Raw genomic sequence first — 108,718 nt, forward strand, 5'->3', positions numbered from 1 at the left:
TGTTGGCGTAACTGGAATAGCCGGTTTCGTATAGACAAAGCTGACAACCAATCCGGTATCTTTAGGAAAAGTTCCTGATGCTGCAGCACTATCAGCTGCCAGGCGCACATACCGGTAACCGTTAATCGTGATCGGACCGGTCGTATAAGCCGATCCACTCTGACCTGCCAACACTCTGTTAGGGGCTAATTCGTTACCATTTTCGTCAACATAACGAACCGTGACCGATCCTTGTGTGGCTGGCACTTGCTTGTAAACAAAGGTAACGATCACATTGCCGTTGATAAAGGTATTACCAGCCGGCGCACTGCCTTGGGCCACACGGGAAAAGGCATAGTCGCTAATCTCAATGGGCCGGGCTTCATATAAATCACCAACTTGACCCGTCAGCGTCTTATCAGGGGCAATGCGCTTGCCAGCCTCATCCACAAATCTTTCCGTCACGCTTCCTTGCGCTGCCGGTTTCTCTGTATAAACAAAAGTCACCGTCTGCGGATTAGCAGTAAAGCTGCCTTTTTCAGGCGCACTGTTTGCAGCCAGATGCGCATATTCATAATTTTTGACATTTGCTGGCACGGCAGTATACGAACCACCGACTGTCCCTGTCAGGGTTGTGGCAGGCGCGATTTCATTGCCATGTTCATCAACATACTTCACATTCACCGTTCTTTGAGTTACAGGAACTTTGGTATAAACCAAGGTAACTGTCAAAGTACCCTTGCTAAAGGTCCCGTTAATTGGCGCACTGCCATTAGCCAACTTTGCATATTGATAATTGGCAATCGTCGCTGGTTTAATTGTGTACGGTTTCCCAACTTCACCTTGAAGAACAGTGTCTTTAACAAGCGTGTTCCCAGCATCATCAACACACTTCACCACAACTTCATTGCTGCTCGTCGGCGAATCAGCGTTTATTGTTTGCTGATTATTTAAATTCAATTCTTGCCCAAGCGTTGCCGGTTGCACGGCCAATGTGGCTGTCCTAGTCGCCACCGAGCTCGCCTTAACGTGACTAGGTTGATGACCGATAGCCAACGCAAAGACACCAATTAAAGCTACCAGCCATAGCTTTCCTGATTTATATAACCTATAACGAGTCTTCTCTTCTCCAAATAAACGCAATGGTCTTGCCCCTCTTTCGTGATCCAGTCGAAAACTTTTCAACTGAAAACAACAAAAATAACTGCTCATACATTCACTTGTATTGTAGCATTAATTAGTTTTTAAAGAGTTATCAGCTACACCTTAGCATGCCAATAAAGCCGCTACGTCAGCGTTTCATAAACTTTATCAATAAAATATCGGAGTTCCAATTTTCTTTTTGAATCCACACTGATATGGTATTCAGCGTTTATTCATGCTTCTAGACGGTTGACACTGCTTTTTGATACCGTTGTTCTGATAATTAATTTGAATTTCGTTTTTTAAATTGGATCAATCACAGGCTTCTGATACCAACCCCGTAATTCTGTCTCAGAGAAGATTCGCACAAGTTTTGCGACAGTTGGGGTTGGAACAAGATGTTGATGGTTTGAAGCAGTTTCGTTCACAATTCACCAAACAGTTCAAAAGTACCCACAAAAAGCTCTATAAGCTTAGGGAAATTATCGTTTCGTGCATCATCATGGATACCGAAGATAGACACAGTTTGCTTTCGCCAGAGGACTCCAAATTCGTCAGTGACTATCTTTTTGAAAGAAACATCTGGTATACCCTTGAATATGTTTTATATAGCGATTGTGTGCCTTTCTTACAGCCAGCGGACTTTGAAAAACTATACAATAAGTTCTTAACGATTCACTTTTCATTTCGGCAACGCGGTGACTACATGGATTTGTTCTTTCAATCTTTCTACAATACCGCTGTTGCACTCTACTATCGCCAAGCATACTCGCCGGCAATTCAAACATTGGATAGGCTAAAAGAACAGCAGATTCCCGACAGTTTATTTTCGATTCGACTGCATTTGCGCTTGTTACGCCGCTTGTGCCAATACAAGCTCACCAACAGTACCGAAACGGCCGCTGAATTATCAGAGCTCGTAAAAGTAATTTTCAAAATCAGTCCCGCATTCGGGCGTCGCTGGAAAGCAGAATTTCAATTTCACGAACCTGTAAGTGACCATACTTAATCAATATAAGCCAACAAAAAAGGACAGTTCCGGTATTCCCGCGCTTTCTAGAGAAATACCGAAACTGCCCTTTTATTTTTTCTTAATCCAATTACCTTTCCTTGTCGCGAATAGCCTTTTGCTGATGAGCCGGCTTGGCAAAGATCATGCGCCCTGCCGCTGTTTGTAAAGCACTGGTGACAATTACTTCCAGCGGTTTGTTCATGTAGAATTTACCGTCTTCCACCACGACCATGGTGCCGTCGTCTAGATAGGCTACACCTTGCTGTCGTTCGGAGCCGGATTTAATCACGGTCACGGTCATGTTTTCGCCGGGGATGACGTCTGGTTTGAGTGCGTTTGCCAAGGCGTTGATGTTGAGCACCGGGACATTTTGAAATTGGGCGACTTTGTTGAGATTAAAGTCATTGGTCATGACAATCCCATCCAGTAGTTTTGCCAGTTTAAGCAGCTTGCTGTCGACTTCGGTCATATCGTCAAAATCGCCTTCGTACATCTCAATATGAATGTCCTTGTCTTTTTGCATGGCATTTAGAATGTCTAAGCCGCGGCGGCCGCGCATTCTTTTCATTGAGTCAGCCGAGTCCGAGATCAGTTGCAGTTCATGCAAGACAAAATTCGGCACTAACATGGTTCCTTCGATGAAGCCGGTTTTGGCAATGGCTTGAACCCGGCCATCGATAATCACACTGGTGTCTAGCAATTTGTATTTGCGAAAATGATCGCCAACTTTGCGCTCGAGCACCTGATCATTTTCCGTTTCCGTATTCCGCCGGTTGCGAAAGCTCAGAAGCCGACGCCATTCTTCGCTGCGTGTCGTACCCACCCGAAAACCCAAGTAACCGAATAATAGCATGATGATGAGTGGTAGGAAGATATTCAGCGGCGCGATGAAGCCATAAAACGGAATGGAAATAATGGCGGCCAGAATCAACCCGATAATCGTCGACAAACTGCCAAACAGCAGATAGCTTGGCGATTTGGTGTTTAACGTTTTTTCCAGTACCTTCAAGCGCTTAAGAATCCAGTTCACACTGAGACTCGCCAAGAGCAAGAAGATAATGGCACCGATTAAGCCGTCAATGAGCAAGTTATTTAAGAAGTGATTGGCACTCCAACCAATAAGATCCCAAAGTGACGGTAATGCGCCCATGCCGACGCCGATCCCAATGAGACCAAAGATCAAATAAATAATTCGTTTCTTCATGATATACCTCCTTTCTAAGTTTAATTAAAAACCTTATGCAGCGCTTCGGCAATGCTTGTGACGCCAATAACCTGAATATCTTTAGGCGCACGCCAGCCTTGCAGGTTATTGCGCGGCACAAAAATTCGTTTAAACCCTAACTTAGCCGCCTCTTTCACCCGGTCTTCAATGCGATTCACCCGCCGCACTTCACCGGTTAAGCCAATTTCACCGACAAAACAATCAGTCGGCGGGATTTCCTTGTCGCGGTATGACGAGGCAATTGCCACTGCCATTGCCAAGTCAATCGCCGGTTCATCCAGCTTGACGCCCCCTGTTGCTTTCAAGTAAGCGTCCTGATTTTGCAACATCAAATTGGCACGTTTTTCCAGCACGGCCATAATCAGGCTGACGCGGTTGTGATCCAAGCCGCTGCTCGTACGTTTGGCATTGCCATACATGGTCGGGCTGATAAGTGCCTGAATTTCAACCAGAATCGGGCGAGTGCCTTCCATCGAAACCACCACCGCCGATCCGGTTGCACCAGCCAGCCGTTCTTCCAGGAAGATTTCCGAGGGATTGGCGACTTCCTGTAAACCATTTTGATGCATTTCAAAAATTCCAATTTCGTTAGTAGAGCCGAACCGATTCTTGACCGACCTTAAGATGCGATAGGTATGATGCATATCGCCTTCAAAATAAAGCACGGTGTCCACCATATGCTCAAGAATCTTGGGCCCGGCAATAGCGCCTTCCTTCGTCACGTGACCAACGATAAAAATCGTCACACCTTTTGACTTGGCAATTCGCATCAATTCGGCGGTGACTTCCCGAATCTGAGCAACCGAGCCGACTGCCGAATTCATGTCCGGTACATTCATGGTTTGAACCGAGTCAATCACCACATAATCCGGTTGCATCTGGTCAATCACGTTTTCGATACTTGGCATGTCGGTTTCGGGATACAAATACATGCCGGAGTTGGCAACCCCTAGCCGCCCTGCCCGCATTTTAATCTGGCTGGCGCTTTCTTCACCTGAAACGTACAACACCGTACCACCTGTGCTAGCTAGCTGGCCAGACACCTGCAGCAGCAAGGTTGATTTGCCAATCCCGGGATCGCCGCCAATCAGAACCAACGAGCCCGGAACCACACCGCCACCAAGCACGCGATTCAACTCGGCCAAGCCTGTTTTAACCCGGGTTTCTTTGGTCACCGTGACCTCATCCATGCGTGTGGGCTTAACCTTGCTGCCGGTGCGCGTTTGCCGCGGCGCCGATTTAGTTGAACTGATAGTTTCTTCAACGAGCGTATTCCAGCCGCCGCAGTTTGGACAACGGCCTAAATAAGTCGCCGAAATATAACCGCAATTTTGACATACATATTGTGTTTTTGCTTTCGCCATATTATCCCTTCAATATCTGCTAGTGGTCGGTTGAGCCAAAACCGCTTTGTCGTTGCGCCAAGCCGCCTTGGTCACCGTCTGCCAATAGAAATGGCATAAAAATCCCCTGACCGATGCGATCACCTTTTTTGATCATCACATCCCGCGGGAAGAAATTCAGGAGCTGAATATAGATTTCGCCTTCATTTGCCGGATTGTTATAGTAGTCGGCATCAATAACCCCAATACCGTTGGGCAGCGTCAGGCCATGCTTAAGCGGACTGCTGGAACGATTGGCCAAAATCAACACTTCATTAGGCTGCATATAGGCTTTAATGCCAGTGGGAACCAAGTAAGGCTTTAAAATCTTCTTCGCCCGTTCAAAGTCCTTATTCGTCAACGGATGCTCATTTTTAATCAACCGAAAAAGCCGAATGAAGTCATAACGCCAAATACTCCGCAACAGAAAATCTTCGCGCGCATAAAAATCATACCCAGCCGCCTGCTTAGTCTGGCGGGTCGGCAAGGTTAAGTTGTCATCTTGATACTTTGAAACAATTTCAAATCCGCGGGTCTTCATGAAAATAGCCTCCAAAAAAAGTGTGAGCGTGAACCAGCCCGGTTAGAAACCGGAGTGTAAGTGGCCTTGGGCGTGATGGCCGGGTTTGGGCCATTGCGACCAAGGTCCTTACACGCAGGTTTCTGGGCTGGTGAACGCGTTATGGTGAGCGCGACCCGGCGCGCTTAGAAGTCGGAGTGTAAGTGGCCTTGGGCGTGATGGCCGCTCTTTGGCCATTGCGACCAAGGTCCTTACACGCAGGTTTCTGGGCTGGTGAACGCGTTATGGTGAGCGCGAGCCGGCGCGTTTAGAAGTCGGAGTGTAAGTGGCCACAGACGTGATGGCCGGGCTTTGGCCATTGCGGCTGTGGTCCTTACACGCAGACTTCTGCGCCGGTGAACGCGTTATGACAAGCGCAAACCAGCTTGTGCACCAGAAAGCACGCCAACATGTCCAAAGTATCATACCACGCGGAGACAATCGAAGGCCACGGTGTAAGGGCTTCCCTTCTTGTAATTATACCGTTTTCCTGATAAATTTGGCTTATAAAAGTCATTCATGAATTGGGTTAACGACGGATGGGTCATCAGACGAACTGTGCCAGTTACGCGCCTTGATTCTTAATAGGATGACCATCATTCAATTTGCCAAGGAGGCTGCTATGGAATTTCAACGTGAACCAGGACGAATTTTTAATACGGATTGGGACGGCCGACTGATGGCTGAAGTCACTTTCCAATCAATCGATGACGGCAAAGCGTGGGCAGTGGATCACACCTTTGTCGATGAAAGCCTTCGCGGTCAAGGCATTGCCGCTCAGCTCATTGAAGCCGTGGTCGCAGCAGCGCGCAAAGAAGGCAAAACCATCGAGCCGCTATGTTCCTATGCCGTGCATGCATTCCATAATCATCCGGAATATGCAGACGTTTTGCGACCAGTTAAAGATCAGTGAAAAAATCCTTCTCGAAGCTGCCGAACCTTGGCAGCTTTTTTGGTATGAGCGTGAGCCAGCCCGGTTAGAAGTCGGAGTGTAAGTGGCCTGAGGTGTGATGGTCGGGCTTCGACCATTGCGCCTCAGGTCCTTACACGCAGACTTCTGGGCTGGCGAGCGCGTTATGGTTTTATCGTCTCGGCTCCCCTTTTCAACAAAACACTAACTTTTACCCAAAAGCTTCTCAGTTTCATCTTTAAATCTAAATTAAATTGGGGTAAGGTTTCTTTAATGCAATTTAAAAAGGAGGATGTTATGTCAGAAATTACATTTGATCAAATTAAAGCCTTTCAAGATCAGCTTGATCAGCATCCGGCATCGGGTGCACTTGGCCGAGCTGTCCAAAATGTCGGGCCACAAGCCGCAAGCCGTGAAACCATGGACGGCGAAGATATGAAGCCGGTTTTTTCAATTGACCTAGACACCGGCAGCGTTGCCAACCAGAAAAAAAGCGGCCGGTGCTGGCTCTTTGCGACATTGAATACAGTCCGCCACGGGATTGCGGATGAATTTGGCATCAAGGATTTCGAATTCTCACAAAACTACAATGCCTTCTTTGATCGCTTGGAAAAAGCCAATTTATTTTATGAAAATATTCTGGCAACCGCGGACAAACCCCTGGATGACCGAGAAGTCGCCACTTACTTAAGCGGTCCAGATGAAGATGGTGGCCACTACGATCAATCGGCCGCCTTAATTGAAAAGTACGGTTTGGTGCCTAAGTCGGTCATGCCGGAAACTTATAACAGCGACAAAACCGCTGAACTCAACAGTGTGTTGAACGAGAAATTGCGTAAGGATGCTAAGGTGTTGCGGACCCTCAAGCAAGATAACGCCAGCGAAGAAGCCATCGCCAAGCAAAAGCGCGAATTTCTCAGTGTTGTTTATCGCATTTTGGCTTACACCTTTGGCAATCCGCCGACAACGTTTGATTTCGAGTACCGTGATGACAAGAAGCAATACCATCGCGATACCAACTTGACCCCGCAGTCATTCTTCAAAAAGTACGTCAAATGGCATTTTGACGATTACGTGGTGATTGCCGGTGATCCCGAACCAACCAAAAAGTATCAGCAATTGTATACCATCAATTCAGCCAACACAGTTGTTGAAGGCCATCCGCTGACAATTTTAAATCTCCCTCCGGAACGTTTGAAGCAGCTGGCATTAGCGCAACTGCAAGCAGGTGAAGCTGTCTGGTTTGGCAATGATGTACTAGCCGACATGGATCGCAAATCCGGCACGCTTAAAGGCGGATTGTTCAATTACAGTGATTTGTTTGGTGTCGATTTCCATGTGAACAAAACCGACCGTATCGTGACCACCGAAGCGGAAATGTCCCACGCCATGACCCTAACCGGCGCCGATGTCGTTGATGGCACGGTCACCAAATGGAAAGTCGAAAATTCATGGGGCAAGGAAAATGGCCATGATGGTTACTTTGTGGCCGATGCCAACTGGTTTGACCAGTACGTTTATGAAGTCGTGGTTCGCAAGGATCTTTTAACTGACGCGGAACAAGCGCTTCTTCAAACCGAGCCGATCAACTTGCCTGTATGGGATTTTCTAAATTAAGATTAACTGATATGCTAAACTAAGCGAGTCACAAAACGGTGCCGGCTTATGACGAAATCTTCGCCGCCTTTTCGAACGACCATGATTTTCATTACCAGCCGCATGGTGACTCAGCTTATGCACATAAAAAGGAGTGTTTATTTAATGTCTGCAGAAATTACTTCAGGCGATTTGGATCAGTTCAAACAGGATCTTCAAGCCACACCTGGCGCCAACGCCTTACAAAAAGCGGTCATGAACAATGGTATTAATGCAACTGCCGAGAATACCGATAGCAAAGTTGCCATGACACCAACGTTCTCAATTGAACTTGATACCGGTGCTGTGTCAAACCAAAAGCAAAGCGGTCGTTGCTGGATGTTCGCCGCCTTGAATACTATGCGTCATGGCATTCAGGCACAGTTTAAGATCAAGGATTTTGAACTGTCCCAAAACTACACCTTCTTCTGGGACAAGTTTGAAAAGTCCAACTATTTTTATGAAAATGTCTTAAAAACCGCCGATCAACCACTCGACAGCCGTAAAGTTGCCTTTCTTTTGGCTACCCCGCAACAAGATGGCGGCCAATGGGATATGCTGTCAGCCTTAATCGAAAAGTATGGCATCGTGCCAAAGTCAGTGATGCCTGAAACCTACAGTTCTAGCAAGAGTAACGAATTAAATGGTTTGCTCAACTTGAAACTGCGTAAAGATGCGGTCACCCTACGCAAGTTAGTTGCTGACAAAGCTAGTGATGCCGACATTGAAGCAGCCAAGCAAAAAATGCTGGCTGAAGACTATCGCATCTTGGCATACACGTTAGGCAACCCGCCAACCAAATTTGACTTTGAGTACCGCGATGATGATAAGAATTATCACATTGATCGCGAACTGACGCCGCAAACCTTCTTTAAGAAGTACGTTGGCTGGAATCTTGATGATTATCAAAGTATCATCAACGCCCCAACCGCTGACAAGCCGTACAAGCACCTTTACACCGTTGAAATGCTGGGCAATGTCGTAGGTGGTCGTGAAGTTCGCCACTTGAATCTTGACATTGATACCTTCAAAGACTTGGCAATCAAGCAACTCAAGGCCGGCGAATCAGTTTGGTTCGGTTCCGATGTTGGTCAAAGCTCCGATCGTCAACTTGGCATTTTGGACACCAACATTTACAAGAAAGATGACCTGTTCAACACCGACTTCACCATGACCAAAGCTGAACGCCTTGACTATGGCGAAAGCTTGATGACTCACGCAATGGTCTTGACCGGCGTTGACCTTGTAGACGGCAAGCCAACCAAGTGGAAGGTTGAAAACTCTTGGGGCGAAAAAGTCGGCGAAAAAGGTTACTTTGTCGCCAGCGATGCGTGGTTTGACCAATTCGTCTACCAAGTTGTTATTTCCAAGAAGTATCTCCCAGCTGAACTACAGGATGTCATCAAGAACGAATACGACAAGCCAACCGTTCTTGCACCTTGGGATCCAATGGGTGCTTTGGCATCAAGATAAGCTTGATCTGAAAACACTAGGATAACTGGAAAAGTCTCGTAATTTTGATCTAAAGTTACGAGGCTTTTTGTATACCGCCGTAAGCGATTCGAACCAATGCGGCTGACTGCGTGACTTAACGCTCATAACGCGTTTTCCAGCGCAGAAGTCTTTGAGTCTGATAAAATTGTGGTATTCTGGTTGCAACTGGATTAAATCAAATGAGGGGATCGGGCCATGGGGACACAATTAGCTTTTGATTGGCGCCAAATCATTCATTCACGCAAAAACATTGCCTTATTGGGGTTGTTCTTTGCGGCATTCATCATCGCATTCTTCGCATTAGTCTGGACGCACCGCCTTGATATTCAACAGACTTCCGAGGCCACTGCCAATGCCGCCGTGGCTAACTATGCGGAATATAACTTGGACACACTGAGCAAAACCCAAAAGCCGCTATTGGCGAATCTAGATGACCAAAATTCGGCGACTGGTGTTATCGACTTGGGCATCCAGCTTGATCAACCCGATACGACCCGTAACGGGCTGCTTAGTTTACGCACTGCTCAACTTGAAATGCGGCAACGGCATTATAAAGCGCTTAATACCATGCCGCTGCCGCCGCTGCACCAACTTAAAGGTGACGTTCTGGCGCTTACCACGTTAAAAAAGCAGCAAAAACCTGCCGTCACGACGGTTTCCACTAGCGCGGCGTATCTCGTCACCATCCTGCCTTATCTCAGCTGGTTAACCGGCGCGGCTGCCGTGCTGCTAGCCTGTGATAGCTGGGTTGAACGACGCCGCCACCAAACGCTGATTAGCGCGCGTCCTTTATCTGTCGGCGTTGCCGGCAGCAGTCGCTTGCTCACTTTAATTGGTTTTTACATATTGATCCTTGTTGCAGGTAGCATGGCTGCAATCGGCTTACCTGCGCTATTAAAAGGCTTGGGTGACTTCGACTACCCCATGGCCATCATGGGACAAACATTACTGCCATTGTGGGAATATTTACTTATTTTCGTGGGTCTGACATTACTGGCCGGCATTTGGATCATTAGCTTTAGTATGCTGATTAACACGTGGATAACCAATGCTTACCTCACGACCTTTATTGTGACCGCCACTGCTTTATTGCCGCTTATATTGCCGCAACTTTTCCGCTTTGTGTGGTTTCTGCCATTCTCCTATCTTGACGTTGCCGCAATGATGCGTGGAACATTGATTGATCGACTGAATCAGCCCTTAGCCAGTATTTGGATCGGTACAGGCGCTTTATTCATCTGGTCGGTGCTTAATCTGGGACTCTTTGGTTATCGGGTCAGAAAGGAGGCAGCATGATGCGATATTTTCGATTCCAACTCCATCAACTGCTTACCAATCGTAAAAACTTAGCTGTCATTGGCATCGCACTCGTTGCCTTGATTTGCCAGTTCGTCTTTTTCCCGCCAAATCAGGTGCCACCTGAACTTCCGACAAGTACGGTGTTGACGCGTGATCGCGATAAAAATGTGGCGTTTGTCAATGAGCCGCATGGACCGCATACCGCGATGTGGGTCCCTTCCACCCGTCAACTCGTCAAAATTGAAAATCGCATGTTAACGGCGCAAAAACAGCAGCATTCGCAGGCCTATGTGCAGGCAACTTTGGATTATCTGGCTTTTGTACGAAAAAATGCCGCCAATCCTGAGGCTCAAAGTAGCCCATTCCACTATCCGCTAACATATTATTTTGAAAATCGGCAATACCCTGATGCCGATGCTGCTTTTGCCAATATCACCCTGACGCGCGCGCTGATGACTTTAGCCGATCAGCGCGATCCCGACATGACTGCGGTTCATCAGCAAACTTTCTGGCAGACGCTTTTCCGTGGCGCGTTAGGCGGGTGGCTCACTGCGCTACTGCTGATCACGATCTTATTTGCTAATGATTTGCTGACGAGCGAACAACGCCATCGCAGCATCGTTCGGTCATCGCCTCTAAGTCCCTGGCATGCCATCAACACCAAAACCTTGACCGTGCTAACAGCCTTAGCCGGTGTACTTCTGCTATCAGCGCTTGTTGTTGCCGGCTTCGTCATCCCTACTCACGGAGTAGGATCGCTAACAACTGCGATCGCCTACTTTGCCAAAGATGGGATGACAGTTACCGTTGATCCGATCGCGCTCAGCATTGCTCTCCCCATCATCCTCGGCTTGACAATCCTATTGATGTGGCTCTTTATTCGGTTAAATCTACTGTGTCAGTTACTTTTTCACAACGAACTGGTTGGACTGGTACTCAGTGCACTCTTGCTATTCGGCGAGCCACTCTACTTCATGCATGGGTTGGCTTTTTCCGTCCCGCAAACCGCATACTACCTGCCCGGGTACATGAATCCGGCGGCGATTGTCAGCGGGTTGCAAAACTTTCGCTATGATACCAGCCGCATGAGTCCGCTCGCTGCTTTGATTGTGGTCGGCAGTGTGATTATCGTGCTTGAAGTGATCCTATTCATCATCACACATCGACGCCGGGCAGCAATCGTTAAATAAAGGAGGCCCCATGATGGAATTACAATTACAAAATCTCGTTTTGGGTTTCAAAAATAAACCCAATGTCATTCATGATATCAGCCTAACGATGACGAGCGGCTCAATTGTCGGCATTGTGGCGCCCAATGGTACTGGTAAAACAACCTTGCTGCGATTGATTCTTAATGATCTCAAACCACAATCCGGCAAAGTGGTATTAGATGGACAAACATACGGCAGCCAAAAGCATACCCTCGCCATGCATCGGCAAATGTGCCTTTTCCCGGTTCAAGATGATCTTTATCCTGACTTATCGGGCAAGGCGCACCTGGCATATTACGCCCGACTTTGGCATAACCAAACGAAAAGTGTTAAGCAAATTATCAGCGCACTCGACATGCAGGATTATGTCAATCAGCCGGTGCGAACTTATTCAATGGGCATGAAGCAGCGTCTTTGCTTTGGCATGGTGATGGCGGCCAACACCCCGATTATGCTATTAGATGAATTCATGAACGGTTTGGACACGATCAACGTTGCGCGCATGTCGCAGATTCTGCGCGGATTGCGGGCAGAAGGCAAATTGATTATTACAGTGTCGCATCTATTGAATAATCTGCAAGGATATGCTGATTTCATCTACTTCATGCGCGATGGCAAAATCATCAAAACGATTGATCAGCATGAACAACAACCTTTGTATATTCAAGTGGCAGCCGAAGAAGCCAACCGGTTACCGCGCATGCCTTGGCAGCACTATCCCAATGGCATGTTGGTATTGCCAATTAACAACCTCCCCGGCGAACATTTTAACCAGTTGCTGCTAGGACTGGCTGCGCATCACATTGCGTTTAAATTAGCACCACTGGATCTTGAAACTTACTTCAATGAATTTTATGATGCCGATTAATCACCAAGACCACTCAAAGTCGCTTGAACAGCGGCTTTTTATGCAAGTTTTTCTGGATGCAAGATATTGGGCAAAATAAATTAAGAGCCTTCCCTTACAATGACACTCGGTTCTGCTACAATGACGTTATTACTTTTCAGGAGGCACAAATATGGCGTCAGGCTTGACTGCTAATAAAAAACTGCGGCATAAGATTACCGCGGCGGCTTTACTCGTAACCCTTGGTGTTGTCTATGGCGATATCGGGACATCACCACTTTACGTTATGAAGTCAATTATCGCTGGAAATGGCGGGATGGGACATTTCGATACCAATTTTCTAGTCGGGTCGGTGTCGCTGATCTTCTGGACGTTGCTGATTATCACGACCCTCAAATATGTTCTCATTGCGTTGCGAGCCGATAACAACGGTGAAGGTGGAATCTTTGCACTTTACACCTTGGTTCGGCAGCGGGCGCGGTGGCTTGTACTGCCAGCGATGATTGGCGGTGCGGCGTTATTAGCTGACGGGATGTTGACGCCAGCCGTGACGGTCACAACCGCGATTGAAGGTTTAAAAGGGGTCCATATTAACGGCAACATTTTGATCGACAATCAACAACAGGTTATTTGGGTCACGATTTTGATCATTACCTTCCTGTTCTTCATCCAGCGTTTTGGGACCGACCTGATTGGCAAGGCGTTTGGGCCGATCATGTTTGTGTGGTTTACCTTCTTAGGCGTTGCCGGCTTTATTGCTTTATCAAAAGACTGGTCCATGTTGCGTGCTTTGAACCCTTACTATGCATTGCGTTTGCTGGTCAGTCCGGATAACAAAATGGGTCTGTTTATTCTAGGGAGTATTTTCCTGGCAACGACTGGGGCGGAAGCGTTGTATTCGGATATGGGCCATGTGGGACGTGGCAATATTTACGTCAGCTGGCCATACGTTAACCTATGCTTAGTGTTGAATTATTTTGGTCAGGCAGTCTGGCTTGATCGCCATGCTAATGTGAGTGCTTATAATCAGATTAGCGATTTCAACCCATTCTTCCAAATGTTACCGGAAAGCATTCGCCTAGGCGCAATTATTCTAGCAACATTGGCTGCGATTATTGCCTCGCAGGCGTTGATCTCTGGTTCTTACACGCTGGTTTCTGAAGCAATTAAACTGCGCTTTTTGCCGCGGCTGCACATTGTCTATCCGACACGGCTTAAAGGACAGCTCTACATCCCCATGGTGAACACGATTTTGTGGCTCGCCTGCTTGACTATTATTGCTTACTTCAAAACCAGTGCCGAAATGGAAGGTGCTTACGGTCTAGCCATTACCATCACGATGTTAATGACGACCTTGTTGCTTTATCAATATCTGCGCGCTCGCCACGCCCCAACCTTGATCGCCTTGGGTACCTTGATCTTCTTTAGCGCGATCGAAACCGTCTTCTTCATTTCCAGCGCCGTTAAGTTCCTCCATGGTGGCTATGTTACGGCTATGATCGCGTTCGTCATTCTGGCTATTATGTATGTTTGGCAATATGGCGGCCGGATTCGCGATGATAACACCTACCGCGCTGAAATGGCCTCACTGTTTGCGTATAAAAAGCAGCTATCCGAACTTCGCAGTGATCCGGAATATCCAACCTACACCACCAACTTGGTTTATATGACGCAGATTGCCGATGATCACTACATTAAAAAAGAAATCCTGTACTCCATCTTGGATAAACGACCAAAGCGCGCCCGTGTCTACTGGTTTGTCACCGTTAACGTCACGGATGAGCCATACACGGCGCAATATACAACTGATACGTATGGCACTGATTATATGGTCAACGTCCAGCTGTATCTGGGCTTTCGGATGGAGCAGCAGGTCAATGTTTTCCTCCGCCAGATTGTGAATGACATGATGCGCGAAGGTGAATTGCCAACGCAACCGCAAAAATACACCACCATTCCGGATCGACAGGTTGGGGATTGGACGTTTGTCTTGCTGCATGAAGAATTGTCACCGCAAACTCAGATCAAAGGTTTTCAGAAGACGATTATCCAGGCGCGGCTATGGCTTCAGCGCGTGACAGTTACACCTGCTCAATGGTTCGGTTTGGAATATGCTGACACCTTGGACGAAACTGTCCCGCTTGTACTTGGTAAGATTCCGATCACCAAGTTAACCCGCCTAAGCCGATCGCAAGTCGACGCGCAAGCTGAGGATGAAGACGACTAGCTATTTTAGTCAGATCACAACACATTCGCTAGCTTAAGCGATGGCGCACACATCATGCGCTCCCCGGTGCCGGCTCACGCTTACAGAAAAAAGTGTCCCAAAAGTCATGACTACTGACTTTTGAGGACACTTTTTAAATACAAATTATAGTGGCAAATACAAAGTCATACCGCTTCAGTGCTCAAACCAGCCTGTCTGTCTACAATCTACGCGCCGGCTTTAACTTTTTTCATGGCGCGCAAAGCTGCTTGGGCCGCTGCGAGTCGGGCAACTGGCACTCGATAAGGTGAGCAGGAGACGTAGCTGACGCCGATTTGATCAAAGAACGCCACTGAATCCGGATCGCCGCCAACTTCGCCACAGACTCCGATCGGCAGTTGCGGCTTTGTTTGACGACCGTTTGTAATTGCCATGGCCATCAACGCGCCAACGCCTTCCGTATCAACCGTTTGGAAAGGATCATCCGGAAGAATTTTCTGCTCCAGATATGCGGGTAAGAAGGATCCCACATCGTCACGCGAATAGCCAAAAGTTAACTGGGTGAGATCGTTCGTCCCAAAACTGAAAAAGTCGGCGGTGTGAGCAATTTTGTCCGCGGTGACGCAAGCGCGCGGGGTTTCGATCATAGTACCAACTTCATAGCTCACCTGCATCCCTTTTGCGGCGGCCAGCTGTTCAATTTGCCGAACAACCAATTGCCGCACCCAACGCAACTCGGTTTCCGAATTGGTCAAAGGAATCATGATGTGCGGTGTTACCTGCATACCTTCATCGGCTAACCGGAAAACCGCATGCATCAGCGCCCGCACTTGCATGGCGTAAATATCCGGATAGGTCACGGCTAGGCGATCCCCGCGATGGCCTAGCATCGGATTGACTTCTTTCAACGCTGCCATCCGTTCGCGTAACTGATTTTGCTCCAACCCCAGCTCATGCGCGACTTGCCCGATTTCACGCTGGTCATGCGGCAAAAATTCATGCAGCGGTGGATCAAGCAGACGAATCGTGACGGTTTTACCAGCTGCCAAGCGATATAGCTCGTAAAAGTCCTGTTCCTGCATTTTCTCTAGTGCGGCCAAGGGTACCTTGCGTCCGGCTGCATCTTTTGCGAGAATCAACCGCCGCATTTGTAACAATCGTTCTGGTTGGAAAAACATGTGCTCGGTGCGCGTTAGGCCGATGCCATCAGCGCCAAAAGCCAAGGCCTGCTGCAAATCCTTAGGTGTATCAGCATTCGTAAACACGCCCATGCGGCTGGCTTCTTTTGCCCATGCTAACAGTGTCGCCAGACTATCCTTGACCAAGGCGGCAGTGGTCGGGATTTGGCCGCGATACAAATTACCGGTTGTCCCATCAACGGATACCCAATCGCCTTCATGCAGCACCGTATCGCCAACAGTCGCGGCTTTGGCATGCTCATCAACGGTTAAGGCATGCATCCCCACGACACCGGTTGCCCCCATGCCGCGCGCGACCACAGCTGCATGTGACGTCATCCCGCCGCGTGCGGTCACAATGGCCTGACTAACAATCATCCCTTCTATGTCTTCCGGTGAAGTATCCTGGCGCATCAAAATCACTTGATGGCCCGCTTCATGAGCTGCTTTGGCTTCTGCTGCCGTAAAATAAACCTCCCCAGTTGCCGCCCCTGGTGATGCCGGTAAACCGGTTGCCAAAATCGTATGTGCCTGTAACGCTTCAGGATCAAACTCCGGATGCAACATGTCACTCAATGATTGCGGTTCAATACGCAACAACGCGGTCTGGCGATCAATCAAGCCTTCGTTAACCAAATCTATCGCAATTTTAACAGCGGCCGCCGGTGTCCGTTTACCATTACGCGCTTGTAGGAGATAAAGTTGGCCATGTTCAATTGTGAATTCAAGATCCTGCATGTCGCGATAATGCTGCTCCAACGTGGTCGCGATCGCTGCCAGCTGATTATAAACTTCAGGCATTTGATCGTGTAAAACCGCGACTGGCTGAGGCGTCCGCACTCCTGACACCACATCTTCACCTTGGGCATTCAAAAGATATTCACCAAACAGCGCGCGTTCCCCAGTCGCCGGATCACGGGTGAAGGCCACGCCGGTTCCGGAATCAGCGCCAGCATTACCAAAAACCATCGTCTGAACGTTCACCGCGGTTCCCAAGTCTTCGGGAATGCGATTTTCGCGCCGATAAACCACAGCACGGCGATTATTCCATGATTCAAATACCGCTGTCACTGCCGCCAGCATTTGCGCTTTGGGCGATTGTGGAAATGACTTGCCTGCCTCAATATAAAGCTGCTTAAATGCCAGAATGATTTGCTGCAGGTCAGCGGTTGTCAACGCCAAATCAGAGTCATACCCTTTTTGGCGTTTCACGGTGGTTAAAATGTCATCGAATCCTTTTTCCGATAAGCCGTAAACCACATTACCAAACATCGCCAGTAAGCGGCGATAACTGTCATACGCAAACCGAGGATCGGCAGTTTCCCGGGCGAGTGCCTGAACGGTTTGATCATTTAAGCCGATGTTCAAAATGGTGTCCATCATGCCTGGCATTGAAATCGGTGCACCGGAACGAACCGACACCAGTAATGGCGCAACCGGATCATCGAATCGTTTCCCGGTCGCTTTTTCTAACGCCTGTATGTGTTGATCCAGCTCGGTTAACAACGCTTCTGAAAGCCCGTGATGCTGTTGATAATCGTGGCACGCAGCTGTTGTGAGCGTAAAACCCGGAGGCACCGGCAGGCCAAGATTGGTCATTTCGGCCAAATTGGCACCTTTGCCACCTAATAATGCCCGCATCTCCATATTACCTTCCGCAAACGCATAGATTTGTTTCATGATAAAGCCTTCCCTTCACTAAATATGACGTTATATATATTCGCTATATAATGTATTATTTAGCAGGCAAAAATGCAAGCGTTTACACTTAGAAATTGGTCTAATTCGGAAAAAGTTTAATTTCATAACGCCATCTAATACGCAAAAATCTGTTTGCAAGCGCGGCGATGCGCGGTTAATATAACATCCCATTTCACAACAAGAAACTTGCCTATAAGGAATGTAAAAAGTGTCCTATTTCTCGCCAAAATCGAGAAATAGGACACCTTTAATTTGAAGCTGCAAATGAAAGCCCAACCTCATGCTGCAAGTGTTTCAATTAAATATTTAAAGATCCGGTTTTTGGTGATCTTGCCAATCACATGAGTGTCCCCATGTTTTTGGATCACAGGAAGTGAATCGACATTGTGTTTCAACAACAACTTGCTGGCCGCCATAATGGTTGTATCCGCCGTCACTGTCACAACATTGGGCATCCGCGTCATGACAATACTGGCCGGTAAAGTGGTGTCACGATCCGTAAAGCTGGCACGCAATAAGTCCTTTCGCGAGATGAGGCCGACCAAGGCGCCATCATCATCTAACACGTATAAGGAGCCGACATCCGCCAAGAACAGCTTGGTTACCGCTTCTTCCATCGAGGTTGTCAGCTTAATTTCAGTCGGCGGCAATAATATTTTGGCAATCGGGGTATTAAACAGCGCATCGTTGTCTGCTGATAAAACACTCGCTCCTTGGTAGGCGTATCCCACTTTTGGCCGGGCATCTAAAATTCCAACCGTTGTCAGCAAGCGTAAGTCTGCGCGAATCGTGGCCAAACTAATCTTTAATTGTGTCGCCAGCATTTCCCCAGTCATCGGACTTTTTGCTTTTAGTAACTGAACAATTTTTTGTTGACGTTTAGTAAGTTGCGTAAGCGCTCCTCCTCATGATTGCTAATCAACAGTATAACATTTTCAGGGAAATATGACGTGATATTTAATCGTTAATCACAACTTAATCCCAAATCTTGGTAAAATAAATCCGGCATGTAGCTAAACTACTTTGCCGGAAAGTTTTCACAGTGTTTGTTTATTGAGAATGGTTAAATGCTGATCAAGCGTGTAGACGATTGGTTGGGCATTGCCAATTTCAACTTTGTTAATACCAGCATCGCTAATAGCTTCCATGTACTTGACTAACGCCCGTAATGTTGAGCCATGCGCCACGATAAGCTGATTCTTGCCGGCCATCAACCGCGGCGCCAATTCAGCGCTCCAATACGGCAACAGGCGCTCACTCGCATCGGCAAGACTTTCACCGCGCGGAATAATCGTCGCCGGGTACGCGTGATAGCGCCGTGAACGACTGGGATGGGCCAACAACGGCGGATGCGCATAAAAGCTTCGCCGCCAGCTGGCAACTTGATCCGGGCCAAAAAGTTTCCGGGTCAGATCTTTGTTAATTCCGCGTAAGGCGCCATAATGCCGTTCGTTCAGACGCCAACTTTTAGTGATCGGCAGGTAATTCTGGCCGATTGCGTCCTGAACGATGTAGGCAGTCATAATGGCCCGCGATAACACGCTGGTATGCACATGCTCAAATAAGATCCCGGTCGCCGCAATCTTTTTGCCGGCAGCTGCTGCTTGAGCTTTCCCTTGCGCCGTTAATCCGACATCGGACCAGCCAGTATAAGTATTTTGTTGATTAGCAATGCTTTCGCCATGCCTTAAAAGGACTAATTTGACCACATCACGGCCTCCTTAACCCAACTAGTATAACAATCTCAACGGGTTTAGGGTAGTCTGCTCGGCAGGTCTTTTTTGCCGCCAAGGCGTGAAAATGATAGGCTACTATTATTGAACTAAGCAAGGCGCACTGCCTTAGCTTATAGAAAGAAGGATGCTCATGGCCAAGTCGCATCAATCTGTCACCATGGTCGAGCTTTTCTATGATTTGATTTTTGCCTATGCCGTTGGGCGAATGGCGCAGAGTCTGGCAGTGCCGGTGCATGGGATGATCGCGCCACAAGTGCTGGTTGAATTTCTATTGATGCTGCTGGTTTTCTGGACCATCTGGACTTTTCAGACAGTCTTAATCGATCGTTTTTCACATCATGAAGTGACCCACAACCTGTTTACGTTGTTCAACATGTTTTGGGTGATTGTCTTAAGCACCGCGATTAACCCTGATTTTGCTAAAACCAAGTGGCCATTTCAATTAAGCGCTGCGATTCTCTTCTTGAGTCTTGCGAGCCAATACGGTCTGCTTTGGCGGCGAAAACACTCGCAACTCGCCAAAACATTTGGCATCACACTGGCAGCTTGCAGTTTTGTGATTTTAATTTCGCTATTTATAAAACCATACACCCTTTCATTTGCGGTCTTCTTTGGCGGTGTGCTAGCCGCTGGGTTGATGCCATTGCTTTTGCGGCACGTACTCAAAACCACGCCAGCCGACTTAGGCAATCTCAGCACCCGTTATTCTCTGTTGGTTTTACTGATATTTGGCGAATCGATCATTGGTGTGGCAGAAACCATTTATGCCGGTCTATCTTTGCAAGCAGGTCTTTTCTTCTTGGTAGTCATCTTATTGTTTATTGCCTACCAACTTGTTTATGACAACGGCCTTGATCGCCGGCAAAAAACCGCGGGCTTGGCTGTTATCTATTTACAACTTCCATTACTGGCGGCCATTCTCAGTCTCAGTACGTTCATTCACTCGTGGCTGGCCGGGCTGCTTGATCCTCAATGGTTTGCGCTTGCCATCACGGTGACATTGGCAGTTTATTATTTTAGCCTAATCGGATATCTTAGCGCCTATCCTGTCAAGCACATTGACATCGGCTTCAAACGCTGGTTTTACCTTGGTTTTTCCGTGTTGATTTTTGGTATTTTTAGCTTCATGACAACCATTATGCCATTACCCTTCATGTTCGGACTCACCGCTTATCTATTAGCCAATACGCTTTATCTTTGGCAATTTATTCTCCATCCCAATGACGCGATGTATAATAAACTTGGTTAAATGAAAGGGGAGCTCCACATGACAACTTATGATGTCACATTCAACACTGTCGATGGCAAGTCACTCATCAAGCGCAACGTCCAAAGCGATCACGAAAATGCTCGGGTTTGGGAGGACGCGGTTGAACGTTTTGATGCCGACCACCTTTACATCAAAATGAATGACAAAACAATGGTCAGCCTTTTACGGCGTGCCGTTGTTCGCATTGATATGACCGAACTGCCAAGCGATGTTGAAAAACGGGCAAATCGCCGCGATGAGTTCCGCAATGCCATGTACACGCTGAGCCAGATTGGCCTGTAGCAATCCTGTTACGGGTATCAAAATGGATCAGCACATTTAGTCCATCAGCCTCTAACCCACGTCATCAAAATCCTATCGATTCATACATATCGTAGTTTCTTGATGCCGATCCGGTCATGCTGATGTACAGAATCTATGTATCAAAAAAGAATCCCTTCAGCCTTAAAAACTGATAGGGATTCTTTTTTCGGTCGAATCATGTGTCTGTACAACAAACACCAAGTTTAATTCATCAATGCTTCAAATTAGTCAGCGTAGTTAAAATGGGTTAACGGTGCATGCTTAACATCTTCAATCGTCTTAGTGCCGGCCAGCTGCATGATAATTTCCAACTCGTGATCAATCTGTTCGAACACGCTTTGAACACCTTGTGCACCACCTAAAGCCAAGCCATAGATAACCGGGCGGCCAAACGCAACCAAATCTGCACCGGACGCCAAAGCTTTGAAGACATGACTGCCACGACGAATGCCGGAGTCAAAGATGATCGGAACCTGCTTGTTAACGGCCTTAGCAATGGCAGGCAAAACATCAAATGATGCTGGGCCACCGTTTAACTGACGGCCACCATGGTTAGAAACATAGATTGCCGCAGCACCGGCGCCAATTGCCCGCAATGCATCTTCAGGAGACTGAATACCTTTAACAATAACCGGCAAGTCGGTATATTCAGCAATCCGGCGAACGTCATCTTCATTAATCTTTTGAGCAGCAGAAGCATAAATTTCGCCGATGCCTTTACCCTTGCCATCGCCTTCAGAATACTTTTCCAGGTTCGGCATTGGAATCGGGAATTGGAAGTTGTTGATAATATCTTCTTCTCGATAACCATCAACAGTGGCATCAACGGTCAGAATAATCCCCTTGACGCCAGCCTTTTTAGCTTCGTCAAGCAAGCTCTTATTGAAGTCCCAATCCTTGCTCATGTACAGCTGGAACAATTGCGGTGCTCCGTTGCCGGCCGCAGCAGTATCCGCGATTGAGGTTGAGCTATACGTGCTCTGCGCCATCAAACCACCGACTGCTGCCAAGCCGCGAGCGGTATCCTTTTCACCTTGGCTGTGAGCCAATCCCTGAGCCGCAGTTTGCGCCATCATAACCGGCGTCTTCAGATCAATGCCCAAAAAGTTGGTCGACAAGTCTGGAGAATCAATGTTCGACAACGCCTTGGGAACAATCTGTGCGTGGTTAAACGCCTTGGTATTCTCGGCAAGCGTCCATTCATCTTCGGATCCGCCAACGATATAACCAAATCCACCTGTTGGAATAATCTTCTTGGATTCACCTTCTAATGACGGCAAGTTCAAAATATCCAATTTCTTCTCTGCATCGCTTTGTTCGTAACCATTAACAACTGTCATGTGTCAAAAGCCTCCTGAATTGCTTACTTATTAGAACACTTATAAGTGTAGCACTTATAAATAGTAAGTAAAGGCATTTTGCTAATTTTTTGTAAGCAAAAAGGAGAACCTGCAAAACGAGGCCCTCCTTTGTTAGCCAAACACCGAATCAACATTGGCGGTTTAGCGTTCTTTCTTCTCCTTGGACTTGTCAACCACGTCATTGAACTTCTCCGCGATTTTGTCCTTGGCATCACTGAGCTTTTCTTTAGCATTGCCGACCATCTGTTCAGCCTTGCCTTTTGCTTCGGTCGATTCATCGCCGGTGAGTTTGCCTGCGCCTTCTTTTACCTTGCCACTGACCTTATCCTTAGTTGCATCAAAATCTGCCATACGATCATGCCTCCTTATTTTTGCTTAACTTAAGGATACCAAGTTGACGGTTTGCCCTGCTATTTTAATGCTCATAAAAATATAAATCATTTTGTTTTGGCGTGCTCAGTCACTTAATAAAGTCGAATAAAAAAACCAGACCTTGATGTCAAAAACAAAGTCCCTCCGACATCCGTGCCTGATTTTATAAAAAGCCTAACGAAGTAATACTACAATCTGAGTAACATCCTTTATCCGTTGGCGAAAGTTAAATTTGCTGAAAACTGATCCTTATATTTAGGATCTCAACAGATCAGTGTCCTAAAGTAACCTAAGAAATTGTCACTTAGAATCCTTTGAAGCTTTGTCGGTCGAAGATGTAACCCCTAGTTTGGCGAAAAGCATCACAACCAACAAAATAGAAAACACTTTGACAAATACCTTAAGCGCGAAAAGGTCAAGGCCAAAGCAGTACAGAATGACCCTGTTTAAAATGTCGCCAAGGCCAAGGCCGCCGAGGAAAACACAGATACTGCCCCAAAAAGGAACTTCGTCAAGCCATGTTCGTATCGTTTTTAAGATGTTCCTAGCGTCCCCCGTTCCATCCCTTTTTAAAACCTTTAAAGATCTGATCGGTATGTGCCCACGCATCCGCCAATAGGAAAGTAGCCAAAGCACCGCCGTAAGCTGCTAAAGGGACGATTCCTCCCGAAACTGACGAAAGATCTCGCTCCGACAGTGGCAAACCAGGGTTAATTTCTTTTAATGTCTTCATACTATCTCCCCCTATCCTTTGATGGCTCTAGCTACCCCTACCGAACCACAAAATGGAAACGGAAGGAGCCAACCGGTCTTAACCTGACAGTTAGCGGCAGCGCCAACAGCATAACCAAATTTTTCCCAGATTAAGTCGTTAGACCCGGCAGCAATCTTGCTTAAATCCAAATCATTTAATTCTTTATAAGCCTTTGTTAAGTTGTTCATGTTTTTCCTCCATTCTTTCTGCTTACACTATTAACATCGTTGTCATCCTCAATGTTCAACTTAGCTGGATGCACAATCGGTAGTTGGTATCTGCGCATTGAGCTGTGAATCGGTAATTAGTGTGTTATATCTGAATTCAGCTCACTTGAATGAACTGTATTCCCACCCGTAACTAGTTTGAGCTTTCATACAGTGATCTTCTTTGGCGCCGTATCTTTTAAAACCACTGCCTAAACATCCTCCTTTCGTTCTTTAAGAGTGATCATCTCTCACTACCAATATAAAACATTAAAGTATGCCTGTGGGAAAGTACTTATTAACGTCGTATTTTCCCCGAAAATCGTCACGTGGAATTCAAATTTAACGTTTATCGCAAATTTTGCTACGTTTATTTTTCATTTTCAAATTTGCCATTGAGCTGTGTTAGACAATTAGGACGAATTCTGTGTTGCTATTAGCTAAAAGCCGCTCATAGTCCTTAACATTGACGATTATTTCCTTCTATCGCTCAACCCCCCATAACGATAGACCATCGCCAAGAAATACCGAAAGCAGATTCATTTTATGACTGAGCATTAAATTTTGAACCAGCTGTTGTCAATGTGGTTTACCCACGATTGCCAACTGACGCCATTTTTTTCTGGTCAATGATCAATCAAACGTGCTGACCAATATGATCACTGTCACGGTTAACTAAAAGTAGCATGAGGACTAGTGATTCCAAAAGTTTTTCATCTCTTATGTATCAAAACAAAAAGACCCTCCAACTAACGGAGAGTCTTGTAAAAACGCCTTTAGTGCCGTGCACCGGGACGTTTTTCCTCAGGCGCTGGCGGAATAACCGCTTTGCCGCCTTTTTTAATATGCTTGTAGTTCACAACTGTCTTATTCTTCATATCTTCAACCATTGACGCATCTTCGGGTGAAAAACTGTCAATCGTCAACATGGCTGCATTGGCATAAAGCTTTTCGACCGTGCCTTTGAAGCTCAATGGCACATCTTTGGTCTTTCGTACCGAGACCTTATCGCCTACAACGATTTCTTGTGACACACAAAAACCTCCTTCAACGCATCTTCCGCCACATTTCCGTCACCATCGTAACACGAGCCGTCATCATCGGAAAATGAAGGCGCGTTATGACAATTATTGAAACGGAATCGTGACGCACTGCATTTCGACTGGGATAGACGCACTATCTTTGCGCTGTTGCCAACGCCATTTTCATCAATAGTTAAGAGCTTACTTGGCGACCTGGACTTTAACCTTAATCGGTGCATTCAGGTCAACCGAATCACTGTAATGTTGCAACAAATACCGCTGCATCGCATCACGCGCTTCTTTCTTGGTCATCTGGTGACAGACCCGCGAAGAATCGTGCCGGTGTCCCCACTTATCCGTATATTGACCAACGACTTCATAATCACGAAGATGTGCTGCAAATAACATGATTCCTCTTAACCACCTTTACTAATTGTACCATGACTTGGCACTTGTTTTTGTATCACAAGAAGCATTTATACACCCTTATCGGTCCCGTTTCAACCACATGAGCAAAAAAAGGCTTTCAGAGCTTCCCAGATCCCGGCATATCAACGCTAAAGCTTTCTCACCGTTTCAACACCTATCATTGATATGTTAGCCAACATCCCTTTGCATTGGCTGATCAAAGTCAGACTAAAGCCGGTCACGGTTACTCTGCTTCATCCGCTTAAACGCAATCACCGTCCGGCCCACCAAGTCCTGAACATTAAACTTATCTCGGGGGTCATAATCCAAAATCGTCACCAAAGCTGAATTCTCGTAACATTTCTCGATCCGGCCAATAAAATCATATTCCATATTGCCATTAGCCTGGCACAAAACAGTCATTCCTGATTTTGCATGTTTCATAACCAAAACCTCCTTGTATAGTGAGCGTGAGCAGGGCCGCTTAGAAACCGGAGTGTAAGTGGCCTCAGGCGTGATGGCCCGGGTTTGGCCATTGCGACTGAGGTCCTTACACGCAGGTTTCTGGCCCTGCGAATGCGTTATGGAGCGCGAGCCGGCGCGGTTAGAAGTCGGAGTGTACGTGGCCTTAAGCGTAATGGCCCGAGTTTGACCATTGCACCAAGGTCCTTACACACAGGTTTCTCGCCCTGTGAACGCGTCACGGAAAGCGCAACCCAGCACAACCAATATTCCACCTGCTCCTGCTGGGTTGATATTAGATTATCAAGGTGAATATTTTATCGTCAACATAAACGATCAATTATACAAATTTCCTAATATTTTGTTCATAATGCCCACTCCTGCAAGCTCGTTCGTTCCCTGTCTCCAGACTAAAAATTGCGCCAACCCAAACGCCATTTATACTTTCTATGATTTTAAGAATTCCTAGTCATTAATATTTCTATTGACATCATTCTAAGAAAGACTAACGCTTAAGAAGCATTTAAGTCTCAAGGCAAGGTGATGATCAAATGAACCGACACGTTTTCGCAGCAACCTTTTCTTCGCTGCGTTCAAAGAACTTTCGCCGATTTTGGACGGGCCAATGTATTTCCGTTATGGGAACCTGGATTCAGCGAACAACGCAAACTTGGCTTGTCTATCAAATGACAAAATCCGCTTTTCTAGTTGGTTTGCTAGCGGCGGCACAGTTTGTTCCGATCATGGCGCTGACTTTGGTCGCCGGAACATTGATTGATCGCTACCCCAAGCGACAAATTCTTTTGTTTACCCAATTCGGCTTTTTACTGTTGGGTGCTACGATGACGTTGATTACCTATTTGAAGATCGTCCAGTATTGGCAGATTCTCGCGATTGCCTTGGGCTATGGCATCCTTCAGAGTTTCGATACGCCAACGCGGCAATCATATGTTATTGAACTTGTAGGCAAAAAAGATTTAATTAATGGCATTTCGCTAAACTCATCCATTTTCAATTTGGCTAAAATTGCCGGTCCGTCACTGGCAGGTATCTTAATGGTGACGCTGGGCGTGGCACCGTGTTTTCTGATTGATACGCTTAGTTATGTGGCGATTATTGCCGGTTTGTTAATGATTCACCAAGATCATCCTATTGCCAGTCATCGTTCACGCCACATCTTATTAGATATCCGGGAAGGCTTAAGTTATATCTTGCATCATGCAGACGTGAAACTCAGTGCTGAATTGATGCTGGTCATCTGTACATTAAACTTCAACAATAACGTCATCATCCCGATCTATGCCGAGGAGGTTTTGCACCGCGGCGCTCAAGGTTATGCTAGCCTTTTGTCTGCTACTGGTGTCGGTTCACTGGTAGCAGCTTTTCTCATGAGTTATCTTGCCAGCTTCGGCCTGCGCCGGGATCTTTATTTGGCCGTAGCAGTCGGCACGGCCTTGATTCAGTCGTCCATGCTGTTCATTCATGTCTACTGGCTTGCCATGCTGCTCATGGTTCTCATCGGCTTTTGTAACATGGTTTTCCTGAACCAGTCCAACGCCTCGTTTCAATTTGGCATTCCCAATCAACTGCGCGGGCGGATTATGAGTGTTTACGTTTTGCTCAATCAAGGATCAACCCCGATTGGTAGTCTATACGCCGGCAGTGTCATGGATGCTGCTGGCGGTTTATGGGGATTTCCTGCATGTGGCGTGTTAGCCCTCATGTTAACGATGGTCATCTTCGGTTTTCACCAGTCTACGATAAAAAAGTGGGTATCCCGGTAACACCAAAAAACGCAGGTAAGCACGTTGAAAAGACCTTGTGCTTGCCTGCGTTTTCGCTTAATTGTTGAACTAACCTTCGCGTACCTGTCCGTTACCCAGCACCTGATACTTAATCGTCGTCAACGCCGCTAACCCCATCGGTCCGCGTGCGTGTAATTTTTGCGTACTAATACCGATCTCTGCGCCGAAACCGAACTCGAAGCCGTCTGTAAACCGAGTTGAGGCATTCACATAGACAACAGCCGCATCTACCTGTTGGAGGAATTGCTGACTATTTTGGTAGTTATCCGTAATGATGGCCTCGCTGTGCTTCGTGTTGTGTGCGTTGATATGCGCAATCGCTTCTTCCTCGGAATCCACCACCTTGACCGCCATAATTAAGTCATTGTATTCGGTATCCCAGTCTTCTTCCGTGGCGACCTGCATGTTCGGCACAATCGCCCGCGCCCGTTCATCACCGCGCAATTCGACACCATGCGCTTGCAGTGCCGCAGCAATTAAAGGCAGTTGCGCGTTTGCAACATCAGCGTGGATTAAAAGTTTCTCGGCCGCATTGCAAACAGACGGCCGCTGAACTTTGGCGTTGACAACAATGTCGATTGCCATCTGGGCTTGCGCATACGCATCAACATAAATGTGACAATTGCCCGCCCCGGTTTCAATGACCGGTACGGTAGCCTGTTCAACGACTGCTTTAATTAACCCCCGGCCACCACGCGGAATCAGTACATCAATATAGCCATTCAGGTGCATCATCTGATTCGCGACTTCTCGCTTCGGGTCCGTGATTAATTGAATCGCGTCTTTTGGCAATCCTTGTGCGGTCAATGCAGCCTGTAAAACAGTCGCCAAGGCCAAATTGCTGTGCAGCGCCTCTTTACCGCCACGGAGAATGACCGCATTGCCACTTTTAAAAGTTAACGCAGCAGCATCAACGGTTACATTTGGCCGGGCCTCATAAATCATCCCCACCACCCCTAAAGGCACCCGTTTTTGCGCAATATTCAGTCCTGCATGATTCACCCAGGCCTTATCCGTCTGGGCGGTTGGATCGGGTAAGGCGGCAACTTGGCGAACCCCTGCTGCCATGTCAACAATTCGCTCGGCGGTCAGCACCAGTCGATCCGTGAACTTAGCCGGCAAGCTTGCTGCCGCTTTTAGATCTTCATGATTAGCTGCCAAAATTGTTTCCGTATGCGTTTCAAGCGCCGTAGCCATGGCCAACAACCCGGCATTTTTTTGTGCGGTTGTCAACTGGCTCAAAACAGTCGCCGCGGCCTTTGCTGCTCGGCCCATTTGTTCCAGATCGATCGTGGTGACATCCATTTTTAATCGTCCTCCTTGTACCCTGACAGGCGCAACCGTTCATTTATTAAAGACTGTTCGTTCAGCAACCTCTTTAAACATCAGTTAGTCGCATGAATTTCAGATGGCACAGGCTCAAGTTCTGCCCCGAACCATGTCCCCACTGACTCGCCTGCAACGACTCGCAAAATAATGCGTGGGTCACGACCACTCGTTAAAACCATGTGCTTCCCTGCTCGCATCATCACTTGTGCCGCCTTAAGCTTCGTCACCATTCCCCCGGTTCCAAACCGGGTTGAACTGCCTCCTGCACCAGCCAAAACTTTAGCAGACACATGGGTAATCGCCGGGATCAAGGCGGCGTTTGCATGGCGATTAGGGTCACGATCGTAAAGCCCGTCAATATCGGAAAGCACCACCAGTAAGTCTGCTCCGATTTGCTTCGCGACCAAGGCGGAAAGTTGGTCATTGTCGCCAAAGGTCGTGCGATGATCCAGTTCATCAACCGCAACGCTGTCATTTTCATTAATGATTGGCATCACCTGCCGCTTCAGCAAAGCATCGATGGTATCCAAAACATGCTGCCGAGTTTGCGGATAATCAAAAACGTCATGTGTTAACAACAACTGACCAATTTTAGCGCCATAATCGCTAAACCTTTGCGTATACAACGTCATTAACTCTGATTGGCCAATCGCCGCCAACGCCTGCTGCTGAGCAATTTCGGCAGGCCGCACCGTCACACCAAGTTTGGCCATCCCCACCCCAATCGCACCAGACGTGACTAAAACCAGCTCATAGCCTTGATTCGTCAAAGCCGCCAACGTATACGCCAGCCGATCTATGGTCTGCAAATTAACCTTGCCATTTTGATGAATCAAACTACTCGTCCCTATTTTGACAACTAACCGTTTACAATGCAGCATCCGTTTCACCATCGCTACCTCCACTTACCGCCGATTACCAGAATATTAAAAAAGCACCGCCTTGATCGAGACACCCGTTAAGGCGGTACCATTCTCGTTCAAAGCCGTGCTTTGCGCTTTTTTACTATTTAATTTCGTCAATCTTCAGTTCAAGCTTGGATTCGCGAGCCATTCAGAACTTTCAGCAAACGTCCTGATCTCTGTGAGCCGCTACTATGACTTGATGAAGTGATTGTATGCGGGGTGTCGGGAAAAGTCAAGCGGGTTATTCGGTTCTGATAACATCTATACAGGGTGTATTTTTAAACAAGTCTGCCCATTCATCAGATGTTGGCAATGCGCGGAGAACAATGGCATCATCAACAACTTTTACAAAGAGCTCTCTCGTTTCCTCAAGGTTAAGTTGTCTACGCATTTTAATTGGTATGACAAGCCGATGTTTAATTACTGACTCTTAACTTTAAGCAGCGTGCTTATGTTTACGCTTTGCTTTGCGTGTGACGAACAACCATTCTCCGAGGAAGGAGCCACAGACACCGCCAACGTAAATCCACCACTTAAAAGGAATGTTCGATAACTTGGCAAGGATAAATCCCACACTCATTGCTCCTGCAAGAGCGGTTGCGAAGTTACGGTGTTGTTTCATGTCGCTTCAACTTCTTTCAATATTTAGTCTTTGTTGAACCCATAATTTGAATAGATGTCATTAGTCTTTCTACTGGTTAACCAAATAGCTTTCCAAAGAAGCTACAATGATGCCTATTCCAAGCTGCCTACGCGGTGCTTACCTTGCCACGTGACCACCAACAACAGTTCTTGAACAATTATCGTTGCACGTTTTATAGCAGCCGGTATATCATCATCGCGTCCCCAGACTTCAAGACTGCATCAATTGTTAGCCTAAAAAAGATACGCTTCTCGAATACGGCTTTGCTCCGCGTTTATCAATTGTTTTATAAAACGCTATCTAAGCCTTTGTTGATGCAGATTATACATGAATCGCATTTTGTGTCAAAAAGCATGCACGGAATTTTTGCCAAATACAGATTACATAACGTTTGACATATAACAAAAATAAGAACCTGGACTCATTCATCAAAACAAACAGTGAGAAAAATAGAACGCCCGTAAGGAATCAGAACGTTTTTTCAATTTCTGATATATTTAGCAATCTAAAATGCGTTGAGCTGCTTTCCCTCGTATATTCCGCTCAACAAATACCTTATTGCCGCTCCACCGCCACCCGTAAGGCATAGATTCGCGGCAAAGTTCTGTTTTTACCCACAGGTTGACCGTTAACAGTAACGTGTCCCTGATTGACATGAACTTTAACCGGCAGCGGCAATTTGACTGCGTATCGTTCTGGCAGACGCAGCCGTTCACTGTAAAAATGCCCATTTGTCAGCTTTCCCGTCACGCCAACAACACCCAGATGATCGGCTTGAGCAAGGTAAACGCCCTTAGTTGTCAATGGATTATTAATAAGCCGCCACTGACCATTTTTTAGCCGATATTGTTTCCGTCCCCGAATGTCAAAACGGTAAAAAGCAAAAGCGCCGCCAGTAAGTGGGCGTTGGCTGCCATCCGGAAAGACGGCCATTTGTTGAAATAATGCAATGGTCTTTTGTGCCGCGTGTGTTTGCATTGTTTGCCGAGCTGAAAGCGACATCGTTTTTGGCTTAACCTGACCTCTTGGCAGTCCCACTACTGCTGTCATCGCAAGACTCGCAATCAGAATCTTCATAATCAGTTGTTTTACCCGCATCCCCATGCCTCCAAATATTACTTTTTAAATATCGTCACAATAAGTTTATCATTTCAACTAAGATGACTGCTAACAATACACATGTTATTAAAATGGAAACAATAAGTTGTTTGCAAGCTCTGCCAACCTGATACATACCCCCTGCTCGAAACACAAAAAAGCCCGCCGTCCACAGACCTATCCCTGCACAACGGCGAACTTTCTTACTTTCTAACATTCTCTTTCCAGATTACGCCCGCGGTCGGCGAAGATAGCGCCGAGCCAGATAGAAACTCAGCAATGCCAATCCCAGCACTCCGACGACAACCGCGATACTTAACCACAAGCGCCAGCGATCAGCAGACTCGGCGGCGTGCTCAAGTGATTCGGTATAAGGTACCCGTTTGCCGGTCACTAACAGGCGGTGGGAGTTGATCATATACGGGGTACAGGTCATTAATGTGGCCAAATCGCGTCCCGGTTCAATGCGCAAGCTCTGGGTTTCATCCGGCCGCACGGTTTTGATCCGAAAGACCTGATACGCCATCTTTTTGCCGTTGACTTGGAGAAAGAACTTCTGCCCTCGTTTCAACTTGCTCAGATCGGTGAAAAAGCGTTTGGTGGGCAAGCCGCCGTGTGCCGAAACAACTGTATGCGTGTTCTTGCCTCCCCGCGGATAGCTAGTACCTGGTAACACCACTGCCCCTTGATCTAACAGCGTGTTGTTGGTGGTGTCAAAAAGGGGCAGATCAACCGCTAATTTCGGGATAACCACTCGCCCGATCAGATGCCGTTTCACATAGGCTTGGTTAAATTTCTGCCTACTTTGAAACGGATCCTGTCCCGGACGCAAACCAGTCTGGGCAAGTGCACGGTTCTCCGCTGCCCGTTGCTCATCTTGGGCGGCGGCATTTTGCTTGGCTTCTTGCTGTGCTGCTGCTCGGCGACTGGTTAGTAGCAATTCATTAATAGCCGTTGCCGCGAACGGATAGCAGAAACACGCGGCTCCCGCAGTAAAAAGTAAGATGACGAACCAGCGTAACAGCCGACTTGTCCCCGACGCTTTTTTTGTCATAGGCCATTAGACTTTCTTGCTGGTCTTTTTCTTCATTAGGTGACCGCCACCCATTAAGATGGCCCCGATCATCAGGAAGGCGAAGAGTCCGATTCCGCCTGTCATCGGCAATAATTGATTCACCGGCGTGTTGGCGATGCGAATCGTTTTCGTACCCCAAGTACCGGCAATGACTTCAAAATCTGTTGTCGGATCAAGGATTTCATAGCCTTCTGGTGCCGCGGTTTCAACCAAGGTATATCGCCCTGGCAACAGCCCTTGAATGGTTAAGTTGGCTGTCTCGGCTCCACTGGTTTTGAGTCTCGTTGCCGCGTCTTGATTCGTTGTCCAGGTAATCTTGGTCGGTTGGTAGGTTCCGGCCATACCGTTAACGCCTTCAAGAACTGCATATTCGCGCACATTGCCGTTCATTCGCTGTAAGATGAAAGTCGCGTTGGCCAAACTTTTGGAAGATCCGGCTTCGTGTTTGAAGAACCGAATCCCGCCAGTCTGGATTTCCGGACCATTGACGGTAATCTTGCTGTCAGGATCAAAGCTCACTTCAGCCGTGTTACCGACTTTTTGGTCTGGGATCATTTTCTCATTGACGATTCCGGTGTAGGCAACGGTCACGCGTTTGCCGGCATATTGGGTCAACAGGTTTCGTACCGCATCGGGATCGGTCCCGCCTAGAAAGTCCAGTTCAAACCCGAATGGATAGTTGTGTGTTTGTTGCCAAGCTGCGTCATTAGAACTCATGAAGGCCATTTTTCCGGTTAATGCCTTTAAAATGTCCTGACCGTCAACCGTGATTGCCGTCAATGCCTTAAAAGTAAGGCCTTCCTTGGTCATATAATCCAGCACTTTAAATTGGTTGTACTTAAAAGTGTCTTGACTGTGATCAGCCAGCGCGCCAATATCATGCGGAATCTGGAACTGAACCTGATACGTGAGCACATCGCCAACCGCGACATCATGGAGATCTTTTGTTGCCACCGCTTGTTCATTGATTTCCGTCAGATTTTTGGTAACAAGACTGTCTTTAGGATAAAGATGAATGTTGGTCAGATCCGATCCATCGTCTTGCCGCACTGGCAGACTCACGATCATATCTGCTGCTTTTTGATACGGTTGCGGGGTCACGGCTTCGTGAAATGCGTACACGCTATGCCGGCCATTGGTTTTGGCGGCTAATCCTTTGAATGCCGCCAAGCCGTCTGCATCAGTCGTGACAGTTGCTGCATTAGGATCCTGGAGATTCACATACTGACCCAGGTTTTGCGATATCATGCTCGCAGCGGTTGTCTTATCATGATTTTCCAGTAATTGGTAAAAGGCGTCCGTCACGTTGAAAATTTTAAATTGAGCGCCTTGCACCGGTTTACGCCCGGTCAGTCCAAGGTCGTGGCCGGTATTTTGAATCTGTTCGTCACTGGTTTGTTCGATTTTGTGCAGCGTGAAATCCACAGTCGTTGTCGCGGCATGTACGGGTTTGCCCGCACTAAGCAGTGGTAGAAGGAAGCTCATGAGCATCAGCGCTGCCAAGAGACTGTGCCCGATCTTTTTAAACGTTACTTGCATGCGTGGTGCCTCGCTTTCTTATTTTTAATGAAGAAGTAAGTGGCCAGTAGTAGTAACAGACTCCCTAAAAGGACAAAGCGTAAATTGCGCCAATCGGACATGGCCGGCAAATAACCGGATTGACGCTTAGGTGTACGCGTTCCGGTGCCGTTCGTATCCTGCCCGTGATTGCCAAGCTGGGTCGTTGATGGCCCCGCGGTTTGATCACCGGTTGTCGACGCCTGCTTATCGGCATAGTTATAAACTCGCGGGTAGCCGCTACTGATCATTTCCGGTGTCACCACCCCGCCAAAGTTTTCCTGCATCGGCTGGCCGTCAATTAACACAAAGCGCCGGTTGCCATCTTCGTCTTCCCAAGAATCAGGAATCTCGATTTTGATCGCGCGGCTTTTAGCATCCACTTCATAGCCGGGAACGCCTTGCAATTCTTCAAAGAAATATTCTCCGGCGGGCAAAAAGCGTTCACCTGTATTAACTAGCCCATCTTGATCGGAAACAAATTTGTTCACGCGGTCATCATGCAACGGATCAGTAGTGCTCACCCATTTGTTGCGCAAGTCGGTTACTGGCGACATATCGAGATAAAGCTTCTTACCATTCTCAATTCGGTAAATAGCAAAGATCGCACCGGCTAACCGTTTACTCGTACCATCAGGGTGCACGCCGAACTTGAAGAAATACGGATCGCGGACATAACCGACATTTTTCGGATACAGATGGATGGTCTGTAACGGGTTGCCACTGATAGGATCCGTGACTGGAAAAACAACTAACATCGGCGAACTTTTGCGCTCTAAGTCCACATTGAGTTCGGTTGAAGGATCCGGTGCCACCTCGATCATCAGATAAGCTTTAGTCGGTGCCTGTTGATCGACAGAAACGGTTATTCGGCTGATCCCATCTTCACCGAGTGTTGGATCGTTTTTTGTATTCATCAGCCCGATACCTTTGTTCCCTTGACCGGCTAATTTCAGGTTGGCCCGCGCAAATTTCAGTGCTTGCTTACGCGTCATATTCTGATAACGATCAACTAAAGCCCGAATTGCTTCAGGCGTCATATTCGGTTTCAATAAGGAGCTGGCATCATAGACCTCAAAGTTAGCACCATTCAGCCCGCTGGTTTTGCTTAATAATTTGTAGCCATCTTTATCCGGGTTATTCGGGTCAATCCGATGACCGTCATTTTCATACCAAACGTCTTCCGGTTGGCGAATATCCCGATAAATTCGCTTATGGATCACAATCTCGGCAGTTTGATCAGCCGCGTGAACCCAATGTGGTGTGTTGCCAAGCACGATACCAATCAATAGAAGCAACGGGACAAGCCACCAATAAAATCGTCGCATCTTAACGGGCCTCCTTTCGCTTCAGATACAGGTAAAGCAGCCAGCCGCCGCCACACGCACTGATTGCGACCATGAGAAACAGCAAGATACCGCTACCACCAGTTTTCGGTAGGAGTGTTTCCAACGAATGGTTCGTCAGTGTGAAGCGAATCCGATTCAACTTATCCTCTGCATCAGGGATAAATTCAAACCCATACTCATCACTGCTTAAATCGCTGCCACTATACGCAAGATCTACCATTGTGCCATGCGCGTTAATCTTGAAGGTAAACGATCCGTTCAGCCGATCAAATCCGGCAGGCGCTTTGGTTTCCGTTAAGCGATAAGTTCCCGGGGTCAACTGATGTGTGAATCGCAACTGGCCATTTTCATCAGTCGTTCCTTGAGCAACAGGGGTGGTTTGATCGCCACGGTATAAGGCAAAACTTGCATTGGCGAGTTTGTTTTTACCTTTTTCAATTTTGATCAACTCAAGTTCGGTGGGTTTCAGTTGGTTGATCACCGTGGTGTCTGGCCAAATCTCGCCGTTGCGGCCGACTGTCACAGTACCGTCAGCTGCCACTTTTAAATCAAATTCAGCCTGCAACTCGTGACCGGCAGCGGCAATTTCGCTTACCTGATAGTCGCCGGGTTTTAGCGTTCCAAATGAGACTTTACCCTGCGAATCGGCAGTTGCTGTTTGCAGTTGAGTGTCTCCTTGCTTCAAGACAAACCGACTACCCGGCAGCACTGCGCCATACTGGTTTTTCTTGGTAAATTCAGCTGGAAATCTGCCTGCCGGATCAAGATGAACCTGCACTGCGTTGGTTTCCTTACTGTAACGTTCCTCAGTGTCGAAAAATTTAACGGTCGCTTTATTGACCAGCGTAAGTCGTTTTGTCAGGGTGTCCGGATCCTTTGTTGGCCGCACCTTCAATCGAAGTGAGAAAAAGCCGCTATGAAAATGAATTTTCTGCACATCTTCACGTCCGATTGTCAGCGTGATTCGCTGCCGATCGCCTTCTTGCGTCACGACAAAATCCGACACGTCCTCAGTCAGCGTCATTTTCCGATCTTGGCCAACCGCATCCGGATCAGTTGCATTAAAGAGCTGGAACGCTTTTTGATAAGTCGGGGGACTGTTGTTATTGTCCGGAATCAACTCGACATGCTCCGGTAGCAGGTCCGTCACAACAATTTTGGTCGGCTTCACCACGTAATCGCCCATACTGTATACTTCCTGGTTGATGTAGTAGTAAAATGGCTCGCCGTTGTAATGCTGATTGACCACCTGATCGTCTAAATCATTTGCGGTCCAGATGGTGCCGGTTTTATCTTCCTCGGCTCCGCCACCGGCTTCGGCATTTGCGCTCACGCTTTTGTTGTTGGTGACATTTGGGTCAATCAACTCGATTTGTCCACTCCCATTGGCAACCCAAGTACCGCCGCCGTTGGAATAAGTGCCGCGTCTAAAGGTATGACTGGTACCGTTTAAAGTAAACGCAACGGCACCACGCCCAAATGTTGGCGCACCTAGTCGATCTTCCCATTCCGTCATATTCTCGTGATCAATTGGATCGACCCAGTTTCCCCAGGTCTGTGAGGTGTACCCACGTTGTTCCTTCCCGCGAGCGCCCAGTTTTTCGGTTTCGAATGTCGCTTTATCTGAGGTAATCCAGGTTCCTTCCTCAAATTGCCAATCCGTGATAAACCGATCGTCATAAGTGGGCGTCATCCCCGCCTGCTCCGTCCAGACAAACTCACCGGGATTCAACGAAGTAAACGTCAGGGTCGAATTTTGATTGGCTTCACTTTGCGGAATAAAGTTCAATCGCTGTCTCGTTGCCTTGTCATAAAAAATCACGCGCCAGTCATAGTACAAAACATTGGCAAATGACATCCCGGAAAAGAAGTTGTTGGAAAAATCAATGCCGACATCCTGAGGGGTAGTGCCCCATTCGACTGGACGGACGCGAATACCTGTTAGTTCAACATAAGCACCAATCTCAAAACGGTTTCCATCAAGATCACTTGCTGAGCCAACATGATCAATATCCACTTTGATCTTGGCATCTAGCAGGTTAGAAGGACCACTGGGATTTTGAACCGCATCTTTAAAAATAATGGCGGTGGCATCAGAACGCGACACATAATCTGATGAAACGCCATTCTCCATCGCCCAACGTGATCCGTATTTTGAACGGGTACTACTATTTGGTTTGCGATAAATTTGCGCCTCTTCATCCGAAAGTGCGGCGCCATCAGCTTTAGTTGCGTGAATTTTAATCGTCCCAAGTGCAGACGGCGGTAAAATCAGACTGTGCGCATCTTTGCTGAGTGCAGCCGGTTCCTGCACATCATCGTTAGCCAGGCGCGCAGGCAGCTGCAAGTCAACATCAAGCGCTAATACCTGAGCAGCGTCATTAAATCCATCCAGACTGAGTTTCACACTAGCTGCTTGCTGCTTTGTATCAGGCAGCTTTTTGGTTAAAAGGTATTCACCTTTTTCTGCCGTTTTCTCTGCAAGCCGGCGCGTTATTTCACCGTTAGTATGTGCAGGCTGGGACGTGAATCCTTGGGCATTAGCGAACTTGACGACTTGCTGCCCCGTTTGATCCTGTGGCTTGGCTAAAATCAACTTAACCTGAATTTCAGACCGCTGAATGTCAACGTTGTAAGTTAACGTATGACCATCGCCGTGCCAAGACTTCCCTGCTTCTAGCTTGATGTGCTGCCGAGCTTTTGAAGTAGTTTGCTTGGCGGCCGCGCTGGTTGATGGCGCACTAGCCGCTGCTTCCAGATCAAACTCAGCAGCTTCGGATGCGGCAGGACGAGTGCTCGGCTGCACTGACGCATCCCGGACATCGTGCTTTGGATTAGTCTGAGCGCTTTTGGCTACCGGGACCGCGGCACTGCCAATTTGCGTGACCAGCATCAGCAGTAACATCAGCATATGAATCCATTTCCTAGGCAATCGGGTGCCTCCTTTCATGTTACATTTTTCACTTGTTGCTGAATTAAGCGTAACAAGATGAACTGCGTAAACGGAACTATAATAATTGTTATTTTATAAATAAAGTTTTCTTCGGTATATTACTTCTTAAATTATAATTAGCAGCGAATATATGAATGATCATTCCAGTATTTATAAGTTTTAGGATTTGGCGCACAAAAAATCCCGACCTGACTAAGCTGGAAACGCTCAGACGGATCGGGAACAACCTACGTTATTAAATTATATTTTGCTACTAAGCGCGGACAATTTTACCCACGGCAATTGGCAGTGTGACGTGTGCATCATAGTTCATGACGGTTCCTTTAACCGTATCTGGAAGTTCCAAACTGTCCGGAACACCATGAATGTAAACAACCCGTTTATCTAATTGCAAATCTTCACTACCAAATGCTGCCTTGAACGCCTTCTGCAGCTCTTTTAAATCCACGAGCTTGTCATAAGCATAGTGCCCGTCAGCATCGGCTACTGGATAGCTGTCATTGGGTACGTGCATTTTAGCAGGCTCGGCATCAAACGGGACCATCGTTGTACCGGAAACCGGTTCCGTTTCAGGTAAATCAACAAAGCCGTCACCATTAGCATCTTGGGCCGCGGTGGCTATCTCAGCTGGCTTGCCATCCGGAAAACCATGGAAGTGTTCCCAATGCTGGACGTTTGCAGGTGTATCAAACATCTCAATATGAATACGCAACTGCGCCCCGTCAACAGTGAACTCGGCAGTACCATGGGCCTTAGTACCGATCTTCTCTGCATTCAATGGCACAATTTCTGCTGTATACTTTTCAGCCATGTCAACCACTCCTGTTTTAAGATTTGAACCACCTTTAGAATAACGTAAAGTCTTTAATTGCTCAATTAGTTTAATAATTATTTTTATAGCCTTTTCTACGTTCTCCTAGCGATGGCGTCAACGGTTTCATTCAGTATTTAAGCAGTTACATATCTCTCCGAAGCGACTTTATTCTCTTCCTAAATCATGCGCTTGAAGTAGTCGCTGCCGTAACGCCGGATCTGCAGCATATAAATACAAGCCATACTTAGCCCGTTTCAGCAAAATATTAATAGCATTCATGACAATCGCAATTTTAGCGGCTTGCGTATCCGCTAAATCAGGGCGTTTTTTGAATGCTTCTTTGTCCTGATATTGACTCAGGTTGACCGTCAGACGATCCTTCTCTGCATCGTAGCCAAGACTCGGCCCTAAAATAACTCCGGCATAGTTCAAATCGAACCCTTGAATCGTGTAAATCGAGCCAACTTCATGTAAGGTTTCCGGTCGTTGTGCCCATGGCCGATCGGTAAAATTAATTTTATCCCACGGCAACCGCAATGAACCAGCCGTGACATACCAGGTCTTCTTATCCAGAACCGTAAACGGATAATCAGCTGTTGCAATCAATCGTGACAGGCCAACTTCCGCATCGCGTTGCTGGATTAGGCGATACATCGGCTGACCATCGGCAAAAACCCGAAAATCAAACTTCTTCGGATGTGGCAGCGGGGTGATACGCCCGCGAACAAACTGATCAATCCAATTATTGACCGCAGCATCCCCCACCCGCATTTGTTCAGTCAGTTGAAAATGCGCCACTGGATAGCCGCTGGTGGTTCGCTTCAGCAAAGGCGGCGTCCAAAAGCTTTTAAGTTTAACTAGTTGATGAAAATCAAACACCAGCACAACCAATCGCGCCAATTGTAAAATGTCAGTCAATTGATTAGTATCCCGAAAATTGTTATACGGGTCTGGCGCTGTCAGCAACAAATGTCCTTCGTCAATAAAAACAACATCGGCGCGCTTGCCGGCTTTTCGATAGGCATTAATAAAGGGTGTCGGCTTCATAAAGTCCTTTTTGCGAAAATAGGACTTGGCTTCGGCTATTTCTTTGTAAATCTTCAACATTTCATTATGGTTCACGAGCAGTTTATTATCAGTGCCTGCCAGCGGTCCGACTTCTGCACGCGCGGCTTGTTGCAGTTGCGCAAAGGCCGCGTCCAACACCACGCTTTTCCCGGAACCGGCATCACCTGAAACGATGAGCAAATGCGTTTTGTCGGCTTGATAATTAGCCATGATAAAATTATGAATTTTTTGCTTCAATGCTGCTTGTGCGGTGGTCAATGTCGCGTCTTGCGGCAAAATGAATGTTGACTGAGCTAGATCTGGCATGTCGACACCTCCGTCATCAATATAGCATGATCAAAGCTAGTGACCATACGCAGCTTAGTTAGTTAACTATAACAACTTTAAAAATAACCTTAAAAAAACTAAAGTCAATGCAAATTACATACGTTATTCACGTAAACCGGTTACACTTAGGATAGTGACTAAAAATGTTATTCAAGAACTAGGAGTATCGTCATGCCTTCAATTGCTGATTACCCGCAACGCCTCAATTTAGCGCCTTTTCAACAGACACGATTAACTGAGTTGGATGCCGGTCTTTTTGCACAGCTTGGTTATTTGAATTTTAACTACCTCATCGGCCAACCTTACGCGCGTTTTGCTGATCTGAATGATAGCAGGCGTCTGAATAAGGCCACTTTAACGACTTGGGCAATTCCGACGCATCAAGCAATGTTACAAGCGATGCGGCAAAGTGCACGGTTTGCGCGGGTGACTTGGACCAATTGGCTTGAGACCTGCAGTCACCGTAATGAAGAAGACTTTGGTGCCATCACCTTCACCTTGGCACCACATGTTTACTGCGTGAGTTTTCGCGGGACCACCAACAAGTTAGTCGGCTGGAAGGAAGATCTTAACATGAGCTTCATGCCCACTATCCCTGCCCAGCGCCGTGCTCTGAGCTACTTGACCCGGCAAATTAGCCGCCATCTCGGTACCTATTATTTGACGGGACATTCTAAAGGCGGCAGTCTCGCCATTTACGCTTTTGACAACTTGCCGCAACCGCTTGCTGATCAAGTCGCGCATGTGTACAGCTTCGATGGGCCAAGTGGCGTCCCACTCGATCCCAACCACCGTGATCGCGTCACCAAGCTCGTTCCGCAAAGTTCACTCATTGGGGTCAGTCTCGATCCGGCAACTAACTTTGAAGTGGTTAAAAGTCACGTCAAACTTTTCGGCCAGCATGACGTCCTCACCTGGAATATCGCTGACCATACTTTCGCCCGGCTGCCAACGACCACTTGGATATCGCGCTATTTTCAGAAAACTTTTGCGCTATGGTTGGCGGGTTTGGACACCAAAGCGACCGCCATCACCGTTGACGCCTTATACACCATGCTTCGAAGCGGCAACGCCATCACCTTAGACGATTTAGCCAAAACCAAAAACCACTGGCGCCACTATCTACATGCCTTTCATGAATTAGACAAGCATCATCGCCAGCAGCTAGGCAAATCGTTCCGCTGTTTGCTCGGCGCAATGGCAGGATCGTTGGTAAAAACGCATTAAAATTTCCATGTCAACTTGGGCCTGTTAGCAATAAACTTCAAAATGTCTCTTTTAACTCGAAGCGAGAACGGCAAAAACCTGCCGAACTCACTTCGAGTTTTTTGCACTACTGTGACAAAAAGTTCAAACTAACCTACATGCCGTCAGTTCGCGGCCCACAAAAAGACAAACTAGCATCCGCCCAGAACCCCGTCATATCTACAACTCTACGAATCTTAGAGTCTCCCTAAGCAAAAAATCCTTGTACCTTTTTAGATCTGCTTTAACAATGAGAACAGGTGGTGAAGAGAAAATGCAATTTAGTGACAAACTGAAACAGGCTCGCCAGCAACATCATTTAACCCAGATGCAGGTTGGTACGCAATTACATGTTTCAGCCAAAACCATTTCCAGCTGGGAGAATGGGCGTAGTTTTCCTGATATTAGCACCTTGGTTAGTATCAGTGATTTATATCAAATTCCGTTGGATCAATTACTTAGGGAGGATCAAGATATCGTGCAACATTATGAGACCATCAGCAAACAAGCTCAGCGTTACCAAAAGTATTTCCAAATTACATACTTTTTGAATATCTTACTGATTTTGGCCATCTGGGCAGTACAGATCACTTCGAGCAATTCTAAACATATACTCGCGTGGCTATTTTTGGCACTACTGGTTAATTTAGTGGTAATGGCCACCCACTATCCTGATTACCATACTTGGATCAACGGTACCGCACACCGGCTGCTGTTGATCCTGTTAGCGGTTGGATTAAGCGCGGTTTTACTCGTCTTGAGTTTCAATGGCGCAGCGTCACTAAACGACGCCAAAACAGCCTCTGACCAAACTGCTTATTTAATCGGCTTTTATACAGGGCTGCTCACAAAACCGCTAATTGAGGCGTCAAGCATTATCTTTTCCATCTTTGGTTTTGCCGAACTAAAAGAACAGCCGTAAGCTCTTTTTTCTCATCTTCCCGCTAAGTCAGCCATTTGCGCTGGCTTTTTTAAAATCTGATAACTTGCTTTACAAGGTACAGGCTGCTGGGTATACTATGCTTAACAAGGTATCAAAAGGAGGCCAGTGCATGCAACCTTCATCCCAAATGCTCAAGGGCATCCTCGAAGGCGCCATTTTACGGATCATTCAGCAAGGTGACATTTACGGCTACGGCTTGCATGAAAAGTTGGGCACATTGGGCTTTGGCAATATCCCGGAAGGCACCATCTACCCGTTATTGCTTAAACTACAAAAAAACAAGCTCATCGTTGGCGTTCGCCGTCCTACCGGCAATGGTCCCGATCGCAAATATTATCACCTCACTGATGCCGGTCAAGACGCCTTGGCTGACTTTCAGCAACAGTGGCAACAACTTGCCCAAGCAATGGCACAGCTTAACCAAGGAGGCACCGAATCATGAAAAAACTAAATCGGCTGCGAACGGCAAACGATCAGCTGCTGAAAAATATTCACGGCACTGATTACACCTACACGGAAACGGTTATCCAATATTTACGCGGTGCTTTGTTCAAGGATCCATACGCCATTGAACACGCCATTAGTGACTTACTTGCAACCCTAATCGATGCACAACAGGCCGGCAATCGCGTTGCCAGCTTCTTCAGTGACGATCCCCAAACAGCAGCGGATAACATCTTAGCCGAGTTGCCACGCGTCTCTTGGTGGTACTTGTTTGATCAATACTGGCCGATCCTCATGTTCCTTTTTTCCTCCAGTATTTTTACGATGTTAGTCAGTCAAGACAACCAGTTATCTTTAAGTAATACCATTGCGCCGCTTACTGTTGTCTTCGCCTTTTTAGGGTTGCCATTTGCACGCGGCGTCTCATTTAATAAGCTCTCGGCCAAAACAATCTTTGGTCTGCTGCTGGTTGTCACCCTTCTTGTTATCGTCCCTTTAATACTGGGTTACTTAACCGTCAGCCATTCTGAATTTGCCTTTTCGCATACGACCCTTACCATCATTTGCGGCAGTTGTGCCGTGCTCAACTTGGCGGTGGCTTTGGGTTTTCGGCAAATCGCTAAACTATTCTTAGGCTGGTCAACGATTTGGCTACTGGCACTTGCCGGACTACTTTTGCCAATTTCAGCATTCACGGTCGGCATTGCCATCGCCGGCGTTGTCCTCACAGCACTCTTATTGTTCTATCATCCCGAACCCCGCTCCGGATTAATCGCCTAAGGCCGCGATTGATCACAAATCATACACAGGAGAAGCATTCGCCATGAAAAAGTTAATGAAACTGCGCGCCGCTAATGATCAACTGCTTAAGCAAATCCACGGTCTCGATCATAACTACACGGAAACGGTTGTTCAATATTTACGCGGTGCTTTGTCCAAAGACCCTTACGCAGTTGAACATGCCATCAGCGATCTGCTGACAACGCTCATTGATGCCTACCAAGCTGGTCATCGCGTTTCTAGTTTCTTCAGCGACGATCCCCAAACTGCTGCAGATAACATTTTAAAAGAACTACCACGCGCTTCGATAAGTTATCATTTCGCCATTTTCTGGCCGTTGATCATGTTCCTGTTGATTGAAAGTATTTTTCTCATGTTTATCAGCCAAGATCGTCAGCTTACGGCCGGCAACATTGCGTTAGCCGGCGCGAATGTCTTTATTATGATTCCTATTTCTTACGGGCGTGGCATCTTCTTTAACAAGATAACACGCAAAACCGTTTTAACTTGGGTCGCAGCCTTGTTCGTCATCTTCTTTGCGCCTGCGCTAATCGATTATTTTTCACACGGTCTGCTAGACTTGGCTATCTCTCGTCCATCACTTCTGGGATTCAGCCTCGTCTTAGGTGCCTTCAATCTAGGGATGGCGCTGTGGTTTCGGTATGCTGCCCTTGTGTATCTAGCATGGACCGGCATCTGGCTGATAGCCGCACTCGGACTTTCCCTCCCCGTCTCTCAGATAACGGTCATCCTTGGCATCATCGGATTCGTGGGTGCCGTTGCATCGTCGGTTTTTCGTTTCGAGCCACCTGAAGTATGACGCCAAAGATGACGCTGCTGTGTTGCTTTATTTAAACAGCTGACCAAAGAATGTTGCTTCCCCAAAATAACGATCGCCGGTTGCCCCAATCGTTGTAAACAATTGGCTTAACGCGGCAGGTGACTGTAAGTGATTGAGTAACACATACCGGGAAATGGTCCGTCTGAGTTTGAGGGCCACCATTTGATAAGGCGTATCACGGTTTAAGTCTTTGGCCGCCTCTAAAAGCTGTTGCCGAATTTCTGGATGCTCCGCCATTTCCGGATCGTTATAAGCGACATCACTCGCCTGAAATAATTGTTGCGTTTTCTTACTCATCTCTTCACCTCGTCCATCTTGCTACTAGCTGGTATATACTCAACTCAGTCATTATTATCAACGTAGAAAGTAACTAACACGAGTCGTTCGAACACTGACACGCTTTTTGTGCTGTGCTAGACTATTCATGCAGTATACCGATCTTGTGCTCACCCTAATATCCATGAACCGGGAGCCAAAGATCAATTTTCCGTTTGCAGCTTATCATGTCACTTATGAAAGGATCTTTCAATTGAAATATCGTTTATTAGGCAAAACCGGCTACAAAGTCAGTGAAGTTTCGCTTGGCACCTGGCAACTAGGCGGCAAGTGGGGTGCGCCATTCGATGCAAAAGTCGCCCGCGAAACTTTGGACGAAGCTTACGATCGTGGCGTTAACTTCTTTGATACCGCTGATGGCTATCAAGGCGGTGAAAGCGAAAAGATGGTAGGGGCATTCGTTAAAGAACATCCCGAAGTGCATTTCACCACTAAGATTGGCCGTAAAGAAGAACCGCTGACCGCCGAGCATTTTGATCCGGATCATATTCGCCGCTATGTTGACAAATCGCGCCAAAACATGGGCTTAGACAGTCTCGATGTTGTCTTGTTGCACTGCCCGCCCATGCAAGTCTATTATCAGCCTGAAACTTTCTTTACACTGGATGCCTTGCAAAAAGCCGGTAAGATTCGACATTATGGCGTCAGCATCGAACGGGCCGAAGAAGGCATTAAAGCGCTCGACTATGACACTGCGGTTGTTGAAGTCATCTTCAATATGTTCCGCCTGCGCCCGGCCGACACCTTCTTCCCGCTGGCTAAACAACACAATGTCGGCATTCTCGCGCGGGTACCCTTGGCAAGCGGCCTCCTGACCGGAAAGTTCGATGAAAAGACCCAATTTGCCCCCACAGATCAGCGCGCCAACAACCGCCATGGTGAGCACTTCAGCAAAGGCGAAACTTTCTCCGGCGTTGACTATTTAACCGGCGTCAAAGCAGCCCGCGAACTAAAGGAGCGGTTAGGATCTGACAATCTGGCCGCAACGGCACTGCGGTTTATTCTAATGTACGATGCTGTTTCAGCGGTCATTCCCGGCGCCAGCAACCCGACCCAGATCGAACGTAACACCGACGCAGCCGAAATGCCTGCCTTAACCCCTGACCAGATGGCAGTCGTTAAAGATGTTTACGAGCGCATGATCAAGAATCCGGTTGGTTACGAGTGGTAGTCAACTAATGATCGGTGAGCGGTTGTCAAATGAACCTCCTCACCGATTTATCTAAGTGTAAGCTGACTGTACAAGCCATCTGAGTGTGATGACGATCACGCTTGCCAAGTTGGTTTGATGCTTGCGCTAACTCGTTGCTGCCGGCAGCTTTCTTCTGCAACAGCGCTGTTGTGCTACATAACAACTTAACGAGTTCACCGAAAAGCACCCACACTTCCAATTGACGATTCAAGTCATAACCATCACAAAACCCCACTCCGATTTGAAGTGGGGTTATTTGTGTTGCTAAAAAGTTATACTGATCAATCGCTTTGCCGCCAGCGAGAATCCATAATCAAGCGAGCGGTAAACAAGCCCAACGGTAAAAACATAATGATAAGTGCGGCACGCGTCATCCATTCGGCACCGACGCCAATATTATTCAATCCAATATTGTAAACTGCCCGATAGATATACAAGCCAGGTACCATGATGACGATTGATGGCACTGTTAGCGAAATCCGCGGATAGCCATCAACGCGATTAATCGCCGATGCAATCAGCCCAGCCACCAGTGCGCCGATAAATGCCGCCGCAGCAGGGGGAATCGTGTTGAGATCCACCAACTCAAGCCGTAACGTATTCGCCACTGCTCCAATCAACCCGGCCTGAATTGCCATTCGGCGGGGACTGTTAAACATCACCGAGAATCCGAAGACCCCACAAAAGCTGGCAATGAGGCGATAAACCAAAAGAAGGACCGGACTCAAGCCTAAGTCGACAAAGTTTTCCGGGCGTAAATGGACAACCATCGCGACCAGCCAACCAACCAGCGAAGCCACAATGGTAATCATCAACGCATACAGTAGTCGTTCCATTCCCGAGCGCATATCCTGCTTCGAAATATCCAGCATACTGGTGATAAACGGGAAGCCCGGAATCACAAACAACATGGCGCCGATATACCCCGCTTCATGCCGCGCTGCAATTCCCAGTCCCATTTCCAGTCCGCGAAAAGCGATAAAATAAACCAAACAGGCAACCGCCACACTGACACCGATACAAGCCAGCAACGTCCAGTTACGTCGAATCATGATTTCACGCAGCCAATTACCGATCCCTGCACCAACAAAACAACAGATCATTTCGATAGGACCGCCGCCTAACAAAAAGACGAAAGCGCAACACGCCAAAGCAGCTGCTAATCCGGCGCGCAACGGATCGTAATTGCCAGACATTTTTTGAATTTGATCAAGTCGATGGTGAATATCCCGAACGGTTTGAGTCGCATACTCTTTGTCAAAATGACGCACAAAACGTTCCAACGCATCCAACTTGTCAGTATTCACACCACTTTTTGGCAGTGAAAGCACCTCAGAATAGGCATGGTTATTGCTAAAGCAGGTATACGATAAGGAAATTAGGCCAATATCTGCTGAGCACGACATCCGCAATGCTCGAGCAACCGTGTTCATCGCCTCACGCACGCGCCATGCCCCGGTGCCACACGCCAGCAACATGATCCCGACTCGGCCGACGAGTGACGCGCGCTCTTCAAGGGTGGCATGATCCGCTTGCCGCTCTTCGCTGACAATCACGTCATACCACGGAATTTGCATATGATGTTTTTCTGAAAGCGGTTGGTCTCCCCGATCCGCTTGGTTATCTTTTGCCTTCATAACTCGTGCTAATCCTTCTTATAGGGATTGTCTTTTTCAAAAAAATTGAAAATAAACATTCACTATTCTAGCACAATTCATAACAGGGTGTATTTTTGACTTTTTGAAACTAACGGATTTGACCGCGTTATTCATGACAAGCACGCACAAACTAGCAATCATTTCTCGGTCTCAACTTATTGCATATGATGTTGGAATCGCTGCGCCAGAAAATGCCGGATTCGCAAAAAGCGACGAGGATCTTCCTTCTTCTGTCCATTGGCAATCCGTCGTAGTTCGTCAATTGCATCGCGTCCTTCTTGACTCAACCGTACACTTTCAGTCGTGAGTATAAAATCAATTCTTAGTATCATCCGAAAAACATGCCGTCGTAATTCATAGCCATGGAAACCATCGCGGATAATCTCTTCCTTGGTTCTTTCCACAACTTCTTCAATATTCGTTTGGCGGATGAGCTGCGGTTGTTCATGTAATTCATGCAACAGGCAGTCGATATAGCCTTTTGTTTCTAATTCTTCCTCGTAATCCATACGCCGATCACCGCCTTTCATTTGATTAACTTGATCCGTATCGTTTTTTATGGTCATTTTCTTAAAGAATGGGCATCGCATTTTCGCTACTAAACGGCAAAAGTGGTAAATACCGATTTATCGATGGTTAAACATCTTATCTGCAAAGTAATCCCAATAAGTCTTTGTGCCAGTGATAACAGATGCTTGGCCGGCTAATCCATAATAAAGCGACTGCCGCTGTGATTTAGATAATTTCACCCGCGCCTTGACCGTAAAGAAGTTACCAACTTTCGGATCGCGTGTCGGGGCAACGTCAATCGCATAAACCCGGCCATCTAATATGGTAGGGGTCGGCACATTCTCAGCAATTCGCAGGCGCACTTTCTGCCCACGCTTGATGCTCATGATCTCTGTCGGCAAAACGCCTAATTTTATGTCAGCGGCCGTTTGTTCCGTTAAATCCGGCAGAATTCGTGCCAACACGCTTCCTGAAGGGACATATTGATTCCCCGCTAAAGCAGTTTCTAAATGCAAAACCCCACTGGCACTTGCTTTGACATGATAGTTTTGAGTTTCATCATTCAGGGTGGCTAACTTAGCCTCGTCTGCTTGGATCTGCTGCTGAACCTTCGTCTGTTCCGCAACGGCTGTTTGCTGCAACCGACTTTGTAATGCGGTTAGATTAGCCTGAGTCTCTCCCGCTTTTTGAGCCGATACATCTGCTTGTTTTTGGCCAGCCCGCTGCTGCTCTAAAGACGTCAAATTGGTTTGTTCCTCATCCAACTGTGTCTGTAACTGAGCGAGGTACTGGCGTTTAAGGTTCGCCTGTGCCTCCGCGTCGGTATTTTTTATCTCACTTTCATATTGTTGATAAAAATAGTGATAGGCGTGGCGACTGGGCAAGGGTTTGTTCGCCTGAATCGCCGCTTTTGCCCCGGAGATAGCGGCCATTTTCGCTTGGCTCGTTTGGATACTGGCGCTTAGTAACCGATCAATCTCTTTGTTTTTTTCACTAGCGACGGTTTGGGTTGCCTGCTCAGCCTCTGCTGTCAGAGTCAGCACTCGGCGTTGGCTCAGATAATCTTGCACCTGTTGTTGATAGCCGAATCGGTCTGCCTTTGAAAAAAGATCTTTGTTTTCGGTAACACTTTGTTTCAAAACATCCAATTGCTGCTGTTGCTCTTTTAGCGTTGCCAGTTGCTGCTTGAGTAATTTAATTTGTGTTGGATTGGCGACATCGTGGTAAACAAGTAAGGTCTCGCCTTTCTTCACGCGCTTGCCTTCTTTCATGCGGTTCGAGACGATCCGATTGGCGGCCGTCGCCTGAACTGTCACGGCTGCCTTTACCGGTTCAATTTCGGCAGCTGTCAGCACAGTTACCTCGCGCCGAGCAAAGATCAGAAACAATAGCAAGCCTAAGAAAAGAATCGTACTAGGCATAATAATCATTGTTGAAAAATTGCGAAAGCGGTGCTGGTAATATTCGGTCGTTGCAAGTTTTTTGGGATCCATCATCTAAAGCTCACCTCACTCATGAACCAGGCGCGCGTAATAACCGTCTTGGGCTAACAACGTTGCATGGTCACCTTGTTCCACAATTTTGCCATGATCCATCACCACAATTTGTTCGGTTTTAGCCGCAATAGTTAAGCGATGGGCAACAAAAATAATGGTCCGATCCGTCATTGCCAGCAAGCGATCGACAATTTTTCGCTCTGTAATGGTATCCAGACTGCTAGTCGATTCGTCAAAAATCAGTACTTTTGCCGGCGATAACAAGGCCCGTGCAATCGCCAGCCGCTGCTTCTGACCGCCTGATAAAATGCTGCCGCTTTCTGACAATTTGGTCTGCCACTGCTGCGGTAAGTTTGCGATGTCTGCGGCAATTTCCGCAGCCAAACACGCCTGCGTCAAGTCTTGTTCCGAAACATCCGAACGGCTACCTAACGTCAAATTCTCCAACACCGTGCCCGAAAAAATAAATGGATCCTGAGGTACATATTCAATATATTGCCGTAATGTTGTGAGATTAATGTCTTTGACCGGAATGCCATTAAACGTGATGGTTCCCTTATCGGTATCAACTGGGTAAAAGCCAACTAATAATTTTGCTAATGTCGACTTACCAGAACCACTCATGCCAACAATGGTATATTTAGCATTTTCCGGCACTTCAAGGTTGATGTTTTTCAACACATCTTGGCCAAAACCATATTTAAACGAAACATCCCGAACACGTAACGGACCTTCGATTAAATGCCGCTCCGTCAAGTGCCGCGGTTCTTTGAATTCCGATTCAACCAGATAAACCTCATTCAAACGATTGTTAGCAACCCGCGCCATTTGTAACTTTGGCTGTAGGTTGATGATGCTTTCAAGCGGATTCGTAAAGTATGACAGCAGCGCATTAAAGGTCAGCATCTGCCCCAAACTCATTCGATTGGCAATCACCAAACTTGCCCCAATCCACAACACCACAACGTTCAACGCCAGCTTCAACAGGCCTTTAATCGCTTGCTGTAACTGATCTGCCTTGGTGTAACTAAACGACCTCTTCAAATAGGTTAGAAATTCCCGATCAACCCGTTCATAGCTAACTCGTTCGCCGGTCAAGGACTTGATGGTTTCAATGCCATTCAAATCTTCAATAATCGATGAACTCAAGATTGCATTACTTTCCATCGTCTCTTGATTCAACCGATCAAACGGCCGCTGAAATGCAAAAACAATCACCAAGTAACACGGCACGGCAATCAATGACACTAAAAACAAAGTCCCATTTTGGATCCCTAGAACAATGCCTAATATTAGGACAATCCAGACATCCAAAAACAACGTCATAATCGTATTCGCCAGCGCATCAATAATTTTATTGGCATCCGCAAACCGCGACACAATCTCTCCGGTCCGCCGAGTTGAAAAAAACGACATCGGCAATTCATATAAATGGCGCACATACCCTAAAATGACATCAATCGCAAGCCGCTGCCCCAACACCGCCATCAAAAAATTCTGGCCATAAGTCAACACAGCTTGCAGCAAGTAAGCCACCAAAAGGCCACTAGCAATCATCCCCATCGTCGTCCGCATGGCATTCGGTATATACGTATCAATAATAGACTGCAAAAAATACGACCCAACGATACTAATGACCGTAATCAATACCGCGGCCAGAATAATGTTCGCGATAATACCTTTTTGCTTAGCCAGCATGGGTACAAACGCAAACAAACTGCCTTTGTCCTCCTTACGCGGCTGATACTGCGGCGCCGGTGCAATAAAGATGGCCACACCCGACCATTCTTTTTCAAACACCTCTCGCGAAAGCCAGGTCATGCGCACTGACGGGTCAGGATCGCCAATCAGAATACTCGTGCGCGTTGCTTTAAAAACAACATAGTAATGAAGCAATTCACCGCGCTTCAGCACATGGGCAATAAACGGATAAGGCACATCCTCAAGATCAAACAACTGCATATTCGCCTGCACCGGTTTCGTCTCAAACGCTAGTGCTTCAGCGGCCCGAACAATTCCCAAAGCCGTCGTGCCATCCTGATTTGTCTTCGCTAACTCGCGCAAGTGGGCTAACGAATAGTCCGACCCATTGTATTTAAGCAGCATGTTTAACGCAGCCACACCACAGTCACGCTCGTCAACTTGTGCGGTGTAGAAGCGTTTGTAGTAGGTGATCTGGCCTAGTTTGGGGGTGTGTTTAAACATGTAATTATCTCCACTTTAAAAATTGAATTGCCAATTGACATCAGCCTCTCCAGAACAAAAAATAAGTAAAAGCACTATATTGACTAGGTAAATTGTGCTATCATGCATTTTATCGAGGGCCATAGCAGTTATATTAATATAAAAATTATAAATATATGCAAATTTAATAATTTTTATATTGTGTAGCTCGCAATACGAGATTATTTGTAACCTCTTTTACGAGTGCTCTTCTCCCACACGTAAGAAAACTAGCCAAAGATACTCGTTAGCCAGTTCTTAAACTTGTTAAACGTAAAACCTTCATCTCGGAGCATTCCGCCAACAAAACTTGAAAGTTCAAGATCTGTCATCATTGGCATTTCCTCATCTTTAAATTTTTTCATTACCTTTTTCTCCCTTCGTTTTGTCTTTCGTTCAAAGTGATCGTACCAGATCTTTAAAAATTTTGGTTAGGCAAAAAATAAACGTAGCTTTTTCGCCATTTAACGCAGATTTTCGAGCACCTTGGCAATTTTTAGGAAGTTAACCGCCTACAAACAGAAAGGTAAAGATTATAGCATGATTATTTCTACAGACTTGTATTACTTCTTGTTTCACTTACCGATCTTTTTGATTGATCTTACTTTCCTTTCGTATATTTACTTTAACGACTTCAAACTCAGGCATATTTTCTTATGGTCACTCGCCGCAGGAACGCTCTCCACATTTCTTTCATCAGTTGGTGAAATAACATTTGGTATTTTATATGCAACAAATATTTCAAAAAAATATCAGCGTTTTGATATCTTCTGGGTTTTCTTATTTCTAGAACTTAACTTAATTGTTATTAACCTTCAATTACTAGTCACTAAAATCGTATTTCTGTTTCTATCTGTCCAATCATCCACTATCTCAAATAGCATCAAGCTGATCATTGATGTCATATTTGCAGTTGTCATGTCTCAGGTGTTAATGAAAAAGAAGCTATTCATTAATTCTATCCGTGAACAAATCCAAAAAAAAATAGCTATTTGGAGACCGGCAGTTATTTATTTAATAGTGACCTGCGTTTCGCTTTACTGTTTAGAGTTTGCTTTTTCATTTCTTGAAATCACCAATATCCTAACACTTCTTATTTTGTTAACCTTAATTCTTTTTATGGTTATCAACGTATTCTCGTTATTCTTCATCGTAAAATCATATCAGTATTCTTTGGAGTTGTTAGTTATCAAGCACGCGGAAGCTTCAAAACGCGCGTACTATTCAGCCCTTGAGCAGCAACGTATCAATACCAGTAGGATTCTTCATGATTACAAAAACTTACTTGCAACGTTACAGCTTAGCTTGCAGAAATCATCACCACACCACTCATCAGACGTTCGAACGATTGTCACTCAAGCACAGGATGCACTTCAAAAAGCTGAGATAGGCAAAGATGCCTTAGCTTTGATCGAAAGTGATCCGCTCAGGAGTTTGCTGTATCTCAAATGGTCCGAATCTGCAAACCGTGGCATAACAATGTACATGCATACCAAAGATACAGTCCGATCCCTGGAAAGTGATGTCGGATTTGCAATTATCAGAATCTTGGGCATTTTAATTGATAATGCTATTGACGAAACTGCCACACTTAAACTTAAGTCTTTCAGAGTTCTCTTATTACCCGCCCGCGATCACTTAGAAATTGTTGTTGCAAACCCGATTCCTGACGGCTTTGATTTAACTCGACTTAACCAAAAAGGATTTACAACAAAGGGCTCAGGCCACGGGCAAGGCATGTCCATTATCAATGACCTAATCCAACAAAATCCCAATATCAGCATGCGTAAAGCAATTATCAACAATGATCAATTAAAGATCACTCTATTTATAGGAGGAAAAGCCCATGCCTAAAAACAAAACAATCCTAAACATTTACATTCTCGAAGACAACCCTGACTATCTAACCTTTATCCAAGAAACTGTGCAGCAGTACCTTCTGATTGAAGAACTACCCGCCAAGATCCGGCTGGCAACAACGTCAGCAACTGAACTGCTTGCAGCTGTCGATTGGTCAGCCATCAATGATAGTATCTTCCTCCTTGATATCGAGCTGGGAGATTCAGCGACAAGCGGCGTAGATGTAGCCACAGCCATTCGGAGAAAGTCATATTATGTCGATATCCTCTTCATCACCAGCCATGTAGATGAAGCTTTAAGGATTTTAGAGCACAAAATCGCACCGTTGGACATGATCAACAAGAACTCACCTTCGAAGACAGAAAAGAAAATTCGAAATAACATTCTTTATGCAATAAAACGTTTAAAGGCGCGTCAGGTCGCATCTCCCAGATTGTTTAACTACAGCATCAACTCCAGCATTTTTTCACTTGAAATGGATGAGGTCATCTATATTCAAACTGCTCCCGGCGTCTCAGGAACACTGGAGCTTCATGCAGAAAATGAAATCACAACCTTTCCCGGCAACCTTAAGGAACTAGCGACCAAATATACCAACTTATGTCGATGCCATAAGAGTATCCTGATTAATCCCGCACATGTTTTGCGTCTGGACATCACAAACCGATTCGTTTATATGGACAATCAAGATAAACTTGAGGTCAGTATTCGGAGAATGGGCGAGTTGCGCCAGGCTCTTACAGCAAGCTCTGAAGCACCTACAAGTAGTGACTGAAAATGCCATTGTTTTTCCCGTGTGCAAAGTTGGCTAATCCAGCCTCTAGTTTTAGATTAAGTGACAACTTTTAACTTTGCCAAGGCAGCCATCTAATACTGTTATTAGCACTTAGCACTATAAGTATCGCCACTTTCGGCCATCAAAATGTTAGTCAAGTGCCAAGTACTCTGGTGTGTACTATCCTGAAACCAAGAAACCTCTGAAACTAATGTGGTGAGCTCACTTACCACACTGGTTTCAGAGGTTTAATTCTTGGCAATAGGGTACCTTTCCGAACATTCCGGAAAAATTGATCAACAACATTAATACAATCCTTAGTCCCTGACAAGCATGACTTCATTGATTGACTACATCATTTTCACCTCAACCAAACAGGACTCGTCTTTCGATGACACTTGAGCTATTTAAAGAGTTACACTATAGCATCAATAAACGTTGATTTTCACCAATAAACGTTGATTTTTAAATTGCATTGACGTTTTTTGCCAAAATAGCGACGTTAAAAAATAATTGAACTAAAATTCTTTCCGCTAAGCTATAGTAGAGCCAAGCGGTGATCACCTACAAAATAATAGGAGGTGCTAAGTTAAAGTCTGCAGCAGATCATCTTCGAAGTTCGGATCATCTAATAGAAAAGCTTCGTTATCTGCCGTAATAACTCAGGGGCTTTTAAGAAGGCACATGTTAATAAATTATCTTTTAAGCTTCAAATGAGTGGAGATTCAGAAAAAACATCAAAGGCAGCGATATTGGCGATCTTATCGGATGTGTTCTTGGAACAGCCGATTCTGCTGGACTTGGTTTCCTAGGCAGAGTTCGAGCCGGTACAGTTACGGTTATTGGAACTGTATCCGGTGGCGCACTTGGAGACTGGTCTGGTGGAGACGCTGGAGCCGCTAGCTTTTGCAAGGGAGTGTGATTCATCTGCCTCTTTCTCTAGCTTTTCTCTTATGGTTAGCAATGATAAATGTCTTTACCACACGTAATGTTTGGCTCTGGATCGTCAACCTAATAGGTTTGCTAGGATTATGCTTTCTGGCAACTAGGCTGTATAAGAAGAACAGTTGAGAAAGACATTTTTCAGACGACACTAACATTATTTAAGAGTTAGGGTCTAAAGAGTGAAGGTTGAACATCCGTAGAAGCCCCGAGAATCGGGGCTTTTTTGGGATCAAGGAAGACTCGTGAGTCCACGTTTTATGTAACCTGAGCTTCTAACAGCGCCTGCAAACACCAAGATCCCCCCTCTATGCTTGTCCTATCAACTATAGCGGGGGGATCTTTATATCTCAAACCAGCCATGTACTCCCCGTTCAGATTGTTATCAGCAAAGTTGCCAAAAAGATAAGCCATGTTGCGTAATAAAGATTCACAGTGCTACTCCTTCATCAGCTCTACTTCAACCAACGTGCTATCGACTGACCCGTTTCCAGCGTCATAAATCCCCTTTAAAATTCCCGGTGAAAAGTACCAAAACGCCATTATTAAAACCCCAATGGCGACAAGCAACGACACTTTCTGTTGGAATGATAATCTTGCAAATTGATCGATTACGCTCACCTCGTTTACAAACAGACTTATTTTTACTTCTTTCAGCAATCCATTAGTAACCTGTTCTTTATGTTCTCCCACCTTCTAAGAAAAAGGCAATATACTAATGGCCAACTGCATCAATTGGGAACATTTCTCCCAAAAAGATGTTCGCGCATGAAGCCGATGTCTTAAGAGGTCTATCATCTGCCAGCTGATCGCAGTTACAAATACGAATGTGAAGAAAAATGCCAGAATCAAAAGCATAGAATATAACACAACTGTCATAAGCAAAGCTCCTTGAGTTTTCTTTTAAACTTACATTGAAGCGGCAAATTAGCGAGCACAGGTTCGGAGATACCATACGTTCTGCTAAGGTCGGTCATACAAGCAAGAAATCACAAAAATGACACCATTTTAGCTATTTAATGCTATTTCCGAAAGGCCTTTTGCTGTCAGGAAGAAGAAACAATCGTTGGTTTTGAAAGCTCATCTTATTAGCATCTGTTCTGCCGTACTCACGCGCAAGATCTCCTGATTTGTATTTTTGTTTCAATACAAATCAGGAGACTTTTGCGTTTTTGGCTAATAGAACATAAGGTAACAAGATTCTGACACTAAAAGCAGTTTCCAAATATCAGTAGAGTCACCTAAAATTTCATTTACCGTCATGAACAGCCGATATTGCATTATTCTGGCCTGGCAGATAGCTGTGTCACAATAGTTACTGTCTCCTTGAGCTGACAGGCTTCCTACTGACAATGACGCTGCCACCTTACCAATACTTCGAAATCAAACAAGGAAAATTTGTTATTTAGAGCGTTTATGGTCTTTAACCTTTGAAGATGCGACACTTATTTTGGAGAAAAGAATCAAAACAATGAAGATTGAAAGCATCTCAATGAACGCCCGGACGATGAAAAAATCAAAACCCAAGCAATCGACAATCAGCTTGTTTAAGCTATCACTGAGCGAGAACCCGCCGAAAAAGATACAAACGATAATCCAGAAAGAAGCTTCATTAAGCCATGTGTGCATAGTTTTAAGAATCGTCATCGTACCTCCGCTTTGCTCATCACTAAATCATTTATCGACCGATCAGTTTTGGCTCTGTCTTTTTAAGTTAGACCGTTATATTCGAAACTAGTTTGCCTAAGTCGCCGTTATAAATTGGACAACCTTTTAGGCATCATCCATTGACAACAAGCCCATACCAACCAGCATCGCAATCGGAGTTTGATCTGCACCAAATGAATCAGTGAACCTAACCATAATCAAGCGCGCTCACCGTTTTAGTAGTGGCTTCTAGTACCCATATCTGATATTCGCCAGCGAAGAAAGCTGCTCGAATTTATCAGATTGTTGCTCGGTTAACAAAATATTGTTTTGCAACAGGGCATTAGAGATTTCTAGATTCATGCGGCTTAAAATAAATGGAACAGCTGCTTGCTTGTGAATTAAGGCCTCTCTATTGTTCCTTAGCACTGTCCGTAAGCGATCACTATGGGAAGAACTGTCATCTAAGTCGCGAAGCAATTCATCGATAAGCTGTATCGCTTGTTCAGCCCGTGCATTCCCACCAGAAAACCATTTCAATTTCTTCATCTTTCACTCCAAAAAAGTTGCGCTAGTGCACCTTCACTTGTAACACGTTTGGCGCCGTGCATTGCCAGATCTGCCGTAGCAATGACGGTAAGAACATACTCGCCTACAGATAAAGGCTTGTTCTGGGCAGAGATACTTTTACAACGGCGACAACGCTAAAAATCAACGCACCGTTATTACGATCGTTCCCATCCTTGCTTGACCCCAGCTACCAGCTCATCAGCATGGTTCCACGCATCTGTTGCCAGGAATCCAAGAATAGCAGCGACAGGGATTGCGAGCGGTCCGATACCGCCGGAAATCTTACTCAATTCAGCTTCATTCAACTTAGTCATTAAAATTACCTCCTTGTATTTGTAAGAAACTACTCGCCAGTTGATCCAAAAGTCTTTGTTATGGATATTGTGGCGAAAAAATGCTCATCTACCGCACAACTTTTTGCAAATACAACCATGGCGTCATCAGCGGCATGCCTGGATTAAAGCCGCTTGACCTTTACCATCGAAATTCGACTAATGGGTTTGTATGGCAGCATTACAGCGTACGGCTTAGGCATTGAAATGAGCACTCAAAGTTTAAGCGTAGGTAATAAACCAGATAGCATTCAAAATATAAGCACGTTTAAAGGCTATCTGATGCTCACTGTCGAGATATTTATCATCCCAAACGCGATAGTGACCATCTTTTTTACAGCACGTATATACCAAAACACCTAATAGATATACCAAGATAAACGTAGCTAACATTAAAAGATTTATCTTATTCATACGTTCGCCCGTTCGAGTGCCTATTCATCCCGGATACTAATTGCCGTTAAGTTTGTCAACAATCTCTTTGGCAGGCCCAATGGCTGGTGCAAACATGGCGCCTTCAGCCCAAGCACGCGCGGTTGAACCAATGGCCTTCCCGATAAAGGTCCACAGATTACCATTATCGCCACCAGAAATGCTTGCTAAGTCAGCTGTGTTTAAAGTTTTTAAATGATCCATGTTCTTCCTCCTTTTTTCTTTATGAGCCTGTCAATGTATTAATCAGCCTAAGTTATTGCTTAAGTCGCCACCTTAATTGGATGAACAATCGGCAGTTTATACTTAAATGCCGATTCGTAAGCTGGCGGATGGCGTTCGTTTGGTGAATCCACACTGCAATTAAATAAAGGAACATTCCCGCCGGTCGTCAATTCAAGCATTTTTCCCGAGATTTCCTTCAAAGCTAGTCCTGTTCGCATGGTCATCCCATTTTCCTCCTTTCCCTTTGTTAGAAGGACTTCCCTTCTTCCCCATCAATATAAAGTAGACAGCCAAGTTTGTGGGAATAGATTTTTTAACGTCGCTTTTTGCAAGAAAACCGTCGTAAAAAACCGAATTTTGACGTTTATTGTTGAAAAGCCGACGATTATTTGGATATTACCGTTTTCTCTTCAAAACTCAAGCAACTGCAACTGTATTTACTTTTACCCATGTCTTTTTCGCCACTGTGAGCATCCAGTCTTAAGCCAACTTAGAAAGGCGATCAGGCTCGCGGCCAGCATGTGCATCCATTCGCCGGGGAAGTGATGACAAACTGCACACATATAACCGACAGTAAATGTTAATAAGCAGCGCCAAAATCTTTTTTGATTCACGCTTTCTTCTGCTTTTCCTCCCGCTCACTCAACAGCATTAATAACGTCATCAAAATCAGCATTGGCGTCACAAAACTGCCATGATTGGTCCATCCAATTGCCGATGTGACCGTATAAATGGCGAAAATAATGGTAGCGATTATCAACCCATAATCGACTAGTTTAGTCAGTCGCGTAGGCATCGTTTTTCTCCTTAAACTCGTTCTATCATAATTGATACAGACAGCCGCGCTACGAATGCGATAACCGTGCCAGAAACTCTTCATTGTTTTGGCCACGGCGAAAAAGTCGCAGTGCAATCGCTAGGTAAATCCCGGCAATAAGGAATGCGTGAACAATCGTCATCGTCATAGCGTTGGGATCACTAGGCGCTTCTTTCGGATACGGTCCACTAACCAAAGTGATAACAAAATCAATCAAAAAATGGATCAATATTGGCATAAGCAACGATCCATAGCGAATATAAAGTGCTGCAAAAATAGCCCCCATGCCAAATGCCTGGATCACTTGGGCAATTGTTATCACAAGCCCTTGAGCAGGCAAATTACTCAGGTGAGCCAATGAAAAAACAAGACTGCTTAACCCTATGCAAAATAAGAGTTGGTATTTGGCATGGCGATGATGGGCAACATAAAACGCCCGAATCAAACCGCCAAGCATGACGCCACGAAACAAATACTCTTCTGGAACAGCGGCAATGGTACCAATCACAGCTGCTTGCAAGACGTCAATCGGTGTTCGACTTGTAACCGTGAACCAACCGATAAGCATCAAGATCAGTCCCCAGATGACAACCGGCTTCAATCGTGGCCGCCTAAGTGTCACTTTCAAGACGATAGCTTGTTTCAGCAGCAGCCAGTTAAGTGCGATCATCACCAGTAAAATGATGGCTTTAAATAAGATATTCCCAGCCCAGAAGTCCAATTTAAGCATGTAAACTGCTGGAATTAAAAGCAGCTCGCTGATTAGCACAACCAAAAGCAAGATATATAAAACGCAAAATCCTGGCGACAACAGCAAATGACGTTTTCTTTCCATTTATCCACCTTCACTCGCATGTTTCAATGCAACGCAGCTTCGATATCGCTATCCACAATATACCGAGGCTGCGCATGTTACGGATCATTAACTTTTAAACGTCGGGTTTTCGCCGATAATCGTTGTATTTTGAAACTTGACAACGCGTTAATCGTCCCCATTTCCGAAAAGGTTTGCCAATGGAAGCGCACTTGCTGACTATTTACTGACTGCCCCACAGTTGCACGATCCTGAAAATGCCGTAAGCAAAATCGCCTCATCCAATACCAACGCGCCAACGTTAGTCTTGAATGAGGCGATGAAAAGTTAGAGTTCGATATTTACGCTTCTGCGGCTTCAGCCAAATCAGCAATGCTCGTCTGCTTTAGCACTTGCACCATAGCATCTTCGGCTTGGTTTAAAACATTGGTGCTTGCCGCTAACCAGCTCGTGACGCGCTCGCCGTTGACAAACGCAGCTGGATCGATTTCCTGATGAAGCTTAAATAACGGTGCCGTCCCTTCAATAGCCGTTAAGATTTCGTAAACTGTAATCGTTTGCGGCGTTTTGGCTAATCGCAAACCGCCATTGAGACCGGTTTTCGACGTTAAAATACCACTTTTTTTAAGTGTAGACGAATTTTTTTTAATGCTAGGAACCGGAATGTTTAGCATTTCGGAAATCTTTTGAATTGATAAATAGTCTTCGTGTTGTGCTTGGGACTTTGCGTTGACGTAGGCCGTGATTTCAAGTGCTTGCGAGAATGCGACAGAAAAAGCCATCGAATATACCTCCTATTAGACGATTGTGTATATTCTATTATACCAATGATACCGTTACTTGGCGGCTTTTTCTGCCGGAATAATGAACGTGACGACAAGTATCAAGCCAACAATGGTCATGCCGACGCCAATCAACATTGCCTGTCCGAATACATCCGCAATCTTAGTTAAGCTGCTAGTTGAAGCCGCAAAGATTGCCAGTCCTAAAGCGCCGCCAAATTGTCGGGCGGTGTTGTAGACGCCTGATGCAGCTCCCGAAATTTCCGGCCGAATTCTAGCCAAACCTGAAGTAGCGAGTGTGGCAAATGCCAGCGCGAATCCTACCGCAAATCCGAGTGTCCCAAGTAACAAAAACCAGTAATTGGCAAACCGTGATGCCACTGCCAGTTCAGCCAATGAAAGTAGCACCGTGACAAATCCGAAGATCATGACCCTTGAATTACGCCACCGATCAACGAAGGTCCGGGCCTTGACTGCCACAATGAAGAGTAAGATGGCCATTGGCACCATGCCTAATGCAGTCATAAATGGCGTTAATCCTAAGACGCCTTGCATAAACTGAGGTGTGTAGAACCAAAAGCCGATTGCAGCGGCACTAAACAACAAAGAACTGACATAAGAAGCCATCCGTTCCCTATCCGTAAAGATTTCCAGTGGCATTGTCGGGTGAGCAACGCGACCTTGACTAGCAATGAACGCAATCCAAAGAACTGCTGAAATCAGTAATGTGGGGATTGGCCACGGACTGCCATCCAACCCATATGAGATTGAAGTCATCGCTAATACTGACAAGATCGTACCAATCCAGTCAATCTTTCCGGTTTGGCGTTTTGCACTAGGTAAATATCTAGCCGCAATACCAACCATGATTAATGCGATCGGACCATTCATGTAGAAACCGACCCGCCATGACGCAAACGTTGCAAAGAAGCCGCCAATGACTAAACCAACCGCTGCACCGGCTCCAATGACGGAAGCATAGTAGCCGATTGCCCGCTGTCGTGCTTTTCCTTGAAAGGTGTCTGTTAACAAAGCCAAACAGTTCGGTGCAAGAATGGCCGCGCCCACGCCTTGAACAGCGCGAAAGCTAATCATGACAAGCGCATTGGTAGCTGCCCCGACTGCCAGACTGCCAACTCCGAAAATAGCTAAACTCGCAATGAACAATGGTTTGCGTCCGTAAATATCGCCTAATTTACCGCCTACTAGCATCAGCCCAGCATAAGTTAGCGCATAGGCCACCTGCACCCAAGACAACGCGCCAGCATTCAAATGCAATTGTGCCGCCATTTTAACGGTACCCGTGTAAACAATCGATGTGTCAAGCACACCTAGAAAAGCCCCAATCAGTGCCAGACCTAAAATAATGACTTGAGTCGCTGACATGCGCTGCGATTGGGTGATTGCCGCATCTGTTTCCTCAATGACGGTGTCGTCAGCCAGGCCATCATTGATTAATTCCTTGTCTTCTTCTTTGCTCATATGAGATGCCCCTTTCTATGGTTCACTTAGTATATTCCGTTTATACTAATATGGCAAATCTTTTTTGAGCAAAAAAAACCACGTGTTCCTTAATTCTGTGGAAACACGCGGCTACAAGCGAATTCTTTTCGGGCCGGTTACTGGAATCAGACCATGGCTTGGGCAACAACTGTCTAAATAATAAAGTGCGGCCCGCCTACCTGACTCAACTCGCCATGAATGTCATTTTCCATAAAATCTTTTACCGCCTGCCACCACTGATTGGCCTCCGCTGAAAGTTTCATTCCTTGCAAGCCGATTAATCGCGTAAACCGTGCGTATAGTCGCGACAAGGCGTAATCTGCGGCTCGATTCTTGAGCACATTAGGCCGCTTTAAAATAGCTAAGGCCTCATCCACAACTTCCTGTGCTTCTGTCTCCATCAGACCACCACTAGCCGCTTTTTTCAGACTCAGGTTTAACCCAGTCAAAATAAACAGAATCTGATTTCGTTGCACCATATTCATGAGCGATCCTCCATGTCTGGTCGATAAGTATTTGCGTTGAGATAGCGTTTTCTTGAATTGCTAACTGCAATATACCAAATCTATCAAGCTTCAGGGCAAACTTTCGATAAACGTAGCCTTTTCGCCGATTAACGTTATTGGGGACATAAATCGCCCGGTCCAAAGCGCATAGAAAAAGCCGTGGTGCATTAACCACGACTAATCGGAAGCGCGTATTTCAGCATAGTCGTAAAAAGGCTGAAATGACACAGTTCATCAGCATCGAACAAGCTCATATTCCATCCGGCTACTTAATGTCCGCCACCCCAGACAATTGGAAAAGCGACTAGCCCAGCAGCCAGCGCCTGATCGCGATAACGCTTGGCATTGACCTGATCTGCCGGCACATCCGCCTTGATCGCATTGAAAATGGCGATCATCTCGGCTGGAATCGCGTGATGAATGAGATAATACTTGGAAATATCATGCGATAGCTGGGTCACGACTGCGACATAGGCTGTTTTGTCCTCTGCATCTTCCAGTTGTTTCGCGTTGGATTCGATTATTTGCTTTAATTTGGCATCAGCTTTCACGGCCGGACTACTATATGCTTTACTCAACATTTCGAATAACGCTTGTTTCTTGTCTGACATGACATTTGCCTCCTAAAACGATAGACCCTGCTACCATTGTACAGTTGCATCAAGGAATTTTTCCAGAGTATGCACCTGGACGAGCCAAAAATCAAGCGCCATCTACTGCAACCTGATTAAAGCCGTAACGAAAAAGAGGCACCTACATGAAAAGTGCCTCTTTTGTCTTGACCATTACGGCAAATCGTTGCCAGCCGCGAAGTAAATGTCATACCATTCCTGCCGCGTCAAGGTAATATCGGCACCTTCTGCACTTTCTTTGATGTGTTCAGGATTCATTGAACCGAGAATAACCTGAACGCCCACCGGATGCCGCAGTAACCACGCAACAGCGATCGCATTTTTATTCGTGTGATAATGATCGGCGACTTTTTGCAGCTCGTCATTTAATGCTTTGAACTTGGGACTGTCAATGAAGGTACCTTCAAACATCCCGTACTGGAACGGCGACCATGCCTGCAAGGTCATATGTTTGCGTTGCAGATATGGCAGCAAGCTCCCATCATGATCAACAGACCGGTCATCGGCCATGTTGGTATGCATGCCCGCATCAACCATGCCAGTGTGGGCCACTGAGAACTGAACTTGATCAATCAAAAGTTGTTGATGCAGATTCTCCTGCAACAGCGCAATTTGTTCGGGATTGAAGTTAGAAACCCCAAAATGCCGCACCTTACCGCTTTGCTGCAATTCATCAAACGCAGCCGCCACATCATCAACTTCCATCAATGGATCCGGACGATGCAGTAAAACCGAATCCAGATAGTCGATTTGCAAGCGCTGCAGAATGTTATCAACCGCTGACAACAGGTGTTCTTTGGAAAAGTCATAGCGTTTGCCGAAAACCAAGCTGCCGTGTGAACGTTTTGGATCTACCACAATCCCGATTTTAGACTGAATATACAACTGATCGCGGTTAACTTTAGCTTGTTTCAAAGCTTCGCCAAAAACCTCTTCCGACTTGCCTTGACCATAAATGTCCGCCGAATCGATGAAATTAATTCCATCGTCATAAGCGCTATCCAAAACCGAAGCCGCTTTTTCCGGAGACAAAACATTCATCCGCATAATTCCCAGTGCAACACTGGAAGCTTTCCAATTAGAACCACCTAATTGCACTTGTTTCATGACAGCAAAACTCCTTTCTTAGTAAGCGTGAGCCAGCGCGCTTAGGGGCCGGAGTGTAAGCGGACTTGGGCGTGATGGCCGGGCTTTGGCCATTGCGACCAAGGTCCTTACACGCAGGCCCCTGCGCTGGCGAACGAGTTATAGCGTGAGCGCGAGCCGGCGCGCTTAGGGGCTGGAGTGTAAGTGGCCTTGGGCGTGATGGCCGGCTTTTTGGCCATTGCGACCAAGGTCCTTACACGCAAGCCCCTGCGCCGGGGAGCGCGTTATGGTGAGCGTGCGCCGGCCACAACCCCCAGCGCCACCGTCCGCCCACAATCCAATGACACCTCAATTCTATCCCCTAAAGTCCACTTAAGGTCAAGCTAATATGAGAATTTCAATAAAACGACTTGTCAGCATCTTTTTGGCGCGTTAATTTAAAGGTGATAACACTTATTTTTAATTAGCAGAAACTATCAGGAGGGTTCAAAATGACTGTTAAAGATAAAGTCGTCGTGATTACCGGCGCGTCAAGCGGTATTGGCGCTGCAACCACGCAGGTATTGGCACAAGCCGGTGCAAAGTTAGTGATTGGCGCGCGGCGTGAGGATCGCCTTGCCAAGTTGGCGGAACCTTTTGGAAACGATCAGATTCGTTACCAAGCAACCGACGTCACGAATCAAGACCAAGTCAAATCCCTAGTCGACTTAGCCATTAAGACATTTGGACACGTTGACGTTTTGTTCAATAATGCCGGTCTTATGCCGCTTTCAGAAATGGCTGAGTTGAAAGTTAATGAATGGGAACGGATGGTTGATGTCAATATCAAGGGCGTCCTTTATGGCATCGCCGCTGTTTTACCGCATATGATCGAACAGCACAGTGGCCAAATCATTACGACTGATTCTGTGGCCGGTCATATCGTGCATCCCGGAACTGCTGTTTATTCCGGCACTAAGTGGGCAATTCAGGCAATTATGGACGGTTTGCGTCAGGAACAGGCCGCCAACCACATTAAAACAACCATGATTTCCCCGGGCGCTGTGAATACTGAGTTGTTCAGTACCATCAGTGATCCGAAGCGCCGCGCAGCAGTAGAAGCCGATGAGAAAAATAACGGACTCACCGCTACCGATGTCGCCAACGCGGTTTTGTACGCCATTGATCAACCAGACAATGTAGCGGTTAACGAAGTGCTGTTGCGTCCGGTCACTCAGCAGCGTTAAACGCGTTGAATCTTTTCAAAGGAGTTTATATGTCTGATTATACTTTTCTAAAACCTTTTACATTCAAAAATCAGCCCATCACCCTGAAGAACCGCATTGTCATTCCGCCGATGACGACTCGGCTTTCTTTTGAAGATGGTACGGTCACGCAAGACGAAATTGAATATTATCAAAAGCGCGCTGGAGGCGTTGGCCTTTTCATTACCGGAACCGCCAATGTTAATCCGCTTGGGAAGGGGTTTGAAGGCGAGTTAAGTGTGGCCGATGATCGGTTCATTCCCGGCCTAAGTCGTCTGGCAACTGCGATGAAAACAGGCGGCTCTAAAGCGGTTTTGCAGATTTTTAGTGCTGGTCGTATGAGCAATAGCAAGATTTTGCGCGGGCAGCAACCCGTCAGTGCCAGTGCGGTTGCCGCGCCTCGTTCTGGTTATGAAACGCCGCGAGCCCTCACAACTGAAGAAATTGAAGCGACCATCCACGATTTCGGTCAGGCGGTGCGTCGGGCAATCGAAGCCGGTTTTGACGGCGTGGAATTGCACGGCGCTAACACCTACCTGATTCAGCAATTCTACTCCCCGCATTCTAACCGGCGAACCGACGAATGGGGCGGCACGCGAGAAAAACGGATGCGTTTCCCCTTAGCCGTGGTGCATGAAGCGGAAAAAGTCATTGCCGAAACTGCCGACCGTCCCTTCCTGTTGGGCTACCGCATTTCACCGGAAGAGTTAGAGCAGCCCGGGATCACTTTAGACGACACATTAGCGCTCATTGATGCTTTAAAAGCCACCAAAATCGACTACCTGCACGTCTCCCAGTCTGACGTATGGCGGACATCGTTGCGTGATCCGGATAATCCTGCCATCATCAATGACGTTATTCGCGATCATGTCGCCGGCGCCTTTCCGATCATTGTGGTTGGCGGTATCAAGACCCCTGAAGAAGCCGAAAAAGCCGCGGCAGCATTTGATCTGGTTGCTATCGGCCATGAAATGATTCGCGAGCCACATTGGGTGCAAAAAATACTTGCCCACGACGAAAAGGCGATCCGCTATCAGATCGCCCCTGAAGACCTTGACGAGTTGGGAATTGCGCCAACTTTCCTCGATTTTATCGAAAGTATTTCCGGCGGTGCTAAAGGCGTTCCGTTAACTACCGCAACCAATGACGAACATTAAACCCTTAAGTTATTGGCCACCGTTTTAAAATTTAAGTTCTTCATGTGAGTCGAGCCGTAACAGCTCGGCTTTTTTGTGATTGTAATCTTCCTGCGTGATGGCTCCGGTATCTAACAGATCTTTGTATGCCTTTAGCCTGGCAATAGTCGCCTGCTCCGCTGCTTGGGCTTGGGTCGTTTTGGCTGCCTGGGCTGCAATGGCTTGTTGGCGCCGATAGTAGTACAAATAAGCCGCACCGCCAAGGACAAGGACTGCGACAAAGATATACCAATATTGTACCAACATGGCAATGATAAAGATGATGATCAAAAACCCGAAGAATCCCATTTTTTGATTTTTCATGTTGCTCGCTCCAATCGTGACTTTCGCTATTGATCAGTGGTGTCTGGCTTTAAATTCCAGTCATTTTAGCCGGGTCAACCCAAGCATCAAACTCCGCCTCAGTCACGTAACCGGTTTGAATTGCCGCATCCTTGAGATCCGTTCCCGTGCGTTCAGCTAGCTGAGCGATGGCCGCACTTTTTTCATAGCCGATATGCGGCGTAAGGGCAGTCACCGTCATTAAGGAATGCGCAACGAGTGCCTGCATGCGCGGGGCATTGACGGTCAAATCTGCTACAAGTTTTTGCGTGAAGCTGGTGATCGTCTGTGTCAGTAACGTCGTCGATTCAAGAAACGTACTGATGATCACTGGTTTATAGACATTCAGCTCAAAGTTACCTTGGGAGGCGGCAACCGTGATCGTGGTATCATTACCCATCACTCGCACCGCAGCCATGGTAAGTGCCTCTGCTTGCGTTGGGTTCACCTTCCCAGGCATGATCGAGCTTCCCGGTTCATTGGCTGGAATCCGCAATTCACCGTAACCTGCTCGTGGACCACTTGCCAGAAACCGAATATCATTGGCAATTTTCAACAGATCGGCGGCTAATGTCTTAATACCCCCGTGAACATTGCTGATTTCAGAATGGGCTGCCAATGCCGCAAATTTATTTGTTTGGGCGGTCAGTGGCAAGTGATAGACATCACTCAAACGCCCGGCCACAATCCGCCCAAAGTTTGGCGCTGCGTTTAATCCGGTACCAACCGCCGTACCGCCAATGGCCAAACGAAAAAGTGCCGGTTTCAACTGTTCAATCGCCGTTCGATCGTGCGCTAACATCGCAATCCAACCGCTGACTTCCTGGCCAAAAGTTAACGGTGTGGCATCCTGCAAATGTGTCCGCCCAATTTTAACGGTATGGTCATATTGCTTGGCTTTCGTTTGGAATGCCGCGATCAAGCCATCAACAGCAGCCATCAAGTGATTGACAGCAATCGCAGCCGTAATGTTCATCGCCGTCGGAAACGTATCGTTTGAACTTTGACTATGGTTAACATCGTCATTAGGTAAAATGGGTAAGTCAGGATTGAGCTTGGCTGCCTGATGACTGACAACCTCATTCACATTCATGTTTGTTTGGGTGCCGGATCCTGTTTGGTAAACATGCAGCGGAAAATCAGCTTGTAATTTTTCATCAGGCAAAGCCAATAACGTGTCTACAGCCTGCGTGATCAGTTGGCCTTTGGGAGCAGGCAAAACGTCAGCTGCCACATTCGCCCGCGCTGCCGCTTTTTTGATTTGCAGCAGCGCTTTGATGAGCGGCAACGGCATAAGCGGTCCGGCTTGAAAATTATGACGGCTGCGTTCAGTCTGCGGTCCCCATAAAGCCGTTTCCGGAATTTCAACCGGTCCCAAAGTGTCTGATTCAATCCGTGTATTCGTCGTCATCGCTACCTCCATCTTAATCACATGTGCTGCGATTGCTTGTTAATGATAGTCCTATTTTACACGATCACACTGCCAAGCAACCCAAAAGCATAAAAAAACAGCCTTAGCACCTAATGATCGCTAAGGCCGATACCCCAACACCACACCTTGTCGATGCAGTCTTGAGATCAAAGTTCAGTGAAGCACTGCCGCAACCAGCCGTGCCGCGTCTTTTTGAAATTGAAGCGATGAAGATGATAAAGCCGCTAAATATTGGTGAATCGGATCGGCTTGCGGGGTGGGTAGGCCAGCGTGCAGCCAACCGCTAATCAATGCCGGATCAATTGACCAAGCCTGAACGTTAACCAGTCGCTGACGGGTGTCTGGTACCGTTGTTTTCATCCTTGCTTCGGCTTCAGTCAACCGGTGATAAGTTGCTGGCGAAACAGCATACATCAAGGGTTGTTCACTACCAAAAGTATCAGTTTGCAGCATAACTGCCCCTTCCGTATTCAATGGGAAATTTTTACGAGCAAGACTGCTGCGCTTTAATAGCTCGCTAAAGGATTTAACATCGTAGGTTCGACTCACTTGAACCGGCGAGGCCATCATCCCGTTGAATTGTTTAAAAATCTGCCATGGCGTCTGCGTTAATTGATAGGACTTATCCCCTGGTTGCGCACAATCCAAGGCGCCGTTCAGTTCAAGCTCCCGCCGTGCTTTTTTCAATTTACCCCGATGCTCTACCCCTGCAATTTGTCCATAGCGCTCAAAAAATGGTCGACCACCACGGAATATTTTCCGCTTCTTGGTGTTACTCTCAGAATCCAGCCGATCCGCATACATGAGTCCGATCAGTAAATCAGTCGCATGCTGCGATAATCCGGTCGCTGTTTCAGTTGGTACAGCTTGAGTCATAACCTCACTTAAATGTGCCATCTCATCCCCACTTTCATCGCTGATGACCGTCACGCGTTTGCTGGAGCAGAAGTCTGCGTGTAAGGACCTTAAGCGCAATGGCCAAAGCCCAGCCATCACGCTTAAGGCCGCTTATGTTCTGGCTTATGCCCATAACGCACTCCCCGGCGCAGAAGTCTGCGTGTAAGGACCTTAAGCGCAATGGCCAAGTGCGGGCCATCACGCTTAAGGCCACTTATGTTCTGGCTTATGCCCATAACGCGCTCCCCGGCGCAGGGATCTGCGTGTAAGGACCTCAGGCGCAATGGCCAAAGACCGGCCATTGCGCCTGAGGCCACTTACACTCCGATCCCTAACCGCGCCGGCTCGCGCTTACAAAAAAGTCGCCTTGATCATGTTGAGCTGATCAAAGCGGCTTTTTTAACATATACAACAATGGCCAACAATTATCTTACTTGTTTTGGTGTACCTTAGATTGCTCATTTTCCAATCCAAGAATTGCGAATAACCACGGATCGTAGCCTTCTGACTCCTCGATCCCATCGCAACTCATCACCAAAGACGCGACAAGACTATTGTACGTCATCATTTGCTTTCGCCTCTTCTTCATCGGCTACAGCTTCAAGATGAGCTTCATAACGCTTATTACCTTTATACAGATCCCAAATTGTCCATGCCAAGAGGGCCAAAACAGCTGCAATCAGAACGTAAGCGATCATATTAGCAATGTTGGTTTGTGCGGCCGTTGGATTATCACCGAAGAATCCGGCGATTGAATCTGGCAGACCTTTCAGGTTCAGATAAGTTAAACCGATAACGGAAACCCAACCGAGCACTTTAACCCAGCCAGTGTTCTTGAACCGATCGCCCATTTCAACCTTACTATTCGTAAACATTAGCAGCGGTAACATTGAGAATGGCAACGCGAAGGCCAAGAAGACCTGTGAGTTGTTCATTAATGTATTGAGCGCCTCATGTTGCTGAATCGGCGTTTCCCGAGCAGTCAACATAACGCAGACGATAACCGGGATAACGGAGATAACACGAGTAACCAAGCGCCGAGCCCACAGTGGCATCTTCATATGAATGAAGCCTTCCATGATAACCTGCCCTGTTAACGTACCGGTAATGGTTGAGTTTTGACCTGATGCCAACAACGCAACCGCAAACAGGATAGATAAAATACCGGACTTGGCAACCGCAATCAAAACACCGTTACTCAGTGTGGAAGAATCAGACAATGCCTGGAACAAACCGAAGAAGGAAGGATCTTTAACAGCACCGCTCTTGAAGACCGCAACCCCCATAACAAGCAGCAAGCAGTTAACAACAAAGGCAAAAGTCAACTGAATGTTGGAGTCCCATGCTGAAAACTTAACGGCTTGAGCAACATCTTCCGGATCTTTATGATCAATTTTACGAGTTTGAGAAATCGCACTATGCAGATACAGGTTATGTGGCATAACCGTCGCCCCGATGATTCCCAAAGCCCCTTGAATTGGACTCATACCGTTGACTGACGGTGAACTTGCAAATGTTTCGCCAGTTGGAATGAAGCCTTTAAGCAAAGCCCCCATATTAGGATCCGACAAAGCAACTTGATAAACGAAGACCAGTAAAATGACAAGAATAAGAGCAACAACAATAGCTTCGATTTTTCGGAACCCAATCTTGGTCAACAACAGTAATACCAGAACATCGAGGACCGTGACCAGTACCGCAATAACAAGTGGAATATGGAACAGAAGATAAAGCGCAATAGCGGCACCGATAACTTCGGCAATATCAGTCGCCATAATCGCTAACTCAGTCAAAATCCACAAGACAATCCCAAGCTTCTTCGACGTTCTTGCACGAATCGCTTGGGCAAGATCCATTTGACTCACAATGCCAAGTTTAGCTGCCATGTACTGCAACAGCATCGCAATCAAACTTGACATTAGAATAACGGAAATCAGTAAGTACTGGAAGTTTTGACCACCGGTGATGGACGTGGACCAATTCCCTGGATCCATGTAACCAACGGCAACCAATGCTCCTGGTCCGGAATAAGCAAATAGCGTTCGCCAAAAGCCTTTCCCGTGTGGCACCTCAACTGTACCGTTAATTTCTTCCAATGACGGCCCGTTCGCGTATTGAATGAGCTTCATGGAATGTTTCTTCTTGTGATCATCACTCACAATATGTCTCCCCTTTCATCTTGAAAAAAGTTAAGTCCCTGGGGAACAAGGTCTTTTAGGTCTCCCTAACTTAATCCTTTCTTAGGATATGCCTTGAAGCTGATATCGTCAACTATTTTATGAAAATTAATTGTATTTTCAGTGACTAATTTGTAAAGTGTCCATTGTTTCAAAATGCCTAAGCAGTGCCCGATTCACGGCAATAGCTAATCACGCTTACAGCCGATTGCTTTCAGAAAACCGTTTCAAAGCATTAGGTCATCATAATCCCGATATAAAAGATAAACGCTTTTTTAGCTCGCATTAAATTGAAATCGCAAATTGATTGCAACCGGTTTAGGCATACCATATGATAAAGGTAGTACCAAAAAATTTATATCACGAAATGAGGAATCACTTATGGAAGAAGTTCCCGACTCGCAACCGCCAGCAACAGCGCACAGTATCAAGGATCTGCAGCAAATGTTGCAGGTCCCGTCCCTTGACCACGGTCTCTCTAAAACAGAGGCCGCTAAACGCTTAGAAGCCAATGGCCCGAATGCCATCGAATCGCATCCAACGCCAAAGTGGCTGATCTTTCTGCGGCAGTTCAACAATTTAATCATTTATATCCTGATCATTGCCGCAATCCTAACCACTGTCATTGGCGATGTCACTGATACCTCGGTTATTGTTTTGGTGATTATCGTCAATGCGATTATTGGATACTATCAGGAAAGTAATGCCAGCGATTCACTTGAAAAAATCAAAAAAATGCTGGCCCCTGAAGCAACTGTTTATCGTGACGGCGAACGTCTTGATATTCCCAGTGCCGATTTGGTTGTCGGCGATGTTGTTTTTCTGGAGGCCGGCGATAATGTTCCCGCCGATTTACGCCTCGTTGATATTGACAACTTAACGATTCAAGAAGCTGTCCTGACCAGGGAAGCAAATTCGGTCATCAAAACGACTGATATCCTGCCAGCAGACACACCACTTGCCGATCAAAGCAATATGGCGTTTGCCTCGACAGCGGTTGCAGGCGGTAGTGGTATTGGCATCGTGGTTGCAACGGGCCACGATACTGAGTTCGGTAAGATTTCCCAGGCGGTTTCGGACGTACGTAAAGGCCGCTCGCCGATGATGCGCGAAATTGACGGTATCGGTAAAGGAATTTCGTACGCCATTATCGCAGCAGCGGTCTTACTATTTATCTTCGGCCTGATCATCGGTAAATACAGTCTGCCTGTCTTAGCCCTTGCCATCGTCACCATGGTCGTTGGTTCAATGCCAGAAGGTCTGCCCGCCACCACATCCGTTATCCTGGCAATGGGTGTTTCCAATATGGCAAAAAAGCAACACGTCATTGTCAAAACCTTGCCTGCTGCGGAAACTTTAGGCTCAGTCGATGTTATCTGTACCGACAAAACCGGTACGCTAACCAAAAACGAGATGACCATTACCACCGTCATCACGCCACAGGCCACTTATCAGGTAAGCGGCTCAGGCTACACCCCTAAAGGGCAGTTCACCATTGCCAAAAAAGCTATCGAGCCAGCAAACCATCCGGATTTAACTGCATTGCTAACCGCTGGATTTGAAGCCAATGACACTGAATTGCACCAAGAAGACGGCCGCTATGTCATCAACGGTGAACCTACTGATGGTGCTTTCCTCACTGCCTACTACAAAGCCTTCAAGGAAGAACCCGCTAACACCGAACGTGACTTGATGCCGTTTGATTCCAACAATCGTTACATGGCCAAATTAGCAAAATGCGCGGATGGCCACACCCGTCTGTTTGTAAAAGGTTCTCCGGATAAGTTGTTACCGCTTGTTGCGGCGGCTCATCCCGACTTTGATCAATCCCACTATTTAAAGTTAACCAGCCAATTCAGTACGGAAGGGCAACGCGTTATTGCCGTTGCTCAGAAAATCGTTCCAGATGATACTAGCGAAATCACGCCAGCATTATTGAAGCAAGGACTCGATTTTCTAGGACTGACCGCGATTATTGATCCGCCACGCGAGTCAGTGATTTCGGCGATCAAGCAAATGCGGCGCGCCGGTGTCAAAGTCAAAATGATCACCGGCGATCACCCCGAGACCGCGCTAGCCATCGCCAAAAAACTAGGCATGGCCGATTCGCCTACAGCCGTCACCGGCACGCAACTAGCAGCACTGCCGGAAGAAAAGCAACGCCAGATGATCCTCAATGCCGATGTCTTTGCCCGGACCACGCCAAAGGACAAACTCACGATTGTCTCTGTCTTACAGGATGCCGGAAACGTCACCGCCATGGTCGGCGATGGGGTCAATGACGCGCCTGCACTTAAAAAATCTGACGTCGGGGTTGCCATGGGTCAATCCGGGACCGATGTTGCCAAAGATGCGGCCGACATGGTGCTCACCGATGACCGCTTTGCCCGCATGGAAACCGCCATCGCTCAAGGACGCCGCATTTACCAAAACATCAAGAAAAGCATTTTGTTCCTATTACCGACCTCTTTTGCCGAAGGACTGGTGATCGTTTTCACCATTCTGACTCAACAAGCGATGCCATTACGTGCCAGTCAGCTGTTGTGGATTAACATGGTCAGTGCCATCACCATTCAATTTGCCTTCATCTTCGAACCTGCCGAAGCTGGCACGATGGAGCGGCCACCACGTAAGAAAAATGCGTCAATGATGCACAAACATGATGTCTTTCAAATTGCTTATGTGGCCATGATGATCGCCGGTATCGGGTTGTGGGCGTTCGACTGGTTGACAGCCAACCACTTAACCGACCGCGTCACCGCAAGCACCATGATGGTGAACATGATTGTCTTAGGAAAAATCTTCTATCTCTTTAACATCCGCACAAACACACTGGCTCTTTCAAAAAATCTCTTTAGCAATCCCATGGCGTTTGCGATTATCGGCATCATGTTAGGATTGCAATGCTTCCTGACTTATGTTCCTTTTATGCAGGAAATCTTCCAAACTGCTTCGATGTCGTGGCGTGAATGGGGCATTGCTGTTCTAGCCGGTTCTGTGATTTTGATCGTGACTGAAATCGACAAAATCATCCGCCTGCGCTGGCAACGGCTTCACGGCCACGATGCGTTTCAATCCACCACAAAAATCAGTAAATAATGTTTGGACAGCCTAAACTTTTTCTTTTCTTTTGGCATTAACAATGGTAAGACTATAAGTAAGGTTTCCCTAACAAACCTTATGCGTATACAAAAAGTCCGATAAACTGGTTCATCATCCACCAGTTTATCGGGCTTTTTGGGCTTTCGAAGGCGATCTCTGAATTAATGTTCCGTGATGCTGTGCCGATTCTTTCGCCTTAAAATATTTCAGGCAATCCTAAAATTTCTCTTTTAAATAAGCCGACAACTGGTATACTGGAAGTGAAAAGAAGAGGAGCTGATCGTTTTGAAATTGTATCAAGGTCTCACACAAGTCCAAATTAATGAAGAATTTGCCGGCGAAGCAAATGGCTATAAGATTACCACCACCCTTGAGAAACCGCTGAACTACGAGCCGGCAATCTTGTATCAGTACTTGGATGCCGTCTTAAAACCGGGCAGTCGTCATGACCAAAATAATTTGCGTTATGTCACCGACCCCGGATTCATCGGTGAAAATTACGATTATCAAAGTGTTCCTTTCACCTCACATATGACTGATTTCGATGAGAAAATGGCTTTTGCACGCAAACTGGTTGCCGACCTCAACCGTCATTTGTCAGTCAATGTCAAACCGGCTGATTCCGAAATTGAACTGATTTTCGTTGACTGAGCAACCGCGTTACCTCCTTTCCTAGTCGCGATGCTGCTCCTCTCCCGATCAGTTGCGGCTAAGTCATCCAGTCAAGCAGCTTAGTTGCAGCAAAACGCCGCCTATCCGAAGAAAAGATAGGCGGCGTTTTGGTGTCGCTGGAATTACTAAAACCCCTGCCGTTACACTGTTGACACTATTTATTTTTGGGTAATGATGAATAATCTGATCAAACGGTGGCCTTCAATGCTTTTCTGGTCTTCTATGAGAATCACTTGCAAAATACATAAAAAGCGAGCCATTGTTGTGACGTTTTCACCCAATGACCCGTTCTTTTAATGCTTTTGTTCAACCGCTTTTGGCAATGTCAAGGCCAGCAATAGCCCAACTAAGCCCACGCCGGCAAAGACAGCAAAGGTAACTGCAAAGCCGCCAGCGTGGCTATTTAACGTCACCTGCATGTTGTCCAACAATACTGTCGCAAACATCACGCCGGCTGAGCCAAATAACTGTCGGGCCGTTGTGGTAACCGCGGTTCCATCGGCCACCAGTTCATTTGGCAAGGCATTCGCGCCAGCCGTCACAGAAGGCATCATCACAAAGGCATTCCCTGCTTCTGTTGCCATCGCTAACACAATCGCACCTAGCAACGGCAGATGACGAGCAAAAATCGCCAGTAAACCAAAACCGCCTGTAATCAGAACCATCCCGATCATCGCGACCAGCCGCGGACCAAAGCGATCAAGCAAGCGTCCACTAACCGGATTAAGTAAACTCAGTAAGACGGCTGCTGGCACAAGTGACAGGCCGGAAACTAACGGCGAAAGACCTAGCAGGGTTTGAAAATACAACGGCATCAGAATCGTCGTAACAATCAAACCGATGTAAGAAATGCCGGTTAAGAAGACCGCTTTGGTGAACATACCGGTTGCAAAAACCCGCATTTGCAGCATCGGTGGTTGGCGATTCAATTGCCGAATCACGAAGATACCGCCTGCCAAAACCCCAACGATCAACAAACTAATCACCCCGACGCGCAGGCCTTGTTTTGACCACGCACTTAAAGCATATAGCAAGATCGGAAAGCTCGCCGACAAGATAAACGAAACCCAGTCTAACCGGGTCTGTTCCAGCGGCATCACCGAGGTAATCGTGACAGTCGAAACTGCCAGTACAAGCACTGAAACAATTAGGAAGAATAGGAATAACGCTTGCCATGGAAACCACGTCAACAAGACCCCTGAAATAATCGGGCCCACCGCCAGCGCCGATCCCATTACCAAGCCGGCTGTTCCCATCACTTTACCGCGTTCACTGTGCGGCGTAATCGTCAGCAGCACTGTCTGGAAACTAGGGAAAATAATCCCGACGGCAACCGCCTCAAGTAACCGACCAATCATCAAAACCGCAAAGCTTGGCGCCCAGATACATAAAGCCGTCCCAACTGCAAAAATCAGCTCAATTGCCTGAAAAAGCCGCTGAAACGGGACATTATGCAACAGCCACGGACTCACCGGAATCATCAGCGTCATGACCAGCATAAATCCCGTCGTCAGCCACGCGACCGTATCCGCGCCCAAACCAAATGCCTTCATAAAAGCCGGATAGGCCGTACTCAAAGAAGATTGCGAAATTGACATCGAAAACGTTCCTGTCAGCAAAGTTGCGACAAAAGCGCCGCGATGTTTAATCGTTGTACCATTCATAACATCATCGATTTCTATTTGATTTTTGGTGCCTCACATTTTCATACCCATTTTTTCATACGACTGCATACCGCCCATCCATAATTCAGATGGTTTGACCCCACGTTCCTTCGCTAAGGCTGTCATCAGTGTATCCATGTCCATTAGTTTGTATTCCTGTTTCGGCTTCGTCGGATCAAACGTTTCGATTTGCGCCATCATGCCACCATCTTCATGTTCAATAATGTGACAGTGATACATGTAAACTCCCGGTAAATCAAAGCGCACTAACAGCCGAACTGTTTCACCTGGATTAACGCCAACTGTATCTTTAAATCCATGCTCATTTGGATAAGGCGCATGCCCGTTACGGGACAAAATCAAAAATTGCGTGCCGTGCACATGAAACGGATGAACCATCCCGGGCGCAGCATTACTGTTGGTAACATCCCAATACTGAGCTTTGCCAATCGGTTGAGTCGCATCAATTCGCTGCATGGCAAACTTTTTACCGTCAATCGCGACACTTTCATCCATTCCTTGCATCACCACATGGCGAACTGGCAACGCAGGATCAACTGCAGGTGCCTTCACCGTAAAGAGCTTGTCCGGCAATTGCGTGTGATCCGGCTTGAAAGCATGAATCCGAAACTTCAGCAAAGGCACATTATCGGTGTAAAGCGTGACCACATCGCCTTCATGACACTGACCAAAATCGACAATGACTTCTGCCCGTTCAGCACACGTCAGCATCAAATGCGTCAAGGCCACCGGTTCCGGCAACAACGAACCATCACCGCCGATTTGGGTAAACGGCAAATCATCGGAAAAATGCAGCCGCCACTCCCTGCGATTAGCGCCATCTAAAAACCGTAACCGAACTTTCTGGGTAGTCACATCGAAATAAGGATTAATGGTGCCATTAATCATCGCGGTCGGACCAGCAACACCATCCGGATCATAATCAGTCCGATAATTCCACTGATTCTGCTCATGGAACCGGCGATCCTGCAAAATCACCGGAATGTCGTCAACCCCGTAATTGTGTGGTAATGGCAAGCTTTCTTCATGCTGATCCTTAACAATGACCATTGCTGCCAAACCGTGCCAGACCTGCTCGGCAGTTGAAGGACACGGGTGGGCATGCAGCCACAATGTTGCCGCCGGTTGATCCAAGGTGAAATCAATTTGCTTACTTTCGCCCGGATAAACCGGCGCATGGCACCCACCATCCACATAAGGGCCACTTACATTAGCACCATGCCAGTGGAAAGTTGTCAGTTCAGGCAAGGTGTTTTTCAGTGTCACATGAACATGCTGGCCGCGGCGATAGACAATCGTTTGCCCAAGCAAGCTAGCATTATAACCCCATGTTTTTGTCTTTGCACCGGGAAGCAACTGTGTCTCCCCCGCTTGTGCCGTGACGGTGTAATACACATCGGTTGCCGTTTCTTTATCAGGTTTTAGCAACGGCGGCACATTTAAGGGTTTGGCTGGCGCATCGCTTACTTCAAGTGGCACATAACCGCCATCATGCAAGTCAAACGCCGGCTCATCAAAGAAATAGTCGGTATAGGTTTTCATCATCGTTCCCCCCTCGCTTCAAATTCTAGCACTTTTTAGGGTTGCCATAAACGTAATTTGGAATTAATCTAAAGTAGGTGCTTCGTAAAAAGAAGGGAGGAAGATGAAAATGATGTCAAAATCCATGGGCTGGTTGATGTTGGCACTTAATGTTGTGTTGCTGGTATTAATTGCCACCATGCATAACATGGCTGCCATGTGGCTGATGGGCATTATCATGTCACTTGATGCAATCTCGGGATTGGTAAATGCGTATCAAGCCGACCATGAAACGCATCACCATGCCACGCAGCATTGATCTTTAAGCAGACTTGATGCTGATTGTCCGTCTACCTCACCTTTCTTTTATGTTGACATTAACATATGTTTGGAATACCATATGTTAGCAAATAAACAAAGAGTGAGGCAGCAAGATGAAACCATTTGTCATCGCCAAAAACGCTGATATGACAACCGCCATTCGAGTTGAATATTTTTCTACTGGCTGGATGGCGTTTGAATTTTTGATCGGCTTCTGGTCAGGATTTCAAGCAGGGTCGATTCTGTTAATTGCGTTTGGGCTGGATAGTTTTCTGGAAATTATTTCCGGTGCCACTTTAATCTGGCGGCTGAAAACAGAAAGTAACGGTGCAAGTGCTTCGGCAGTCGCCCGTGCAGAACAACGCTCAAGTCTTGTGGTCGGCTGCGTGCTGTTACTGCTGAGCTTATACGTCATCGGGGTTTCAGGTTTCAATCTTGTGACGCACGCAGCCGCTGAAAGTAGTATGAGCGGTATCGGTATTGCCATCGCGTCTATTATTGTGATGCCATTTTTGACACTTAGAAAACGGCATCTTGGTCACAAGCTTAATTCTCCAGCACTTATCGAAGACGGCATGTGCAATATCACCTGTGCCTACATGGCGGCTACTGTTTTGATCGGTAGCTTGTTAACTTGGCTATTTAATTGGTGGTGGGCCGATTCGGTTGCAGCGTTGATTTTAGTTTATTTTGTTGCCAGTGAAGGCTGGAAAGCACTGCAAACCGGCTTGAGCCACAGCGAAAACGAAGAATAAATCTTTCCGGAAAAATGACCTTAGAGCAAAGCGCCTTGAATGAAAAGACGTCTTGCTTTAAGGTCATTTGTATCACTTTGATTATTATTCGTTCATCAATGGAAAAGAGGAAACCGTTAATGACTGCTACGACGCTAAGGTTGGTTGAATCGGCCAAGCTTGCCGAAGCTGAGCGTATTTTCAAACTGCTCAGTAATCCGACCCGATTGCAGATGCTGAAATTACTCGAACAACAAGTGCTCAACGTCAGCAAGCTTAGTGAATTATTAGGCGTTGAGCAATCCGTTGTCTCCCACCAGTTAGCGCTCTTACGCAAGCACCAACTCGTTAGTGCAAAACGTGTCGGCAAAGCTAATTATTATCAACTCGACGACCCCCACATTATTGCGGTCATTGATGCCATGCTCGCCCACGCAGATCATGTCGCCCGAGGTAAGCAACACGGTCAATGACTCATTTTCGAGAAAAAAACAAGGTATATTCCTTTACACTTCAATGTGTATAAGGATATACCTTGTTTCTTTTCATACTGATCCTTAAAACTAGCCTGCCAATCCATCGTGAATCTTATCAAGGTTCCACTTCATCATCGTATAATACGTATCGCCTTGAGTCCCCTTAGCTGCCAGCGAGTCCGTGAAAATCTTCGAGTAAATCGACAACCCGGTCTCTTTGGCCACTTTATTCATGGACTTCGGTGAGACCGAGGTTTCCACGAATAGATGTTTCACTTCGGATGCACGAATCTTAGCTAAAACCGTCTGCATCTGTTCTGGTGTTCCTTGAGATTCAGTGTTGATTTCCCAAATGTATGCCGGGGTCACATGATAAGCCTTGGAAAAGTACTTAAAGGCCCCTTCTGACGTCACTAACACGCGTTGCTTTTCCGGAATATCGAGGAAGCGTGACTGCGCGGTTTCATGCAGTTTTTGCAACTTGGCAACGTATCGATCGCTATTCTTCTGATAATAAGCAGCGTTTTTGGCATCTTTTTGTTTGAGCACCTTGGTAATCGTCTTAACATACTGGATGCCATTAGCTAAGTCCAGCCAAGCGTGCGGATCCTGTTCTTTGGTGTTGGTCGTCAAGTGTTGCGCGGTCACACCTTTACTTGCGGCAAAAACATCCTTATCAAATTCCTTGTGCGACGTCTTAACCAACTTCTTAAACCAGCCATTACCACCGGTTTCAAGGTTCAAACCATTATGAAACACAACATCGGCTTCACTGGTTGCCGCCACATCGGTTGGGCGCGGTTCATACTCATGCGGATCCGTGCCGCGTTTAACAATACTGTACAGCTTGATCCGCTCGCCGCCGACATTTTGAACCATATCCTCCAAAATCGAATTGGTTGTGACCACCCGCAACGTTTGATTCGTGCTTGCTGAATCTTTTTGAGCCGTACTCCGACTGTTAATGAACCAAAAGACACCACCGACCATCACAATTAAAGCACCTACAGTAATTAAAATCTTCTTCATCGAATAACTTCCTCCGCGGTTTGAGTCGTCGCGGCTGTTTTGGTCCGCTGACGCTTACTGAAACTAAAGAATGCCTGTTTTGGTGAAAAGACGAACGAGATGGCGAACAATACCGCCGCTACGAGCACAATTGCCGGACCGGATGCCCAGTTAAAGGTGAAGCTGAAATACAACCCGGTGATAGACGAAATGACCCCGACGCTTGCTGCCATCACGAGCATGGTTTCAAGCCGATCCGTCCATAAGAAAGCAGTGGCAGCAGGCGTGATCAGCATAGCAACGACCAAAATGATCCCCACCGTCTGCAAGGCCGAAACAGTTACCAAGGTTAAAACCAGCATCAACGCGTAATGAATCGCAGTGGTATTCAACCCATAAGTTTTAGCAAAGGTATTATCAAACGATGTGATCAACAATTCCTTATAGAACAACACCACGAACAAGATGACAATCCCTAACACAACCGCGGTGGTCATAATATCACTATCGCTGACCGCCAAAATATTACCAAACAGAATATGATGCAAGTTCGTAGCGCTTTCTGCCATCGAAATCAAAATGAATCCGAGCGCATAAAACGCACTGAACACCACGCCGATTGAGGTATCGGTTTTGATCTTACTATTTGCCGCAACAAAACCGATCAACAGCGCCGCGATAATGCCAAACACCGAAGCCCCAATCATGACGTTGACACCCAGCATATAAGCAACGGCAACGCCCGGAAGCACCGCATGGGAAATTGCATCCCCCATCAACGACATGCCGCGCAAAATAATGAAGCTACCAATCAAACCGGACATGATCCCTACCATGATGGCAGTAATTAACGCACTTTGGAGGAAATCATATTTTCCTAACGCGGTGAAAAATTCAGCTAATGAACTCATACGCTCGCCCCTTCCTTGGTTGCAAACAGCACGTTGGAAAGATCGGCCGAAAATGCCCGTTCGATATTTTGAGCCGTATACACTTCTTCGACCGGTCCTTCAGCAATAATGCCGTGGTTCATCACCACAAGTTCATCAAAATAATTTGAAACTTTATTTAAATCGTGATGAACGACAATCAGTGTTTTTCCGGCATCGCGCCACTGATTCAAAATGGCCATGATTTCCTGCTCGCTCTTCATGTCAATACCGACAAATGGCTCGTCCAGGATCATGATGTCAGCCTGCTGCACAATGGCACGCGCCACAAACACGCGCTGTAGCTGGCCGCCTGATAGCTGACTGATCTGGCGTTTGGTGAAATCCTCCAACCCGACTTGTTCCAGCGCTTCAAGTGCCGCCTGACGCTCTTTTTTACCGGGGCTCTTCAACAACCCCAGACGTCCATAGGTGCCAGTCAGCACAAGATCTAACACGTTAATTGGAAAAGTCAGATCCAAATCCTTGCGCTGCTCGACATAAGCAATCGCCTGTTGCACTTCCTTGAGGGTGCGGCCGGAAAAGTCGACCTTCCCTGATTGAACCTTGATCAAACCTAGAATAGCTTTGATCAAGGTCGATTTACCTGCTCCGTTAGGCCCAATGATTCCGGTGATCTTACCTGCGTTAAAATGAACGGCAACATCAGCAAACACCGGTGTGTCAGCGTAGGCAACGGTCAGGTTCTTGACTGTTAACATAAGAACCTCCAATTTTAGGGTGACCTAATTCGCTTTCACCCTAAGCTTACAGAAAAGAAGGAAGACTGGCAAGTGTTTTTTAAGGCATACTTAAAATTTTTATACGCGGTACATCTTGGCCACCAACGCTTTATCGTGTCCGTCTCAAGTCATACTTATAAACCCCGATAAATCAAAAAATGTAATCGCATGCAGTTATTGGAACTTATTTGAGACTATAAAAAGACCTATGAGTAATTTCATTAATTACTCATAGGCCTTTGTTTATCTTCCCGTTATTTAAGTCACAAATCAGTCGCAACTTTTTAAAAGGCCGGTTGTTATTTTTTCTGCGTACGTATTACCAACTGGCTTTACGAACACCGGGAATCTGGCCTTTGTGTGCCAACTCGCGAAAATTAAGTCGCGAGATGCCAAATTTACGCATATACGCGTGCGGACGACCATCTAAAGCGTCGCGATGATGTAATCGTACTGGGCTGGAGTCACGTGGCAATTTGCTGAGTCCGATATAATCGCCTTTTGCTTTCAGTTCTGCGCGTTTTGCTGCATATTGTTGAACTAACTTCTCTTGCCGTTTTGCCTTGGCAATTTTTGACTTTTTGGCCATAAGCTTCCTCTTTCTATAAAATGTGACGAGCCATCTCATTAACCGACCTATTTTCCGACACCGACAATAGGCGTATACGAACGCTTATCTGGATTTTTGCTGCTTGCGCTTCGCATCGTGTAGAATTTTTAATGCTCGTTTGCGCGTTTTAATGTTGGGACTCTTCATCCGGCGCCGCGCACTTGCTAAATCCGTTTTTTCCAAAATTTCCCTCTCCCTTTAAATCGTAATCATTACGCTTAATGACGAATTTAACCGTATCATGCAGCTGTTTTGACTGTCAATAACTTTTTCAGGACGAACGCTTCTTTGACCCAATTCAAAAAAAGACTTGTCAAGCCGGTTTTTTTGCTTTAGAGTTTAAATCGTAATGATTACGTTTTGGAAGGAAGCGGGTATTTATGATGAAACGATTACTTGCAGGTATCAGTGTCGCACTCTTAGCAGTTTTTGCAGTCGCGTGTGGCAATAATGGTGCCGCAAAGCAATCCAGCGCTAGCAACGATAAAATTCAGGTAGTGGCTAGCGTCGATTTTTATGGTGAGGTTGCCAAAGCAGTTGGCGGTGATAAGGTCGCAGTTCAGTCGGTGATTAACAATCCAGCTGTTGATCCGCATGATTATGAGCCAACCACCAAAGTCGGCAAAGCAGTTGCAACATCCGATTTCGTCATTGCCAGTGGTATCGGCTATGACGGCTGGATGGACAAAGTCGTTAAATCGGAAAACAAATCGAAAAACTACTTAAGAGTTGCCGATGATCTGATGAACAAAAAGGAAGGCGACAACGAACATATCTGGTATGATCCGCGGACAATGCCAAAACTGGCAAATGCGCTGGCGGATAAATTTGCCAAAAAAGACCCGGCCAATAAAGCCAAGTTCAAAGCCAACGCAAAGAAATACATCGCTTCATTAGATGACCTCAATGCACTTGTTAATAAACTCAAATCAAACGCAAACGGTCAACTTGTTGACGTCTCGGAACCAGTCTTCGGTTATGCCTTAGATTACCTAGGCTACAAGATCAACGACGCCCACTTTTCTAACTCAACCGAAGAAGGTACCGATTACAGCGCCAAGGATATTCATGGTATTGAAACCGACATCAAGGAAAAGAAAATCGCCTTTTTCGTTAACAACATTCAAGCGACATCTAAAACCGTTTCACGCCTTGTTAAACTTGCCAAGCAAAATAACGTGCCAGTTTTGAATGTCACCGAAACACTTCCTAAAGGCAAAAACTATCGCACATGGATGATGAGCCAATACCAACAACTCGAAAAGATCCAAAATCAAGCAACAACAAGCAGTAAGTAATCAAACTCGTCTGACCACAAGGGTTTGTTACACTTCCCTTTACCTCGGTATCACTCACCCTGTACCGAAAAAATCCATCAATGGTTTAGCATTGATGCCCCAACAAACCATAAGTTCGAGTCAAAAGCATCGAACAGTCTGGTCAGGAAAAGTCCGCAAATTGCGGACTTTTTTTAGTGAGCGCGACCCGGCGCGGTTAGAGACCGGAGTGTAAGTGGCCCCAGGCGTTTTAAATCGGAAGTGTTACACTAGAGTCGGCACAAGAAAGGAAGATGAGTATGGCAAATGTGATGATTCTAGGAGCACACGGCCAAATTGCGACCTTGGTGCGCCACCGCTTGCTAAAAGAAACTCAGCATCATCTCAACTTGTTTTTACGCCATGCCAAGCGCATCACTGATGTTGACCGCCAACGAGAAACGGTTTACGACGGTGATGTCACTGATACGGACAAACTGACAAAAGCAATGAGCGGTAGTGATCTTGTTTACGCCAACTTAGGGAACTCAGGGATTGAGGATCAAGCCAAGTCGGTCGTCAAAGCGATGGATGCCAATCACATCAAACGCTTAATTTGGATTTCAACACTTGGTATTTACGATGAAGTGCCAGGTGCATTTGGTCGCTGGAACCATAAGATGTTAGACGGCGGTTACCTTGAAACCTATGCTGCAGCGGCTAAAGTCATCGAAAATTCCGACTTAGCCTACACCATTATTCGCCCTGCTTGGCTATCCAATAAAGCCATTGTAAGTTATGAACTCACGCAAAAAGGGGAACCCTTCAAAGGCACAGAAGTCTCCCGAAGTAGTATTGCTGATCTGGTTGTTAACTTAATCAATCATCCGCATCAACACATCGGTGAATCGCTTGGCGTTGACCAGCCGCATACGCAAGGCGATAAACCTTCCTTCTATTAATCTTAGCGTGAAGTTTTTCCACCACAAAAAAATTTCATCTTCATTAGCGTGACCGCTCTACAAAAAGCATCACCGGCACATGAGGATGAAATTTTTTTACTAGTCAAACCGTTTTGGCAGTTCGACGCTATTTACTACTTTCAGTTGTGACAGCTTGTTGATTGTTGGCAAAATTGCGAATTGATTGGGGAATTTGATCGCCAAAATACTTTTCACCGACACTCACGGCCTGTTTGAAGAAGCCTTGACCGTTAGCCTGATAAGTTTTCGCATCATTATTTATTGCGCTGGTTAAGAGCTCGCTGCCAAGCTTATTGTAATTAGTCAAGGCTTTGGTTAAACCGTCCTCTGTTTTATTGTTTGCTAATTCGAGGCGAATATCATCCAATTGCCCAAGCCCTTTTTTGGCTGTCTTGCTAATTTCCTTACTATCACTTTGCAACGATACTTTTGTCATCGTTTTCATGACAATATCAGAAATGCGCGTGTACCGCTTTTGCAGGTCGTTTTTGGTATAGTGATTTGTTTTAATCATCGTTGACCCCGCATCCTGTGACGATTTAGACGCCTTGGACTGACAACCGGTGGCCCCGACCATTGTCAAACAGATTACAGTGATCAATAGCCATTTTCGCAACACAATTCCCCCTCGATCAAACTGTTCACAACCATTCTTCATTAAGTTCATTCAACCACAGGCGTGATACAGCGTCAAACAAGTCACCGCAAATGACAAATATGATTGCAGATGCTTTTGGATAAAAAGTTCACCATGACTTCATGACCATCAAAAATAGTCCCAGAACTACCGGCATCATGTTTTCAATATTTTTCAATCTTATACAAATGGATATATTATGCCAGATTAGCGTTTCCTACGATTAGTCATCAATATGGCATCTTTTAGCTTGCGTCAATATCGCCAGTACGCTACGCTTAAACGCGTCATCATTACGGTTAAACGAGGAGATTCAGTTATGTTAAAACGGTTATTAACAGTCATCAGTCTGCTACTACTAACAACAGTTGCTACCGCATGCAGTACGAATACCAAATCATCAGGAAAACATGAAAAGATCCAAGTCGTCGCAACCGTTGATTTTTATGGCGAAGTTGCCAAAGCGGTTGGCGGCAAGCAAGTACAAGTCACGTCCATTATCGACAATCCTGCCATTGATCCGCATGACTATGAACCAACCACCCAAGTCGGCAAACAAGTGGCCACAGCTGATTTAATCATCGCTAATGGCATCGGTTATGATGGCTGGATGGATAAGCTAATCAAGTCGGAAAACAAATCCAAACAGTATTTACGCGTTGCTGATGATCTGATGGCTAAACATGAAGGCGATAATGAACACATCTGGTATGATCCACGCACCATGCCTAAACTTGCCAATGCGTTAGCCAGCAAATTTGCCAAAGAAAAGCCGGCAAAAAAGGCGATTTTTAAAGCCAATGCCAAGAAATACATCGCCTCGCTTAACTCCCTCAATGCCTTAATTACCAAGCTCAAGCAAAATGTTCATGGTCAAAAAGTCGATGTGTCCGAACCCGTCTTTGGCTATGCCCTCAATTATCTGGGCTACAAAATCAACAACCGTCATTTTGCCCAGGCAACTGAAGAAGGTACTGATTACAGCGCCAAAGATATCCATGCGATTGAAACCGACATCAAAGAAAAGAAAATCGCCTTCTTCGTCAACAATAGCCAAGCCAGTTCAAAAACCATCGATAGTTTCATTAAGCTAGCCAAGGAAAACAAGGTACCTGTTCTGAACGTCACCGAGACACTGCCTAAAGGAAAAAACTACCGCACTTGGATGACTGATCAATATCGACAACTGGAAAAAATCCAAAATCAGACGGACACTAAGTAACCTTCTTGCCCGCAAAACCTACGAGCAGCATACGTTTAAAACATGATAGTTTGTGAAGCCATGTGACATATGAAACATTTTCGTAAACTTTTTGAAATGAATTCGTTTTCACACCCCTTATACCAATTGAATTTTTGACCGGTTGAACTACAATAGACTTGTAAACAGGAGCAACCAAAGGGGAGATGTTTTAAATGTCATTGTTCAAACATACTTTTAAACGCGTTGAGCACTTGATCGCCGCACCACGCGATCCCCACGAAGAAGAACAAGCACGTTTGCAGGAGAACTTGTTCTATACAAACCTCAGTAGCCTCCAACCAAAAACAAATGCCAGATTTTGATTGATGGTTACTATACCAAAAGCCGTCTCATCTGCAGGTGAGGCGGCTTTTTATGTGTCCAGAAAGCAACTGTCTTCCCTAAGATAATCCGATCATCATACTGCAAAGTACCTAGCAATTTTTCTGACCTTTCTTCTTCACTATAAATTTGGGCGAGCCTTCCATCATTCTTGACGTTACTTTTCCAAAAAATAGCCAGCTCGCTAATAAAAATGCAAACTGACTACTTAAGGCCATCGATAAACTTAGTTCTGTGACCTTTTTTATATTTTAAATGGCGACTAGACGCTGAGCAACCACTCCCACAGCGATTGAACCCTCTGTTTAGGTGTTCTTTCATCGCCAGTCTGCCTCACATTTGGATGATAGGAATAACGAGACCCCCACGATCCGTTGATTCCTGGTTTCCTTACGACTGACCTATATGAAAGAATCCAGCACTTTTTTGAAGACCATAAAACTGAAATAATATCGTCTTTCGGTCTGTTCATGCTGCGCCGATTTCTCCGATGTGTCTACCCTTATCTCTAACTACCAAAACCTTGCAATAGCACTCTCACAAGCGAGAGTATAAAAGCCATTTTTTCATCATAATTGTCTCGCCTGCTAATCATCCCACATGTTTAGCAGGCTAATATCAATTACTTTGCATGACGCGCTTTACGAACGCCAGCGAACCCAAGAACAGCGATGATAGCGGCACCGGCTTCGGCTAAAAGAAGACCCGTTTGCCCTTCACCTGTAGCTGGATAAGCGTGCTTGCCATTCTTCTGGGCCATCCGACTCATAGGTTGTGGATTGGTTGACTGAGTGGTTCCTAGTGGTGCCACGGCAGCACTTGAAGTTGAGGAGCCGGAAGTGCTTGATGATGCTGTGGCACCTGCACTTGAGGCTGATGAACTTGAGGCACTAGAAGATGCTGAACTGCCTGTACTTGAGGCCGATGAGCTGGACGCGCTTGAGGAAGCAGAACTGCCTATACTTGAGGCTGACGAACTCGAAGCGCTGGAAGATGATGAGCTGCCCGCACTTGCAGCAGCTTATGTAGCAGCCGCTGAACTTGAACCCGCTTTGGCCGTATTCTGCACTGCTGCCGAGCTAGCTACCGTATTATCCAGCTCTTCCTGTTGCGGTTGCCCCTGCACTGACTGAGGAGTTGCTACTTTTGATGCCCGCGATTCATTTTGCTGACTTTGCAGGGCTACAGGTGCCTTTTGACTTGCATTTCCATTTTTAGAAAGCGTTACATTGGCAACGCCTAAAGTTGTCCTGCCAAAAAGTACGACAAACGCTGAAGCAACAACCCATTGACTACCGCGCTTGTACATTTTCTTCTTGTCATTGACGACATGTTCTTTGAAGCGGTTATATAAACATATTTACTCCTCCAATAGCATCAATATTGTATCTGCTAAAGCTCGGTACAAAACTTATTATATTTTTGAATTAGGAGTATTATGCCTATGCAATACGGCGCTTCTTGAGATGACTCGTCAAGCAAAGTATTTTACAACCTTTTTGATAGTTTCATATAAGTAATGAAACCCTTAACCCCGCTACCATCGCCAACACCCCCAGCAGCACAATCCCCAAATAATACCCAACAAACACGCGCCACTGCCGATTACGAATCAAAATAAATGCGTCTGCCATAAACGTTGAAAAAGTTGTAAAGCCACCGCAAAAACCGGTCAGCAACAACACCCGAAAAGCAGAAAACGCGGGCAAGCCAGCTAAAAATCCCGCCAAAAATGCCCCAAGCACATTAATCATCATTGTGGCAACCGGTTTTCCGGGCCACAACATCCGCCCTAACACCGTCAGTAAATACCGACAAACAGCTCCCACACCAGCACCAATTCCGACCAAAATTACCATGAGCTTTTATCCTTTCGTGGTAGCCTTTTTGCAACAAAGAATCCGCCTGCCGCTGCCATCAGTCCGCCGATAAGATTCAAGCTTAGCAACAGAAACGCATAGACCGCATGCGTTGCCACCAAATTAACAAAGTCCAGCATAAGCGTTGAAAAGGTCGTAAACCCACCGATCACCCCTGTTCCAATGCCTAACAACAGCCACTCTGGCAAGTCAAATCTCATGTCTAGCCCATAAGTCGTAAACGCCAGCAGAAAACTGCCCAATAAGTTCACAATTGTCGTACCCACTATGGTTTGACCGTCCATCGTGACTGAACTAAGGCCATATCGCATGACCCCGCCGATAAAACCACCGACAAATACTGCCAGCACCCAACTAAACCTTACTTGTTCCCGTTGTTGCATAGATTGCTCCTTTCTTCATCCGCGCGTTGCCGTACATGTGTCCAAAAAAAGACACCTACCCCGTTAATTACAAGGTAGGTGTCATCAACTTACGTATAGGCGAACACCATCGCCATTTAATTCATTGAAATTATATCAAATAATTGCATGGGAAAACAGCGTCGGGAAGTGATTGATTTTTCATTGTAGACAAACATGACGCAGCTTAACTTATACCCAGCTGACCGACCGCCAACCCAAAATACTTGCCACAGTAAAAAGCCCGCGCTGCAACAAACAGCCCGGACTTTTTAATTTCAGTCGAAGTCAGTGAACGCGCACTGACTTTCGGCTTTAAAATGGTACCCGCTTATCACGGGAAAGTCATTCAGTCGAAACTAAGAAAACATGGGAGTGTTGTCACTATCGACATGACTTAAAAACGCTATTTTGGAGAAATGACGTCAGCAGCATTATTTGATGTTGTCACCATGGTTAGTCTACCAAGTCGAGCGATCGCTTGGTCACACAATATTATTGTGCCCCCAGAGTTGGTCGTAACCAAAGCCAGTCAGATCTTCAACTTTTGCTTTGACGGCGGGATCAACATCCGCCATCTTGCCGCCTGCCTTCAAGCGATCGATTTCATCACGAAGGATCTTGTGATTTTCACGATCCAACTTAAAGAAGTAGGAAGTAACAAACGCGAGTAACAGCATTAACGTTGTACCAACTAACATCCAGATGATTAAACCGTTTATCGCAGCGGCACTTTGCGTCTTGGCGCCTTCATTGAATCCAAATGCTGATAAAACAATCCCGGTTAAAAATGGTGCCAGCGCGGAAGTTGTCTTCCGAGCAAAGGTCATAATACCGGCAAAGATACCTTCGCGCCGTTGTTTGGTGACCATTTCGTCCACATCAGGAATGAACGTGTAAACAGTCCATGGCACATAGCCGGTACCGGAGTTTGAAATGCCCCAAGTTACCTGAAGTGCATATAAGGTCATGATGCCCCAGCTAGTCGCAGCTGCTTGGCCATAGTACAAACCGGCGTAGCAAGCAACCGTGAAGAACATCATTGCATACATAATCCGCAATAACTTGGAAGGTCCAAGTTTGCTCATGATCTTTGGCCATACCAAGTTACATGGGATCCCGATAATGGAACCAAACGTCAAAATATTGGAAGCTTCAGTCGGATTGCTCTGCATGGCATAGACAATGTAAAACACATAGGTTGCCCCGACAATATCACGTGCTGTAAATGAACTCAGATAAATAACTAAGTGAAGTGCAAAGGATTTAATCCGGAAGACCGAACCCATATCCTTAATCATGTTCCAAAGCGATACTAAAGGATTTTCGCCTTTATGACTGCTTTCTTCAATAATAGCTTTACGTTCTTCCGGCGTTCCATCCGTCTCACGTTCAAAGGTTGAGAAGTACGTCAAGCCAATGGCAAGAATGAAGATGATAGCAAGAATGATCCCGATGGTTAAGAATGCGTTTGGATTATTTTTACCCATAATGGCAAAGACGCGACCTGGCAGCCATGAAGCAAGGAAGGTTGCTAAAGCTGACCAAAGCATCCGCGAACTGGATAAACGTGACTTCATATCATAATCATCTGTCATTTCAGCGGCCAGCGTCTCGTATGGAATCATAACCAACGCTGTGAACGCTTCCATGAGCAGGTATGTGAAAAGATAAAACCAGAAGCCCATATGTGAAATCCAGATAATGACATAGATAAACATCAGCGGAATGGAAATTAGCAGGAAGAATCTTCTGCGGCCAAACTTCCGTCCTAATTTAGTTGCACCGAAGTGATCCGTTAAGTAACCCATCAAAGGGCTAATAAAGGAATCAGCCACACGTGCAATCGCAAGGATCGTACCTCCAAGCACTGGAGATAACCCGCCAAAGGATGTGTAGAAAAACAACATCCATGTGGAGGCAACGGTTAGGGCCCCATTACCAAATAAATCTGCGGCACCGTAACCAATAACATTACGCCACCTGACTTTTCTCTTCACGATGAAAACCTCCCATTCAATTAGCAACAAATAGTGATTCGGTTCTTTTCGTAAACGTTTACAAAAATGAGGTTAACACCACTTTCGTAAAATCGCTATCTAAATTTGACTATTTTAGTAAAACCAGCGCGATTGCTAATGATATGTCCCAAAATAAGGACATATCTACAGGATCAGAATTAGTTTTGGCCTTTGAACGCTCTTCATGTTCTCGTCGCTTATCAATACCATTATGCAAATCGGAATCACCTATTTGTGCTTTTGATCGTTGCATATGCTGTTGTAGATTTTTGTGAAATTTACAGCAAATGAAAAATAATATCTAGACCAGTTTCGCAAACAGTGACGCTTTTCCTTTGTATATTCAAAATTTCGTGATGTCCATCTGATCGATCCAGTGGTACTTTTAACGCATCTTTAGTATCAAAATGATTTTTAGGGACATCAATCTAGCAAGTTTGGGACAAATCTCCATCTATGAAAAGGCAAGATTTTAAGCAATAACTGATATCACGCATTTCATAACTTCATATCAAAAGCGACTTTTAGTAAACGCTTAAATGCCATATTGCATTTTCAATTTTTAAAAAGTACGCTAAAAAAAAGAACGTTTTACTTAAAAAGGAGCTAATTAGGCATGCCAAATATAACACCATCGTTACTCGCGCCGGATCATCTGCGCGTTAACTTGCAACATTTTGCTTATAACGTCCAAACGCAACCGCATTTCAGCTGGTGGAACCACAGCAATCGCACCGGAGCATCGCAAAGCGCGTATCAGCTTACGGTCTTTCAGCGCCTTCAGGATCGTCAGGATCATAAATATTTGTACGATAGTGGTTGGGTAACGAGTTCGAATAATACCGCGGTGACGGCTGCAAAGTTATCCGATCAACTCGTTGCTGGTCAATTGTATTATTGGCAAGTTCGCATCAAAGACAACGCCGGAAATATCAGTGACTTCTCCCAGCCTGCCAAACTGATCTGTGCCGATCCGTCGCTACCGGTTAAGCATGGCATCTGGCGCCAACCTCAACCCAAAACGGCCCAAGAGTTGGCACACATCGGTCAGGTTGTCTTTTTGCGCAGCCCTCAACTCAAGATCAATCCGAGCGAGGTTGATACTGCCATCATTGTTGCGGTGGCCCGGGGTAATGAACCGGTTTTTGCTCAAAGTTTCGATCTTTATCTCAATGGTCATTGTCTGGGGGTTGGCTCGGCTCGCCAACAGGAACACGATCATGGAACAGAAAAAACGGCTATTTACTATAACGTTTATGAAGCTACCGATTTTTTGCAAGACGGGGCGAATACCGTTGCAGCCTTGGCCACTGCAAGTTCAGATAAGCAGGCATTCTGGTGTCAGCTGATCCTGTATAAACATGACGGAACGAAAGAAGTTGCCACGACCACTGACAACACCTGGCGCGCATTAGATGGCAGCAGTGCCTTTGGCGATTATGGCGTTAAGATCAGAACTCAATATTTCGGTATGGTCAGTGAAAATATCGACATGCGTTACTATCCTCAGAACTGGACCAGCAGCGCATTTGATGATCATGACTGGCCGCTTGCATGGCAGAATCCTCACCAAATGATTGCCGACAATGAAGTACTGGTGCCATATCGAAGCGAAAATACCGAGCGAGTGGAAGTGCATGATCGCAATAAACGGGTGGTCACTTTTTCCGATCAAAACTATCTGTTGGACTTGGGCAAAGAGATCATTGGCGGGCTAAAGGTCAATCTGTTCAGTGCCTTCGATCAGCGTGTCACCGTGATGATGGGTGAACAACTAAATGACGACGGCCACGTCCGGCATGAGATGGCGTGCGGACCTGATTACATCGAAAACTGGGCGCTTGTAAAAGGCCAGAATCAATTCACCACTTTACAAATGAAAAACTTCCGCTATGTTGAACTGGTAGGATTTGAAGGCGACTTGCCGCTTGATGCCATTAATGGTTGGGCCATGCAACAAGCATTTCCGGATAATGAGAGTCGGTTTGATAGTGACAGTGAGTTGTTAAATCGTGAGTACGAGTTGTCGAAGTATACGATCAAGGCGACGAATCAGGATGTTTTTGTCGACTCACAAGCACGCGAACGCCGGCCGTATGAAGGCGATCTCCTTGTGAATGCCAATACGAGTTATAGCGTCTCCTCAAACTACTCACTGGCTCGGCATTCTCTGGATTATTTAATTGACAATCCAACCTGGCCCGAAGATTACAAACTGTTCGCAATTGAAATGGCTTGGCTTGATTATCTCTATACCGGTGATGATGATTTACTGCAAACTCGTTACACTGACTTACAGTACAAGCTAAATCGCGGTAAGTCCGCAGAAAGTTTTGACGGCGCCTCGCAAAGTTTCACTGGTTCGCTGAAGAACAGCCAAGGTGTCGACAATTTTGACGCTGCAGTTGGCTTGGTCACCAACGATGGGCTGGTGGACTGGCCGATTTCCGAACGTGACGGCTTTATGGAAGGTACTTACAATACGCCATTTAACGCGATTTTCCATGGTGCTTGCGCGACGATGGCCAAAATTGCGCGCGTCCTTCATCATCCCGATGACGCTGACCGTTACCAGAAACGAGCGGAAATCATTAAGACGAATCTGATTGATAAATTATATGACCCGCAAACAGGCCGGTTCTTCGATTCGTTAAACGCGGATCTATCTGTTAATCGCCATGCATCACATCACGCGTCTGCTTACGCGCTTTGCTATGGCGTTTATACTGATCAGGATATGGCCGATCGATTAAGTCATTTTGTCGCCAATGATGGTCATTTTGTCGGTAGTATCTACTTTATCTACTTCATGCTCAAAGGACTCTTTGAAGCCGGTCACGCAGCCGACGCCATCACGCTGTTGACCGACCCTGACAACCACAAGGATCATAAGTCATTTGCGGCGATTTTAGACAGCTTAAAAGCAACCATTGCCCCGGAAGCTTGGAGTAATGCGTACAAGCCAAATCTCACCTTATCCCATCCGTGGGGCGCCACTCCCGGCTTAACGATTGTTCAAGGGGTCTTTGGCATCGTGCCGCTCGCGCCTGGATTTACAACCTTCAGAGTCAAAGTTCGCCCTGGCAATTTGAAGCACTTAGATCTCACGACGCCATCAGTCAAGGGACTTATCACCCTGCATTATCGTCACGAGCCAACACACCAGACGCTTGACGTAACCGTGCCAATGAATACCACCGCACAAGTTGAATTACCTGATGATGCCCACGCCATTGTCGTTCACGACCAGTACGGAAAAGACTGGACCACTTCGATCGAACATGACCACGACACCTTGTCCATCCCCATGGGTCGCTATCAGATTCAATATCAAGCTTAGTGTCTACCAATCTTAAGTTTTCATGACTTTGGTCAATTTTACATTAAACAAAAACCAGCTAGGCAGCAATTGACTGTCGAGCTGGTTTTTGTGTGGTGAGAGCGAGCCGGCGCGATTAGAAGTCGGAGTGTAAGCGTCCTTACACGCAGATCCCTGAGCTGGTGAACGCGTTATGGTTGTTGCGGACCGAATCATCTAGCTGGTTTTAATTGGAATCGCTGACCAGGGTTGTCTTCATATCAACCTTCGTCGTGATAACCCCATCCTGATAAAACACATCGGCAATGGCGTTTTCTTCTGCCACAATGCTACTGTTGGCACTAATCAGCGTCATGGAATAGGTGCGCCGTTCTACCATCTTTTTAATCACTTTATCGGAGAGATTGAGGGTTTTACTGAGCATCGCAATGAGTTGCGTATGATGGCTATTGGCCCAAGTCATATCGTCATTTAGTTCAGTCGTCAGTAACTTACTTAATGATGTATGGGTCTTGGCATAGCTCTGGGTTGAAATCAGGAAATCACGGTTCTTGGTCAAACCGGTGCCGTTGGTCAACAGCTTAGCACCTTGATTGACTTGGGCCGTTGACGTATATGGATCCCAGGTAACCCATGCATCGACACTACCTTTAGCAAATGCAACCGAGGCCGAGCTTTGATCCATGTTCACCAGTTTCACATCACTGGTGCTGAGTCCGGCTTTCTTGAGCGCCTGGATGATAAGGTACTGGGCGGCAGTGCCTTTTTGATACGCAATGGTCTTGCCCTTTAATTGCTCAAGACTGGTGATGCCGCTATTTTTACCAACCAAAATACCACTACCATATTCTTTGGTGGCCCCAGCGGCAATTAACGCAATATCCGTGCCAGTTGCTTTGGCAGTCACAGGCGGTGTATCCCCGACCCGCGCATAGTCGATGGCACCGCTTTTAAGTGCCGTCATCAAGGCTGCTCCGTCAGAGAACTCCTTGAACTCAACCTGATAGCCTTTTGCTTTCAACTTTTTGGCTAATTCGCCACGCTGCCGGGCAATGTCGACAGGATCGGCTTTTTGATAGCCAATCGTGACGGTCTCAAGGTTGCTCGATGCCGTGGCGGTTTGCGTATAACCGTAAACCGCCACGCTCAGCCAAGCGACTAAGCCCACTAACAATAAAACCAGTCGTAACTTACGCTTCATATAGCTTCCCGCCTTGCATTAGTTGTTTGCGGAGTTTCGGCCGTAGTACCTTACCAGTAGCATTCACCGGAAAAGCTTTGACAAAAACGACTTCGGTTGGGCATTCATAAGCGGCTAAATGTCGACGGGCAAAATTGAGTAAATCAAGCTTGGCCTTTTGCGGGTCTTCCGTGGCGTCTTGGCGAATCACAACGGCTGTGACTGCTTCACCGTATAAGTTATCCGGTAAGCCGATAATCGCCACTTGGGCAACCCAGTCTAGTTCGTTTAGGACATTTTCAACTTTGGCCGGGGCCACTTTTTCACCGCCGCGGTTAATCATTTCTTTGCGCCGGCCTTTGACAAACAGATAGCCGTCTTGATCCAGATATCCGAGGTCACCAGTTAGAAACCAGCCATTTTCAAAAGATTCCGGGTGTGGCTCAAGATAATCATGAATAACGTGATCGCCACGCAGAACGATTTCGCCTTCAACAAATGGCTTTTTGGTAAAGGTGCCATCCGCTAATTTGATTCGCAACTCAGTCCCCACCGGCTTACCGGCTGAACCGATTTTCGGGGCATGAATCGGATTAAGCGTACTTTGACTAGCCGTCTCAGTCATGCCATAGCCTTCCAGAACCTGGGTGTGAAAATGCGACTGAAAGGCAACCAGCTTATCTTCTGGTAATGCAAAGGAAGAGCTGCGGACAAAGCGTAAATGAATGTTGCTGTTGTAAGCCGCTAACGCCTGTTGATTCATCAGCAAGATTGAAATGATCGTCGGAACCACCGAGACCCACGTGACATGATTGGTTTCAATCGTCGGCCAGAATCCCGAGGCGGAAAACTTCGGCGCAATCACCAGCTTACCGCCTGACAACCTAGTAGCAAGTACCGAGATGACCTGGGCATTAATATGAAACATCGGCATGACCACCATCGCGGTATCATCCGGCGATAGTGCGTGACTCTTGGCATCATGAAGCGCAGCATTTAATAACATCCGGTGCGTCAAGCCGACTCGTTTAGGTTTGCCCGTGGTCCCGGAAGTGTTGAGGATCAATGCCAAGTCGTCCTCTTGTGGCCGTGCTTGAGGGGCATTAATCCGATAAGCCAACTGACTCGCATCGGTCAGGATTGCCAACTCGGAAATGGTATGCAACTGTACTTTCTCCCAAGGAACTAGCGGGGCTTCTAAAGCTTTGCCCACGGTCGGTAACGTGATGACCGCTTGATAGTGGTAAGTTTCCCATTCCGTCAGCAATTCCGGTAGTGGCGTTTTGGCAGCGATTGGATGGGCAACAGCCCCAATTTCCCAGAGCGCCTGATTAAGCGGTAAAAAGACCGGCGAATTCGGTAAAGCAATTAAGACTTGGTCGCCGGCGCCAATTTTCTGCTCAGCAAACTGATCACGTAATGCGGCAACATCTTCTTCCAAATCGCGTCCGGTGTACCAAGTATTAGCCTCAACGGATTTGACTAATGGGTAATCACGATGATTGATGAGATTCTGAGATAACTGATCGGTGAGTTTGCTCATGATTCAGGACTCCTTTCGTAGCTAACAACAATGACTGCGGACGGCCAATGAGCCATCCAAACGGGGAAACTTTGTAACAAAACCAAGCGATGGCAAAGGAAATGCCGAGAATGCTGAGATAACCCAGCGGCAACAGTAGCATTAACATGAGATTACTAAGATGAACCAGTTCCAAGACACCGCCTAATAGCGTGATGGCAATGGTTTGGCAAAGATAGACACCAAACGAAACTTGTGCGCCATGACCAACCAAACGAGCAAACCAGTGCGTTGGCTGTTTGGCGTGCCACCTGGCATACTTTTGACCAAGGATGGCGACAAAGGCGATCATCACCACGTCATATACCAACATATACGGCTGATGAGGTGAAACCGCAGCACTGTGAGTCAGGCCAAGAATCTGTTTGTTGAAGCCATAAAGACCAACTGTTCCTAAGCTGAGAAACAAGGTGCTCCAGCCGATCAGGCGCTGATGGGACATTAACCAGGTTTTAATCGCTTGGGCGTGTAGGCTGAATAAACCACCGGCAATGAAGAAGAATTGGTAGGTCACAACATTGACGCCATATGCTCTAAACCACCATAACCAGTGGCTCGTGTCGATATGCGGCAGCCCATACTTGATGCCTGCGACAATGAGTAACTGTAAAGTAAAACTAGCTAGCAACAAGGCGCCGTGATGCTTTTCCGTTTTTTTGAATAGCCAAAGCATCGCCGGAAATAACAGATACAGTTGTAAGGTTACCAAGACGTAATACAGATAAAATTGATCACCATGCAATAAGGCACTGAGATAATCCGGCCAGAAGTTGGCAACGGTGAAGCCGCCAATGCCCAGTAGCACGGCACTGATCATTAAGATCGTGTTCCACAAGACATAGGGAACGCCAACTGTCGTGAAACGTTTTTTGAAGAACCGCGGCCAGTTACGTTGCCGGGAGTAGTAGACCATCGTCAGCACCAGCCCTGTCATGAACATGAAGCCCATGCGTGTGAAGTGAATCATGAGGTGGGTGGCGAGCAAAGCCGTGCTGGCAAAACCAGAAGACATTTGATGTTGAAATGCCGTGGTGGTGTGGTTCAACAAAACGCCGGCAATGAAGATCAGTCGCATTAAGTCGATCTCATAAAGGTAGCGATGCTTAGTTGGCTTTGCCGTCGTAGCATTCGCTGTTGCCTGCACCTGTTTCATACGGTCACCGGCTCTGCTAGAATGGCCTTCAATACCCGCGCTGCCGTTTGGGCAATAACTTCTGGTGACTCACCACGAGCTCCTGCTGTTTCGGTGACCAACTGACCATCTTTAACCACGATAATCCGATCTGCCATCCGTGCCGCTTCATTAACATCATGCGTGATCAACATCGTACTCAGCTTTTGGGTAGTGAAAATGTGTAAGATGAGATCTTGCATCCGTTGACGGGTCAACGCATCCAAGGCGCCCAGTGGTTCATCAAGCAAGAGCAGTTGGGGCTTGGCCAACAATGCTCGTGCTAAGGCCAGACGTTGTTTTTGACCACCAGACAGTTGTGCCGGATAGCCATCACTTTTATCGGCCAAACCGACTGCTTTTAACAGCGACTTAGCCTCCTTAACCACTGCCGGATCATGATTCTTGAACGAAACATTATCAAGATTGGTTAACCACGGTAAAAGCCGATCATTTTGGAACATCACGCGCATTACCAAGTCGTTTTCGCGCGTCAGTTTGCCAGCAGTCGGGGCTTCAAGTCCGGCGATTAAGCGCAGAATCGTACTTTTACCGCCGCCACTCATCCCGACTAGTGCTAAAAATTCGCCGGGATAAAGATTGAGTTGAATGTCATGAAGAACGGTTTTATCACCATAGACTTTTTCAATATGTTGAAGTTTGACAATTGGGTTAGTCATTTTCAGTCCCTCCTTGCCGCCAACCGAGGAATAGGCGCTCCAAGCTTTTTGCGATCATATCGGAGAGCTTGCCCAGTAAGGCGTAAATCAAAATGCAAAGTAACACCGTATCCATCCGCATAAATTCCTGTGCATTGGTGGCCATGTAGCCTAAGCCAGATGTGGCGGAGATCGTTTCGGCAACAATCAAGGTTGTCCACATCACCCCTAGCGCATACCGCACGCCCATAAGAATATTGGCTAAGGCACCCGGGAAAACAACGCGGGTGAACAATGCGCGTCGGGATAAGCCATAAGCACGGCCCATTTCCAATAACTCCGGATCTGCGCCGACAATGCCTTGATACGTGTTGATATACATCGGGAACATAACCCCGATGGCAACCAACGCAATCTTGGCCGGTTCGCCAATGCCCATTAAGATAATCATGAGCGGAATTAAGGAAAGGTGCGGGATATTCCGCAACATTTGAATCGGACTATCAAGCAAAGCGCGAATCGGTTTGACTAATCCGTTGATCAGGCCGAGTGCGAAGCCGACACTACCGCCAATCGCAAACCCAGCCGTGGCTCGATAAAGACTAATGGCAATATTCTTTGGCAATTCACCGCTTTGCCACAGCGAGATCCCGTCTTGAATGACCGTTGACGGTGCGGGAATCAAGGAACTCGTCACCCAGTTAAAACTGACCGCCGCCTGCCAGCTCATCAGGAACGCGAGCGGTACCAGCCAAGGCAGGATCTTTAACCAATTCACAGACGGTTTAACCCGTTTTTTCGGCTCCTGCGTCAGTGTCGTGACTTCTTGCATCAGCGCCATCTCCCTTAAGTTGATGATGTTCATACTAGTAGCGGTAACTTAAAGCTGACTTAAGCAAGTTTGAAGAGTTCGTGACGAAAACGGCATGAAAAAACGCCCGCTTCACTGTCAATAACAGTTAAAAGCGGGCATTCCCGTGGATCAGATGTGTTTTTGAAAGAGAAAATAGACAATTGATAACAATTGACGTCATCTAAAAAGAAGCCGGTGAAGCAAATTTTCTCAGCAAGATCAATTAAGCAGTTTGCCTTGACCCCCTAAATATTTGGTTGTTAGGTCAATCACGCGTTGGGCCGTTTGGTCAACCAACGCTTGGCTTGTGTTTTCATTTCCTTGGACGATGTAATAAAGATGGGTGGTTTCAGGCGTCACTTTCGTTTTTTCCACTTGCCGGGTTTCTAAGTGGCAAATGATTTCGTTGCTGTCATCAACATAAGCGTACTCGCCTGCTTTAACCGGTTCCGGCTGACCGTCTGCACCGATGGGAACGAAACGCTCGGTGCCATCAGTCAGCCGTAAATTGACATTGCCATCAATGTGCGCAATGTCGTGGGCGCCAAGAGCAAGGTGACTTTGAATCGAAATGAGGTTGTATAAGTCAACCACTGGATTAATGGGCACAAGCTCCCCGCGTTTCAAAATTAGCTTCAATAATGTTGCTGGCGCTGGGGTGTTGTTGCGCTTAGGCAGATGAACAGCACGATGCAAGTCCCAAAAGCCCTGAATAATCGGATCCTGCTTAATCTGATCGCGATTCAATGTTTCCAAAACCGTTGCAATCTCTGTGGAAATGGCTTGTTTTAGAGCTTGCGGGTAGTGGTGATTGTCGATGCCGGTTAGCTCAACGCCGCGGATTTTGACGCCTAGTGCTAGTACTTTGGGATCGATGATGAAGTTCATGGCTATTCCTCACTTTCTGGGGGTGCGGTGGCTGCGTTTTTTAGGCGGGAGGGAGTTCTGTTTTTCGGTTGGTTTTGGGGGCGACTTTGCGTTCTATAACGCGATTCCTGGTGCAGAAATTTGCGTGTAAGGGCCTTAGTTGCAATGGCTAAAGCTCGGCCATTGTGACTGAGGCCGCTTATGTTCCGGCTTACTCCCATAACGCGCTCCCCGGCGCAGAAGTCTGCGTGTAAGGACCTTAGCCGCAATGGCCAAAGACCGGCCATTGCGACTGAGGCCGCTTATGTTCCGGCTTACTCCCATAACGCGCCGGCTCGCGCTCACTCAAAAACAGCATCCATCCCCGTTTTACCAAGGGACGAATGCTGCAACGCGGTACCACCCAAATTCACATTACCTTCACAAGCAATGCCTCAACGACGCCGAAATTCATGATCTTTCGAGGTCCGGAAAGTTAACGGCTCCGACCGACTAGCCTGCGTTAACAAACTAATGACATGGCAAAGCTCATCTTCACAGTGGTTGCAGTCATCCTTTTCCACCAGCCGGATTCTCTGTGGACCGAAACCACCGTTACTCTTCTTTGCGTCTTTAACGATTTTGAATTAACCCTATGCTAATTCGAGCATTAGGAAAAGTCAATCAACACCTGACAATAGTAGCCATTAATCAACGTCAAAAGTTAGCGCCTTATCTATCCGGCAGCACATGCTCATCACCATACAGTTCAGCTTGGCTCTGCCATAATTCGCGGAAATAGGCCGAGCGTTGAAGAAGCTCTTCTCGCGTTCCGATATCTTCAATTCGGCCAGCTTTTAATAAAATAATTTGATTGGCTAATGTCACCGCGCCGATACGATGCGTAATGAATAGTGAAGGGGTTTCCTTAGACAGCCGTTTGATTTTTGTAAATAAAGCCAACTCTTTTAACGGGTCCATCGCCGCAGAAGGCTCGTCGAGGATTTGATAAATGCCTCGCTTGTACTGTGCTCTAGCCACTGCAAGCTGTTGGCGTTGCCCGCCGCTGGGTTGAAAATTGCCTTGCTGATAACTTCCGATTTCAGTGGCGGCTTGTTTTGGCAAGTGCGCCACCCAACTGTCAATCCCATTTGCTGCCATCACCTGTGCAAGCCGATCCTTATCTGGTTGAGTGCTGGCGGTAATGTTTTCGGCAATTGCAAAATCAAAAATGGCATAGTCTTGGAATACCACTTTGAATAGTCCTAAGTAAGCAGCCGCTGATATTTTAGCAATGTCATGACCGTTAAATAAGATTTTCCCGGCAGTCGGTTGATATAGTCCCAGTAACAATTTGACTAAGGTGGTCTTGCCACTGCCATTTACACCAATCAACGCAGTCACGCCGGTTAAGTCGAGAGTAAAGGAAATATCATGCAAGACCTCCTCGCCATCCGGGTAGGCAAACGAAACATGGTCAAAAACAATGGTATTTTGCCGTTGAACTGGCGGGGTCTTACTCGTTGGCGTTGTTGTTTGGTTCTTAGTGGTCAATATCTCATTGACATAATCCATCTGATTCTCAAAGCGCAGGAATCGTTGCCAAGTCGCTACGATCAAACTAGCAGCACTGGTCATTTGAACCACGCTGCCAAATAAGGTATTAAGCTGCCCCACCGGCAACAAGCCGCGATAAATTTTAAACACAATTAATAGAAACAAAGCCATCGTCGCAAACGCCGCCATTAAAGCAGTGATCATTTGCGAACCGCTGTCGTTAACCACCAGCTTATGATTGGCAGTCTTTTCCTCAGTCCACGTTGCCCGATAGCGTTGTTGAATCGGCGTACCTAAACCCCAAATCTTGATAGACTTAAGTCCTTCATAGGCGTTGACGACATTCATCAGAAAATAGTTCATTTTTCTTTCCAAGCCCATCAAATCCTTGAACAACTTAAAACTTGCGCGCGTCAGAGATTGGTAGATGTGAATGAGCAATGCTTCGCCCAAAAATAATGTAAGAACTGTCACTAAAACTACCGCGGTAATCACTTGACTGCGTGTCGTCCCAGCAACCACTAGCCAACTAATCAAGCCTAAACCGACAATTACGGTCACAACCCCTTGAATCAGGTTTTGTAATTGGCTAAAGAAAACCGGAATCCCGCCTGAGTAACGAAATGACGCCTCACTTTTCATCATCTTGGCAAAATAGCGCTGAGTCTCAAGTGTTTGAAAATCAACCTGCTCCCAAGTTTCATACATTGCCAGTTTTAGCTGCTCATTAGCCTGAAGCGTTTTAACTTCCAAATAGCGCTGAATGCATACGGCCATCAGGTAAGCCCCGCCAGCCGTCCCATAAAAATAGCCAATAAGTGTCGGTACCGTTTCTAGATGACCCGCCAAAATAGCGTTAATGATTTGGGTATTACCCAGAATAATCAGAAGCGGCGCAATGGCGTTCAGTGTGCTCATGAATATTGCCAGCACAAAAAGGCTTTTCCCAAACCGGGCAATCAAGCGTCCTGTTGCCAAGGCTTCTTGTAGCTGGGCTTTAAGCTGTTTCATGATCGCCACCTCCAACGTACATTGAACGCTGTGCTTCCCATAAAGCGCGATAATCAGCAGAATTTTCCAGGAGCCAATGATGCGTTCCCGCCGCCACCACGGTTCCGTCTTTCATCACAAAGATTTTGACATTCCGAACCGCAAGCGCACCAAGCCGATGAGCGACAATAATCGTGGTTTTATTGACGAGTTTTTCATCGATTAAATCGTAAAATTGTTTCTCACTCAAAGGATCAAGCGCGGCTGTCGGTTCATCAAGAATATTGAAGTCGGCTTGACGATACAGTACACGGGCAAATAGCAGTTTCTCTTTTTGCCCGCCTGACAATTGAATCCCATCATCCGCCAATTCGTTATCGATAAAAGTCTGCACGCCTTGAGGAAGCCCAGCGACAAAAGCACCTAACCCCACTTCATCAAGCACCGCTTTAACCCGATCCAAGTCGATCTTTTCAGGTGTTGTGCAAGCAATGTTTTCTGCAATGGTGAAGTGAAGTATCACGTCATCTTGAAACTCAACGGCCAACCGACGCTGAATAGCAGCAGGCGTCCAGTCCGAAATTGCTTGGCCATCCATGACAACCGATCCGGCTGTTGGCAAGTAAAGTCCGCAAAGCAATTTGATGAGTGTCGACTTGCCGGCACCATTTTCGCCTACAATTGCGACTAACTCGCTTGGCGCAATGGAAAGATTGACATCGTGCAAAATAGGCGTCTTGTTGACTTGATAATCCACATGCGTCACGTTGATTATGCCAGTGCCACTAAAATGTTCGGCATTTTTGTGCTGGTGATGGCGATAAGGAAATGCCATAAATTTTCGAAAGTTATCGACAAACACCAGATTTTTCCCTACCGCCGCGTACGCATCTCTAAGTTGACCAAAGTTACTATTAAGCGTTTGAATCGCCGTGATAAAAAACAGCAGACTGGCAACAGAAATATTCCGGGTTGCCAGCAAAATCAGTAATGACAGCGCTAGACCGCCGACATTCACGATGCGCTGACCGAGATTCACCATTAACGTGATATTGGCATAATGTCGCTGCCATGCCACTAAGCGCTGAATTAAATCGCTAAAGTGCTGGTGGAAAACCCCAAGCATCGCAAACAAGCGAATATCTTTGCCGGTCGAACGCTTCATCAACGTTCGAACAAAATAATTCTGATAACTGGTAATACGATTCTGGCTGTCTTTATGCTTGAAATACCATTGATTACTCAGCCGCTGAAACAGGTACTGCAAGACATTAAGTCCAAAAACCACCGCGGCCGGCCAAAAACTCAGTGTCCCCATCATCACCAGCAACACCGCAATCTGACAACCCGTGCGCACCAAAATAATGGTCTGATCGACAATCGCCCCGATACCAACATTAGCCCCATTATAAATAGCTTCATACGCCTGATCGATGACCGTTTTTCCCGCCACCGAATCAATCAAGCGCTGATCCCAACCGAAAATATGCTCCGAAAACACCGGTACATAATCAAAACGGAAATCAAACGTCAATATTGACAGGCACTGCTGCAAGAACAGATCCAAAATTCTGATACCATAGACAAAAACGCCAGCAATAAAGATAACTAATATCGTCAACCCGACACTCAACTGCTTGGTTTCTAACAAAATGACTGCGAGCGGCGGCAGCAATGAAATCCCAACCACATAAACGATTTCGACCAAACACAGCCCGCCCAATAAGGCTCCGAACTTGAAGCGATATTTGCCAATAAATTTAGCAAGTATGTAGCGCCAGTTGCTAGCTTGTTCCATAACGGCCACCCCCTGATATCACCAAAGGCTTACGTTTGTTAAAAGCAAAAGTCACCATTCACAGTGAAAATGAGCACCCATGTCAAGATTGTTTTGTACAAGCGCGAGGATAACTTTTCATGTGCTCACACTGTTTAAGAAATGATTAAAGTATAACTTACACCTAAAAAAATGCAGTCGCAAAGTATGCCAACCTTTGTGTAGCAAGAACAGTATCATCATGACTAATCTAGCTTCCGAATAAATCGCATCCAAATAAGCAATGAAGACAGTGCCAGCCCAACCGCACTAAGGATCAAGACATTCCACCCCAAGATTGGAATCACACGGCCAAATAAAAAGTCGGCCGGCGGGATTAAAAGCGCACTAAAAATAAACAAGATTGAAAAAACGCGACCCAGATAATCATTTTCAGTGATTAACTGTAGCGCAGTGAATACCTTGGCATTGAATCTCGTACCAAAGAAGCCATTGATAAACGCGGCAAAAAGTAACGCGGGATAAACTCTAAAGATCCCGGGAATGAGAATGGACAAAGCAAGCAAAAGTACATCTATGTAGTAACCATTCTTCCCACTTTTTTGGTTAAACAGTGCCAACAACAAGCCTCCGACAATGCCGCCAATCGCCTCGATACTGATCACTGCGCTATACCAATCACCATTTAAATCTAACGAAACCTTCACCAAATATGGTAGTGAAAGCGTGTAAGCTTCTGCAAAAAAATTAATCGTGGCAATTAATACCAGTAACCCCAAGATTGTTTCTTTCTTTCGCACATAGGCCATACCAGACTTTAATTTGGGCAAGATCTGCAATTTTTCTTTATGACTGTTTTTTTCGGTATACCGGATGGTTGCGATTAATAAAGCGGACAAAACAAACGAAACCCCATTGATTAAAATAAAGCCATTAATGTTACTGTGAAGCTTCAATAACAATGCGCCAACCAACGGGCCAACCACTTTGATCGTACTTGACAACGTATTTTGAACCGAATTAAAAGGCTCGATTTGGCTTTCATGAATGACATTAGGCACAACGGCTTTTGCTGACGGCGAATTAAATGCCAACGAAACGTTAAGCACCGAACTCGTCAGAATCAATAGCAGTTTGCCTGCCACAACATCGCGAAGCAAAAAGGCGCACATGAAACAGGTCACTCCGCTCAACAGATCAGCAAAAATCATCATGTGTTTGCGATTAAACGAGTCAACAATCGGGCCAGCAAAAACATTGGCAACGATAAGGACTATACCGCTGATACCGTTAATTAATCCCAAAAGTTCTGTTTGATGCGTTTGCTCAACTAAGAACCAGTTCATCCCGTAAATATAGACCATGTCGCCCAGTAAAGAGAAGCCGTATCCAAGAAGCAAAGGAAGCGCGTTTTGCATTCGCTTAATCATGATGTAATTCCTCGCTGTTCGAGCATTCGATGGTATTTGTATGTAATGCACTTATCATTTTAATGACCTCGCCAGATTGAATTGTCGTCATTGTTCGCGATCAATCACGCTGACTTCAGACGCCTATCACTAAAAGGACACCGCTAGATTTCTTTGAACAAACACATGCTTTCCATCATAAAGGTTAAGCTAAAATTTATCAATCGTTAATTTTGTTCTTCTAATGCTAGGTGCTGGATCAAAATGATAAATTCGCAAGTAAACCGCGAAAGCTTCCAAATCTCCTAAAAATGAAGCGTATTTTGGACAGCAAAAAACCACCCGAACAGATAAC

At 46.4% G+C, this 108,718-nt stretch carries 101 protein-coding genes, 1 pseudogene and 1 riboswitch (1 of these 103 running past the window's edge); of the genes and pseudogenes, 32 read left to right on the top strand and 70 right to left on the bottom strand.

What is annotated here, in order from left to right; genetic code table 11:
* A protein-coding gene (locus ACWP87_RS02555) for a MucBP domain-containing protein (RefSeq protein WP_015765046.1) crosses the window boundary here: on the bottom strand, positions 1 to 1,122 show its 5' portion. It extends 195 nt beyond the left edge of the window; 1,122 of the gene's 1,317 nt are visible here — the first part of the coding sequence; it begins with the start codon at positions 1,120 to 1,122; its stop codon lies beyond the left edge, outside the window.
* Positions 1,123 to 1,420: 298 nt separating this feature from the next.
* On the opposite strand from ACWP87_RS02555, the pseudogene ACWP87_RS02560 reads away from it, so the two are divergent.
* Positions 1,421 to 2,131: pseudogene (locus ACWP87_RS02560) on the top strand (Rgg family transcriptional regulator); the annotation flags it as partial.
* Positions 2,132 to 2,222: 91 nt separating this feature from the next.
* Here ACWP87_RS02560 and ACWP87_RS02565 read toward each other — a convergent pair.
* The 3 genes from ACWP87_RS02565 to ACWP87_RS02575 are packed head-to-tail and all read right to left on the bottom strand — an operon-like array spanning position 2,223 to position 5,282.
* On the bottom strand, positions 2,223 to 3,338 hold the full coding sequence (locus tag ACWP87_RS02565) for a PIN/TRAM domain-containing protein (RefSeq protein WP_005686113.1): 1,116 nt from the start codon (positions 3,336 to 3,338) through the stop codon (positions 2,223 to 2,225).
* 20 nt (positions 3,339 to 3,358) lie between these two features.
* Positions 3,359 to 4,723, bottom strand: coding sequence for a DNA repair protein RadA (radA, locus tag ACWP87_RS02570; RefSeq protein ID WP_014570045.1), 1,365 nt, complete (start codon positions 4,721 to 4,723; stop codon positions 3,359 to 3,361).
* A 19-nt stretch (positions 4,724 to 4,742) separates the two neighbouring features.
* Positions 4,743 to 5,282, bottom strand: a complete 540-nt coding sequence (locus tag ACWP87_RS02575) for a dCTP deaminase/dUTPase family protein (protein ID WP_005686110.1) — start codon at positions 5,280 to 5,282, stop codon at positions 4,743 to 4,745.
* 640 nt (positions 5,283 to 5,922) lie between these two features.
* Here ACWP87_RS02575 and ACWP87_RS02580 point away from each other — a divergent pair.
* The 7 genes from ACWP87_RS02580 to ACWP87_RS02610 all read left to right on the top strand — a co-directional run bounded on the left by ACWP87_RS02580 (position 5,923) and on the right by ACWP87_RS02610 (position 14,923).
* On the top strand, positions 5,923 to 6,213 hold the full coding sequence (locus ACWP87_RS02580) for a GNAT family N-acetyltransferase (protein ID WP_014570047.1): 291 nt from the start codon (positions 5,923 to 5,925) through the stop codon (positions 6,211 to 6,213).
* A gap of 294 nt (positions 6,214 to 6,507) precedes the next feature.
* Positions 6,508 to 7,827, top strand: a complete 1,320-nt coding sequence (locus tag ACWP87_RS02585; RefSeq protein ID WP_014570048.1) for a C1 family peptidase — start codon at positions 6,508 to 6,510, stop codon at positions 7,825 to 7,827.
* Between the two features lie 144 nt (positions 7,828 to 7,971).
* Positions 7,972 to 9,318 (top strand): C1 family peptidase, encoded by a 1,347-nt coding sequence (locus ACWP87_RS02590; protein ID WP_005714538.1) that lies wholly within the window; start codon positions 7,972 to 7,974, stop codon positions 9,316 to 9,318.
* 216 nt (positions 9,319 to 9,534) lie between these two features.
* A complete protein-coding gene (locus tag ACWP87_RS02595) occupies positions 9,535 to 10,635 on the top strand; it encodes an ABC transporter (protein WP_014570049.1) in 1,101 nt (366 codons plus the stop codon).
* Positions 10,632 to 11,828 carry an ABC transporter gene (locus tag ACWP87_RS02600; protein ID WP_014570050.1) on the top strand — a complete coding sequence of 399 codons (1,197 nt, stop codon included), beginning with the start codon at positions 10,632 to 10,634 and terminating at the stop codon, positions 11,826 to 11,828. Before ACWP87_RS02595 ends, ACWP87_RS02600 begins: the two co-directional genes overlap by 4 nt.
* Positions 11,829 to 11,841: 13 nt before the next feature.
* Positions 11,842 to 12,717, top strand: coding sequence for an ATP-binding cassette domain-containing protein (locus ACWP87_RS02605; RefSeq protein WP_005686102.1), 876 nt, complete (start codon positions 11,842 to 11,844; stop codon positions 12,715 to 12,717).
* Positions 12,718 to 12,868: 151 nt separating this feature from the next.
* Positions 12,869 to 14,923 (top strand): KUP/HAK/KT family potassium transporter, encoded by a 2,055-nt coding sequence (locus ACWP87_RS02610; RefSeq protein WP_014570051.1) that lies wholly within the window; start codon positions 12,869 to 12,871, stop codon positions 14,921 to 14,923.
* A 206-nt stretch (positions 14,924 to 15,129) separates the two neighbouring features.
* On the opposite strand, the gene ppdK is transcribed toward ACWP87_RS02610, so the two are convergent.
* The 3 genes from ppdK to ACWP87_RS02625 all read right to left on the bottom strand — a co-directional run bounded on the left by ppdK (position 15,130) and on the right by ACWP87_RS02625 (position 19,490).
* The gene (gene ppdK, locus ACWP87_RS02615) at positions 15,130 to 17,760 is read right to left on the bottom strand and encodes a pyruvate, phosphate dikinase (RefSeq protein ID WP_014570052.1); all 2,631 of its coding nucleotides are present in this window, start codon (positions 17,758 to 17,760) and stop codon (positions 15,130 to 15,132) included.
* A gap of 299 nt (positions 17,761 to 18,059) precedes the next feature.
* Positions 18,060 to 18,647, bottom strand: coding sequence for a CBS domain-containing protein (locus ACWP87_RS02620; protein WP_076638835.1), 588 nt, complete (start codon positions 18,645 to 18,647; stop codon positions 18,060 to 18,062).
* Positions 18,648 to 18,818: 171 nt separating this feature from the next.
* Entirely contained in the window at positions 18,819 to 19,490 is a 672-nt protein-coding gene (locus ACWP87_RS02625; protein ID WP_005692313.1) for a 2,3-bisphosphoglycerate-dependent phosphoglycerate mutase, read from the bottom strand.
* A gap of 157 nt (positions 19,491 to 19,647) precedes the next feature.
* Between ACWP87_RS02625 and ACWP87_RS02630 the strand changes: the two genes are divergently transcribed.
* Together ACWP87_RS02630 and ACWP87_RS02635 are read left to right on the top strand one after the other, a co-directional pair.
* The gene (locus ACWP87_RS02630; RefSeq protein ID WP_014570054.1) at positions 19,648 to 20,766 is read left to right on the top strand and encodes a low temperature requirement protein A; all 1,119 of its coding nucleotides are present in this window, start codon (positions 19,648 to 19,650) and stop codon (positions 20,764 to 20,766) included.
* Positions 20,767 to 20,784: 18 nt separating this feature from the next.
* Complete coding sequence (locus tag ACWP87_RS02635) at positions 20,785 to 21,069, top strand: chromosome partitioning protein ParB (RefSeq protein WP_005686095.1); 285 nt, start codon at positions 20,785 to 20,787, stop codon at positions 21,067 to 21,069.
* Between the two features lie 245 nt (positions 21,070 to 21,314).
* Here the strand turns inward: ACWP87_RS02635 and ACWP87_RS02640 are convergent, their stop codons facing one another.
* The 7 genes from ACWP87_RS02640 to ACWP87_RS02670 form a co-directional block, all read right to left on the bottom strand.
* Positions 21,315 to 22,430: a lactate oxidase gene (locus ACWP87_RS02640; RefSeq protein WP_014570055.1), complete on the bottom strand. Its 1,116-nt coding sequence runs from the start codon at positions 22,428 to 22,430 to the stop codon at positions 21,315 to 21,317.
* 162 nt (positions 22,431 to 22,592) lie between these two features.
* Positions 22,593 to 22,802, bottom strand: a complete 210-nt coding sequence (locus ACWP87_RS02645) for a CsbD family protein (protein ID WP_005686092.1) — start codon at positions 22,800 to 22,802, stop codon at positions 22,593 to 22,595.
* Between the two features lie 565 nt (positions 22,803 to 23,367).
* Positions 23,368 to 23,556 (bottom strand): hypothetical protein, encoded by a 189-nt coding sequence (locus tag ACWP87_RS02650; protein ID WP_014570056.1) that lies wholly within the window; start codon positions 23,554 to 23,556, stop codon positions 23,368 to 23,370.
* A gap of 11 nt (positions 23,557 to 23,567) precedes the next feature.
* Positions 23,568 to 23,765 (bottom strand): hypothetical protein, encoded by a 198-nt coding sequence (locus ACWP87_RS02655; protein ID WP_014570057.1) that lies wholly within the window; start codon positions 23,763 to 23,765, stop codon positions 23,568 to 23,570.
* 794 nt (positions 23,766 to 24,559) lie between these two features.
* Positions 24,560 to 24,817 (bottom strand): hypothetical protein, encoded by a 258-nt coding sequence (locus ACWP87_RS02660; protein ID WP_005686089.1) that lies wholly within the window; start codon positions 24,815 to 24,817, stop codon positions 24,560 to 24,562.
* Positions 24,818 to 25,006: 189 nt separating this feature from the next.
* The gene (locus tag ACWP87_RS02665; protein WP_005686086.1) at positions 25,007 to 25,213 is read right to left on the bottom strand and encodes a hypothetical protein; all 207 of its coding nucleotides are present in this window, start codon (positions 25,211 to 25,213) and stop codon (positions 25,007 to 25,009) included.
* A 228-nt stretch (positions 25,214 to 25,441) separates the two neighbouring features.
* Positions 25,442 to 25,657, bottom strand: a complete 216-nt coding sequence (locus ACWP87_RS02670) for a hypothetical protein (RefSeq protein ID WP_014570058.1) — start codon at positions 25,655 to 25,657, stop codon at positions 25,442 to 25,444.
* Positions 25,658 to 26,226: 569 nt separating this feature from the next.
* Between ACWP87_RS02670 and ACWP87_RS02675 the strand changes: the two genes are divergently transcribed.
* On the top strand, positions 26,227 to 27,459 hold the full coding sequence (locus tag ACWP87_RS02675; protein ID WP_015764702.1) for an MFS transporter: 1,233 nt from the start codon (positions 26,227 to 26,229) through the stop codon (positions 27,457 to 27,459).
* A 69-nt stretch (positions 27,460 to 27,528) separates the two neighbouring features.
* On the opposite strand, the gene ACWP87_RS02680 is transcribed toward ACWP87_RS02675, so the two are convergent.
* From ACWP87_RS02680 to ACWP87_RS02730, 11 genes are all read right to left on the bottom strand, one after another.
* A complete protein-coding gene (locus ACWP87_RS02680) occupies positions 27,529 to 28,785 on the bottom strand; it encodes a glutamate-5-semialdehyde dehydrogenase (RefSeq protein WP_014570059.1) in 1,257 nt (418 codons plus the stop codon).
* Between the two features lie 80 nt (positions 28,786 to 28,865).
* Positions 28,866 to 29,702, bottom strand: a complete 837-nt coding sequence (gene proB / locus ACWP87_RS02685; protein ID WP_005698939.1) for a glutamate 5-kinase — start codon at positions 29,700 to 29,702, stop codon at positions 28,866 to 28,868.
* A 253-nt stretch (positions 29,703 to 29,955) separates the two neighbouring features.
* Positions 29,956 to 30,135, bottom strand: a complete 180-nt coding sequence (locus tag ACWP87_RS02690) for an AbrB/MazE/SpoVT family DNA-binding domain-containing protein (protein ID WP_372743772.1) — start codon at positions 30,133 to 30,135, stop codon at positions 29,956 to 29,958.
* Positions 30,136 to 30,150: 15 nt separating this feature from the next.
* A complete protein-coding gene (locus ACWP87_RS02695; protein WP_005692296.1) occupies positions 30,151 to 30,336 on the bottom strand; it encodes a hypothetical protein in 186 nt (61 codons plus the stop codon).
* Positions 30,337 to 30,912: 576 nt separating this feature from the next.
* Entirely contained in the window at positions 30,913 to 31,455 is a 543-nt protein-coding gene (locus ACWP87_RS02700; RefSeq protein ID WP_014570061.1) for a hypothetical protein, read from the bottom strand.
* A 229-nt stretch (positions 31,456 to 31,684) separates the two neighbouring features.
* A complete protein-coding gene (locus ACWP87_RS02705; RefSeq protein WP_014570062.1) occupies positions 31,685 to 32,509 on the bottom strand; it encodes a class C sortase in 825 nt (274 codons plus the stop codon).
* A gap of 6 nt (positions 32,510 to 32,515) precedes the next feature.
* Positions 32,516 to 34,069: a SpaH/EbpB family LPXTG-anchored major pilin gene (locus ACWP87_RS02710; protein WP_014570063.1), complete on the bottom strand. Its 1,554-nt coding sequence runs from the start codon at positions 34,067 to 34,069 to the stop codon at positions 32,516 to 32,518.
* Positions 34,060 to 35,415 carry a pilin N-terminal domain-containing protein gene (locus ACWP87_RS02715; RefSeq protein WP_014570064.1) on the bottom strand — a complete coding sequence of 452 codons (1,356 nt, stop codon included), beginning with the start codon at positions 35,413 to 35,415 and terminating at the stop codon, positions 34,060 to 34,062. Before ACWP87_RS02715 ends, ACWP87_RS02710 begins: the two co-directional genes overlap by 10 nt.
* 1 nt (position 35,416) lies before the next feature.
* Positions 35,417 to 38,368: an MSCRAMM family protein gene (locus ACWP87_RS02720; RefSeq protein WP_014570065.1), complete on the bottom strand. Its 2,952-nt coding sequence runs from the start codon at positions 38,366 to 38,368 to the stop codon at positions 35,417 to 35,419.
* Between the two features lie 274 nt (positions 38,369 to 38,642).
* Positions 38,643 to 39,200 (bottom strand): hypothetical protein, encoded by a 558-nt coding sequence (locus ACWP87_RS02725; protein ID WP_014570066.1) that lies wholly within the window; start codon positions 39,198 to 39,200, stop codon positions 38,643 to 38,645.
* 168 nt (positions 39,201 to 39,368) lie between these two features.
* Complete coding sequence (locus tag ACWP87_RS02730) at positions 39,369 to 40,577, bottom strand: DUF2075 domain-containing protein (RefSeq protein WP_014570067.1); 1,209 nt, start codon at positions 40,575 to 40,577, stop codon at positions 39,369 to 39,371.
* A gap of 192 nt (positions 40,578 to 40,769) precedes the next feature.
* Between ACWP87_RS02730 and ACWP87_RS02735 the strand changes: the two genes are divergently transcribed.
* The 5 genes from ACWP87_RS02735 to ACWP87_RS02755 all read left to right on the top strand — a co-directional run bounded on the left by ACWP87_RS02735 (position 40,770) and on the right by ACWP87_RS02755 (position 44,830).
* Positions 40,770 to 41,825: an Mbeg1-like protein gene (locus tag ACWP87_RS02735; RefSeq protein ID WP_014570068.1), complete on the top strand. Its 1,056-nt coding sequence runs from the start codon at positions 40,770 to 40,772 to the stop codon at positions 41,823 to 41,825.
* A 292-nt stretch (positions 41,826 to 42,117) separates the two neighbouring features.
* The gene (locus ACWP87_RS02740) at positions 42,118 to 42,765 is read left to right on the top strand and encodes a helix-turn-helix domain-containing protein (protein ID WP_014570069.1); all 648 of its coding nucleotides are present in this window, start codon (positions 42,118 to 42,120) and stop codon (positions 42,763 to 42,765) included.
* A 130-nt stretch (positions 42,766 to 42,895) separates the two neighbouring features.
* On the top strand, positions 42,896 to 43,228 hold the full coding sequence (locus ACWP87_RS02745; protein ID WP_005687855.1) for a PadR family transcriptional regulator: 333 nt from the start codon (positions 42,896 to 42,898) through the stop codon (positions 43,226 to 43,228).
* A complete protein-coding gene (locus ACWP87_RS02750) occupies positions 43,225 to 44,010 on the top strand; it encodes a hypothetical protein (RefSeq protein WP_014570070.1) in 786 nt (261 codons plus the stop codon). Before ACWP87_RS02745 ends, ACWP87_RS02750 begins: the two co-directional genes overlap by 4 nt.
* A gap of 43 nt (positions 44,011 to 44,053) precedes the next feature.
* Positions 44,054 to 44,830 (top strand): hypothetical protein, encoded by a 777-nt coding sequence (locus ACWP87_RS02755; RefSeq protein WP_014570071.1) that lies wholly within the window; start codon positions 44,054 to 44,056, stop codon positions 44,828 to 44,830.
* Between the two features lie 27 nt (positions 44,831 to 44,857).
* Here ACWP87_RS02755 and ACWP87_RS02760 read toward each other — a convergent pair whose 3' ends face one another.
* Positions 44,858 to 45,148 (bottom strand): bacteriocin immunity protein, encoded by a 291-nt coding sequence (locus tag ACWP87_RS02760; RefSeq protein ID WP_014570072.1) that lies wholly within the window; start codon positions 45,146 to 45,148, stop codon positions 44,858 to 44,860.
* A 127-nt stretch (positions 45,149 to 45,275) separates the two neighbouring features.
* On the opposite strand from ACWP87_RS02760, the gene ACWP87_RS02765 reads away from it, so the two are divergent.
* On the top strand, positions 45,276 to 46,358 hold the full coding sequence (locus ACWP87_RS02765; RefSeq protein ID WP_048653151.1) for an aldo/keto reductase: 1,083 nt from the start codon (positions 45,276 to 45,278) through the stop codon (positions 46,356 to 46,358).
* 302 nt (positions 46,359 to 46,660) lie between these two features.
* On the opposite strand, the gene ACWP87_RS02770 is transcribed toward ACWP87_RS02765, so the two are convergent.
* The 5 genes from ACWP87_RS02770 to ACWP87_RS02790 all read right to left on the bottom strand — a co-directional run bounded on the left by ACWP87_RS02770 (position 46,661) and on the right by ACWP87_RS02790 (position 52,631).
* Positions 46,661 to 48,016: a threonine/serine exporter family protein gene (locus tag ACWP87_RS02770; RefSeq protein ID WP_005711099.1), complete on the bottom strand. Its 1,356-nt coding sequence runs from the start codon at positions 48,014 to 48,016 to the stop codon at positions 46,661 to 46,663.
* A 176-nt stretch (positions 48,017 to 48,192) separates the two neighbouring features.
* Entirely contained in the window at positions 48,193 to 48,603 is a 411-nt protein-coding gene (locus ACWP87_RS02775) for a hypothetical protein (protein WP_005692253.1), read from the bottom strand.
* A gap of 60 nt (positions 48,604 to 48,663) precedes the next feature.
* Positions 48,664 to 50,043 (bottom strand): bacteriocin secretion accessory protein, encoded by a 1,380-nt coding sequence (locus ACWP87_RS02780; protein WP_014570076.1) that lies wholly within the window; start codon positions 50,041 to 50,043, stop codon positions 48,664 to 48,666.
* Between the two features lie 12 nt (positions 50,044 to 50,055).
* Entirely contained in the window at positions 50,056 to 52,248 is a 2,193-nt protein-coding gene (locus ACWP87_RS02785) for a peptide cleavage/export ABC transporter (protein WP_014570077.1), read from the bottom strand.
* Between the two features lie 248 nt (positions 52,249 to 52,496).
* On the bottom strand, positions 52,497 to 52,631 hold the full coding sequence (locus tag ACWP87_RS02790; protein WP_005692249.1) for a bacteriocin-like peptide, LSEI_2386 family: 135 nt from the start codon (positions 52,629 to 52,631) through the stop codon (positions 52,497 to 52,499).
* 175 nt (positions 52,632 to 52,806) lie between these two features.
* On the opposite strand from ACWP87_RS02790, the gene ACWP87_RS02795 reads away from it, so the two are divergent.
* The 3 genes from ACWP87_RS02795 (at position 52,807) to ACWP87_RS02805 (ending at position 55,823) form a co-directional block, all read left to right on the top strand.
* Complete coding sequence (locus tag ACWP87_RS02795) at positions 52,807 to 54,120, top strand: GHKL domain-containing protein (protein WP_014570078.1); 1,314 nt, start codon at positions 52,807 to 52,809, stop codon at positions 54,118 to 54,120.
* Entirely contained in the window at positions 54,113 to 54,901 is a 789-nt protein-coding gene (locus ACWP87_RS02800) for a response regulator transcription factor (RefSeq protein ID WP_014570079.1), read from the top strand. Before ACWP87_RS02795 ends, ACWP87_RS02800 begins: the two co-directional genes overlap by 8 nt.
* Positions 54,902 to 55,637: 736 nt before the next feature.
* The gene (locus ACWP87_RS02805) at positions 55,638 to 55,823 is read left to right on the top strand and encodes a bacteriocin (RefSeq protein WP_076638842.1); all 186 of its coding nucleotides are present in this window, start codon (positions 55,638 to 55,640) and stop codon (positions 55,821 to 55,823) included.
* Positions 55,824 to 56,281: 458 nt separating this feature from the next.
* On the opposite strand, the gene ACWP87_RS02810 is transcribed toward ACWP87_RS02805, so the two are convergent.
* The 12 genes from ACWP87_RS02810 to ACWP87_RS02865 form a co-directional block, all read right to left on the bottom strand.
* Positions 56,282 to 56,536: a hypothetical protein gene (locus ACWP87_RS02810; protein ID WP_162467050.1), complete on the bottom strand. Its 255-nt coding sequence runs from the start codon at positions 56,534 to 56,536 to the stop codon at positions 56,282 to 56,284.
* Between the two features lie 1,203 nt (positions 56,537 to 57,739).
* Complete coding sequence (locus tag ACWP87_RS02815) at positions 57,740 to 58,039, bottom strand: bacteriocin immunity family protein (RefSeq protein ID WP_014570081.1); 300 nt, start codon at positions 58,037 to 58,039, stop codon at positions 57,740 to 57,742.
* Between the two features lie 176 nt (positions 58,040 to 58,215).
* Positions 58,216 to 58,374 carry a class IIb bacteriocin, lactobin A/cerein 7B family gene (locus ACWP87_RS02820; protein WP_005686855.1) on the bottom strand — a complete coding sequence of 53 codons (159 nt, stop codon included), beginning with the start codon at positions 58,372 to 58,374 and terminating at the stop codon, positions 58,216 to 58,218.
* Positions 58,375 to 58,842: 468 nt separating this feature from the next.
* Positions 58,843 to 59,028, bottom strand: a complete 186-nt coding sequence (locus ACWP87_RS02825) for a bacteriocin (RefSeq protein ID WP_014570083.1) — start codon at positions 59,026 to 59,028, stop codon at positions 58,843 to 58,845.
* A gap of 59 nt (positions 59,029 to 59,087) precedes the next feature.
* Positions 59,088 to 59,273, bottom strand: a complete 186-nt coding sequence (locus ACWP87_RS02830; RefSeq protein WP_014570084.1) for a hypothetical protein — start codon at positions 59,271 to 59,273, stop codon at positions 59,088 to 59,090.
* Between the two features lie 386 nt (positions 59,274 to 59,659).
* Positions 59,660 to 59,845 (bottom strand): hypothetical protein, encoded by a 186-nt coding sequence (locus ACWP87_RS02835; protein ID WP_005711129.1) that lies wholly within the window; start codon positions 59,843 to 59,845, stop codon positions 59,660 to 59,662.
* A 49-nt stretch (positions 59,846 to 59,894) separates the two neighbouring features.
* Entirely contained in the window at positions 59,895 to 60,701 is an 807-nt protein-coding gene (locus ACWP87_RS02840; protein WP_014570085.1) for a CPBP family intramembrane glutamic endopeptidase, read from the bottom strand.
* Positions 60,702 to 61,021: 320 nt separating this feature from the next.
* The gene (locus tag ACWP87_RS02845) at positions 61,022 to 61,462 is read right to left on the bottom strand and encodes an RrF2 family transcriptional regulator (protein WP_014570087.1); all 441 of its coding nucleotides are present in this window, start codon (positions 61,460 to 61,462) and stop codon (positions 61,022 to 61,024) included.
* 54 nt (positions 61,463 to 61,516) lie between these two features.
* Positions 61,517 to 62,944 (bottom strand): MFS transporter, encoded by a 1,428-nt coding sequence (locus ACWP87_RS02850; RefSeq protein WP_014570088.1) that lies wholly within the window; start codon positions 62,942 to 62,944, stop codon positions 61,517 to 61,519.
* 173 nt (positions 62,945 to 63,117) lie between these two features.
* A complete protein-coding gene (locus tag ACWP87_RS02855; protein ID WP_014570089.1) occupies positions 63,118 to 63,450 on the bottom strand; it encodes a hypothetical protein in 333 nt (110 codons plus the stop codon).
* A gap of 290 nt (positions 63,451 to 63,740) precedes the next feature.
* On the bottom strand, positions 63,741 to 64,082 hold the full coding sequence (locus ACWP87_RS02860) for a bacteriocin immunity protein (RefSeq protein WP_005686837.1): 342 nt from the start codon (positions 64,080 to 64,082) through the stop codon (positions 63,741 to 63,743).
* 174 nt (positions 64,083 to 64,256) lie between these two features.
* Entirely contained in the window at positions 64,257 to 65,210 is a 954-nt protein-coding gene (locus ACWP87_RS02865) for an aldo/keto reductase (RefSeq protein ID WP_005686835.1), read from the bottom strand.
* Positions 65,211 to 65,680: 470 nt separating this feature from the next.
* On the opposite strand from ACWP87_RS02865, the gene ACWP87_RS02870 reads away from it, so the two are divergent.
* On the top strand, positions 65,681 to 66,415 hold the full coding sequence (locus tag ACWP87_RS02870) for an SDR family oxidoreductase (protein WP_014570091.1): 735 nt from the start codon (positions 65,681 to 65,683) through the stop codon (positions 66,413 to 66,415).
* A gap of 29 nt (positions 66,416 to 66,444) precedes the next feature.
* On the top strand, positions 66,445 to 67,590 hold the full coding sequence (locus tag ACWP87_RS02875) for an NADH-dependent flavin oxidoreductase (protein ID WP_014570092.1): 1,146 nt from the start codon (positions 66,445 to 66,447) through the stop codon (positions 67,588 to 67,590).
* Between the two features lie 24 nt (positions 67,591 to 67,614).
* On the opposite strand, the gene ACWP87_RS02880 is transcribed toward ACWP87_RS02875, so the two are convergent.
* The 5 genes from ACWP87_RS02880 to ACWP87_RS02900 all read right to left on the bottom strand — a co-directional run bounded on the left by ACWP87_RS02880 (position 67,615) and on the right by ACWP87_RS02900 (position 72,438).
* On the bottom strand, positions 67,615 to 67,932 hold the full coding sequence (locus ACWP87_RS02880; RefSeq protein ID WP_014570093.1) for an SHOCT domain-containing protein: 318 nt from the start codon (positions 67,930 to 67,932) through the stop codon (positions 67,615 to 67,617).
* A 49-nt stretch (positions 67,933 to 67,981) separates the two neighbouring features.
* Positions 67,982 to 69,361: a class II fumarate hydratase gene (locus tag ACWP87_RS02885; RefSeq protein ID WP_014570094.1), complete on the bottom strand. Its 1,380-nt coding sequence runs from the start codon at positions 69,359 to 69,361 to the stop codon at positions 67,982 to 67,984.
* Between the two features lie 174 nt (positions 69,362 to 69,535).
* Entirely contained in the window at positions 69,536 to 70,279 is a 744-nt protein-coding gene (locus ACWP87_RS02890; protein WP_014570095.1) for a hypothetical protein, read from the bottom strand.
* 430 nt (positions 70,280 to 70,709) lie between these two features.
* Positions 70,710 to 70,847, bottom strand: coding sequence for a hypothetical protein (locus ACWP87_RS02895; protein WP_005686824.1), 138 nt, complete (start codon positions 70,845 to 70,847; stop codon positions 70,710 to 70,712).
* Positions 70,831 to 72,438 (bottom strand): Nramp family divalent metal transporter, encoded by a 1,608-nt coding sequence (locus ACWP87_RS02900; protein WP_005686822.1) that lies wholly within the window; start codon positions 72,436 to 72,438, stop codon positions 70,831 to 70,833. Before ACWP87_RS02900 ends, ACWP87_RS02895 begins: the two co-directional genes overlap by 17 nt.
* Positions 72,439 to 72,837: 399 nt before the next feature.
* Here ACWP87_RS02900 and ACWP87_RS02905 point away from each other — a divergent pair, with 399 nt between their 5' ends.
* Positions 72,838 to 75,555 (top strand): HAD-IC family P-type ATPase, encoded by a 2,718-nt coding sequence (locus tag ACWP87_RS02905; RefSeq protein ID WP_014570098.1) that lies wholly within the window; start codon positions 72,838 to 72,840, stop codon positions 75,553 to 75,555.
* A gap of 288 nt (positions 75,556 to 75,843) precedes the next feature.
* Positions 75,844 to 76,209: a hypothetical protein gene (locus tag ACWP87_RS02910; RefSeq protein WP_005686819.1), complete on the top strand. Its 366-nt coding sequence runs from the start codon at positions 75,844 to 75,846 to the stop codon at positions 76,207 to 76,209.
* A 314-nt stretch (positions 76,210 to 76,523) separates the two neighbouring features.
* Here the strand turns inward: ACWP87_RS02910 and ACWP87_RS02915 are convergent, their stop codons facing one another.
* Positions 76,524 to 77,894, bottom strand: coding sequence for an MFS transporter (locus ACWP87_RS02915; RefSeq protein ID WP_014570099.1), 1,371 nt, complete (start codon positions 77,892 to 77,894; stop codon positions 76,524 to 76,526).
* A gap of 33 nt (positions 77,895 to 77,927) precedes the next feature.
* Entirely contained in the window at positions 77,928 to 79,457 is a 1,530-nt protein-coding gene (locus ACWP87_RS02920) for a multicopper oxidase family protein (protein WP_015765053.1), read from the bottom strand.
* Between the two features lie 103 nt (positions 79,458 to 79,560).
* Between ACWP87_RS02920 and ACWP87_RS02925 the strand changes: the two genes are divergently transcribed.
* The 3 genes from ACWP87_RS02925 (at position 79,561) to ACWP87_RS02935 (ending at position 80,964) form a co-directional block, all read left to right on the top strand.
* Positions 79,561 to 79,755, top strand: coding sequence for a hypothetical protein (locus ACWP87_RS02925; protein ID WP_005692195.1), 195 nt, complete (start codon positions 79,561 to 79,563; stop codon positions 79,753 to 79,755).
* Between the two features lie 115 nt (positions 79,756 to 79,870).
* The gene (locus tag ACWP87_RS02930; RefSeq protein ID WP_014570101.1) at positions 79,871 to 80,512 is read left to right on the top strand and encodes a cation efflux transmembrane domain-containing protein; all 642 of its coding nucleotides are present in this window, start codon (positions 79,871 to 79,873) and stop codon (positions 80,510 to 80,512) included.
* Positions 80,513 to 80,631: 119 nt separating this feature from the next.
* The gene (locus tag ACWP87_RS02935; RefSeq protein WP_005686809.1) at positions 80,632 to 80,964 is read left to right on the top strand and encodes an ArsR/SmtB family transcription factor; all 333 of its coding nucleotides are present in this window, start codon (positions 80,632 to 80,634) and stop codon (positions 80,962 to 80,964) included.
* Between the two features lie 90 nt (positions 80,965 to 81,054).
* Here ACWP87_RS02935 and ACWP87_RS02940 read toward each other — a convergent pair whose 3' ends face one another.
* The 5 genes from ACWP87_RS02940 to ACWP87_RS02960 all read right to left on the bottom strand — a co-directional run bounded on the left by ACWP87_RS02940 (position 81,055) and on the right by ACWP87_RS02960 (position 84,440).
* On the bottom strand, positions 81,055 to 81,996 hold the full coding sequence (locus ACWP87_RS02940) for a metal ABC transporter solute-binding protein, Zn/Mn family (RefSeq protein WP_014570102.1): 942 nt from the start codon (positions 81,994 to 81,996) through the stop codon (positions 81,055 to 81,057).
* A complete protein-coding gene (locus ACWP87_RS02945) occupies positions 81,993 to 82,886 on the bottom strand; it encodes a metal ABC transporter permease (protein WP_005686804.1) in 894 nt (297 codons plus the stop codon). The genes ACWP87_RS02940 and ACWP87_RS02945 overlap by 4 nt, the downstream gene beginning before the upstream one ends.
* The gene (locus ACWP87_RS02950; protein ID WP_005711178.1) at positions 82,883 to 83,626 is read right to left on the bottom strand and encodes a metal ABC transporter ATP-binding protein; all 744 of its coding nucleotides are present in this window, start codon (positions 83,624 to 83,626) and stop codon (positions 82,883 to 82,885) included. Before ACWP87_RS02950 ends, ACWP87_RS02945 begins: the two co-directional genes overlap by 4 nt.
* A 340-nt stretch (positions 83,627 to 83,966) precedes the next feature.
* Positions 83,967 to 84,236, bottom strand: a complete 270-nt coding sequence (gene rpsN, locus ACWP87_RS02955; protein ID WP_005686799.1) for a 30S ribosomal protein S14 — start codon at positions 84,234 to 84,236, stop codon at positions 83,967 to 83,969.
* A gap of 84 nt (positions 84,237 to 84,320) precedes the next feature.
* Positions 84,321 to 84,440: a putative metal homeostasis protein gene (locus tag ACWP87_RS02960; RefSeq protein ID WP_005686796.1), complete on the bottom strand. Its 120-nt coding sequence runs from the start codon at positions 84,438 to 84,440 to the stop codon at positions 84,321 to 84,323.
* Positions 84,441 to 84,637: 197 nt separating this feature from the next.
* Here ACWP87_RS02960 and ACWP87_RS02965 point away from each other — a divergent pair, with 197 nt between their 5' ends.
* Both ACWP87_RS02965 and ACWP87_RS02970 read left to right on the top strand, forming a co-directional pair.
* The gene (locus tag ACWP87_RS02965; protein WP_014570103.1) at positions 84,638 to 85,555 is read left to right on the top strand and encodes a metal ABC transporter solute-binding protein, Zn/Mn family; all 918 of its coding nucleotides are present in this window, start codon (positions 84,638 to 84,640) and stop codon (positions 85,553 to 85,555) included.
* Positions 85,556 to 85,833: 278 nt separating this feature from the next.
* The gene (locus ACWP87_RS02970) at positions 85,834 to 86,475 is read left to right on the top strand and encodes an SDR family oxidoreductase (protein ID WP_014570104.1); all 642 of its coding nucleotides are present in this window, start codon (positions 85,834 to 85,836) and stop codon (positions 86,473 to 86,475) included.
* Between the two features lie 127 nt (positions 86,476 to 86,602).
* Here the strand turns inward: ACWP87_RS02970 and ACWP87_RS02975 are convergent, their stop codons facing one another.
* A complete protein-coding gene (locus ACWP87_RS02975; RefSeq protein WP_015765054.1) occupies positions 86,603 to 87,112 on the bottom strand; it encodes a hypothetical protein in 510 nt (169 codons plus the stop codon).
* Between the two features lie 340 nt (positions 87,113 to 87,452).
* Here ACWP87_RS02975 and ACWP87_RS02980 point away from each other — a divergent pair, with 340 nt between their 5' ends.
* The gene (locus ACWP87_RS02980) at positions 87,453 to 88,355 is read left to right on the top strand and encodes a metal ABC transporter solute-binding protein, Zn/Mn family (RefSeq protein ID WP_014570106.1); all 903 of its coding nucleotides are present in this window, start codon (positions 87,453 to 87,455) and stop codon (positions 88,353 to 88,355) included.
* Positions 88,356 to 89,340: 985 nt separating this feature from the next.
* On the opposite strand, the gene ACWP87_RS02985 is transcribed toward ACWP87_RS02980, so the two are convergent.
* Complete coding sequence (locus ACWP87_RS02985; RefSeq protein ID WP_127817612.1) at positions 89,341 to 89,529, bottom strand: LPXTG cell wall anchor domain-containing protein; 189 nt, start codon at positions 89,527 to 89,529, stop codon at positions 89,341 to 89,343.
* A gap of 28 nt (positions 89,530 to 89,557) precedes the next feature.
* Here ACWP87_RS02985 and ACWP87_RS02990 point away from each other — a divergent pair, with 28 nt between their 5' ends.
* Positions 89,558 to 89,851 (top strand): hypothetical protein, encoded by a 294-nt coding sequence (locus ACWP87_RS02990; protein WP_015765056.1) that lies wholly within the window; start codon positions 89,558 to 89,560, stop codon positions 89,849 to 89,851.
* Here ACWP87_RS02990 and ACWP87_RS02995 read toward each other — a convergent pair.
* The 4 genes from ACWP87_RS02995 to ACWP87_RS03010 form a co-directional block, all read right to left on the bottom strand.
* Positions 89,740 to 90,078 (bottom strand): KxYKxGKxW signal peptide domain-containing protein, encoded by a 339-nt coding sequence (locus ACWP87_RS02995; protein WP_263850166.1) that lies wholly within the window; start codon positions 90,076 to 90,078, stop codon positions 89,740 to 89,742. The two genes, ACWP87_RS02990 and ACWP87_RS02995, sit on opposite strands and share 112 nt — an antisense overlap.
* A gap of 148 nt (positions 90,079 to 90,226) precedes the next feature.
* Positions 90,227 to 90,577 (bottom strand): fluoride efflux transporter FluC, encoded by a 351-nt coding sequence (locus ACWP87_RS03000; protein ID WP_014570108.1) that lies wholly within the window; start codon positions 90,575 to 90,577, stop codon positions 90,227 to 90,229.
* Positions 90,571 to 90,981: a fluoride efflux transporter FluC gene (locus ACWP87_RS03005; RefSeq protein ID WP_014570109.1), complete on the bottom strand. Its 411-nt coding sequence runs from the start codon at positions 90,979 to 90,981 to the stop codon at positions 90,571 to 90,573. Before ACWP87_RS03005 ends, ACWP87_RS03000 begins: the two co-directional genes overlap by 7 nt.
* Before the next feature lie 68 nt (positions 90,982 to 91,049).
* A riboswitch (Fluoride riboswitch) is annotated at positions 91,050 to 91,104 on the bottom strand.
* A gap of 380 nt (positions 91,105 to 91,484) precedes the next feature.
* Positions 91,485 to 92,999: an MFS transporter gene (locus ACWP87_RS03010; protein WP_014570110.1), complete on the bottom strand. Its 1,515-nt coding sequence runs from the start codon at positions 92,997 to 92,999 to the stop codon at positions 91,485 to 91,487.
* A gap of 637 nt (positions 93,000 to 93,636) precedes the next feature.
* Between ACWP87_RS03010 and ACWP87_RS03015 the strand changes: the two genes are divergently transcribed.
* Positions 93,637 to 96,360 (top strand): family 78 glycoside hydrolase catalytic domain, encoded by a 2,724-nt coding sequence (locus ACWP87_RS03015; protein WP_014570111.1) that lies wholly within the window; start codon positions 93,637 to 93,639, stop codon positions 96,358 to 96,360.
* Positions 96,361 to 96,565: 205 nt separating this feature from the next.
* On the opposite strand, the gene ACWP87_RS03020 is transcribed toward ACWP87_RS03015, so the two are convergent.
* The 9 genes from ACWP87_RS03020 to ACWP87_RS03060 all read right to left on the bottom strand — a co-directional run bounded on the left by ACWP87_RS03020 (position 96,566) and on the right by ACWP87_RS03060 (position 108,384).
* The gene (locus ACWP87_RS03020) at positions 96,566 to 97,540 is read right to left on the bottom strand and encodes an aliphatic sulfonate ABC transporter substrate-binding protein (protein WP_014570112.1); all 975 of its coding nucleotides are present in this window, start codon (positions 97,538 to 97,540) and stop codon (positions 96,566 to 96,568) included.
* A complete protein-coding gene (locus tag ACWP87_RS03025; protein WP_014570113.1) occupies positions 97,530 to 99,062 on the bottom strand; it encodes an AMP-binding protein in 1,533 nt (510 codons plus the stop codon). The genes ACWP87_RS03020 and ACWP87_RS03025 overlap by 11 nt, the downstream gene beginning before the upstream one ends.
* Positions 99,013 to 100,254 (bottom strand): acyltransferase, encoded by a 1,242-nt coding sequence (locus ACWP87_RS03030; protein ID WP_014570114.1) that lies wholly within the window; start codon positions 100,252 to 100,254, stop codon positions 99,013 to 99,015. The genes ACWP87_RS03025 and ACWP87_RS03030 overlap by 50 nt, the downstream gene beginning before the upstream one ends.
* A complete protein-coding gene (locus tag ACWP87_RS03035; protein WP_014570115.1) occupies positions 100,251 to 100,952 on the bottom strand; it encodes an ABC transporter ATP-binding protein in 702 nt (233 codons plus the stop codon). Before ACWP87_RS03035 ends, ACWP87_RS03030 begins: the two co-directional genes overlap by 4 nt.
* Positions 100,945 to 101,763 (bottom strand): ABC transporter permease subunit, encoded by an 819-nt coding sequence (locus ACWP87_RS03040; protein WP_005716598.1) that lies wholly within the window; start codon positions 101,761 to 101,763, stop codon positions 100,945 to 100,947. Before ACWP87_RS03040 ends, ACWP87_RS03035 begins: the two co-directional genes overlap by 8 nt.
* 240 nt (positions 101,764 to 102,003) lie before the next feature.
* Positions 102,004 to 102,672, bottom strand: a complete 669-nt coding sequence (locus tag ACWP87_RS03045) for a B3/B4 domain-containing protein (RefSeq protein ID WP_014570116.1) — start codon at positions 102,670 to 102,672, stop codon at positions 102,004 to 102,006.
* 690 nt (positions 102,673 to 103,362) lie between these two features.
* Positions 103,363 to 105,198, bottom strand: a complete 1,836-nt coding sequence (locus ACWP87_RS03050) for an ATP-binding cassette domain-containing protein (RefSeq protein WP_005687784.1) — start codon at positions 105,196 to 105,198, stop codon at positions 103,363 to 103,365.
* Positions 105,185 to 106,975, bottom strand: coding sequence for an ATP-binding cassette domain-containing protein (locus ACWP87_RS03055; protein ID WP_014570117.1), 1,791 nt, complete (start codon positions 106,973 to 106,975; stop codon positions 105,185 to 105,187). The genes ACWP87_RS03050 and ACWP87_RS03055 overlap by 14 nt, the downstream gene beginning before the upstream one ends.
* Positions 106,976 to 107,199: 224 nt before the next feature.
* Complete coding sequence (locus tag ACWP87_RS03060; protein ID WP_005687781.1) at positions 107,200 to 108,384, bottom strand: MFS transporter; 1,185 nt, start codon at positions 108,382 to 108,384, stop codon at positions 107,200 to 107,202.
* Positions 108,385 to 108,718 lie beyond the last annotated feature (334 nt).

The organism is Lacticaseibacillus sp. 22, from assembly GCF_055413445.1.

What these genes read in the sequence shown, in the direction of transcription:
- ACWP87_RS02730 (WP_014570067.1), bottom strand. Translation starts at nt 40,577, where the DNA reads ATGCCAGATCTAGCTCAGTCAACATTCATTTTGCCGCAAGACGCGACA.
- ACWP87_RS02610 (WP_014570051.1), top strand. Translation starts at nt 12,869, where the DNA reads ATGGCGTCAGGCTTGACTGCTAATAAAAAACTGCGGCATAAGATTACC.
- ACWP87_RS03050 (WP_005687784.1), bottom strand. Translation starts at nt 105,198, where the DNA reads ATGAAACAGCTTAAAGCCCAGCTACAAGAAGCCTTGGCAACAGGACGC.
- ACWP87_RS02655 (WP_014570057.1), bottom strand. Translation starts at nt 23,765, where the DNA reads ATGAACAACTTAACAAAGGCTTATAAAGAATTAAATGATTTGGATTTA.
- ACWP87_RS03040 (WP_005716598.1), bottom strand. Translation starts at nt 101,763, where the DNA reads ATGCAAGAAGTCACGACACTGACGCAGGAGCCGAAAAAACGGGTTAAA.
- ACWP87_RS02870 (WP_014570091.1), top strand. Translation starts at nt 65,681, where the DNA reads ATGACTGTTAAAGATAAAGTCGTCGTGATTACCGGCGCGTCAAGCGGT.
- ACWP87_RS02895 (WP_005686824.1), bottom strand. Translation starts at nt 70,847, where the DNA reads ATGATGACGTACAATAGTCTTGTCGCGTCTTTGGTGATGAGTTGCGAT.
- ACWP87_RS02760 (WP_014570072.1), bottom strand. Translation starts at nt 45,148, where the DNA reads ATGAGTAAGAAAACGCAACAATTATTTCAGGCGAGTGATGTCGCTTAT.
- ACWP87_RS02915 (WP_014570099.1), bottom strand. Translation starts at nt 77,894, where the DNA reads ATGAATGGTACAACGATTAAACATCGCGGCGCTTTTGTCGCAACTTTG.
- ACWP87_RS02980 (WP_014570106.1), top strand. Translation starts at nt 87,453, where the DNA reads ATGTTAAAACGGTTATTAACAGTCATCAGTCTGCTACTACTAACAACA.
- ACWP87_RS02725 (WP_014570066.1), bottom strand. Translation starts at nt 39,200, where the DNA reads ATGGCTGAAAAGTATACAGCAGAAATTGTGCCATTGAATGCAGAGAAG.
- ACWP87_RS03060 (WP_005687781.1), bottom strand. Translation starts at nt 108,384, where the DNA reads ATGATTAAGCGAATGCAAAACGCGCTTCCTTTGCTTCTTGGATACGGC.
- ACWP87_RS02795 (WP_014570078.1), top strand. Translation starts at nt 52,807, where the DNA reads ATGATTATTTCTACAGACTTGTATTACTTCTTGTTTCACTTACCGATC.
- ACWP87_RS02825 (WP_014570083.1), bottom strand. Translation starts at nt 59,028, where the DNA reads ATGGATCATTTAAAAACTTTAAACACAGCTGACTTAGCAAGCATTTCT.
- ACWP87_RS03015 (WP_014570111.1), top strand. Translation starts at nt 93,637, where the DNA reads ATGCCAAATATAACACCATCGTTACTCGCGCCGGATCATCTGCGCGTT.
- ACWP87_RS02700 (WP_014570061.1), bottom strand. Translation starts at nt 31,455, where the DNA reads ATGCGGGTAAAACAACTGATTATGAAGATTCTGATTGCGAGTCTTGCG.
- ACWP87_RS02675 (WP_015764702.1), top strand. Translation starts at nt 26,227, where the DNA reads ATGAACCGACACGTTTTCGCAGCAACCTTTTCTTCGCTGCGTTCAAAG.
- ACWP87_RS02740 (WP_014570069.1), top strand. Translation starts at nt 42,118, where the DNA reads ATGCAATTTAGTGACAAACTGAAACAGGCTCGCCAGCAACATCATTTA.
- ACWP87_RS02865 (WP_005686835.1), bottom strand. Translation starts at nt 65,210, where the DNA reads ATGAAACAAGTGCAATTAGGTGGTTCTAATTGGAAAGCTTCCAGTGTT.
- ACWP87_RS02580 (WP_014570047.1), top strand. Translation starts at nt 5,923, where the DNA reads ATGGAATTTCAACGTGAACCAGGACGAATTTTTAATACGGATTGGGAC.
- ACWP87_RS02950 (WP_005711178.1), bottom strand. Translation starts at nt 83,626, where the DNA reads ATGTTAACAGTCAAGAACCTGACCGTTGCCTACGCTGACACACCGGTG.
- ACWP87_RS02630 (WP_014570054.1), top strand. Translation starts at nt 19,648, where the DNA reads ATGGCCAAGTCGCATCAATCTGTCACCATGGTCGAGCTTTTCTATGAT.
- ACWP87_RS03005 (WP_014570109.1), bottom strand. Translation starts at nt 90,981, where the DNA reads ATGCAACAACGGGAACAAGTAAGGTTTAGTTGGGTGCTGGCAGTATTT.
- ACWP87_RS02665 (WP_005686086.1), bottom strand. Translation starts at nt 25,213, where the DNA reads ATGTTATTTGCAGCACATCTTCGTGATTATGAAGTCGTTGGTCAATAT.
- ACWP87_RS02835 (WP_005711129.1), bottom strand. Translation starts at nt 59,845, where the DNA reads ATGCCTACGCGACTGACTAAACTAGTCGATTATGGGTTGATAATCGCT.
- ACWP87_RS02965 (WP_014570103.1), top strand. Translation starts at nt 84,638, where the DNA reads ATGATGAAACGATTACTTGCAGGTATCAGTGTCGCACTCTTAGCAGTT.
- ACWP87_RS02800 (WP_014570079.1), top strand. Translation starts at nt 54,113, where the DNA reads ATGCCTAAAAACAAAACAATCCTAAACATTTACATTCTCGAAGACAAC.
- ACWP87_RS02935 (WP_005686809.1), top strand. Translation starts at nt 80,632, where the DNA reads ATGACTGCTACGACGCTAAGGTTGGTTGAATCGGCCAAGCTTGCCGAA.
- proB (WP_005698939.1), bottom strand. Translation starts at nt 29,702, where the DNA reads ATGGTGAAACGGATGCTGCATTGTAAACGGTTAGTTGTCAAAATAGGG.
- ACWP87_RS02645 (WP_005686092.1), bottom strand. Translation starts at nt 22,802, where the DNA reads ATGGCAGATTTTGATGCAACTAAGGATAAGGTCAGTGGCAAGGTAAAA.
- ACWP87_RS02575 (WP_005686110.1), bottom strand. Translation starts at nt 5,282, where the DNA reads ATGAAGACCCGCGGATTTGAAATTGTTTCAAAGTATCAAGATGACAAC.
- ACWP87_RS02875 (WP_014570092.1), top strand. Translation starts at nt 66,445, where the DNA reads ATGTCTGATTATACTTTTCTAAAACCTTTTACATTCAAAAATCAGCCC.
- ACWP87_RS02820 (WP_005686855.1), bottom strand. Translation starts at nt 58,374, where the DNA reads ATGACTAAGTTGAATGAAGCTGAATTGAGTAAGATTTCCGGCGGTATC.
- ACWP87_RS03030 (WP_014570114.1), bottom strand. Translation starts at nt 100,254, where the DNA reads ATGAAACAGGTGCAGGCAACAGCGAATGCTACGACGGCAAAGCCAACT.
- ACWP87_RS02585 (WP_014570048.1), top strand. Translation starts at nt 6,508, where the DNA reads ATGTCAGAAATTACATTTGATCAAATTAAAGCCTTTCAAGATCAGCTT.
- ACWP87_RS02705 (WP_014570062.1), bottom strand. Translation starts at nt 32,509, where the DNA reads ATGACAAAAAAAGCGTCGGGGACAAGTCGGCTGTTACGCTGGTTCGTC.
- ACWP87_RS02830 (WP_014570084.1), bottom strand. Translation starts at nt 59,273, where the DNA reads ATGACCATGCGAACAGGACTAGCTTTGAAGGAAATCTCGGGAAAAATG.
- ACWP87_RS02785 (WP_014570077.1), bottom strand. Translation starts at nt 52,248, where the DNA reads ATGTTTAAACACACCCCCAAACTAGGCCAGATCACCTACTACAAACGC.
- ACWP87_RS02710 (WP_014570063.1), bottom strand. Translation starts at nt 34,069, where the DNA reads ATGCAAGTAACGTTTAAAAAGATCGGGCACAGTCTCTTGGCAGCGCTG.
- ACWP87_RS03045 (WP_014570116.1), bottom strand. Translation starts at nt 102,672, where the DNA reads ATGAACTTCATCATCGATCCCAAAGTACTAGCACTAGGCGTCAAAATC.
- ACWP87_RS02780 (WP_014570076.1), bottom strand. Translation starts at nt 50,043, where the DNA reads ATGATGGATCCCAAAAAACTTGCAACGACCGAATATTACCAGCACCGC.
- ACWP87_RS02680 (WP_014570059.1), bottom strand. Translation starts at nt 28,785, where the DNA reads ATGGATGTCACCACGATCGATCTGGAACAAATGGGCCGAGCAGCAAAG.
- ACWP87_RS02850 (WP_014570088.1), bottom strand. Translation starts at nt 62,944, where the DNA reads ATGAGCAAAGAAGAAGACAAGGAATTAATCAATGATGGCCTGGCTGAC.
- ACWP87_RS02650 (WP_014570056.1), bottom strand. Translation starts at nt 23,556, where the DNA reads ATGAAGACATTAAAAGAAATTAACCCTGGTTTGCCACTGTCGGAGCGA.
- ACWP87_RS02860 (WP_005686837.1), bottom strand. Translation starts at nt 64,082, where the DNA reads ATGTCAGACAAGAAACAAGCGTTATTCGAAATGTTGAGTAAAGCATAT.
- ACWP87_RS03020 (WP_014570112.1), bottom strand. Translation starts at nt 97,540, where the DNA reads ATGAAGCGTAAGTTACGACTGGTTTTATTGTTAGTGGGCTTAGTCGCT.
- ACWP87_RS02945 (WP_005686804.1), bottom strand. Translation starts at nt 82,886, where the DNA reads ATGAGTTCATTAGCTGAATTTTTCACCGCGTTAGGAAAATATGATTTC.
- ACWP87_RS02765 (WP_048653151.1), top strand. Translation starts at nt 45,276, where the DNA reads ATGCAGTATACCGATCTTGTGCTCACCCTAATATCCATGAACCGGGAG.
- ACWP87_RS02845 (WP_014570087.1), bottom strand. Translation starts at nt 61,462, where the DNA reads ATGGCTTTTTCTGTCGCATTCTCGCAAGCACTTGAAATCACGGCCTAC.
- ACWP87_RS02790 (WP_005692249.1), bottom strand. Translation starts at nt 52,631, where the DNA reads ATGAAAAAATTTAAAGATGAGGAAATGCCAATGATGACAGATCTTGAA.
- ACWP87_RS03055 (WP_014570117.1), bottom strand. Translation starts at nt 106,975, where the DNA reads ATGGAACAAGCTAGCAACTGGCGCTACATACTTGCTAAATTTATTGGC.
- ACWP87_RS02840 (WP_014570085.1), bottom strand. Translation starts at nt 60,701, where the DNA reads ATGGAAAGAAAACGTCATTTGCTGTTGTCGCCAGGATTTTGCGTTTTA.
- ACWP87_RS02855 (WP_014570089.1), bottom strand. Translation starts at nt 63,450, where the DNA reads ATGAATATGGTGCAACGAAATCAGATTCTGTTTATTTTGACTGGGTTA.
- ACWP87_RS02635 (WP_005686095.1), top strand. Translation starts at nt 20,785, where the DNA reads ATGACAACTTATGATGTCACATTCAACACTGTCGATGGCAAGTCACTC.
- radA (WP_014570045.1), bottom strand. Translation starts at nt 4,723, where the DNA reads ATGGCGAAAGCAAAAACACAATATGTATGTCAAAATTGCGGTTATATT.
- ACWP87_RS02880 (WP_014570093.1), bottom strand. Translation starts at nt 67,932, where the DNA reads ATGAAAAATCAAAAAATGGGATTCTTCGGGTTTTTGATCATCATCTTT.
- ACWP87_RS02695 (WP_005692296.1), bottom strand. Translation starts at nt 30,336, where the DNA reads ATGAAACAACACCGTAACTTCGCAACCGCTCTTGCAGGAGCAATGAGT.
- ACWP87_RS02595 (WP_014570049.1), top strand. Translation starts at nt 9,535, where the DNA reads ATGGGGACACAATTAGCTTTTGATTGGCGCCAAATCATTCATTCACGC.
- ACWP87_RS02770 (WP_005711099.1), bottom strand. Translation starts at nt 48,016, where the DNA reads ATGAAGGCAAAAGATAACCAAGCGGATCGGGGAGACCAACCGCTTTCA.
- ACWP87_RS02605 (WP_005686102.1), top strand. Translation starts at nt 11,842, where the DNA reads ATGGAATTACAATTACAAAATCTCGTTTTGGGTTTCAAAAATAAACCC.
- ACWP87_RS02590 (WP_005714538.1), top strand. Translation starts at nt 7,972, where the DNA reads ATGTCTGCAGAAATTACTTCAGGCGATTTGGATCAGTTCAAACAGGAT.
- ACWP87_RS02565 (WP_005686113.1), bottom strand. Translation starts at nt 3,338, where the DNA reads ATGAAGAAACGAATTATTTATTTGATCTTTGGTCTCATTGGGATCGGC.
- ppdK (WP_014570052.1), bottom strand. Translation starts at nt 17,760, where the DNA reads ATGAAACAAATCTATGCGTTTGCGGAAGGTAATATGGAGATGCGGGCA.
- ACWP87_RS02925 (WP_005692195.1), top strand. Translation starts at nt 79,561, where the DNA reads ATGAAAATGATGTCAAAATCCATGGGCTGGTTGATGTTGGCACTTAAT.
- ACWP87_RS02970 (WP_014570104.1), top strand. Translation starts at nt 85,834, where the DNA reads ATGGCAAATGTGATGATTCTAGGAGCACACGGCCAAATTGCGACCTTG.
- ACWP87_RS02755 (WP_014570071.1), top strand. Translation starts at nt 44,054, where the DNA reads ATGAAAAAGTTAATGAAACTGCGCGCCGCTAATGATCAACTGCTTAAG.
- ACWP87_RS02920 (WP_015765053.1), bottom strand. Translation starts at nt 79,457, where the DNA reads ATGAAAACCTATACCGACTATTTCTTTGATGAGCCGGCGTTTGACTTG.
- ACWP87_RS02815 (WP_014570081.1), bottom strand. Translation starts at nt 58,039, where the DNA reads ATGAAGAAATTGAAATGGTTTTCTGGTGGGAATGCACGGGCTGAACAA.
- ACWP87_RS02670 (WP_014570058.1), bottom strand. Translation starts at nt 25,657, where the DNA reads ATGAAACATGCAAAATCAGGAATGACTGTTTTGTGCCAGGCTAATGGC.
- ACWP87_RS03035 (WP_014570115.1), bottom strand. Translation starts at nt 100,952, where the DNA reads ATGACTAACCCAATTGTCAAACTTCAACATATTGAAAAAGTCTATGGT.
- ACWP87_RS02775 (WP_005692253.1), bottom strand. Translation starts at nt 48,603, where the DNA reads ATGACCATAAAAAACGATACGGATCAAGTTAATCAAATGAAAGGCGGT.
- ACWP87_RS02735 (WP_014570068.1), top strand. Translation starts at nt 40,770, where the DNA reads ATGCCTTCAATTGCTGATTACCCGCAACGCCTCAATTTAGCGCCTTTT.
- ACWP87_RS02640 (WP_014570055.1), bottom strand. Translation starts at nt 22,430, where the DNA reads ATGACAGTTGTTAATGGTTACGAACAAAGCGATGCAGAGAAGAAATTG.
- rpsN (WP_005686799.1), bottom strand. Translation starts at nt 84,236, where the DNA reads ATGGCCAAAAAGTCAAAAATTGCCAAGGCAAAACGGCAAGAGAAGTTA.
- ACWP87_RS02930 (WP_014570101.1), top strand. Translation starts at nt 79,871, where the DNA reads ATGAAACCATTTGTCATCGCCAAAAACGCTGATATGACAACCGCCATT.
- ACWP87_RS03025 (WP_014570113.1), bottom strand. Translation starts at nt 99,062, where the DNA reads ATGAGCAAACTCACCGATCAGTTATCTCAGAATCTCATCAATCATCGT.
- ACWP87_RS02885 (WP_014570094.1), bottom strand. Translation starts at nt 69,361, where the DNA reads ATGACGACGAATACACGGATTGAATCAGACACTTTGGGACCGGTTGAA.
- ACWP87_RS02890 (WP_014570095.1), bottom strand. Translation starts at nt 70,279, where the DNA reads ATGGCACATTTAAGTGAGGTTATGACTCAAGCTGTACCAACTGAAACA.
- ACWP87_RS02940 (WP_014570102.1), bottom strand. Translation starts at nt 81,996, where the DNA reads ATGAAGAAGATTTTAATTACTGTAGGTGCTTTAATTGTGATGGTCGGT.
- ACWP87_RS02715 (WP_014570064.1), bottom strand. Translation starts at nt 35,415, where the DNA reads ATGCGACGATTTTATTGGTGGCTTGTCCCGTTGCTTCTATTGATTGGT.
- ACWP87_RS02750 (WP_014570070.1), top strand. Translation starts at nt 43,225, where the DNA reads ATGAAAAAACTAAATCGGCTGCGAACGGCAAACGATCAGCTGCTGAAA.
- ACWP87_RS02745 (WP_005687855.1), top strand. Translation starts at nt 42,896, where the DNA reads ATGCAACCTTCATCCCAAATGCTCAAGGGCATCCTCGAAGGCGCCATT.
- ACWP87_RS02905 (WP_014570098.1), top strand. Translation starts at nt 72,838, where the DNA reads ATGGAAGAAGTTCCCGACTCGCAACCGCCAGCAACAGCGCACAGTATC.
- ACWP87_RS03000 (WP_014570108.1), bottom strand. Translation starts at nt 90,577, where the DNA reads ATGGTAATTTTGGTCGGAATTGGTGCTGGTGTGGGAGCTGTTTGTCGG.
- ACWP87_RS02600 (WP_014570050.1), top strand. Translation starts at nt 10,632, where the DNA reads ATGATGCGATATTTTCGATTCCAACTCCATCAACTGCTTACCAATCGT.